Origin of the sequence: Bradyrhizobium sp. CCBAU 11434 (assembly GCF_028128895.1) — a bacterium.
GTDB classification, from domain to species: domain Bacteria; phylum Pseudomonadota; class Alphaproteobacteria; order Rhizobiales; family Xanthobacteraceae; genus Bradyrhizobium; species Bradyrhizobium zhengyangense.
Genome location: NZ_LBJX01000103.1, coordinates 282,679 through 396,924, shown reverse-complemented (window position 1 = coordinate 396,924; position 114,246 = coordinate 282,679). Strand labels below are relative to the sequence as shown.

Sequence of the window (114,246 nt, the reverse complement as noted above, 5' to 3'; positions counted from 1 at the left end):
GCGAGGCGCCGGTGACGCGCAGCCTGGCGCGCGAGGCGGCGCTGACGGTGCGCGGAATCGGCGGCGCGCAATGGAGCTTCGACGGCACGACATTCTCGCGAGAGAACCCGCGCGAACCCTACGACCCACAGCTTCATGCGGCCGTGAAGGATCTGACCGACGATCTCACCGTCGCCGATTTCCTGCGCCTGCATTTTGCCGAACCGCAGCACGCGCCGTTGCGGCACGCGGTCGAACGCATGGTCGAGGGCTATGATGCGGCCGACCCCGCGCGCGCCTCGACGCTGGCGCTGCGCGACGAATGGATGAATGACGGACATGCGACGCAGGCGCGCCTCGACGGCGGCTATGGCGGCCTGATCGATTTTCTTGTCGCGGAGTGCCGCAAGTCCGGCGTTGTCGTTCGTCTCGGTGCGGTGGTCACCGCCATCGAGGAGAACGGGGACAAGGTCATCGTCCGTTGTGCCGGCGGTGAGCTGCAAGTCTGCGATCGGGTAATCCTCACTGTGCCGCTGCCGCTATTGCGCGAGATCGCGCTGCCCGCGGCCGCGCGCGAGACGGCGGGAGCTGCAGACGACATCGGCTTTGGCGGCGTCATCAAGATCCTGCTGCGGTTCAAGCGGCCATGGTGGCGCGAGCGGCGCGGAGAGCTTGCCGACATGCTTTTCCTGCTGTCGGACGAGACCATTCCCGTATGGTGGACGCGTCATCCGGATCAGCATCCCGTGCTGACGGGATGGTTCGGTGGTCCGCGAACGGCGGGGCTGGCGCATCTCGATCAGCAAGGGCTGATCGATGCCGGCATCGCTTCGCTCGCCGCCATATTCGGCCTCCCGCGCGAGGAGATTGCGCGGGACCTCGTGGCGGCGGCCGCTGCCAACTGGGCGAATGATCCCTTTGCCCGTGGCGCCTATTCCTGGGCGACGCCGCGGACGCGGGCGGCGCAAGAGATTCTCGCGTGCGCCGATGGTTCGATCTTGTTTTCCGGTGAGGCGCTCTATCGCGGTCGCGACATGGGAACGGTCGAGGCTGCGCTTGCGAGCGGCCTGGAAACGGCAGGGATCATTTTGCAGCGTTGAGAAAGAAGGCCCGCATCTCTGCGGGCCTGTCGTGTCACCAGCGACTGCCGCCATAGCTGAACGTCACGCCGGGACCGCGGCCGCCGTAATAGCCGTAGGGGCCGCCATGGTGGCGGGGATAGTAACCATAGCTGCGATGGTGCGGCCGATAATAGCCGTGATGATGCGGACGCCAATGATGTTGGCGATAGCCGTGATGGCCATGTCTGTGCTGCGCGCTGATGTCGGTCGATCGGCCAACTTGCGCATTCGACCTGGCCTTGCCGCTGCCGGCCGCGTTGGCTGCCGTCGCGGTGAGCGCAGCAGCGCCGATAGCCATCGCGACAAAGAGATACTTCATGTCATCACTCCAGTTGAGATATCGAGTGACAACAGATGGGCTCTATTCGCGTTCCGGTGAGAGCGGGCGTCGAAACGACGCACGCGATCGCCGCCGCGAAATCGCGCTGAGATTTATTGTCGCACCGCTGCGAGCGAGGCGATCACTTCGCTTGCGGTCACGATGCGGGCAAATTCGCCGTTCAGATTCGACAGCGTCATCGCGTGGATGTCCTCGGCCGAATGCGTCTCGCCATCGGGGCCGACGCGATCGAATGTCCAGGTGGCATCGCGCACGAGCTGCGCATCGAAGTCGAGATTTCCGGCCATGCGTGTCGTCGTCTCCACGCAATGATTGGTGGTGGCACCGCAGATCACGAGCGTTGAGATGTCGTCTGCGCGCAGGCGCGTCTCGAGGTCGGTGCCGATAAAGGCGCTGTTGACGCGCTTGACGATCACGGGCTCGCCGCCCTGCTCGCGCGCTTCCTCCTTGACGGTGTAGCCGGAACGCGAGGGCAGGAACGTCGAGTTCGGCTTGGTGCCTTCGTGGCGGATATGGAAGATCGGCGCGCCGCTGGCCCGGAACGCCGCGAGCAGGTCGACGATGCGCGCCACCGCATCCGGATTGTTGCGCCGCTTGCCCGCGGCCTCCCATTCGTCGAATGCGCGCTGGACGTCGATAACGATGAGAGCGGGGAGGGGATGGGGCATGGCGCAAATCTTTCGCACGTCGAGCTGAGCCGAATATGCGAGGCGAGGGGGAAAACGTGCAATGCCGATCTTCCCTCGTTTCGGGACACACGGGAGTGGTTATCGGGCTAAATGTCCCTCTCACGGATGCGGCTCGCGAGCCTTCACTTCGATTTGAAGTGCGCCCTCCGCCGCGCTTGATCCAGCGCAACTTTCCTCGTCGCTATCGGATGCAATGTCGCGCCGATCAATCGGACTGCAATCGAGGCAAGGCATGAAGGCGTATTTCATCGGCGGTGGCATCGGATCGCTCGCAGGCGCGGCGTTCCTGATTCGCGACGCGAATTTGTCGGGGCGCGACATCCTGATGTACGAGGCGCAGCCGTTGGTCGGAGGCAGCCTCGACGGTGCTCTGCTTCCGAATGGCGCCTATTCGCTGCGTGGCGGCCGCATGCTTACCACCGACCATTACGAATGCACCTGGGACCTGCTGTCGGACATTCCCTCGCTCGAACGACCGGGCCACAGCGTGCGCGACGAAACCGTCGCCTTCAACGAGGAGAACCCGGCGCATTCGCGCGCGCGGCTGGTCGACCGCAACCGCTTCAAGATCGACGTCTCGCATATGGGCTTCACCGCCGGCGACCGGCTCGAGTTGTTGCGCCTCACCGAAGCGTCGGAGGCGACGCTCGGGAGCAGCCGCATCACCGACTGGCTGTCGCCGGGATTCTTCGAATCCAATTTCTGGTACATGTGGCAGACCACCTTTGCCTTCCAGCCCTGGCACAGTGCGGTCGAGCTGAAGCGCTATCTCCACCGCTTCATGAACGAGTTCCCGCGCATCGAGACGCTCGCCGGCGTCAAGCGCACGGTCTACAATCAGTATGACGCGATCGTGCGGCCGCTCGAGGATTGGCTGAAGCGGCAGGGCGTGCAATTCGTGCGGGGGACGCGCGTCACCGACATGATGTTCGAGCCCAATGGCGAGAAGCTGCGGGTGCGCCAGCTCGTGCTGGACCGTGATGGCCGCGCCGCCAATGTCCGCCTTGAGGACGGCGACCTCGTGTTCTTCCAGAACGGCTCGATGACGGATGCCTCGAGCCTCGGCACCATGGCCGAGCCCGCGCCATGCCTGACGAAGAATGACAGCCAGGGCTGGGCGCTCTGGGAGACGATCGCCAAAGGACGTCCCGAATTCGGTAATCCCTCGGCGTTCAACACCTCGATCCCCGAATCCTATTGGCTGTCCTTCACCGGGACCTGCCGCGACCCGCGCTTCTTCGACCAGATGGGAGCCTTCTCCGGCAACAGGGCCGGTACCGGCGGGCTTGTGACCTTCAAGGATTCCAGCTGGCTGATGTCGGTCGTGCTCTACCATCAGCCCCATTTCCTCGGTCAGCCCAAGAACGTCCAGGTGTTCTGGGGCTATGCACTGCATCCCGATCGCATCGGCAATTTCGTCGCCAAGCCGATGTCGGATTGCGGTGGCGCCGACATCCTGAAAGAGCTCTGCGGTCATCTGAATTTCGACCGCGCAATATTCGAGGACGCGATCTGCATTCCCTGCCGCATGCCCTACATCACCAGCATGTTCATGCCGCGGCACGTGACCGACCGGCCGCTGCCGGTACCGAAAAATTCGGTGAACCTCGCTTTCGTCAGTCAGTTCGTCGAGATTCCCGACGATGTCGTCTTCACCGTCGAATATTCGGTGCGCGCGGCGCAGATGGCGGTTTATCAACTGATGAAGATCGACCGCCCGATTCCAGCCGTGACCCGCCATGACAAGTCGCTCGCCGTGATCTTCGCGACGCTGGAGAAGGCGTTCGCGTGATCGAACTATCCCGACGCGACCAGTGGCAGGCTGACGTGAAAGACCGCGCCGCCTGACGGTGCATTCTCGGCCCAGATGCGGCCGCCATGCGCCTCGACGATGGTGCGGGCGATCGACAGACCGATGCCCATGCCTTGCGCCTTGGTCGTGAAGAACGGCTTGAAGATCTCGGTTACCTTTTCGGCAAGGATGCCGTCGCCCGAATCGGCGATGGAGACGACGGCATGATTGCCCTCGGCGAGGCTTGTTCGACCGACGACGCGGCGCCGGTCTGCCGGAAGATGCGCCACCGCATCCATGCCGTTCACGACCAGGTTCAGGATGACCTGCTGGAGCTGGACCCGGTCGGCTTTGACGCGGATGCCGGCCGATGACGGCTCCGTCGTGAGCCCGACATCGTGGGTCAGCGCTTGCACGGAGAGAAAGCGAAACACCTCATCAACGGTCGCATTGAGGTCGATCTCGCGCCGTTCGGTAGGGTCTCGCTTCAGAAACGTACGCAGCCGGCCGATGACCTCGCTGGCCCGTTGATCGTCGCGGCGAATGTGCTCCAGCATGTCGCTGATTTCGCCGAGGTCGGGAGCGGAGTCCTGCAGCATCTGCCCGGCCGTCTCGGCATTGAGCAGGATCGCGGCAAGCGGCTGGCTCAGCTCGTGTGCGATCGAGGCGGACATCTCGCCGGCGGTGGCGCGGCGGTTCATGTGGGCGAGCTCCGACATGCGTTGACGTGCCTCGACTTCCGCTAGGAAACGTAGGCGGCGCTCGCGCAGCAGAATGGTGATCATCAGCGCCTGCGTCAGCAGCACGCCCGTGACGATCATGGTGTGCCAGTAATACTGTTCCCAGAAGCTCGGTACGCGGAAGCGCACCTCGCTGCCCGCAGGCAGATTGGATTCGTCGACATTCCAGCGTTTGAGCTCTCGCCAGTCGAAGATCGGCTTGACGTTGTTTCCGTTGAAGGGCGGGATGCTCGCCGGCGCTTCACCATCGAGAATTCGCATCGCGACAGCGCCGGCCTCTCGTCCGATGATGTCGGGTAGCAGCAGGAAGCCGCCCACGCCCGCCTTTCCGAGCAGCGTATCGGATGTGATGATGATCGGCCGGTTCGTGCTTTCGGCAATGCGCGTGAGCGCGGCGGCCGGGGAATAGTAGGTGCCTTCGCCGTCGGAATACATGGCCGAAGTCAGGATCGCGGAGCCTTCGGGCAGGTTGGCGACCTGCTTGCGCACTTCGCGCAGCACAGTGCCCGAGAGATCGGTAACCTCGAGACCGGGCATCGCAGCCGCGAAATCCTGCTTCCAGTGTCCATAGACCAGCGGATTCGACCAGGCGCTGCCGACAAGGACGACACGGGTCAGGTTGGGAACGACGGCGCGCGCTGCGGTCAGGAGATGGGTCGGCTTCACTCTTGAAAAAACGGCGGTGGTGTTGGGCATGAACACCGCGCGCACCTCCGGCAGATCGGGCACGAGGCCGTACACGACGAGTGCGGCCGGCCAGATGTCCTGCTTCCGCTTCTGGAGAAACTTTGCCGACGCGACGCCGATCGACACGACGACGTCGATCGGTCGGCGCGCATATTTGGTCTTGAGGTGGTCGACGAGACTCTCTTCGTAGTCAGGTCCCGGGAAGCGGGGGAGATCGAGGCTTTCGCCGTAGATCACCGTGTCGATATTGCCGTTCTGTTTTGCGACGGCGCGGATGCCGTCAAAGATTTCGGAGTAGAACGGCGAGCGGAAATCGGCCTCTTCCAGCACCAGGATGGAGCGCTGTCGGGGGCCGTCGGCGGCGCATTCACGTGACAGGCAGGCGGACAGAAGGACGATGAGAATGCGCGCAAGCCCGGTGATGATACGCATTGCTGGACGCTCGGCCCCGCCTCGGGTTGCAATCGGGCCTCCTCCTGAGGACGCACGAAAGAAGCATACCCGCCTAAAGCGGAGTTTCAACGACAGGATGCGTGTCGAGGCTCGATGAACAAGCGGCGTGACGAGGGGCCGCTGCTACTTGAACGGGTCCTGGATCGAATGCGACGACTGCCTGATGCGGCGCACGCTCACCGGCTTACCGTCAGAGACGAACAGCAGCTCATATGTCCGGCCCTCATTGTCGGTCGCCGAGCAAGTGACGTCGTTCACCTTCCTGGCGGCGAAATTGCCGGTCTGGCGGCAGACGCCCCTGGAGGTCTGCTCTGCCGGTACCGGAAGGCCGTCGACCCTTGGCCGGCTCTTGGAGTTGAGCAGCATGCGGTCGATCGGCAACTCGTAAGAATTGTCGTCGGCCCGCTTGCCGTTCTCGCCGGAAAACGACACGACGTGGTTCTCGTCACTGGGGTCGTCGACGGCAACGGCGAAATTGACCCGGCCCTTGTCGTCATGGGCGAAGGCCACGGTCTTGCAGGCAAAGGGACGACCGGCGACCTTCAGCGTCTTGCAGTGGCCGGACATCAGCGCCAGCATGTCGACAAGCGAATTTCGCTGGGCCGGCGGATTGTTCACCGAAATCGCCGTGGAAGACTCGGCAAAACAAGGGCTTGCGAGAAAGACGAGGATTGCAGCCAGAACCGGTCGGGGCAGGCGCATCGTCGGGCTCATGTGCCAGGGGGCCATGGACGGGCGAGAGTTCCGTCCACTAACCATCGAATCGCAAATTGGTTGCGATCCGGTTTGCCCGACCAAGTGTTCGACCAAGCCCGTCTGGAATACCACCGCGCCACCCATCGGCGATTCGCCCCCGATCGCCCCAACCCGCTCTAGCAGGCAGTTGTCGCCAGGCCGATGTTTTTTTCGTGGCGGCGAGGGAGAGGCGTCACGCGGCCTGCATCATGGTCCGCGCAAAGGCCGGGTAAGTTTCGGCCAGCTCGTCGAAAATCCGCCCCCGCAGCAGCGCCAGCGTGGCGGCATCCGGCCGCTTCGTTTCGCACACCACCTCCGGCTCCTGATAGGCAAAGCCCGTGTTCTCCCTGATATCGGCCGGGGTGAAGGGCGGGTGCACGGAGCGAAGTGCGAAGCCGCCCGCCTCGCGGTCGAAGTCGAACAGCGCCATGTTGGTCAGCAGTGCGTAGGGGCCGCCGCGCCGCGGCACCTCCGGTGTGATTGCGCGGGCACTGACGAAATCGACCTTGGGCACGAAAACCCGCGGGGAATGCTCCTCGCGAAACAGGATCACGCGCGGAATGAGATGATAGAGATAGGCCGAGCCGAACGAGCCGGGCCAGCGCACGTGGCTTGTGGGATAGTCTCCGGTGCCGACCAGGTTGATGTTGCCCTGGCCGTCGATCTGGCCACCGCCCAGGAAGAAGGCATCGACGCGGCCCTGGGCCGCACAGTCGAACAGCTCGATCCCGCCATTGGTGAAGAAGTTGTGCGCTTGCGATCCCAGAATCGAGATGCGCACCGGCGGCTTGCCACAGAGTTCGTTGCGGGCGCGCAGCAGCATGGCGCCGGCCGCGGGGATCGGCGACGACGCGCCGACCGCAACGTGTCGGATGCCGTCGAGCAGATCGGCAATGGTGGCAATCAGGATCTCGCGCCGCTCGCGATCGGTCGACATCAGGCGACCTGCTTGCGATGGGTCAGGAACGCCGAGAGGTAAGCGCGAAAGCCGTCCTCGCTGCGCGCCATCGCCGCGTAGCGCGCGATCTCGGCCTCGTCTGCCGGATATTCGTCCCACAGCGCCAGCGGCCAGGCGCCGCGCTCGGCGACTGCGATGGTGTCGACATAGAGCGAGGGCAACACGCCGGCGGCGGAGTCTTCGCTCTCGAGCAGATTGCGATCGACGATGCGCTCCACGGTGACCAGCGTGCGCTTTGCGGCATAAGCGAGGTCGGCGAGCTCGCGATGCCGGCCGATGCGGACATTGCCGGCGCGGTCGGCCTCGGGCGCGTGAAACAACGCGACATCGGGTGAGATCGCGGGCACCACGACGACCTTACGCGCCTCGCCGACGGGGCTGTCGATCACCTGCCAGTCCGGCCGCACGTTGAGCAGATCGCTGCCGATGATGCCGGCGATCGGCATGAACGGCACGCCTTTCTGCGCGGCGAGCAGGCCGGCATAGATCGCGGGGCAGGTGGAGTCGCGCATCGTGAAGGCGCCGCTCTTGACGCCGGCGGTGAAGCGCGGCGCGCCGCCGGCCTCGCCCAGCGACACCGCGCTGGTCTCCAGCGAGGCGACGCAGCCTGCGCCGATCAGGAGATCGGCCTGCAGGCCCGAGATCGGCACGCAGATCAGCTTGAGGTCGCTTATGCCTGTTTCGAGTATCGCCGCGGTCGCGGCCATTGCCACGCCCGAGCCATCGACAGGAATGGCCAGCGATTGGCCGGGCCCAACGCGCGCGGCCAGCGCCTCCAGCCCAACGATCTCGGTCATGGCGTCCTCCAGCCGGTTTTCTCCATCCTGCCTCAAGCCATCGCCGTCTGCCAGCGCGTATCGCGCAAGGAGGGGCGGCGGTGCAGGCGGGTGTCGAGGAGGTTGCGGGCGCGCGGCAACTCGCCGCCGCGCATCAGGGCGACGAGGAACGTGTCCTCGATCAACTCGCGCTGCGCGTGGCTGCCGCCGATGCGGACGACCTCGTTAAGGACCGGTGCAAGCTCGCGCACGCAGGCGGCGTAGTTCTCATCCGCAAAGGCCGCGAGTGCTCGGCAAATCGCGGGCACCACGGGACCGGCCGGCAACTTGCCATCGGTCAGCCGCTGCTCGATCACGGCAAGGCGCGCCGCAAGCGCCTCGCGGTTTTGCGTTGCGGCTGCAAACAGCGCCATGTGGACGTCGGCGAAGGGCAGGCCGGATTTCGGGAAGAGCTTTTGCGCGGCGGCGTCGGCCTCGGCCCAGAGCCCCTTCGGTACGGCATGGCCGTAGGCCGACAGGCGCCAGAGCAGCGAGGCGCTGTCGGTGATCACGTTGAGCGGCGGCGCTTGCGTGGCGGAGGGCTGCAGCACGTCGGCATAGATTTGCAGCGCCCGCGTCGCGTCGCCGTGCTCGAGCGCGCCGAGGGCTTGATGCCAGAGGATATGGCCGTGCAGAATGCCCTCGCGGCCATAGGTCGGTATCCACTCCTCGACGAGACGATCGGCGTCCTCGATCGAGCCGTCCTCGAACATCGCGTGCAGCACAGCGTGCGCGGCATGGGCGTTGGCCCGGCGGAGGTCAAAGCCGCGCTCGGTAACTTTCCGGCCGCGCGCGACGTCGCCATTCTCCGTCATCGCCCAGCCGGACATGGTGAGAAACCACCAGTCCTCGCCATAGTGATGCGCGACGCGCTCGCACAGCTCGTGCCGCGCGCGGTCATGATCGGCCATGCCGGAGAAGGCGAACAGGCCGAACGCGCCGAGCGGCAGCGACAGCACCACGGCATCGCGCGGCCATGCGTCGACATGTTTGCGCATCGCGGCGATCGCGTCGGGCAACCGGCCCTCGATCGCTAGCGCCAGCGTCTCGACATGCGAGCGCTCGCGTTCCGTGCCGCTGATGGCGACGAGCTCGCGCGCGGCCGCCGCCTTTTGCCGTGCGAGATCGCCCTGCTGGTAGAACGCATGCACGCGGGCACGTGCGATGTGCGCGAGCGCCAAATCCGGATCGGCAACGATCGCGCGCTCCAGCGCTTCCGCCGTGCCGGTCCACCCCGCGAGCATGAGATCGACGCCTTCGCGATAGGCCGACGCCGCATCGTCGGAGGCGGTGGAGAGCGGCAGGCCGTAGCGGTCCTCAAGCGGCATCGTTGTCTCCGAAAGCTCAAGCCGTCCGCGCGCGACGTCCTTCGATCGGATAGGCCGGGTCGTTGTAGCCTGGCGTCGAGGGGTGGCCCGGCACCACGAGCCGGTCGATCAAGGCCTCGTCCTCGGCGGTGAAGCGATAGTCGAGCGCGCTGATGTAGCCATCCCACTGCTCTTCGGTGCGCGGACCTGCGACGATCGAGGAAACAAAGGCGGAGTTGAGCACCCAGGCGACGGCGAACTGGCCGGCGGTGATGCCGTTCTTCTCGGCGTGAGTCTTGATCTCCTGCGCCAGTTGCAAGGACTCCGGGCGCCACTCGGTCTGCATCATTCTGGTGTCGTTGCGGCCGGCGCGCGTGTCCTTGTCCGGAGCGGCATCGGGCTTGTACTTGCCGGTGAGCACGCCGCGTGCCAGCGGGCTATAGGGCACGATGCCGAGGCCGTAATAAGAGCAGGCCGGAAAATGCTCGACCTCGGGCATGCGGTTCATCGCATTGTAATAGGGCTGGCTGACCACGGGACGGTCGATGCCAAGCCGGTCGCAGATGTTGCAGATCTCGGCGACGCGCCAGGCGCGGTAGTTGGAAACGCCGAAATAGCGGATCTTGCCTGATCGGATCAGATCGCCCATCGCGCGCACCGTCTCCTCCAGCGGCGTCGCATGGTCTTCCTTGTGCAGATAATAGATGTCGATGTGGTCGGTGCCGAGGCGCTTCAGGCTCTCCTCGGCTGCCTGCAACACCCAGCGCCGCGACAGCCCGACGCGATTGGGATCGTCGCCCATGGGATTGGCGAGTTTCGTCGCGAGTACCCATGCGTGCCTGGTGTTGCCGATCGCGCGTCCCACGACCTCTTCGGAGCCGCCTTTCGAATAGGCGTCCGCGGTGTCGATGAAATTGATGCCGGCGTCATGCGCTTTCGCGATGATCCGCGTTGATGCCGCCTCATCCGTCGGCCCGCCGAACATCATGGTGCCCAGGCAGATCGGCGATACTTTCAGGCCAGAGCGGCCGAGTTGGCGGTATTGCATGGGCTGTTTCCTCGATGCTCCTGTTGTGAGGCACCATAGCCAGCTACGCCCGTCATTGCGAGCGCAGCGAAGCAATCCAGAGATGCGTCCGCAGAGGGATGCTGGATTGCTTCGCTGCGCTCGCAATGACGGGGTGACAGTCGTGGCAGCCTGGCTATGCCGCCGGCCCCTTCAAGATCTTGAACACGCCATTGGCCATCACGACGCAGCGTTCGTCCACGGTCACCTCGGTGCTCATGAAGATCAGGCTCCGGGTCGAGCGCACCACGCGGGGGCGGGAGATCAGGATGTCGCCGATCTGGCCGGCCTCGACGAAATGGGTATCGAGCTGAACCGTCGCCATGTAGTCCTTGCCGGAGACATAGCGGGCGGTCATGCCGCAGGTGCGGTCCGCGAACGTCATCATCACGCCTCCCTGCACCATGCCGCGGCGGTTGTGATGCTTGTCTTCGGTGGCGAGTGCGAACTCGTGTCGGCCGTCGACCTTACGCTCCCACAGGGGGCCGACGAGGTGCATGAAGCCCGTGGTCTCCAGGATGGTCCAGCCATCTGATTTGAGCTTTGCTGCGGCCTTGCTCGTCATCGCTCCGTCCATCCCTGCAACGCATGATCTCTTCTCGTTTCATCAGATGCGGTCCTGGTGTAGTCAAGCATCATGAGAACTTTCAGCGATGCCACCAGACGGAATATCGCAGCCGCCTGCGCGTCCTTTGCGCGGCTGCCTGATGTGGCCGAGCCTTCGGCGCTGAAGCGCGCCGCCGTAGTGCTGGCGTTGACCGCATCCAGTGACGGCGACGACACGGCATTTCTTCTGACGAGGCGCGCATCGAGTTTGCGCTCGCACCGCGGTCAATGGGCATTACCCGGCGGCCGCTGCGATGCCGGCGAGACGCCGGTCGAGGCGGCGCTGCGCGAGCTCGACGAAGAGCTTGCGCTCAGGCTTTCACCCGATGCCGTGCTCGGCCTGCTCGACGATTATCCGACGCGCTCCGGCTATCTGATCACACCGGTCGTGGTGTGGGCTGCCGAGAGCGCTGCGATCACGCCGAACCCGGACGAGGTCGCCTCCGTCCATCGCATCGCGCTCGACACGATCGAGCGCGACGACGCCTTCGACTTCACCGCGATCCCCGAGAGCAGCCGCCGTGTGATTCGCTTCCACCACCAGATGAGCCTGATCCACGCGCCGACGGCGGCGCTGATCTACCAGTTCCGCGAGGTGCTGGCAGGGCGGAAGACCCGCGTCACCGACCTGGAACAGCCGGTCTTCGCCTGGAAATGATGGTAAACGGCGCGTTAACGTGACGGTTACCGGATGCCTGCTAAGAGGGCAGCATGCATCATTCGATTCGAACACATCTGGCGCTGGTTCCACTCGCGCTCGTCCTGCTCGTCCCCGCCGCGCGTGGTGGTGAGTCCGACGCGCTGCCGCCGGCCGTCAGCAATGCCAACGCCCAGCTCCTGTCGCAGTTTTTCGCGCAAGGCGGTGCCTCGCCGGCCGTGCTCGAATATCGCCGCAAGCTCGCTGAGTATCAGGCTATCAGGGGTGCCTTCGACCAGGAGGCCGGCGCCTATTGGAGCCAGGTCTCGGAGAAGCGAAAGGGCCGCAACGCCAAGCGGCGCAGCGGGCAGCAGATCACGCTCGACGATTACGTGCTGGAGCAGCCGCCGGTTTATGCCGGGCCGAAGCGACCGGTAAACCCGGAGCCGGAGGAAACACCGGAGCGTCCGCCCCGCAAGCCATTGCCGGTGGCCTCCGATCTGCTGCGCGCCGCGCAGGATCTCTATCAATTCACGCCGCAGCGACCGACGAACGAGATCGAGTTCAAGCGCGCCTATGCGCGCTACGCGCTCGCCTCGGGGCTGACGCGGGAGCAGGCGGTGCGGGTCTATTCCTTCGAGACCGGCGGCACCGGCAATTACGACGTGCAGGCCGGCATCGAACATGGCGGCAAGCGCGCGATCTCGACCGCGATGGGCTACAACCAGCTGCTCACCACCAACAGCGTCGAGCTCCTGGCCGAGCAGGGCCACGAGTTGATCCGCGCGCTGTCCGACAAGGTGGCGCGCACCTCAGGTCCGGCGCGTCAGGCGCTCGAGCACAAGCTCACCGTTCTCAGGAAGATGGTGGCGCATGCGAAGTCGGTGCCGGACTCCTGGTCGGAGCACGAGAAGATCGGCGACAGCGCGCAGGGCTGGGCCATGCATGCGATGGTGCTGGACGTCGACATCGGGCCGATGCTGCAAACCCACAAGCTGTTGACCTCGGTGCTGTTCGCCCGCGCCAAGGGCTACACCCGTCCGCTCACCGCCGCCGAGCTCGAGATGATGAACCTCACCGGCGACGGCACCGGCCTCGACATGGTGACGATGCCGCAGGCGATGCGCGAGCAGGTGCCGACCTCGAACTTCTTCCAGCGCAGCGGCTACGAGCGTAACCCGGTCGCGATCCGCCACAACACGGTGGCGAAGCTGCTGGCGGTGACGGATGACCGGATGGACTCGAACAGCAGCAAACCCGGCGCAAGGGAGCTGGCGGCGGCGTTCTAGGACGACGGGCCTGCCGCATTCCCTTCTGTCATGCCCCGGCTTGACCGGGGCATCCAGTACGCCGCGGCCTCTCGATTCGATCACAACGGTCTCTGGAATACTGGATCACCCGCTTTCGCGGGTGATGACACCGAGAGTGTGGCGACGCCGTTGCCCGCCACTTTAGCCCCCTACTGGTCCGGCCCGAACTTGAACCTGCCGTCGCCTTCCAGATATTGCCCGCTGCGCATGTAGAGCTGGCCGTTCTGGCCGATGAAGAACAGCGTGCCCTTCGGCACCTTCTTGGCGCCCTTCAACAGCTCGCCGGCATTGCTGGTGCCCATCTTGTAGGAAAAGGTCTTGCCTTCCTTGTCATAGGCATAGCCGGTGTCCGGCTTCAGCTCCCACGGCGTTGCCGCGTTTTGCGCGAGAGCGGGGGCGGCGAACGCGCCCAGCACGGCTGCGATTGCAAATGTCTTGATTGAAAATGCCATCATCCATCCTCCCCATTGTCGGGGTGCCCGTTTGAACAAATCACGAACGATGCGTCCGGGTCAATCCGCGATGACGCCGCAGCGCATCACGTCTTGACCAGCAGTTTGTGATTTTCCCTTCGTCCCCTCGCGACTATGTTCCGCTTTCGGTCTAGAACGCAACACGACAAAGATATTGGTGGGGATGATTCGAATGCGTCACGTCGTAAAAATTTGCTGGATTGCCATGACGTCGCTGACGGCACTTGCGCCGGCGGCCCGGGCCGATGACTACCAGCTCAGCCACAACCAGCGGATTTCGTGCAGCCGTGGCCTTGCCCCGGGCAAGCTCAACACCGCGACCTGCAAGTCCTACACCTATCTCTTCAATACCAGGACCTCGGAATATTTCCGCTGCCAGGTCTCGCTGGCGCTGACCCGCGACAACAAGGAGGTCATCAACGTCCAGACCGACGGCGGCTGCACCAAGCGGCCGCGCATCTTCGAGGCCGACGGTCACTATGATTTCGACGCGACCGAGACCGAGCCGCCGAACACCAACTCGTTCTTCGGCCCCGGCGGCTATTCGATCTGGGCGGCCGACATGACCGCGCAGAAGATCCGCGGCTGCATCACCATCTCCTCGGGCCTCGGTTCCGACATCTCCAAGTGCCTGGACATGACGTTCCAGTAAGCACTTGCCAGTGACGGCCTGCCAGTAACGGCAAGGCGCGCTACAAGAATAACAATCAGGGAGAACGCGCGATGGACCGGCTCAAGGGCAAGGTTGCGATGGTGGTGGGCGCCGGCTCGATCGGGCCCGGCTGGGGCAACGGCAAGGCGACCGCGGTGACCTTTGCGCGCGAGGGCGCGCAGGTGTTTTGCGTCGATCGTAACGGCGCGGCCGCCGAGGAGACTGCCAAGATCATCACCGGCGAAGGCGGCAAGGCGACCGCGTTCACCGCTGACGTATCGCGGCCTGCCGAGATCGAGGCGATGGTCGCTGCGTGCCTGGAGGCCTATGGCCGCATCGACGTGCTCGACAACAATGTCGGCATTGCCGAGATGGGCAGCGTGGTCGAGGTCACCGAGGAGAGCTGGGACCGCGTCTTCAGCGTCAATCTCAAGAGCGCCTATTTCGCCATGAAGCACGTCATTCCCGTCATGGTGAAGCAGGGCGGCGGTTCGATCATCAACATCTCTTCGATCGCCTCGATCCGCCATATGGGCATCTCCTACGTCACCTACGGCACCTCGAAGGCCGCGATGAACCAGATGACGCGCACCACCGCGATCGAGTTCGCGAAGCATCATGTGCGGGTGAACGCGATCCTGCCCGGCCTGATGAAGACGCCGATGGTGGAGCATTCCGCTGGCCTCGCCAACAGCTACGCCAAGGGCGATGTCGAAGCGATGTGGCGCGCCCGCGATGCGCAGGTGCCGATGGGCCACATGGGCGACGCGTTCGACGTCGCCAATGCCGCGCTGTTTCTGGCGTCGGACGAGTCGAAATATGTGACGGGCATCGAGCTCGTGGTCGACGGCGGAATCACCTGCAAGGCGGGGGCTTAATTAGCACCGCTCCAGATCCGTCATCCCGAGGTGCGAGTTACTCCGCGCAACGCGCGGGGTGCCGAGCCTCGAAGGATGAACGGCCACGATGCAGCCGGGCCGTCGCCCTTCGAGGGCCGCTGAAGAAGCGGCCACCTCAGGGTGACGGATCACATCATCCCCCAGCGCTCAACTCCGCGCGATCGAGCTCCTCCTCGAGCCGGTGAAACGCATCATCCCCGATTACTTCCGTTGTGCGGAGGTGGAAGATCGATTTGCGCGCGGCCTCGATGGCGCGGCGGCGCAGGGGATCGGCGGGCAGTTCGCCGTTGGGGATGCCGCCACGAGGATCGTCATCGGCCTGCATCAGGATGGCGCGGTATTCGAGCCTGAGGATTTCAGCCTCTTCCGAGGGATCGTCCTCGATCGCATCGAGCGCGGCGCGATAGGCGATGGCGCGGGCGCGCGCGACCTCGATGCCAACAGGATCGTCGTCCTTGAGGCCGAAGGCAAGAATCAGCGGCCGCAGCGTCAGGCCCTGGACCACCAACGAGCCCAGCACCACTGCGAAGGCGATGAAGACGATGAAGTCGCGATAGGGGAAATTTTCCGGCAGCGCGAAGGCGGTAGCGAGCGTGACGAGGCCTCGCATGCCGCACCAGGCGATGATGAGGCCGCCTTTGGGCGAAGCGACCTGTTTCGGATCCTTCGGGTGATAGATCCCATTTGCGATCAACAGGCGCAACGTGGTGCGGTAGAACGTGATCCAGAGCAGCCGGACCAGGATGACGGTAGCCAGGATCCACGCCGCGGCCACGCAATATTCCCAGCGCACGTCTGTATCCAGCTTCGCCCAGATCGGCCGCATCTGCATGCCGATCAGCATGAAGGCGAGCACGTTGAGGACGAACACCGTCGTCTCCCACACCGCGTAGGACGGCACCCGCAGCCGCGCCGGTATGCGCGCCGGCGCCGATTGCGCAATGGTGATGGCATAGACCACGATGGTGAGGATGCCGGAGAGGCCGAGATGCTCCGCTCCGATCCAGATCAGGAAGGTGGTGGCGAACTGCACGATGATCGCGCTCGGCACCTCTCGCACCCGCTCCATGATCGGCGGGATGATGCGCCCCGCAACTAGGCCGGCCAGCACGCTGCCGACCAGTCCGAGCGCGATCGTCGGCGCGACCTCGCTCCATTTCAGGTGCTCCATGACGACGGCGCCGACCGCGATGCGATAGATCAGCAGCGCGCTCGCGTCGTTGAGCAGGCTCTCGCCCTCGAGCACCTTGACCATGCGATAGGGCAGCTTCACCTGGCTCAGGATCGCGACGGCAGCCGCGGCATCCGGCGGCGCCACGATGGCGCCGAGCGCCACGGCGGCGGCCCAGGGCATGTCGGGGAAGAGCCGATGCGCGACATAGGCCACGCCCACCGTGGTCAGGCCGACTGCGGCCACGACAAGGGTCGAGACCGGAACCCAGTTCTTGCGCAGGTCGCGCAGCGACGTATCGAATGCCGCATCCAGCAGCACCGGTGCGACAAAAAGGGCCAATGCCAGGCCTGGATCGAGCGTCCAGGATGGGCTGTTCGGCACGAAGGCAATCAGTGCGCCGCCGATGGCGAGAAAGGTCGGATAGGGGACCTTGATCCGCCGCGCCAGCGCCGATAAGGCAACGGCGCCGAGCAGAAGCGCGATGATCCATTCGAATGTCGACACGACGATCCCCGAAACCGATGCGAGCGGCGCCACAAGCTAGCACCAATCCGGCCGTATGATGGATAGTGCGGCCTCGAGGCAAGCCTTTCGACAACGACGAGCATGCGTTTTCAAAAACTCATTCAGATGTCAGCAGCCCTTGCGCTTTCGGCGGTCCTGCCCGGTGCGGCCCATGCCGCGACCGGCGGCGAGCCGGCCGCCGTCGCGCAGATCGACGTCGCGGCGTGCCTCACTGCGGCCGCTGGCGATGACATGGACAAGGCTGGCCCGGCCTGCGCCGCCGTCATCGACAACGAGAAGACGGCAAAGCCCGATTTGGTCAAGGCGCTGGTCGCGCGCGGCGCGCTTCATGCGCGGCATGACCAGATCGACCGCGCCATTGCCGACGACAGCCGCGCTCTGCTGCTCGATCCGACGCTGGCCGACGTCTTCAACGCGCGTGGCGAGCTCTGGCTGAAGAAGGGTGACAAGCCCAAGGCGGTGCAGGACTTCGGCGCAGCGCTGCGGATCGATCCGAACCACGAAAAGGCCAAGGCCAATCACAAGGCCATCGCGCGCGAGCTCGAGCGGATCGGTGCCCAGATGGCGGTGGCCGGCAAGCCCAGCTTCAACTGTGCCGGCGCGCGCCGCCCGGTCGAGAAGACGATCTGCGCCAATCGCGAGCTCGCGGATCTCGATCGCGAGGTCTATGCCGCCAATGCGCGCGTGATCCGCGAGGCGCGCAACGAGGGCGAGGCGAAGAAGCTTCAGCGCGAGCAGGACGACTTCATCGCCCGCCGCAACGCCGGGTTTGGCCGCCCGGGATACGATCTGAAGAAGGCGATGCAGGACCGGCTGCAGAAGCTGAACGGGGTGGATGGGTATTGAGGTCTTCTTTGCCTCTCCCCGCAAGCGGGGTGAGGGAGACTGGGCGGCGATCCGTCCCTAACGGACTGCAACTTGAACCGAATCTTGGCCCGCCGCGACAACGGGAAAACCTGATGTCACGGAGTTATCGCCATGTGCGGCCCGCGTTCTTCCGCGCAAACATTCCCGATTGCAAATAGCCGGCTGCGCGCCTTCCTTCTCGGCGCGGCGATCAGCCTCGCTATCGCCGCCCCGGCATCCGCCGCCGATTGCGTGATGGACAGCAGGGCCGCTCCCGCCGAAATCCTCTCCGCGTGCAGCGCCATCATCGACCAGACCTCGAATCCGAATTCCGACCGCGTCGCGGCGCTGCTGGTGCGGGCCGACGCAAATGTGCAGACCTCAGGCGGCCTCACGCAGGCGCTGCGGGACATCGACCGCGCCATCGCGCTCGACGGCAAGAATGCTCGGGCCTGGCGGCTGCGTGGCAATCTGTTGCGCGAAGCGGGCGGCGATCTCAATCGCGCCACGTCCGATCTCAGCAAGGCAATCGAGCTCGATCCGAAAGATGCCGAAGCCTATGAGCAGCGCGGCATCGCCTACACCAATCAGCACCGTTACGATCGCGCGATCGCCGATTACGACCAGGCCATCAAGTTGAAGCCGGATTATGCACAGGCCTGGTCCGACCGCGGCGCGACCCACTATCTCAATGGCGACAACGACAAGGCGGTTGCCGATCTCAGCGAGGCGCTGCGGCTCGATCCGAACCGGGCGCGCAGCTACACCAATCGCAGCGCGGCCTACCAGAAGCTCGGCCAGCTCGACAAGTCCGTCGCCGACGACAACGAGGCGATCAGGCTCGATCCGAAAGTGCCTGAATATTACGACAATCGCGGGCTCACCTATGCCGCGATGAAAGACTACGACAAGGCGATTGCCGATTACGACCAGGCGCTGCGGCTGGCGCCGCGGGCGAACTTCTTCACCAACCGCGGCGATTCCTACCAGTACAAGGGTGAGTTCGGTGCGGCGCTCAGCGACTACGAGGCCGCGCTGAAACTCGATCCTGACTTCGCGAAGACCTACAACAACCGCGCCGTGCTCTACTCGAAAATGGGCGAACGCAGGAAGGCGCTGGCCGATTACGAGACCGCGCTGCGGCTCGATCCCGGCAACACCAACGCCGCAGACGGTCGCCGCGCCATGATGGCGGAGATCGCCAGGTTCGGCGCCGAGGCCCCGAGCCCGCTGGCCGCGAATTCCGGCAACGGCCCGTCGTTCGATTGCACCTATGCCAAACGCGAGGTGGAGAAGGTGATCTGCGCCGATCCGCAATTGGGCGCGCTCGACCGCCAGCTCGCCGAGGCCTATGAGCGCGTGCTGAAATCGATGAACCGGCGCGCGGCCGCCGACCTGCGCAAATCCCAGCACGAGTTCCTCGCCACCCGCGACGCCAGCTTCCGCCGCCCCGGCTACGATCTGAAGAAGGTCATGCAGGACCGGCTGCAGCGGTTGAATGCGATGGAAGGCTAGGTTCGCGTCTCCACCCTAAGAACGAGGAGAGGGAGGCTATACACCTCCCTTTTCAGCTTGAACCGCGGCCCGTTCCCGGGAAAATACCCCTCAAACAAGGTCGGCACTTGATCCCGGTCATGGCGGGACTGACGTCCAGGCGTCAGGTCAAGGTGAGGCCAATAAACGGAACGGGAGCGCCGGGAATGAATGTCCAGGGAAAGAGCAGATATCACGAGGTCCATGCGCGCTCGCTGGCCGATCCCGAGGGCTTTTGGGCCGAGGCGGCCAAGGAGATCGACTGGATCGAGCCGCCGAAGACAATCTTCGATCCCTCGCAAGGCGTCTACGGCCGCTGGTTCACCGGCGGTGTCGTCAATACCTGCTACAACGCGCTCGACCGCCATGTCGAACGCGGCCGCGCCGACCAGGTCGCGCTGATCCATGATTCGCCGCTGACCAATACGGTGACCAAATTCACCTACGCCGAATTGCTGGCCGAGGTGCAGGCGCTCGCCGCGATCATGCAGGATTTTGGCGTCGCCAAGGGCGACCGCGTCATCCTCTATATGCCGATGGTGCCGGAGGCCGTGGTCGCGATGCTCGCTTGCGCGCGCATCGGCGCGGTGCATTCGGTGGTGTTCGGCGGCTTTGCCGCGAAGGAACTCGCGACCCGGATCGACGATGCGCAGCCAAAGCTCATTCTCTCGGCGAGCTGCGGCATCGAGCCCGGCCGCATCGTGCAATACAAGCCGCTGCTGGATGAGGCGATCAAGCTGGCGTCCGCGAAGCCAAAGGCCTGCATCGTGCTGCAGCGTCCGCAACTGACATGCGACCTCACGCCGAAGCGCGATTATGATTGGGCGAGCCTGCGCCGCAAGGCGATGAACGACGGCAAGAAGGCGCCTTGCGTGCCGGTCGCTGCCACTGATCCGCTCTACATTCTCTACACGTCTGGCACGACAGGCATCCCCAAAGGTGTCGTGCGCGACAATGGCGGGCATCTGGTCGCGGTGAAATGGTCGATGTTCAACCTCTATGGCGTCAAGCCGGGCGAGGTCTGGTGGTGCGGCTCAGACATCGGCTGGGTCGTCGGCCACAGCTACATCGTCTACGGCCCGCTGCTGCATGGCGCGACCTCGATCATGTATGAGGGCAAGCCGGTCGGCACGCCCGATGCCGGCGCGTTCTGGCGCGTCATCAGCGAGCACAAGGCGGTCGCCTTGTTCACCGCACCGACCGCCTTCCGCGCGATCCGGAAAGAGGATCCGGAAGGAAAGTTCATCCGGCAATATGACCTCTCCAAATTCCGCACGCTGTTCCTCGCCGGCGAGCGCGCCGATCCGCCGACGGTGGAATGGGCGGAGCAGCAGCTCAAGGTGCCTGTCATCGACCATTGGTGGCAGACCGAAACCGGCTGGTGCATTGCCGGCAATCCGGTCGGACTCGGGCAATTGCCGGTGAAGCACGGCTCGCCGACGGTGCCGATGCCGGGCTACCAGGTCGATGTGGTGGATGAGGCCGCGAAGCCGGTGCCTGCGAACACCATGGGCTCGATCGTGATCAAACTGCCGATGCCGCCAGGCTGCCTGCCGACGCTGTGGAATCAGGATGAGCGGTTCAAGGAAGCCTACCTGAACGAATTCCCCGGCTACTACAAAACGTCGGATGCCGGTTACAAGGACGAGGACGGCTATGTCTTCGTCATGGGGCGCACCGACGACATCATCAATGTTGCCGGACACCGCCTCTCAACCGGCGGCATGGAGGAGATCCTGGCCTCGCATCCCGATGTCGCCGAATGTGCCGTGCTCGGCGTCAAGGATGCGATCAAGGGCGAGGTGCCCTGCGGCTTCCTGGTGCTGAAGGCCGGCGTGAAGCGCTCTCCGAGCGAGATCGAAAAGGAAATCATCGCGCTGGTGCGCGACAAGCTCGGTCCGGTCGCCGCCTTCAAACTTGCCATCACGGTCGGCCGCCTGCCCAAGACGCGCTCGGGCAAGATCCTGCGCGGCACCATCAAGAAGATCGCCGACGGCGAGGCCTGGACCATGCCGGCGACGATCGAGGACCCCAAGGTGCTGGACGAGATCGGGGCGGCGCTGAAGGGGAGGGTGTGACGCGAAGCGTCATCCCGGGGCGGTCCGCAGGACCGAACTATGGTGCGCAATTGCGCACCTGAGGACCTCGAGATTCCGGGTTCGGTCCTGCGGACCACCCCGGAATGACGATGTTTGCTGACTTACAATCTCCTCATTCCGCGCTAAACAGGGCCAGCCAACAGGGGGCCTCCCATGTCACTCGCCACCGCGCCGCGGCTGCTCATCGCCGTGGGCCTCGCCATCGCTCTCTCAGCCTGCGCTGGGCGTTACCAGACGCCGACGGCAATGGGGAGTGACGACGATGACGCGGTGTGCCAGAGCCGCGGCCTCGCGGTCGGCTCGCCGGAATATGTGGCTTGCCGCAAGGACCGCGACGTCCAGCGCAATGCCGCACTTGCCCGTTCCGACCGCCGTCAGCGCGATCTCGGCGAATACATGCTGAACCATCCGGACCGGCCCTGACTCTGGCCGCGGAATTATCCCGAGCGAGTGTCGCGTTCCTCGTGACACATCTGCAACGCCGCGGCCAAATCGTGTCGCGTCCGTCCTGATTTGATCGGCATCAAATCCTTCATCACTCCCTTTCTGCTCTGACGCTGACGTCGCGCAACGACGCACGACATGGCTGAAGGGGAATGACAATGCAGAGAACAATAAGAAACCTGGCGCGGCTTGCGACGTTTGGCGCTATGGTCGCGGGGACCATTGCCGGAGCGCAGGCCGCCGACTTGCCGGTCTATACGAAAGCGCCGCCGGCGGCTGAAAACTTCAATCCGTGGATGGTGCGCTTGCGCGTGCTCGGCGTATTGCCGGATGCGGGTGGCTCGACCGTCAATGTCGCGGGCGTGCCCACGCTGTCGTCGCCGAATTCCGGCCTCTCGATCAGCAACCAGGCGGTGCCCGAGCTCGACATCAGCTATTTCTTTACCAAGAACATCGCGGCCGAGCTGATCCTCGGCGTCACCAGGCATTCGATCAGCGGCACCGGCTCGCTTGCCAACCTGCCTGTAGGCAAGACCACGTTGCTGCCACCGACGCTGACGCTGCAGTATCACTTTGATAATTTTGGCGCGTTCAAGCCCTATATCGGCGCCGGCGTGAACTATACGGTGTTCTTCAACACCTCCGCCTCCAACACGGCCGCCGCGATCGTCGGGCCGCCCGCGATCGTTGCGACCACCACGGGCCTGCACGTCAGCAACGCCTGGGGCGGCGCGGTCCAGTTCGGCTTCGACTATATGCTCGATCGCCACTGGGGCTTGAACGTCGACGTCAAGAAACTCTGGCTGCGCCCGGACTATTCGGCCACCGTGAGCGGCCTGCCGGTCACCGGCACCGCGCATATCGATCCGTGGCTGGTCGGCGGCGGTGTCACCTATAAATTCTGACGACGCGGCAGTCGCGAGACAAACAAAACGCGGCGGGTTGTCCCGCCGCGTTTTGCGTTTCAATGACGAACGATGGAGAGCGGAGCCTTACTCTTCCTCTTCCTCGTGCTTCTTGCCGCCGAGGGTCTTGAGCTTGGCGAACACGGCGTCGACGTTGAGGTCGTCGCTCGACTTCTCCGACGGCTCGTACTCGTCCTTCTTGGTGGTCTCGGAGGCCGGCAGCAGGGTGGCGCCGCCGTAGTTTGCGTCGATCGGCTTTTCCTTGGCCGCGCGCGCCACTTCGAAATCGAGCTCGATCTGCGAGCAAAGGCCGAGGGTCACCGGGTCGATCGGGGTCAGCTGCGAGGTGTTCCAGTGCGTGCGGTCGCGCACGCTGGCGATCGTGCTCTTGGTGGTGCCGACCAGGCGCATGACCTGGGCGTCCTTGAGCTCGGGATGGCTGCGCAGCAGCCAGAGGATGGCGCTGGGACGCTCGTGGCGGCGCGACACCGGGGTGTAGCGCGGGCCCTTGCGCTTGGGCTGGGGCGGCAGCACGACCTTGCTCTCCTGCAGACGGAGCCGATAGTCTTGGTTCTTCTCGCCCTTCTCGATCTCCTCGCGGGTCAGCTGTCCGTTGGAAATCGGGTCCATGCCCTTGATGCCCTGGGCGGCGTCCCCGTCGGCAATCGCGCGCACCTCGAGGGGATGCATCTTGGTGAAATCGGCGACCTGGTCGAAGGTCAGCGCGGTGTTGTCGAGCAGCCAGACGGCGGTCGCCTTGGGCATCAGAGGTGCGTTGCTCATGGCAAATCTCCTTTGTGCTTCGCCCACCCCTCAGGAGGCGAAACCGGTGGTCATCAGCGATGACAGGGAATTCGCGCTATATAAGCCCGGAGGGGGTAGCCACGCAATGGTTCTGCTATAGATAGTGCCTTGACAGCGCTCGAAAGGGGGCCCAATTCCCTCTCAAGCCGCCATAAGCCCTTAAGCTTTAGCCCTAATCCATCCATCGACCGTTTTCCGCCCATATTGCCGGGTGATTCGGTCCCGAGATCGCTCAATGTCAGCCAAACCAGACCTCAAGATCGTGCTTTGTTCTCCCCGTGGCTTCTGCGCCGGGGTGGTCCGGGCGATCGACACCGTGGAACGGGCGCTCGATAAGTATGGCGCCCCCGTCTATGTTCGCCATGAGATTGTGCACAACAAATATGTCGTCGACGGGTTGAAGAAGAAGGGCGCGATCTTCGTCGAGGAACTGGCGGAGATCCCGGAAAACACCACCGCGCCGGTGGTGTTCTCGGCCCATGGCGTGCCGAAGTCGGTTCCCGCCGATGCCACGTCACGCAATCTGTTCTCGCTGGATGCGACCTGCCCGCTGGTGACCAAGGTCCACCGCGAGGCCGCGATCCACTTCAAGCGCGGCCGCGAGATATTCCTGATCGGCCACTCGCATCATCCTGAAGTCGTCGGCACACTCGGCCAGCTGCCGGTCGGCGCCGTCACCCTGATCGAAACCGCCGAGGACGCCAAGACCATCAATCCGAAGGACCCCAACAACCTGGCCTTCGTGACCCAGACGACGCTGTCGATCGACGACACCGCGGAGATCGTGGCGCTGCTGAAAGAGCGCTTCCCGAACATCAACGGCCCGCACAAGGAAGACATCTGCTACGCCACCACCAACCGCCAGCTCGCGGTGAAGAAGGTGGCGCCGGTGGTTGATGCCTTGATCGTCGTCGGCGCGCCGAACTCGTCGAACTCGCAGCGCCTGCGCGAGGTCGCCGAGCGCGAGGGCTGCAAGATCGCCGTGCTGGCGCAGCGCGCCGCCGACATCGACTGGACCAGGTTCGGCAACATCGGAAGCCTCGGCATCACCGCGGGCGCGTCGGCGCCGGAAGTGATCGTCGAGGAGATCATGGACGCGTTCGCCGAGCGCTACACGCTGCATGTGGAGACGGTCTCGGCTGCGGAAGAGAACGAGTTCTTCCCGCTGCCGCGTCAGGTGCGCCCCGAAGCTGCCGCCGAGTAGTCTTGCATGGCGGTCTACACCGACGTTGCCGCCGACGAGCTTGCGGATTTCCTGAAGCAATACGATCTCGGCGAATTGCTCTCCTACAAGGGCATCGCCGAGGGCGTCGAGAACACCAACTTCCTGCTGCACACCAGCCAAGGAAGTCAGCAAGCCTCGTTCATCCTCACGCTCTACGAGAAGCGCGTGGCCAAGAACGATCTGCCGTTCTTCCTCGCGCTGATGACGCATCTGGCCGAGCATGGCGTGACGTGCCCGCTGCCGGTGAAGGCGAAAGACGGCGAGGCGCTGCACGAGTTGCAGGGACGGCCGGCCGCGATCATCACCTTTCTCGAGGGCATCTGGCCGCGCAAGCCGAACGCTGTGCATTGCGCCGGCGTCGGCGAGGGGCTGGCGAGGATGCATCTGGCCGGCGCCAATTTTGCGATCAAGCGGGCCAACGCGCTGTCCGTCGCGGGCTGGCGGCCGTTGTTCGATGCTGCGGCGGATCGCGCCGACGAAGTGCAGCCCGGCCTGCGCGCGTTTCTCGAAGCCGAGCTCGACTATCTCTCGGGTGGAGTCTGGCCAACCAATCTGCCCGAGGGCGTGATCCACGCCGATCTCTTCAACGACAACGTCTTCTTCCTCGGTGACAAGCTCTCGGGCATCATCGACTTCACCTTCGCCTGCAACGACATGCTGGCCTATGACGTCGCGATCTGCCTGAACGCCTGGTGCTTCGAGCCGGATCATTCCTTCAACGTTACCAAGGCGCGCGCCTTCCTCAACGCCTATGGCCGGGTGCGAAAGCTCTCGGAGGCGGAAGAGGCCGCGCTGCCGCTGCTCGCGCGCGGCGCCGCGATCCGCTTCCTGCTGACGCGGCTGGTCGACTGGCTCAACGTCCCCCCGGGCGCGCTGGTCAAGCCGAAGGATCCTCTCGAATATGTCCGCAAGCTGCGCTTCCATCAGAGCGTTTCCAGCGTGCGGGATTATGGGCTGATGCCGTCAGGACTGGTCGCGTGAGCGAGCTTCCCAATGTCACGATCTTCACCGACGGCGCGTGCTCGGGCAATCCCGGGCCCGGCGGCTGGGGCGCGATCCTGAAGTTCGGCGAAAAGGAAAAAGAGCTGAACGGTGGCGAGCGCCACACCACCAATAACCAGATGGAATTGATGGCGGCGATCTCGGCGCTGGAAGCGCTGAAGAAGCCGTGCACGGTCGATCTCTACACCGACAGCCAATATGTCCGGCAGGGCATCACCGGCTGGATCCACGGCTGGAAGCGCAACGGCTGGCGCACCGCCGACAAGAAGCCGGTGAAGAATGTCGAGCTATGGCAGCGCCTCGATGCGGCGCTGAAAGCGCACGAGGTGCGCTGGCATTGGGTCAAGGGCCACGCCGGCCATCCGGAGAACGAGCGCGCGGATCAGCTCGCGCGGGACGGGATCGTAAAGGCGCGGTTGCAGCAGCGGTTGGCGGAGTAGGTCTTTCCATTCGTCATGGCCGGGTCGACCCGGCCATCCGCGCCTTGATGCGCACGACCAAGAACGCGGATGCCCGGGACAAGCCCGGGCATGACGTCATTCTTAAGAAGAGCCGCGGCTAAGGCTCAGAGCTGCCCCAGCAGCGTATCGCCGCCCGAGACCTCGACTTTGCCGGGCATCGCCTCGAGGTTCAGCTTCTTGACCACGCCGTCCTCGACCAGCATCGAGTAGCGCTTGGAGCGGATGCCGAGGCCGTTGCCGGAGGCGTCGAGCTCCATGCCGATCGCCTTGGCGAAATCGGCATTGCCGTCGGCGAGGAAGATCGCCTCGTCGCGCTGGTCGGTGTCGCGCTTCCAGGCGTTCATGACGAAAGCGTCGTTGACCGAGACGATCGCGATGGTGTCGACGCCCTTGTCCTTCATGGCGTAGGCATTGAGGAAGATGCTCGGCAGATGCATCTTGTGGCAGGTGCCGGTGTAGGCGCCGGGCACCGCGAACAGTGCCACCTTCTTGCCCTTGAAGATATCGTCGGTGGTCTTCACCTGCGGGCCTTCCGCCGTCATCACGCGGAATTTCGTCTCGGGCAGCTTGTCGCCAACTTGGATCGCCATCGTCAGTCTCCCTGAAAATCGGTCCCGCTTTTTAGACCGTGCGGCCGAACTGCACAATATTGCCGGCGGAAGAAGCGGACGGGCAGGCCTCCCTTCACCGTTATGTCATCAGCCGGCAAACCCGCCGCCATCGAGGAAGGCCTGTTCGTCAGCCGTGGTCTCGCGTCCGAAGACGTTGTTGCGGTGAGGGAAGCGGCCGAACCGGCGGATGATCTCGGCGTGCTCGGCAGCCGATTCCTGGGCGTCCTTATTGTCGGTCCCGCGGAACAGCGCGACGCATTGCTCCTGGTCGCCGAGGTGCTCGGAATGCATCAGCGGCATATAGAGGAATTCGAGCAGGGCAGGATCGACCCGGCCCCCGGCGCCTCGATCGATGGCGCGGCGGGCAATATCGAGCGGCAGCGCGTCGCTGGAAAAAGCAGCGGGCGTGCCGCGGAACATGTTGCGGGGAAACTGGTCGAGCACAATGACCAGCGCAAGCGCGCCGTCGTCGCTGCCCTCCCAGGAGGTCAGCCGGCCGGCGGCGGCCTGCTCCCACAGGCCGAGATAGCGGCGCCTGATCTCGGCATCGAAAGCCTCGTTGCGCTTGTACCAAGCGTCGCGGCCAGCCTCTCGCCAGAAGGCGAGAATGCCTGATGGCGTGATGTCGCGGACGTCAGTCATGGAGCAGAGACGGACTTACGCCGCCTGAGCCTTCTTCTCGTCGCGCAGCTCGCGGCGCAGGATCTTGCCGACATTGGTCTTGGGCAGGTCGGTGCGGAATTCGATGTGCTTGGGCACCTTGTAGCCGGTGAGCTGCTCGTGACAGAACTTGATCACGTCCTCGGCCGTGAGGTTCGGATCCTTCTTCACCACAAAGGCCTTCACCGCCTCGCCCGATTTGGCATCGGGGATGCCGATCACGGCGCATTCGAGCACGCCCGGATGGCTCGCGATCACTTCCTCGATCTCGTTCGGATAGACGTTGAAGCCGGAGACCAAGATCATGTCCTTCTTGCGGTCGACGATCTTGGTAAAACCCTTCTCGTCCATCACGCCAATGTCGCCGGTGCGGAAATAGCCGTCCGCCGTCATCACCTTTGCGGTTTCCTCCGGCCTGTTCCAGTAGCCCGACATCACTTGCGGGCCCTTGGCGCAGATCTCACCGGCCTGGCCGAGCGGCAACTCATTGCCGTCGTCGTCGCGGATCGAGATCCAGGTCGAGGGCACGGGGATGCCGATCGAGCCTGAGAATTCGGTTGTGGTTGCGGGGTTGCAGGTCAGCGTCGGCGAGGTCTCCGACAGGCCGTAGCCTTCGGCGATGAAGCAGCCGGTCACGGCCTTCCACTGCTCGGCCACGGGGCGCTGCACCGCCATGCCGCCGCCGTTGGAAATCTTCAGCTTGGAGAAGTCGAGCTTCTTGAAATCGGGATGATGCATCAAGCCGTTGTAGAGTGTGTTGACGGCCGGGAAGCTGTTGACCTGATATTTCGCCAGCTCCTTGATGAAGCCTGCGATGTCGCGCGGGTTCGGGATCAGCAGATTGCAGCCGCCGGCGCGCACCGCGAGCAGGTAGCAGGCCGTCAGCGCGAAGATGTGATAGAGCGGCAGCGCGCAGACGATCATGAGCTGCTCGACATGCGGCGGCGAATTGAGCGCCGGCTGCAGCCAGGCGTCGTTCTGCAGCACGTTGGCGACGATGTTGCGGTGAAGCAGCGTGGCGCCCTTGGAGACGCCGGTGGTGCCGCCGGTATATTGCAGGAAAGCGACGTCGCCGGGCGAGAGCTTTGGCTTGTTGAAGGTCTGGCCGCGGCCGGCCGCGAGCGCGTCGTTGAACGTCACCGAGCCCGGCAGTGCGAAGGCCGGCACCATCTTCTTGACGCGGCGGACGACCAGATTGACGATCACGCCCTTGAAGCCGAGCAGATCGCCCATGCTGGCGACGATGACGTGCTTGACCTGTGTCTTCGCGATCACCTGCTCGACGGTGTGGGCAAAGTTCTCCAGCACGATGACGGCTTCGGCACCGGAATCCTTGAGCTGATGCTCGAGCTCGCGCGGCGTGTAGAGCGGGTTGACGTTGACGACGGCAAAGCCGGCGCGCAGCACGGCCGCGGTCGCAACCGGATATTGCAGCACGTTCGGCATCATGATCGCGACGCGGGCGCCGCGCTGCAGGCCGCGGCCCTGCAAATAGGCGGCGAGCGCCAGCGACATCTGGTCGAGGTCGCGATAGGTAATCGCCTTGTCCATGCAGATGAACGCCTTGCGGTCGGCGAACTTCGCAAAGCTCTCCTCCAGCAGGTCGACCAGCGATGCGTATTGCGTCGGCTCGATATCAGCGGGCACGCCGGGCGGATATTGCTTGAGCCAGATGCGCTCCATGGAAACTCCCCTCTCTTAACACCAGAGCCCGTTGTGTCCCGGGCTGCCTCATTGCCGCCAGTATCGAGCCTGCCGGTACGGCTGGCAAGCGGTCGAGGCTTAGGGCAAAGGCCGGAAAGTGGCTACTGGAATCGTCGCAAGTCGCTGCCGCAGGTGCGAAGTGCGGCCGGCAGCCTGACGGACCTGGAGCGTTAACCTAGCTGTTGTTGGGCGCGGGCTTCTTTGTCGCGGCCTTGGGCTTTGCAGATCTGGCAGCCTGATCGCCGCTCGCCGCCGGCTTGTTCGCAGCAGGCTTGTTCGCAGCAGGCTTGTTCTCAGAAGGCTTGTTCTCAGAAGGCTTGGCCGCGGCATGCTTGCTCGCGGCCGGCTTTGCAGCGCTCTTTGCATCGCTTTTCGCCGTGGCGTCGGGCTTGGCGGCTGCCGTCTTGGTGTCACTGCCGGCGTCGGGCTTCTTGGCAACGCGCGACTTCTTGCCACGCGCTTTCGGCGTGGCCTGCTGGTCCGTGTCGGCTGCGACGGCCGCGACGAGGGCCGCGCCTGTGCGAGTCGGGCCGGTATAGACCACCACGGGCTCCACAGGCTCCGCGGCCGAGGCCATCAAATCGGAGGCCTTCATCAGTGGTGGCTGGAGGCCGGCGGTGAAGAACGTGACCTTGGCTTCGCCACCGGTTAGAGAGGTCGATCCACTGCCATTGGTCGCGATCAGCGCATCGTCGTCGTCGCTGGCCGGATGCTTGCGGTGACCACCGCACATCTCCTCGCGCAGGTTCGGCGGCGAGGCATCGACCGGCACGAGGTTCTCGACGGTGCCGAGCGAGGGGCGCAGCCACGACAGATTGTCCTGGCTGAAGCCGCGCTCAAGCAGCTGCGCCGCCTTCACCGCGCGCGCAGTGCCGGAGCTGGCACCGAGCACCACCGCGATAAGACGGCGGCCGTTGCGCGTGGCTGACGCCACGAGGTTGTAGCCGGAGGCGCAGATGAAGCCGGTCTTGAAACCGTCGGCGCCGGGGTAGCGGCCGATCAGCTTGTTGAAGTTCGGCGTGATCCGCTTGCCGAAACGGATCGCGGGGATGTGCACGAAGTATTCGTATTCGGGCAGGTCGCGCAGGAACGAGCGGGCGAGAATGCCGAGGTCGCGCGCCGAGGTGACGTGTCCGTCCGCGGGCAGGCCGTTGGGATTGACGTAGTTCGTCTGCGTCATGCCGAGCTTCTTCGCGGTGTCGTTCATCATCACCGAGAAGCCGTCGATCGAGCCGCCGAGGCCTTCGGCCAGCACCACGGCCATGTCGTTCGCCGACTTGACCATCATCATCTTCAGCGCGTTGTCGACGGTGAGCTGCGTTCCCGGACGCAGGCCCATCTTCGAGGGCGACTGCGAGGCGGCCGTCGGCGACACCGTCAGCAGCGTGTCGAGTGTGATCTTGCCGTCCTTCACTGCCTTCAGCGTCACATAGGCGGTCATGATCTTGGTGACGGAGGCCGGATACCAGGGGATGGTGGCGTTATCGGCCTGCAGCACCTTGCCGGTATCGGCTTCGATCAGCAGCAGCGCTTCGGCATTCGCGAGGCGTGGCGCGAGGAGCGCAGCGACGGCGAGCGTCGCGGCGAACAGGTTGAACAGGGATTTGCGAAGCAGCGGGCGAAAGGCGTGCACTATCCGATTCCGGTCCTTGGAGAGCCGCTGGTTCCACGCGGTTCTCGTGATCTGATGTTCGGTTTTGAAATCCGGCGCCGCCGCTCGCGGCAGCGCAAACCTATACCGGCTCGTGCGTCGAGCATAGGGGCTTCGGGGCGGTATTCCGCAACGAAATAGGCTGAATTTCGACGGCGCTACGGGGACTTGCTGTGGGGACTTTTATGGGGCTTTGACGGCAGCCGAAGCGGCCTCCGCGGCACTCGCGCTGTTCCGTGTGGCCTGTGCTTGTTCCTGCACCATGAACTGGGCCCGGGCGAGCTCGGCGAAATGGCCGCCTTTGGCGACGAGTTCATCGAAGGTTCCGCTTTCGATCACCCGCCCGTTCTCGAACACCAGGATCCGTGTCGCATTGCGGATGGTGGAGAGGCGGTGGGCGATCACGAAAGTGGTGCGGCCCTTCATCACTTCGTCGAGAGCAGCGTTGACCTTGGCCTCGGTCACGGCATCGAGCGCGCTGGTCGCCTCGTCCAGGATCAGGATCGGCGGGTCCTTCAGCAGTGCACGCGCGATCGACAGCCGCTGCCGCTCGCCGCCTGACAGCATGCGGCCGCGCTCACCGGCATTGGTCGCAAAGCCTCCGCTGCGCTCGATGAATTCGAGCGCCTGCGCGCGCTCCGCCGCCTTGCGCATCTCCGCTTCGGTCGCGTCGGGCTTGCCGACGCGCAAGTTCTCCTCGATCGAGCGGTTGAACAGCAGCGCTTCCTGGAACACGACGCCGATGTTCCGCCTCAGCGATGTCAGCGTGACGCCGCGCACGTCCATGCCGTCGATCCTGATGAAGCCGGATTGCGGATCGAAGGCACGGTGCAGCAGCGCGATCGCGGTCGACTTGCCGGCACCGGTCGGGCCGACCAGCGCGATGGTCTGGCCCGGCAGCGCAGTGAAGGAGAGATCCTCGACCGCCGGCCGCTTGCCGTCATAGGAGAAGGTGACGTCGTTGAACTCGACGAGGCCGGAGAGCCTTCCGGCATCGATCGCATCTGGCCGGTCGTGAACGGCCGGCACGGCATCGAGCACATTGAAGAACTCGCGCAGGCGCGGCGCTTCCATGAACACGTTGTTGATGAAGCTCACCACCTGCTCGAGCTTCTGGATCAGCAGGGTGGCGAAGCTGACGAACATCACGATCTCGCCGACCGAGGTCAGGCCCTGGTCATGCAGCGCGATGCCGAGCGTGAAGATCGCGAGCACGGTGATGGTGGTCGAGGCGCGCGTGATCACGGTGACGAGCGCCCACCACGACAGCACCGGCATTTGCGCCGCGAGCAGCTCGTCGGCGACCGAGCGCAGTCCCTTGACCTCGGATTCGACGCGCACGAAGCTCTGCACCAGCGCGACGTTGCCGAGCGCGTCGGAGGCACGTGCGGAGAGCTCGCTGTAATGCTCCTCGACCGCCATCTGCATGCCGAACGTCCTGCGCACGACGAAGGTCGTCAGCGCGGTGAAGACGATGCAGAGTACGAACAAGAGGATCGCAAGCCGCCAGTTCAGATAGAGCGACAGCGGCAGCAGCACCACGACGGAGAGGATCGCGGCAAAATGCTCGCGGAAGAAGCCGAGCCAGAGCCGCCACAGCGCATCCGTGCCGTTGAGCATCACCTTCATCAGCCGGCCCGAATGGGTCCCGGAGTGGAAGGTCAATGGCAGCTGCAGGATGTGTTCAAAATAGCTGGTCAGCACCGCCTGGCGCTGGCGATGGGAGAGCCGGTCGGCTTGCAAGGCCACGAGCGCGCTGCAGGCGATGGTGAACAGGCCGAACGCGGCCCACGCCAGCAGGAACGGCCAGGCCGAGCTCGAGCCTGCGACCGTCTTGCCGGAGAGCACGTCGACGATCCGCCCGAACAGCACCGGCTCGGCGAATTGCGAGCCGGCCAGCAGCAGATTGGCGAATGCCAGCAGCCAGCCCAGCCGCGCCTCCTTGCCGAGCAGCTCGAGAACACGGGTGTAGAGACGGAAAATGGACATGAGGCAGGCGCTGACCCAGGCAGGCGGTATGACCTTGAGATGACATTCTAAACAGGGATCGCCCGCGAGATACAGCGGAAGCTTTTGCCATCCGCTCGATCTCTCGCCGACGGCACTGAGCCGCGGCGTGCCTGATGTGCCTGCGTCACCCAACCTGAACGGGAGATGAGCGGCGGTTGCGTCACGATCACGCAAGGCTGTTCAGCTTGTGTTGGGGTTGGGGAACCCAACATGGGATGCGGGTGTTTGAAAGACACGAGCCTGTCTCGAGGCGCCAGTGCAGGTCCCAAGGAGGGTCCAGGACATGTTTGACCGATTTTCAAAGTTTGCCGGCCGCAAGGCCGTTCTCGCCACTGCCGCGGTGCTGGCGCTGACCAGCGTCGCCCCTACCGCTTCGTTCGCCGGCGGCCGTCATTGGCATGGCGGTGGCGGCGCGGCCTTCGCCGGTGCGGCGATTGCCGGCGCCATCGGTACCGGGCTTGCGATCGCCGCGACCCGCGACGCCTACGCCTATGATTCGGGTCCGGGCTACTACTACGACAGCGGCCCAGCCTACTACAGCGGACCCGGCTATGGTCCCTATTATTACGATTCGGGCTACCAGGAGCGCTATGGCGGCTACACCAAGGTCTGCGCCCACGGCTATTCCGGCTACGCTTGCGAATAACCAATCGCTCCATGCCATCGATCAACAGGCCGTCGCGCTTGTCGCGCCGGCCTGCTTTTCGCTTTTATTGTCGCGCGTTAACGCGCTCTCCATTGGTTTAGAGTAGTTTTTACGACATGAGTGATTCGCTTGAGCGGCTGTATTTGGCTGTGCTCGCGGCCAGGGATCTTGATCCGGCAACATCGCGCACCGCGCGCCTGTTTCAGCGCGGCCCCTCCAAGATGGCGAAGAAGCTCGCTGAAGAGGCCATCGAGGTCGTGATCGATGCGGTCAACGGCGACGCCAAGGCCGTGGTCCGCGAAAGCGCCGATCTGCTCTACAATCTCACCGTGCTCTGGGCGTCCGCAGGCGTCCGCCCCGAAGACGTCTGGCGCGAGATGTCGCGGCGGGAGGACATGCTCGGCATTGCCGAAAAGCTGCCGAAGTCGGCGATGAAGCTGCCCAAAGTCGCCTCACCTCGCATCTCCGCGAGGCGGCCAATTGCCGCGCTCGAAGGGCGCGGAGCGCGAAAAAGGCACTAAAGCGCGATGAAGCTCATCGCGCTTTAGGTTGTTGTTTGAGCGTGATCTTTTCGGAAAACCGCCTACACTTTGCGCTAAGGCGGCCCTTCGGGTCCGGATCACGCTAACCGTCACAAAACTCGCGATGGACAAATCCGTCCCATGGTGCTTCATCGCGGCGCCATGCTGAAACGTATCTACGACTGGTGCATCGACGCCGCCCACAAGCCCTATGCGCTCTGGATCATGGGTGCCGTGGCTTTCGCAGAAAGCTCCTTCTTTCCCGTCCCCCCGGACGTGATGCTGATCCCGATGTCACTGGCGCGCCCGCAGCGCGCCTGGGTCTATGCCGCGATCTGCACCGCGACCTCGGTGCTGGGCGGACTGCTCGGCTATGCCATCGGCGCGCTGCTATTTGACTCGGTCGGACATTGGCTGATCCAGGTCTATGGCCTCGGCGACAAGGTCGACGCTTTCCGCGCCTCCTATGCCGAGTGGGGCGCGGTGATCATCCTGCTCAAGGGCCTGACGCCGATCCCCTACAAGCTCGTCACCATCACCTCGGGCTTTGCCGGCTACAATCTCGCTCTTTTCGTCCTGTGCTCGATCGTCGCGCGCGGTGGACGCTTTTTCATCGTGGCGATCCTGCTCAACCGCTATGGCGACTGGATCCGCGAGCGGATCGAGCGGCATCTCGGCCTGTGGGTCGCGCTCGGCGCCGCCGTGCTGGTGCTCGGCTTTGTTGTGGCGATCAAGCTGATCTAACCCCGCGCTTTGCCACCGCGCCGGCTTCGGCTACGGTTGACCTCATGATGGTTCGATCCGGCAATCCGGCCGTATGGCTCGGGACGCTGATGTCAGCAGTGCTGCTCATGGTCAGCGCCGGCGGGATCGGCTGGGCGCAATCGGCGCCGCAATCGCTCGGCTTGCAGGAGCAGGGGCCTCAGGCCGCTCCGCCGCCCGCACCCTCAGCGCCGCAGGCGCCAGCGGAAAATCCCGGGCTGATCAACGAAATGGGCAAGCTGTTCGACAAGCTGCCCTCGATCCTGCCGCCGATCAAAAGCCCTAGCGAGACCATGAACGACCTGTCGCGGTTGGCGACGCCGTCCAGCATGGTCTCCGGGCGCGCGGCTTGCCCGGTCTCGTCGAACGGTGCGCCCGACTGCAAGCTCGCCGCCAACCAGCTCTGCCAGAGCAAGGGCTACAAGGAAGGCAAGAGCCTCAACACCGATTCCGCCGAGAAGTGCTCGGCCAAGGTGCTCATTCCGGGCAGGCAACGCAAACCTGACGATTGCCGCACCGATACCGTCGTCACCAGCGCGCTGTGCCAGAACTAGGGACGTCGCGCGAGCAGCAAGGAGCGCCCATGAGCCGCACGGAGCAGGACTTCCTCGGACAGCGTGAGATCGCCGACGACATCTATTACGGCGTCCAGACCATCCGGGGGAAGGAGAACTTCCACATCACCGGCATTCCGATGAACCAGGAGCCTTACTTCGTGAAGGCGCTGGGCTACGTCAAGAAGGCCGCGGCGATGGCCAACCGCGACCTCGGCGCAATCGACGCCAAGGTCGCCGACGCCATCATCCTCGGCTGCGACCGCGTCATCGCCGGCGACATGATGGATCAGTTCGTCACCGATTTCATCCAGGGCGGCGCCGGCACCTCGACCAACATGAACGCCAACGAGGTGATCGCCAACCTCGCGCTGGAATCGCTCGGCTTCCACAAGGGCGACTACCAGCACGTCAGCCCGAACGACCACGTCAATTATGGCCAGTCCACCAACGACACCTATCCGACCGCGTTTCGCCTCGCGCTGATCCTGCGCCTCGAGAGCTACATGACGGCGCTACGCCAGCTCCAGGAAGCCTTCTTCGCCAAGGGCCGCGAATTCGACCGCGTGCTGAAGATGGGCCGCACGCATCTGCAGGACGCGGTGCCGATGTCGCTCGGCGCCGAGTTCAAGGGATGGGGCACCACCATCGGCGAGGAGGTCGACCGCATTTCGGAAGCGCGCGCGCTGCTGCGCGAGATCAATCTTGGCGCCACCGCGATCGGCACCTCCGTCACCGCGGCGGTCGGTTATCCCAAGCTCGCGGTCCGGCATTTGAGCGCACTGACCGGCGTCGATTTCATCCTCGCCGGCGACCTCGTCGAGGCGACCTCGGACACCGGCGCCTATGTGCAGCTCTCCGGCGTGCTCAAGCGCACCGCGAGCAAGCTGACGAAAATCTGCAACGACATCCGCCTGCTCGCCTCGGGCCCGCGCGCCGGCTTCAACGAGATCAACCTGCCGCAATTGCAGCCGGGCTCCTCGATCATGCCGGGCAAGGTCAATCCCGTCATCCCCGAGGTCGTCAACCAGACCAGCTTCCTCGTCATCGGCCTCGACATGACCGTCACGCTGGCAGCAAGCGCCGGTCAGCTCCAGCTCAACGTGATGGAGCCGGTGATTTCGTTCGCGCTGTTCTTCTCGATCCGCACCATGGAGCGCGCCGTCAACAGCCTGCGCGAGAACTGCATTGTCGGCATCACCGCCAACGAGGAGCACACCCGCAACATGGTGCTGAACTCGCTCGGCATCGTCACCGTGCTGAAGCCGTTGCTCGGCTACAAGCAATGCGCCGAGATCGCGCGCGAGGGCTACAAGAGCGGCAAGTCGCTGCACCAGATCGTGGTGGTCGAGCGCAAGCTGCTGACGCAGGAGAAATGGGACGAGATGTTCTCGTTCGAGCGGCTGATCAATCCGGATTTGCTTGGGTAGGCGGTCGCTGTCATTCCGGGGCGACGCGTAGCGTCGAGCCCGGAATCCATCGCGCGTCAGCGCCCGCGGCCAAATGGATTCCGGGCTCGCGCTTCGCGCGCCCCGGAATGACGGAGAAGGAATTCCGCGCGTTGGAATTGCCGTAGTGGCACCCGCCACGGCGTCACAACGCAATACTTGACAGTGGAAAGATTGCCTTGTTGGTATGGTCCCAACCTCTCATGCGCCTGCCAGCAAAGGATCGCTCCGCAATGTCCATGCCTGCTCTGTTCAAGGGACGCCTGTCGATCCCCGTGATCGGTTCGCCGCTCTTCATCATCTCGGTGCCCGACCTCGTGATCGCACAGTGCAAGGCGGGCGTGGTGGGCTCGTTCCCGGCGCTGAATGCGCGGCCGCCGGAGCTGCTCGACGAATGGCTGGCGCGGATCACCGAGGAGCTCGCGGCCTATGACCGCGCCCATCCCGACAAGCCGTCGGCGCCGTTCGCGGTCAACCAGATCGTGCACAAGTCGAACAACCGGCTCGATCACGACATGCAACTCTGCGCCAAGTACAAGGTGCCGATGATCATTTCCTCGCTCGGCGCGCGCGAGGAGCTGAACCAGGCCGTGCACGGCTGGGGCGGCATCGTCTTCCACGACGTGATCAACCAGAAATTCGCTCACAAGGCGATCGAGAAGGGCGCCGACGGCCTGATCCTGGTTGCGGCCGGCGCCGGCGGCCATGCCGGCACCATCTCGCCGCTGGCCTTCGTCGCCGAGACCCGCAAATGGTTCGACGGCCCGATCGCGCTGTCGGGCGCCATCGGCAACGGCAAGGCGATTCGCGCCGCGCGCATCCTCGGTGCCGACTTTGCCTATATCGGCTCGGCCTTCATCGCGACCAAGGAAGCCAACGCGGTCGAGAAGTACAAGGAGATGATCGCGGGCTCGACGGCCGACGACATCGTCTATTCCAACCTCTTCACCGGCGTGCACGGCAATTACTTGAAGCCCTCGATCCTCGCCGCCGGCATGGATCCGGAAAACCTGCCGACGTCGGATCCGTCCAAGATGAATTTCGGCACCGACGCCTCCGGCGAGCGCGCCAAGCCGAAGGCCTGGAAAGAGATCTGGGGCTCTGGCCAGGGCATCGGCAGCGTGGACGGCATCGTGCCCGCCGCCGAGATGATCGCGCGCTTCAAGAAGGAATACGAGGAAGCGATCGATCCGCCGCTGTGATGGCGCTGGCGATGAGTGCCATCTACCGCGTCGACGGCAACAGCGTCGTCACCAGTCCGAATGCTGCCGGCCCCTGGGACCGGCGGATGCAGCACGGCTCGGCGCCGTCAGCGCTGGTGACGTGGGCGGCGGAGCGGATTCCGACGCCCGTGCCGATGAACGTCGCGCGGATCACCATCGATTTGATGCGGCCGGTGCCGGTCGCGCCGCTCACCATCGAAACCGAAGTGCTGCGTGAGGGCCGCAAGATCCAGCTCTGCGAGATCAAGCTGTTCGCCGACGATGTGCAGGTCGTCGGCGCCACCGTGCTCAAGATCAAGCAGCAGTCGCAGCCACTGCCCGATGATGTGAAGGATCTGCCTGTTACCCTGCCGTCGCCCGAGGACTCGCTGGTCGAGGACGGGCACGGTGCGACAAGTCCGTTCGCTGGCATGGTCTCGATGCGCGCCGCGCGGGGCCGCTTCGGGCAGGCCGGCGCCGGCGCGATCTGGTTTCGCCTCGATCACCCGCTGGTCGAAGGCGAGGCGGTCTCGCAGACGATGCGCGCGGTGGTCGCCGCCGATTTCTCCAACGGTACCGCCTCGACGCTCGACTTCCGCAGCTGGACCTACATCAATGCAGACCTCACGGTGAGCCTGGCGCGCCAACCGGTCGGCGACTGGATCTTGCTCGACGGTGAATCCTGGATCGGCCCTGACGGTGCGGGCCTTGCGATGTCGCGGCTCGCGGATCGGCAGGGGTACTTTGGCCGCGCTGTGCAGAGCCTGGTGATCGAGAAGCGGTGAGAGCAACGGCCGCGCCGTGGTTGCCGCGCTGGCCGATTGAACGGCAGGCTTCCGCCGCCGCGGAAGGGATGCTCGGCATCCTGCCAGTTCACAGTCCGTAGAAGATCTTGATCTCCCACAGCACCACGATGATAGCCGTGATCAACGTGACCGCGGCGACTGCACTTTCCAGGGAAGCGACCCTCATGTCCCACTCCGCTTCCCAGCCCCATCAGCGGTCTAGTTGATTCCCTGATTCGCGGGCAATCGCGCAGGCCGCGCGGGCACACACTCCGTGGCGCGTTGTGGTGTCGCGGCCACAACGACACCGTAAAATCCCGGGTAAATGCGCTCAAAACTCCCGGTGTTTCGCGCGATGCGTGTAGTCCGAACCCGTCGCTGCAATCAGGGAGATTATCCCACCATCCGGTCCCGCCCGCTCCAGAAGCCGGCGCGCAGCACCTTCTTGTCGACCTTGCCGACGCCGGTCATCGGCAGCTGCTTGACGAACTGGATCTGCTTGGGCGCATGCGCCGAGCCTTTTCGGGTCCGCACCATGTTGATCAGTTCGTCCGGATCGGGCCTGGTGCCTACGCGCGGCACGACGATGGCGGTGACGGCCTCGCCCCATTTCTCGTCGGGGATTCCGACGACCGCGACCATCGCGACATCGGCATGTTGCGACAGCACGTCCTCGACCTCGCGCGGAAAGATGTTGAAGCCGCCGGTGACGATCATGTCCTTCTTGCGGTCGAGGATGAACATGTAGCCACGCTCGTCCTGGCGCGCGATGTCCCCGGTGTGGACCCAGCCGTTCTTCAATGTCTCGGCGGTGATGTCAGGCCGCTTCCAGTACTCCGCCATCACATGCGGCGCACGCACGCAGATCTCGCCGGCCTCGCCTGTCTTCACCTCCTGGTCGTTGTCGTCGAGAATCTTGACCTCGCACGCCGCGATCGGGAAGCCGCAGGACAGGAACAGCTCGGGCGTTTTGGGATCGTGATCCTTCTTGCGCAACACTGACACCGGATAGCATTCGGTCTGGCCGTAGAGCTGAGAGAACACCGGGCCGATGCGCTCGATGCCTTCGACGAGCCGGCTGGGCGACATTGCCGAGGCGCCATAGAGCACGAGCTCGAGCGAGGAAAGATCGGTCTTATCAAGCGCGGGATGATCGAGCAGCACATAGATCATGGTCGGCACGAACAGCGTGAAATTGATGCGCTCGAGCGCGATCGTCGCCAGCACCGCCTCGGGATCAAAGCCCTTCAGCATGTGCACCGTGCCGCCACGCATCAGCGTCGGCAGCACTTTTGTGCCGGCGACATGGCTGATCGGCGCCACCGTGAGATAGCGCGCTGCGTCGGGGATCTCGAAATCGGCGAGGATCGCACCGGCAGCTCCGGCGTTTTCGCGGTGGTAGCGCAGCGCGCCCTTGGACTTGCCTGTCGTGCCGCCGGTGTAATTCAGTGTGGAGAGATCATCGAGGCCAGCGAGGCACTGCGCGCCGGCATGTCCGGCGCTCTCGATCGCCGCCAGCAGATCGACGCCGTAGTCGGCCCGCCCCATCGTGAAGACGGCCTTGAGCAAAGCCGCCTTCGCTGCGAGCTCGCCGCCGCGATCGCGGAACGCAGCCACATCGACGACCAGCACCTCGGCCTCGGAATCCTCGAGCTGAAAAAGCTGATCCGTCTCCGATCCCAGCGGATGCAGCCAGGTGATGCAGCATCGCGACAATTGCGCGGCGACGCCGGCGCACCAGGTGTCGGCGCGGTTGGCGGTGAGGAACGCGACGCGCGCACCCGGCTGCAGGCCAAGCCGCATGAATACGCCCTGGATGCGTCCGATCAGATCGAGTGTGCCCTGATAGCTCAGCGATCCCCCGGGCCATGCGAAAGCCGTGCGGCCGGGATAGCGCGCCAGCGCCCGTAGCGTCTGCGCACAAGTCGGGGACGATGCGTGGAGCGGATCGGACATATGTTTCCTCGCTGCTTTGTCATCGGCTTCTCGCGTGCCAATGTTGCTGACGAGGCTAGCACAGAGAATGCGGGATGGAACGAGGAGGCGAGAGAGTGACGTCCGATCGACTGCAAGTTTTTCGCGATCGTCTCGGCCTGCCGCTGATCGCCGCGCCGATGTTCCTGGTGTCGGGCGTCGAGCTGATGGTCGCGGCTTGTCGTAACGGCGTCATCGGCAGCTTCCCCACCGTGAATTGCCGCAATCCGGAACAGCTCGATGCATGGTTCGCCGAGATCGCAACACGTCTACGCCAGCACGAAGATCAAACTGGCCGCAGGGCCGCGCCGCTCTGTCCGAACCTGATCGTGCATCGCTCCAACGCGCGGCTGGAGCAGGATCTCGCCGTGCTGCTCAAGCACAAGCCCGAGATCGTCATCACGTCGGTCGGCTCGCCCGCGCCCGTGTTGAAGCCGCTACATGATGCAGGCAGCCTGGTGCTGGCGGACGTCGCCTCGATCCGCCACGCCGAGCGCGCGGCAGAAGCAGGCGCAGATGGGCTGGTGCTGCTGACCGCGGGCCCCGGCGGACAAACCGGCTGGCTCAATCCGTTTGCCTTCGTCCGCGCAGTGCGCGCGTTCTACGACGGCATCATCGTGCTGGCCGGCGGCATCAGCGATGGCCGCGCGCTGCGTGCGGCCGAAGTGCTCGGCTGCGATCTCGGCTACATGGGCACGAAATTCATCGCGACGCGCGAGAGCATGGCGGACGAGCGCCACAAGCAGATGCTGGTCGAGAGCAGCGCCGACGACATCCTGCTCACCACCGCCTTCACCGGATTGCAGACCAGCATGCTGAAGCCGTCGATCGTCGCCGCCGGGCTCGACCCCAATGACCTGCCGGCGCGCGGCGCCATCGACATCGGCAAGGACATCGACGTCAGCGCGCGCGAGAACCGGCCGAAGCGCTGGCGCGATATCTGGAGCGGCGGGCACTCGACGTCGGGAGTCACTGACGTGATGGCGGTCAATGACCTCGTCGCGCGAACGGTCGCCGAATACCGCGAGGTGACGTCGCGGTAGCCTCCTGCGCCGCCCAGCACGGTTAATCCCGCATGGCTCCGCACGCCCGCATTTAACGGCAGATTAACCATCGCCCGCCAAGAATCCCTCACGGCCGCCAATCAGGACGAGAGGGACAGGCAATGGATTTCGATTTTCTCAACAGCAAGACCGCAGCTACGCTGGACGAGATCCGCGTCCGCGTCGCCCATGCTCTGGCCCGTCACCCGCTCTGCCGCAATGTCCGCTTCGACATCGTCCGCGTTCCCCGTACCCGCCGGGGCGGCAACTGGACGGTGACGCTGCAATCGGTCGAGCCGCGTGCGGTCTGGGAGGCCTCCGAGATCGTCGCCGACATTCAGGACGCCTACGATCTGGGCATAGCGGCCTGATTTCGCTCGGTTTTCTGCCTCCGTCGTCATAGGCAAGGCGATTGTCGCCTGAAAGGCACACTCAAGCCTTAATTCGTGCCCTTTTGCCGGGCATCTCTAACAACATCGTGAAGCGGTCCTTCCGGAGACAAGTTTGTCCAGAGCCATCACCATCACCGTGCTGACCTGTATCCTCGTCCTCGGTGCCGCCACCACCGCCATCCTCGGCCGCGACAGCGTGCCCAGTGTCAGTGCCGAGATGATCACCCAGGCCCCGCCCAAGCCTCTCGCTGCCAACCGTGCCGCCAAGGCCGATCGGCTGGTTCCGACCCTGGCGCTGGCCTCGGCCGCGATTGATCCGGTCCAGGTTCCCGCCGACAGGCTGTCGCAGGCACCGGTGCTCACAGAGCCCCTGCGCCAGGCTTTTGCCTCGGCCACGCCGTCCGATTTCCCGATGCCGAAAGCGAGCGTGAACGAGGCGCCCGCTGCTCCCGAGACATCAGCCGCGATCGAGGCTCCGTCGAAGCCGAAGCCGGTTGCGAAGCCGCAGCCGCAAAAGACCTACTCTCTGCTCTCCGACGTGCAGATCGCCGGCATCCGGGATCGTCTGAAACTGTCGTCGTCGCAGGAATATTACTGGCCCTCCGTCGAGAGCGCGCTGCGCAGCGTCGTCAAGAAGATTTCGGCCAACAAGCTCTCCAATCCCAATGGGCCGAACGTGCAGATCGATCCGAATTGCGACGAGGTTCAGCAGCTGAAATCGGCCGCGATGCCGCTGCTGTTCCAACTGCGTGACGACCAGAAGGAAGAAGTGCGCAAGCTCGCCCGCATCATCGGGCTGGAGAAGGTCGCGCAGCAGATCTAACGTCGTTCCCTCCTGGGGAACCACGTCTTTCAGGAACATCCGGCAATCCCACCGCGTTGCTCGCTCCAAACAGGGAGTGGGCCAATGCGCACGTCGACAGCTTATTTCGTCGGTGCCGGATCGATCGTTGCTGCCATTGCAATTGGCCTTGGCGGCGGCATCGTTGCCGGCAACATCATGAATCCAATCGCGCCCAAGCAAGGGCCCGATACCAGCAGGGTGGCGCAACGCACCGAGGCCAATGCGCCGGCCATGACGAACGCGCCCTCGGAGCGCGTGCAATACCTCACGGGCTCGCAGGTATTCGGTACGATGGTTGCTGCGCCAGCTCAGGCCGAAGCCAAGCCGGACGCGAAGCCCAATGCGCCGACCACTGAGGCCAAAGCTGAACCGCCGGCGCCGCCGCCTGCGCAGACCGCAGCCGTCGAGCAGCCCAAGCCCGCGCCTTCGTCTCGGCCGGAGACGAAGTCCAACGAGCAGCAGGCCTCGACAGAACCGGCATCATCTCCCGAGAACGCCTATGCCAAGGCGAGGGATTCCGACGTCAGGCGTGCCGCATCCGAGCGGCGCCGTGCAGAGCGCCACGAGCGCTGGGCGGAGCGTCGCCGCTATGAACAGCGCGATGCGCGTGGTGGGCGCGACCAGACCAATTGGGATGATGTCGCGCGCAGCGTCCGCCAGGATTCCGACACGCGTGATTTTGCCGGTCGGCCGCGCGGCGGCTTCCCGCAGATCCGGCTGTTCGGTGACGATGACGACTAGCATTTGATGCCGCGCACACGAATGTGAGCGGCATGCGATGCTTTCCCTCAGTATTGAGACGGCGGCCGAAGGCCGCCTGCGCAAGGCGAGCAGGAAGAAATGTCAGCCGCCGTGCGACTCCACCACCTTGCGGCAGCCGTCCGAAAGCTTTGTCTTGTTCTCACGCAGGCAGGCATTCATCTCCGGCGGCTTGCCGATGTGCTCGGCGCAGAACTTGCTGGCATCGCCGCGGCACGCGATCTGTTCCTGCGGCGTGGGGCCGGATTGCGCCACGGCTGGCAGGACAGCGGCGGTGAGCAGCAGCGCGGCAAGAATTGAAGTCTTCATAAAGCACCTCTTTGCAATTGCGGTGGTTCGCTGGGATCGAGCGCGGCGGACCATCTCGCGGAGATCCATGGCCGGTCCATGCCATGTTCATGGCATCGGCTCGCAGGCTTGCCTGCTGCACCCCCATCTTCATGGCATGTCTTGGTGATCAGTCTTTTGCCATTGAGGCTGCACGTCGGCCGCAAGATCAGGTGATTGCACCGGGGCGCCGAACGGGAAGCAGGAGAGCAAGAATGTCGAAAAGAGTGGGAGCGCTGAGCGCCGGGCTGACGGTGATGATGCTGGCGGGTGCGGCGATGGTCTCGCTGGGTACGAGCCCGGCGCAGGCGGTGGTCTATTGCAAGACGGTCGGCGTGCCCAAGGGCTGCGTGGTACGGCCGGACGCGGCGGTGGTGGTTGCACCGGCCGCACCGGTCGCGGCTGCAGCCGTGGTGACGCCCGGCGTGGGCGCCCCCGGTGTCGGTGTCCGTGCCGGCACGCCGATGAATCGTGGCGGCCCGGTCAATCGCGTCGGCGTGCGTTGATGACTTTGCTGGATTGAGTTGATTGCATTCTTTCGGGCCAAGGGAGCCCGCTGCAAGCGAGCCTGCGAGCAAACCCCCCGTCCTTCGCAAGCCAAGATCCCGGCCCGATCCCTCTCCCCGCACGTCCCATGCGCCCGGGGAGGGGGCTTTTCAGCCGCCGGCCGCATCGCTGTCGGGAAAGATCTGCGGCAATTGCAGCCGTACGCGTGTGCCCGATCCATCCGAGCTCAGGTCGAGCACCGCGCCGCAACGTCTCGCGCGGCTTCTCATGTTGTGCACGCCGCGCGCGGTCTGGCCCCCACCCGCGGCTTCGCCGTCGTCACCACGCGCAAAGCCGCGGCCATCGTCCGCGACGCTGATCACGCCGTATGGTCCCTGGCCGTCGTTTCGTGTCTCGACGGTCACGGTGATGCGGCGCGCGGCCGCGTGCTTGACCGCGTTGGTCACGGCCTCGTCCAGGATGCGCACGATCTGGATGACATGCCAGGGCCGCAGTTCCGGGTGCAGCGGCAGGCCCTGCGGCGTTGCCACGCGCCAGTCGAGTGCGATGTCATGCGGCCGCAGCTGCATCGCCGCGCGCTCGCGCCACGAACCGAGCGCGAGCATGAGATCGCCGCCGATGTCGTCCATGGAATCGATGACGAGACGCAAATCCCTCAGCGCGGCGCGCGCGGCGTCCGTGATGGTCGCGCCCTCGTGCCCGCGCTCGGAGAGTGCGACGATGCTGATGAGCTGGCCGCCGAGGCCGTCATGCAGGTCGCGCATCAGCCGCGTGCGCTCGTTGGCCAGCGCTGCGGCCCGTGCGCGCGCCTCCTCGCGGACAAAGCTTGCTTTCAGCCGTTCCTCCGCCTCGCGCACGCGCGCGACGAGCTGGCCGGCAAAGCTGTCGACCTGATTCAGCGCCCGAGCGAAGCGCCAGGTCAGGCCGGCGCCGATCGCAATCAGCAGCGCCGAGTAGGACAGCCGCGATACGAAGGTGCGTTCGTTGGGCATGATCTCGAACACCGACAGCATGTCGTGGGCCCAGCAGGTCAGCACGATGGTCGCCGCACAGCCGAGCGCGAGGCTGACGACGTCCTGACGTTGGAGCGCGGCGTAGGCTGCGATGCCGGCCATCAGGACCAGACAGAATCCGACCGTGGGGATACCTAGAAGCATGAAGAGAATGCGCGGCAGTGGCGGACCGGCGATGAGACCGCCTGCGATCACGATGAGTCCGGGCACGAACAGCAACACGCCATAGCGCGGCCAGCGCCAGCCGAGGAACAGCACCGCCGACGCCACGATCAGTGCGCTCTCGATCGGCGCGGAGGAGAGCAGCACGCCGACAAGCCTGGACGAGTCGGCCGGCGGCACCGGCGGCGTGATGAAAGCCTGCACGACGCCGAGCACCATCGCCACCGCGAGCACGCCATAGACAGGCTCGTGTCGCCGCATCAGCCACATGATGGCGAGGATGACGGCGAGGATCGACTGCCAGGCGGAGAACACCACGGGCAGCGTGACGAACAGCAGCGTGCGGGTCTCGAAGGCCGGGCGCAAGGCGGCGTCCGGGCCGACATAGACGGTGTCGAGGAAGCCGCGTAGCGGTCCCCACACGAACAGCCGCACGGAAATGTCGTTGCTGCCCTCGTGCAGCAGCGAAGCCGGGATCACCGCGATCTCGGGCGTGTTGCGGTCGGGCCGGTTGGCCGTGGGATCGCGCCGGGAGTCCAGGATCGCGACGCCGTTGATCGCGACCTCGACGCCGTTGCTGAAGCGCGGCAGGAACACCGACCAGGTCGCGTCAGCGCCGTCGTCCCTGAACACGAATCTGCCCGAATAGAGCGGCGGATCGGTGAGCGAATAGCGCGACGCGGTGAATTCAGGCAGCGTCACGGGCCGCGTCGTGCCGGCTTCGCGCAGTGAGAACTCGCTCACGGCAAAATTATCGGGGTCGCGCGGCTCGAAGAGCCGCAGCCCCAGGATGATGGCGATCACGATCAGCGCCTGGAGCAACAGATATGCCGCCATGCGCGCGAGCTGAAGCGCGTGCCTGGGCACTGCTGTCTTCGCGGCAATCTCGCTCACAGCTTGATCAGGCCCTGCTGCACCGCCTCGAACACCGCTTCGCTGCGCGTGTGCACCTCGAGCTTGCGATAGATGTTCTTGATGTGACCGGGCACGGTCTGCCTGGACAGACCGAGGTGGCTCGCGATCTCGGCGTAGCTAAATCCCTTGGCGATGCCCCAGAGGATGTCGATCTCGCGCGGTGTCAGCTTTGCGGTGTTGAGCACCGGCCCCGGCGGCGGCTCGGCCGAATTCTGCGTTCGCCGCACGATGAAGCGCGCGATCGAGGCCGAGATCGGCGAATGCCCGGCGACCAGATCGCGCACGGTGGTCGCGATGTCGGTCGGGAAGGCGTCCTTGAGCAGATAGCCGGTGGCGCCAACGGTGATGGCGGAGATGACGCTTTCCTCGTCGCCCAGCGCCGAGATCACCATGATCTCGGTGTTGGGAAAACGCTGCCTGGTCTCGCGGATCAGCTCGACGCCGTGGCCGTCGGGCAGCCGCAGATCGGTCAGCAGCACGCGGGGCGCGCCGCTCGCAAGCGCGCTGCTGGCTTCGCCCAGCGTGCCGGCCGTGTGCACCTCGTAGCCGGCCTTCGCCAGCGCGTCCTGAAGGCGCCAGCAGGTCGGTGCGTCGTCTTCGACGAGGAGGATGGTGATGACCTCACCGGTCTCGTCCTGGTCCGTCATGGTCATGGTCCCGGCCGCGTGTCCCCCGCGGCGTGTGCAGCCAGTCTAGCCGCGGCCATACCGGCGCGACACCCATAATCATGGGGGCGAGGCCATGCGTTGAGAGCCCAACGGCTTCGTTTGCGCAGCTCGGCGTGGCGTTACTTGTTCGCCAGCGGCGAAGTGGTCTTCGCCGCGGGCAGCGGAGGTGCGGGCAGGCGCTGCACCGAGATTTTCGCCGTGCCGGTGTTGTTGCGATAGAATAGATCCGGTGGGCCCTGGATCACCAAGAGCCACGACGGCACCATCGACTGCGGCAAGAGCTGCGGGAAGATCTGCACCGCATCGTTGACGTAGAAGAACAGTTCGCCGGAGTCAGGGGCGATGAACTCGGCGACGATGCGGTCGGTCAGTCCTTCGGTCCGCCAGACCTGCTCCGCATCCGCGAGCATATCCTGCGGGATCGGCTCGAAATTGCCGAGCGTCTTCAGCTCGCCCTTGAACCGGTCGATATCGTCGAGGCTGACGGGATATTGATTCTGTCCTTCGACATCGTCTTCCGCAGGAAGCGTCGGCTTGGCCCGACGCGGCAACGCGTCAGCCGGGATCACGTTGATCGCCTGCAGGGGAAGCTCAGTCACCCCTTTCGTCCCAATGCGAACCACGGGCTGGAACCAGTTTGCCGCGTACAGACGCAGCTCCGACAAAGCGATGGTATGACGCAGCCCATGCGTCCGGAAGCCGTTCGCTCCGCTCAAGGTGGTGCGGTCGAACCAGGGCTCCTTGACGTCGATGAAGACGCGATATTTGCGGCCTTTCTCGACCGCGAGCCCGCTCCACCAGCAGAACGTCCTGGTATCGAACAGCGCGACTGCATCGGTCGGGTCGTCGCGCACCGGCGTGCCGATCTGGGGTGATCCGGCAGCATCCTTGCTTGTGGTGCAGACCTTTCCGAGTGCGACGCGCCCGGTGAACAGGCTGTTCGACAGGATCAGTGCCGCCGAGCCGAAGATCGTGAGCAGGAAGATGGCCGGCACGAGGCCCTTGGTGATGAGGCGGCCTGCCGGTCCGGCATTCGTCCGCATCCAATGGCCGAACCTCAACAGCGGGCCCGGCTCGTCGATGTGGCTCAGGCTCGCCTTGCGACGGGGCGTATTCCAGGCGAGGCGCGCGCGTTCCTGGATGGTGTCACGCAGCTCCGAATTCTTGTTCCAGATCCACCAGGTCAGGGCGCCCACGATCGACGTGATGAACGGATAGTAGATCGCGACGTCGAGCCAGGGCGCCGCATAGGACGGCATCACGTCCCTGACGAGATTGGCGAACGGGGCCACCACGGCGCCCAGCACCCAGTCGATGTTTGCGATGATGGAGATCCCCTCATGGCCCACGGGCTGTTTGGACCATTGCACCAACGGATAAGAGATCCACGGCCAGGCGGCGATCACGCCGACCATGAACAGCAGCGCGAAATAGGCGACGCGCCGCCACCATACGGTGTCACGCGCGAGCGAGGCCATCTCGGCGTCGGGCATGCTCATCGCGGTGAACGCCTCGGCTTCCTTCTGCCGTCGCGATCCCCTGGCCTTCGTCAGATAGGCGCCCTTCATCGCCTCGCGCGTCCCCTGGTCGGTGAGGTCGAGCTTGGTGCCGTCAGGCATCAGCACCCGGGCGTCGGCGGGAAGCATGATCGGCGCGTAGTCGTCGCAGCCGTGCAGCATGCGCTCGACCACGGCGAAATGCACCACAGGCGTGCCGCCGTTGGCCTTGCCCGCCAGGACCGGACGCGGGCCGTAGCGATACAGCACCGCCGCACCGCTGCGCGAATCGTGCATCGGCCCGATCGCCGATTGATAGTCCCTGAAGTGCTCGACGGTGCCCTTCTGGAAGCGGAGCTTGTTGCCGAGCTGGTCGGCCATCCAGACCAGCGGAACGTACGACAATGTGCAGTCCGGATAGCCGCCGCCGATGTCGGAATGGACGCCGGCGAACCATACCTCTTTGACCGTCTGATCGGCCGCGAGATGAGACTGGTCAATCCGCAGCGGATGGAAGGTGGTGCGCTCGTCGTCGAGCCCAAGCGCGTGACAGATGTACTTTGCCTTGCGAGAGGGGCGGTGGTTGCGGAACGAGATTGGCCAGATCGCCCAGTCGATCGCAACGCGCAGTTCCTCGATCGGGACGCCGAAGGCCTCGACCGTGTCGAACAGTCCGAGGAAGTCGATATTGACGTCCTTGCGGCCGTTCATCGCCGCGCGGACCGCGGTGTAGGAGCGATGTCCGAACAGCAAATGATAGAAGTAGAGCACGATGTCCCGGATCAGGCGCGTGATCCAGATCGTCGGCAGGCTTCGCTTCCACGGCACCGTCTCGCGGCGGTATTCGCGCCACGCGGACATGGTGTTTCGCTCCATCTCGGCATGCGAGACGGGCTCGTCGTCGATCACTGCGGGCACCAGACCCTGGCTGGCGATCAGGGCCGCCAGCGTGCGGGCGGTGAAAGCACCGCGGCTGAAGCCGAAGATGTAGATCTCGTCGCCCGGGCGCCAATTCCAGCACAGAAAGCGATAGAGCTTGCGAACGTTGGCCGGCACGCCGATGCCGGTGGCGCCATCGAGCGCGGCGAGCGGCGCCCAGCCGGCGGTGCCGACACCCTTGATGTAATAGGCGATCTGGTCGGGCTGGGTGTGGTCGAGCGCCTCGTAGAGCCGCCAGACGCTGGATTCCTGGGTCGTGAAGGCGTTGCCGGTGCCATCGGCGAACAGCACCAGCTTGCGCGGCACCCGCGCGCCGGGTGTAGTCGCAGTCTGATCTGCATGCGGATGATCCGCTGCTACAGGACTGCCGTGCGGCGTTCCGTCATGGTGAGTCATGGGCCCCTCCGAAATCTGTCGGGGATGCTTCAAGCCCTGAAGGGCGGCATCCTCTGAATTCAATCGATAGATGCACTATGAAATATTGGATGTATTTTGTCTGAGAACGCGCCGAGGTAGCAACAAGGATCGCGCTGTCTCGCTCGGGCCGTCTATGAACTAGGCCACAGTCGGCAAAAGAAATGCCCGGGCGAGCCCCGGGACCTCTCTTATTTTAATCGCTCTTTCGCCGCAGGTTCGGCCTGACGCCGTCGGCGGCGCGGGGCAAGTGTGCGCGCGCTTATAGCGTCTCCACCTTCGGTGGCGGATAGCGCCGTGCCAGCATCGACAGCGGCAGGCGCCGTTCGTCCATCGGCAGCTCCAGCCAAGCCAGCACCTGCGGCCGTTTCCAGTCGCCGATGCCGAAATCCATGTCGATCCATTTCTGCGGCTCCGGCCCCTCGAGCCCACGAACCCAGACGAGATAGCGGGGCAGGTCGTCGACGTCCGTTCCGGTCGTGGGTCTCCTGGCCATCACATGCTCACTGCATCGACACCTATCCGCCCCAGGATATAGGTACTGGCCCGGCAAAGTCGAACGCGTCGCTGGTGGTCGAGGCCCGAAGGATATGAACGAGACTGTGACCGGCAACTGGGGTGACGGCTCCGAGGTGACGAAGCGGCTGACCGGCTCCTGGTCGTTCAACAGGCTGATCGAGGGGCAGGGGAGCATGCAGGGTCTTGCGACCTTCACGCCGTCCGGCCCGGACGGCCTGGCCTATCGCGAACAGGGACGGTTGAAGCTCCTGACCGGCACAGAACTCGAAGCTGAGCGCGAGTACGTCTTCCACGGGCACGGCCGCGGATTCGACGTCTTCTTCAAGGAGGCCCCGCCGCGGCTCTTCCACACGGTCGAACTGGTTGCGTCCGACGACGGCGCCTTGAACGGAAGCGCCGACCATCTGTGTGGTTTCGACCGTTATCAGTCGACCTACACCTTCCGCCCCGAAGGCAGCTTTGTCATTCGCCACATCGTGTCAGGTCCGCGCAAGGACTACACGATGGTCACGACTTATAGGCGGAAGGCGTGAGGCCTGCTGTCGCTTCGCGACACCCCGAAATTTTTTCGCCGACGCCGATGAGTCTCCGGGGTGCCGAGGGTCTCTATGAGCGATGACGGTGGCCAAACCGGCCTCCGCACCGAACTCGAGATGAAAAGGGCTCGTCATGCTCCTCGAAAACAAGACAGCAGTCATTTACGGCGCTGGCGGGGCCATCGGCGGCGCCGTGGCGCGGACATTCGCCCGCGAAGGGGCCAAAGTCTTCCTCTCCGGCCGCACGCTCGGCAAGGTCGAGCGCGTGGCCAAGGAGATTGTCGCAGCAGGCGGAACAGCAACGGCCTTTCAGGTCGACGCTCTGGACGAAGAGGCCGTGGAAAGCCACGTGGCCGCGGTCTTCAAGTCCAGCGGGCGGCTAGATGTGTCTTTCAACGCCATCACGCCGATCCCGCAGCCAGGGACCCAGGGGATCCCGATTGCCCAGCTGTCGGTCGACAGCTTCACCGCGCCGATCACCGCCTACATGCGATCGCACTTCCTGACGGCGCGAGCGGCGGCACGGCGAATGGCCGGGCAAGGCTCCGGTGTGCTGTTGATGCACACCCCTGAACCCGCACGGCTCGGTGCGGCTCTGGTCGGAGGGATGGGTCCCGCCTGGGCGGCGATGGAAGCCTTGAACCGCAACCTGTCCGCCGAATTCGGTGCGAGAGGTGTTCGCGCGATCTGCCTGCGCTCGACCGGCATGCCGGAGACGGAGACAATCGAGGTCGTCTTCGGGCTGCATGCCAGCGCGATGGGCATCCCGCGCGAGCAGTTCCTGGGCTTCATCGAGAGCCTCACGCATCGCAAGCGCTCGAGCAAGCTCTCCGAGGTGGCGGACATTGCGGCCTTCCTGGTCTCCGATCGGGGCAGCGGTATAACCGGAACCGTGGCGAACCTGACCGGCGGGTTGATCGTCGACTGAGCGCGTTCTGCTGCCGGCGATCAGCGACGCCGGGTTTGTAGAGACACTTAAGAGAGAGAAGCCATGAGCTACGAAAAGATCTTCGAATACGATCTCGACATCATGAGTGTGACTGAATACGGCCTGAACATGCAGGCCGTATTAGCGGGACAACAGAGTGTGCCGCTGCACGGCGCTCAATTCGACGTCGCGCTCGCGGGACCGATCAAAGGCCGCATGGCGGGCACGATGCGCGGCATCGACTATTTGCGTGTCCGCGCCGATGGCCGCAGGGAGCTCGATCTCCGCGCGACCATCGAGACCGAGGATGGCAGCCGGATCGCGTTTTCCGCCGACGGCGTCGGGACCCCGCGCGACGGTGAGCCGATCGTCGACCTGGCTGTGAAGATCGACCTCACCACGGCCGCCGCGGCCTATGCCTGGGTCAACGCACGACCGGCCTGGGGCGCGGGCTACGCGAACTTGGCGACAGGCAAGATCCACATCGACGCGTATCTGCATTGAGATTGGGGCGCGCTTGGGAGATTTGAGCCATGTCGTCGGAAAACGGATTGCTGCAGGGCAAGCGAGTGGTCGTCCTTGGCGCCAGCCGGGGCGTCGGCCGCGAGATCGTACGGCGTGCTGCGGACGAAGGTGCGCATGTCCTGGCGGTCGCCAGGCAGGCGCGCGGTCTTTCCTATCTCGCAAAGGAAATGCGCGTCGACACGCTGGCGCTGGACGCCGCTTCGGAAGCCGCGCCGCAGGAGGTCTTCGCCAGGACGAGGCCCGATCTGCTGGTGATATGCGGCGGGGCGATCCCGCCGGTCCGTCCGATCCCCGAGCTCACCTGGGCCGAATTCGGCGTGAATTGGGAAGTCGACACCAAGATGGCCTTCCTGTTCTGCCGCGAGGCGCTCAACTTGCCGCTTGCGCCGGGCTCGGTCGTGGTCATCATCTCCAGCGGGGCCGGCCTCGGCGGGTCGCCGATCTCGGGCGGCTACGCTGGCGCCAAGCGCATGCAGATGTTCATTGCCCAATACTGTCAGGCCGAATCTGATCGCCGCGAGCTCGGCATCCGTTTCGTCGCGCTCGTCCCCTCCCGTGTCATGCCGGAGACGGAGCTCGGGCAGGCCGCCGTGACCGGCTACGCCCGCTACCTCGGCATTCCCCAGCAGAAGTTCCTCGAGAACATGGGCGCGCGCCAGTCGCCCGCAGATGTCGCCGAGGCGGTGCTCGAAGCCGCGGTCAAGCCGCCGGCTCAGGCAGGGGCGATCTTCACCGTTTCGGCCAATGGCGTCGCCGCGGCAAGCTGAGGGAAGAGCGGGACTGCAGCAATTCAATGGTGTCGCCAAATGGTATCGTCATGAGAGACAGGACGTCGGTCGGTTCTCCAAACGTTGCGCCGCCGAGCCGAGCGGACTTCGCCCGCGTGGCCGAAGCGCATCGCCGCGCGCTCAAGCTGCATTGCTATCGGATGCTGGGATCGCTTCACGAGGCCGAGGACGCAGTCCAGGAGACCATGCTGCGGGCATGGCGGGGCTTCGACGACTTCGAGGCGCGCGCCTCGATCAAGAACTGGCTCTACCGGATCGCGACGAACGTTGCGCTCAATATGGCGCGCCGTTCGAAGCACGGCCGGACAATGCCCGACCAGCTGGGAGGCCCGTCGACCCAGAGGCCGCAGGGGCGGTCGGATGCGGAAACGCTGTGGATCGAGCCCTATCCCGACGCCGAGCTCGAGAGCCTGCCGGATCCCGCCGGAGGGCCTGACGTCCGCTACGAGCTGCGCGAGTCTGTCCGTTTCGCGTTCATCACCGCCATCCAGCAACTGCCGCCGCGCCAGCGCGCCGTGCTGCTGCTGGCCGACGTCTTGGGCTGGTCAGCGATCGAGGTCGCCGCCGTGCTCGATGCTTCGGTGGCCTCGGTGAACAGCGCCCTGCAACGGGCGCGGGCCAAGCTGGTCACGCTCGACCGTGACGTTCGGCAGGCCCCGACCGCCGATGAGCATCAGCGAAGCCTGCTGGAGCGCTACGTGCTGGCCTGGGAAAGCGCCGACCTGGAGCGGTTCGTCTCGCTGCTGAAGGAAGACGCCGTCTATTCGATGCCTCCCTGGCGAGAGTGGTATCGCGGCCGCTCTTCGATCGCGGATTTCTTCCGGGCCGTCTGGCCCGCCTACCGCGGCTTCAGGCTGGTGCCTGTCGGCGCAAACCTGCAGCCGGCATTCGCCCTCTACTCCCTCGGCGCGGAAAGGCGCTGGAATGCCCATTCCATCCAGCTCCTGGCGCTGGACAAGGATCGGATCGCGGCGATGACGATGTTCATGCAGCCGCTCGCCCCGAAGCTTTTCACTGTGTTCCGGCTGCCGGCGGTGCTGGAGCCCTGACCCGGCTCATTGAGCCGCTTCGCATTGGCCTCCTCCTCCTCGGACGACTTCTGGATGGGATTCCTCGACTGGGCGTTTGATTCTGCTCAAGCGACGATGCCGGTTTCGGGAGAGAGTGAAGTCCGTGTAGCTATGGAACCAAGCCATGTCGTTTGAGCGGGTCCTGCGATGGGGCCTGGTTGCGATTGCAATCGCAGGATTGACCGCGGGTATTCTCGCGCGGGTGGCGGGCCGGCCTGATCTTGCGGATCTTGCGTGGAAACTCGGCACCGCGCCTGTGATCGGCGGACTGGCGGTCTCGATCGTCAGAGATCTTCTGGGCGGTCGCTTCGGAGTGGACGCGATTGCGCTGCTGTCGATGAGCGCGGCGTTGGCGCTCGGGCAGCCGCTTGCTGGCGCCGTGGTTGCGCTGATGTATTCCGGCGGCAACGTGCTGGAGGATATCGCGATCGCGCGGGCGGAGCGTGACCTGCGCTCCCTGGTCGATCGCGCACCGCGGCAGGCACACCGCAAAGGCAACGGCGGGATCGAGGAGGTCCCGATCGAGGCAGTGTCGGTGGGCGAAGAGCTGCTGGTCAGAGCGGGCGAGATCGTGCCGGTCGACGGTATCGTTGGCTCGGCCTCGGCCACCATCGACGAGTCCGCGGTTAGCGGCGAACCCATTCCGGTCGAGAAGACACGCGGCAGCGCAGTTCTTTCCGGTTCGTTGAACGCGGGCGAGACCTTCGACTTGACCGTGACCGCGCCGGCCGGCGAGAGCACCTATGCCGGCATCGTGCGGATGGTGACGGCAGCCCAAACGGCGAAGGCGCCCTTTGTGCGGATGGCCGATCGTTTTGCGCTGGTCCTTCTCCCGGTGACGCTCGCGGTCGCCTTCCTTGCATGGTGGATTTCCGGTGATTTGACGCGCAGCCTTGCTGTGCTGGTGGCGGCGACGCCTTGCCCCCTGATCCTGGCTGCACCAGTCGCCTTCATCGCGGGGGTGGCGCGCGCGGCCCGGCGCGGCATCCTCGCCAAGGGTGGAGGGGCCTTGGAAGCGCTGGCTCGCGCGCACACGGTGCTGTTTGACAAGACCGGCACCCTGACCGTCGGAGGGGCACGGTTGCTTTCTGTCGAGGTCGCTCCCGGGGAAGATCCGGACGAGGTCCTCAGGCTTGCGGCATCGCTCGAGCAGGCCTCGCATCACGTGCTTGCCAAGACCGTCGTCGCCGCCGCCCTCGATCGCCACCTCAAGCTGAAAGCGCCCGAACAAGTCAAGGAAACCATGGGCACCGGCTTGAGCGGCCTGGTCGACGGGCGAAGGGTCACTGCGGGCTCGCGAGAGCTGCTTCGCGCGCATGCCGAATTGTTGCCTTGGGAGCTGCGGGCGATCCGGCGCGCCTCATGGCGCTCGGCCCTGATCGTCTTCGTCGCTGTGGATCGCCGTCCGATCGGAGCGCTGCTGCTGGCCGACGAGTTGCGGGCCGATACGCCGCGGGCGATCCGGCTGCTGCGCGATGCCGGCATCGCGCGAATGGTGATGGTCACGGGCGATCGCGCCGCGGCAGCGCAGGCCATCGGTGCCGCGCTCGACCTCGACGCCGTGCTGGCCGACCGCGTTCCTTCAGACAAGGTCGAGGCAGTCCGCGCGGAGCAGAGGCTGCATCCGACCATCATGGTCGGCGATGGCATCAATGATGCCCCGGCACTGGCCGTGGCCGATATCGGGGTCGCGCTCGGCGCGCGCGGCGCGACCGCGTCGTCCGAGGCCGCCGATGTAGTGATCTTGGCCGACCGGCTCGATCGCGTCGGCGAGGCGATCATGATTGCGCAGCGAGCACGACGCATCGCCCTGCAAAGCATTGTTGTCGGCATGGGGTTGTCATTGGTGGCAATGGTCGCTGCAACCGTTGGCTGGCTCAATCCCGTGCCCGCGGCCATCGTCCAGGAGATCATCGACGTTGCGGTCATTCTGAACGCATTGCGGGCGCTCACTCCGGCCCTTGCCAGGGGCGGTGCACGCATCAGCGCGGAGCAGGGGCTGGCATTGCATCACGATCATCTGGCCCTCTTCAAGGACCTCGACCGGGTGCGCAGAATCGTCGATGCATTGGATGATGCGACGCCCGAATCCGCTGCGGCGCTGATAGTGGAGGCCCAGCGCCTTGTTCAGAGCAGCGTCGTGATGCATGAGCGCGAGGACGAGGACAGCGTCTATCCGAAGCTTGCGGAGGTGCTCCGCGAACGCCACGGCCTCTCTGCCATGAGCCGCGCCCATCGGGAGATTCTGCACCTGACAAGGCTGCTCGATCGGATCGTGGAGGATCTGCCGTCGGAGAAGGTCGATCGCTATCTTGTCCGGGATGCCCAACGGGTGATCGAGGCGATCGAAACGCTGGTGCGCATGCACACTGCTCAGGAGGAGGACATTTACGAAGCCGTGGCGGCTCAGACGGCAGTTTGAGTTCGCCATTCGCGCGACGGCCCCGAAGCAAAGCAGGGCTACGGTCGTCTCAATTCCTTTGTTCGGAATAACGAAATTCGTCGTGAAGCGCTATTGTTCTTACTTATATTTTCAGGATGGTGCGCCATTCAGAACTAAATTGCGAACTCTTATATAGTTGAAATTACCATGTAATTGCATTCAATCAGACATTGCTCTTTTGCTCTCTAAGCCCTCACCCGGACGCAACCGAGAAGATGTCTTTGCATGCGCTCCCTTGCGGAGTTCATCGACGGCCTTCGGGGGGCGGATGCTGCACCTTATTGAAGCCGATCCAAAATAGCGTTTCCCGACGGAAGCGACCCTGCTCGGCGGGAAGACCTCAGATCCATCTAGCGTGCCCTTGGAGTGATTTAGGTTGCCCGTCGACAGAGCGAACGTAAATCCGCTACCCCGCTACCCCGCTACAATGCCTGCAAAGCTGATCAGGGAGCTGCGAGCAGCGGCGTCGATTTGAAATCTTGACTCTGGGCAGTTTTTTGTCAGGCTACAATTTTAGGGCGAATTCTAAAAAGTTCCTTTGAAGCGTGCGTTTGGGGGCAAGGCCGTGTTGACGATAAGCCTGCTCGGGTCCAGCCGAGTCGCGAGTGACCACGAACATATCTGGGCTGAACTCGGACCAGCCGGGCGGCGGATGGCCGGTTTTCTCTTCACTTTTCCCGATCGCCCACATCGCCGCGAAAGAATGATCGACCTGTTTTGGCCGGACCTCGACGCAGAGAGAGGGCGCCGGGCCATGAACTCGGCGGTCTGGCGCCTGCGGAAACTGCTCGCGTCGTCTCGCGAGTGCGAAAAGGATAACAATCTCAGGACCGTGGGCCTTGAGACGATCCTGGAGAAGTGCGCGTGGCTCGACGTCGATACCTGGGCTCTCCTTCACGCCGCCCAGACGACGCTCGGCGGCTCCGTGGCTGACCTCGACACGCGCAGGATCAAGGAGATACTGACCGTCCTGTACCGGTATGAGGGTCCCTTCCTGGATGGAGAGGAGGCCGATTGGGTTCTGGAGGAACGTGAGCGGCTTCATTCCATGTTCGTCCAGGCCGCCCTCACCCTCGTCCGGCATCTTGGACAGCAGGAGCGTCATCACGAGGCCATTCAGCTCGCGCGTCACGCACTCCGCTTCGATCCCTACAGGGAAGAGTTGGTTCGATACCTCCTGATCGTGCTCGCGCTCGACGAGCGGCGCAATGACGCCATTCGATATTATGATCATTGGATCGGCCTGATCAGGAAAGAGCTTGGGATTTCGCCGCTTCCGGCCACACGGGCGACCATCGAAGAGATCAAGAACCTGCACGATGCCGAAACCTTGCAGCATTTGCGCGCGCGGTTGTTCGGCACCGATGGACGACAGCGCTTCCTGAGCTGAGCTCACTCTCACTGCCCAGAGCATCATACGTACTTGCCGCGACCGGGTCGCCGGCGCTGCCCGCGCGGCTGCAAGTCATGCCGTGATCTCACCGTGATCGGCAGACCATCTCTGCGCGAGCCATCCGCGGGCGAGCCGAGATCGGACACCTGGCGATCCCGAGATCATCGCCGGATCGTTCCGAGTTCGGACCATGCCATCGTCACGGCATGAGCTTGCAAAGACCACCGTTTGATCCGGTTTTCATCCTGCGATTCTGGCGGGAGGCGCTCGACGGCAGCGGCTCGGCTCGCTGGCGGGTGCAGGTCCGCAACATCAACACGGGTCGCCGCGACGTCGTCGACGACGTCCAGAGCGCCTTCACGATCGTCACTGCCAATTTGAACGCTGCCGAGGAGAAATACGAGCGCTCCGAGGAGCCGAGAACCGGGACATCTGGCGATGATTTTGACGACAAGTCACTCTGCTAAGACGGGGGCGTGCATGCGCTACATTGCGAGGTGGGCGGCGTGTATCGCGATGGCGCTGTTTTCTGCCGGCTGCGACCTGAGCTCCAACCAGGGCGTCGGCACCAAGCTCTATCCCGCCGATGTTGCGGCGCAGACCGACCTGCAGAACGCCTACGTTGCCGCGATCTGCCAGCAAGCCGGAATCGTGCCGACGGCTTTCGATGGTGTGACGAGTTGCGGCCCCGATCCCTATGATGCGAAAACATGGTGGCTGTTCGTCCAGGCCGGCATGAACGATATCGACCAGCGCTGCGATGCCTATCTGGCCTGGCTCGACGATGCGCAGCGCACGCGCGAGCCGGTGCTCAACGAACTGGCTCTCGCCAGCGCGACCGCGCAGACGATCATGCTGGCGAGCGGGGTGGGCGCCAACCCGATCACCATCGTCGGTGCCGCTTTCGGGCTCGCGGCCGGTACTTTCACCAACGTCCAGTCGCGCCTGATCCTCACCATGCCGCACTCGACGATTCAGGCGGTCGTGCTCAGCCGGCAGAAGGAATACCGGGACCGGCTGATGGGTACGGCATCGACCAAGGCGGTCGCCATCATCAGCAGGCCGAATGCCCTTTATGCGCTGCGCTCCTATCTGCGCCTGTGCATGCCGATGACGATCGAGACCGAGATCAACAACACCATCGCCACGTTCGAGCGCAACGGTGCCGACGGGCTGCAAAAGGACTCGTTGATTTCACCCCGGAGCGCGGGCGTGCCATTCACGCCGACGAGCGTGGTGAAGAAGCCGGACCGCCCTTTCAACCCGCCGCGCGCTGAGTTCGATCAATTCTTTGCCGAGAAAGGTGCGCTGAGCAACGAGGACGAGCAATTCGCTCTGAATGGGCTTTGTCTCGACAAGAACACCAAGAGCGGCCTGCCCCAGACAAAACTGATCCAGATGCTCATCGACATCTACGAGGCGACGCGGAGCACGCCGAAGCCGACGGTCAATCGTATCATCGACAAGACCGAGCGGCTTGCGATCATCAGCCAGCCGGACTGCGGCGACGCGATGAATTTCTTCGAGAAGTTCACCTTCGCCAATACGACCGTGCAGGACGTCAACGGCAACAATCCCAGTGCCGGCAACCTGAGCGCTTTCATAGACCTGCTGAACGTCTCGGGGCCCAGCGCGCCCCTTCTAAACACGACCAAGCTTGGTGCGCCGGCGTTGCGCACCAAGATCGCGCTGGTTCGCACAGAGTTGGGACAAGTTGATCTGGTGGCTTCAGCAACCACCCAGGCGACCCCGGCCTTGGTGGCCAGGCTCGTAAAGCTGCAAAGAGACAAAGCAGCCGCAACCGCGGCTCCGGCTGCGACTCCAAATGCGGCTTCAAGTCCAAATCCAGATCCGAATGCGGCTCCCGCTGCGCCTCCGAAACATTGATGAAGGTCAGCCATGACAGTTTATCTGGTTAAAGGTTTCCCCGACCTGCTCGATAAGCCCGGCGGCAAGGCCATCGATGGCTTGACCGGAAACATGACCGTCGTCGGCACCGGAAACGTCTCGGGCGACTTTATCGAAGTCAAGGTCGACGATGCGGATGAAACCGGCTGGGTTGCGAAAGAAAGCCTGGCCGTGAAGGGGCGAGACATTATGAGCGAAGCGGCCTTCGTTCGCGAATGCCTCGTCGCGGAGCGCGCCGTCAACGCGCTGGACCAGACCGCGCCCTGGTTCGTCTCGGCCGACTACGTGATTGCACGGGCGATCTTCGAAACCCAGGATACCGGCCACAAGATGGTGAATGTTGGCCCCAAGATTCCCGGATCGGATGGCGTCGGTCCATGCCAGATCAGCACGGCCGAATGGCAGCGCTTCCTCGATAATGGCGGCACGCTTGCGGCCGGCTTCGGGACGGGGAGCGTGGATGATGCTCTGTCCCAGGCCTGGGGCGCGGCCTTCACGATGTTCACGGACGCCAAGGCGATCACCCAGGCGAAGCGGAACGCCGGCCAGGGCAGCGACACCGAGCCGCCGCTGCCGAGCTATCTGGAAATCTTCCTCGCCTATCTGACCGCCAGCCCGAAAGCGGCGATCATGCTCGCCGCGGCGGCTGCGACGCCGGCGGATATGGGCCAGGATCCGGCGGCTGCGGCGCCGGCAGCCGGGTCCGACGGTACCCTCAAGCTCAATGATTTTCTCAAGAGCAAGGCGGGCCTCGCCGACGACCAGATTGCGGCCCTGTTCAAGGCGCGCCCCGGTCTGACGGGAACGAACGACGCCAACGCCAAGACCGTTACGGATTTCGTCAACGGCGTCAGCACGAGATTCGCCCAGGGGCTGAGCGACGCCTTCGATCTCATCAACAAGAACGCGCCGGAGACGATTGTCGCGGTCCTCGGCTCCGGCAAGGCGCCGTGGTTGGATGTTGCCAGGCAAGAACAGGCCAAGAATATCAAGGAGGGCGTCGGAAATAGCGACGCCAGGATCCTCGAATATTTCAAGTCGATCAGTTTCCCGACCGACACGTCGCAGACACCCTGGTGCGCGGCCTTCGTCTCATTTTGCATGAAGACCTGCAACAATCCGGTCGCCGCCGCCAGCGTACCGAAAAATAATCCGGCAACGGCCGCATCGTGGAAGAGCTGGGGCGATCCGCTGCCGATCAACGCCAGCAATACGCCACCGGGCGCGGTCGTGGTGCTGGCGCCGACGGAGAAGCACGACACCACCGGTCACGTCGGCTTCTACGTCAGGGGCGACACCAACACGATCACGCTGCTGGGCGGCAACCAGTCGGATCAGGTGAAGGAGAGCACCTTTGCGCGCTCGCGCGTCGCGGCGATCCGCTGGCTCGACGTGGCAGGGGCCACTGCCACCGGACCTGTTGCCGTCGGCAACATCAACCTCCCCAAGGATTTCGGTCCCGATCAGAGGAAGAACGCCGATATCATCATGAATGCCTTTGCCGCCGCCGGCTTCGATCGGATCCATCAGATCACGGCGGTTGCCAATGCATGGAAAGAATCGACCCTCAAGGCCGACGCGAGAACCAACAATTCGATCGAAGACAGCGTCGGGCTGTTCCAGCTCAACATGCGAAAGGGTCTCGGGGTTGGTCATCAGCTGCCCGACCTCCTCGATGCGAAAAAGAACACCGATATCATCATCGGCGTTTGCAAAAAGGTGCCCAGCTTCGTCAAGGCGACAAACCTCGAGCAAGCCGTGACCGCCTTCGTGCGCTTCGTCGAAATTCCGGCAAATCAAACCGCAGAGATCGCCGACCGGCTGCACAAGGCCAATTCACTGATGGCCTGATGCAGGGTCCCCGTCGACCTGGAGAGAAAAATGGACGTCACCCAACCCACGAGCGTCATCCAAGCGCTGCTTAACGGCAGCGTGTCGAATCTCGCGAATCTCGTCACAGCCATCGGCGCGCTCGGTGGCGCGTCCATGGGATTGGTCGACACGACAAAGATGTTTCGCGGCGGACCGTCCAATTTCGGGTTCGGCTTCATCGAAGACGGGCTCGCCCCATTCCTGGATGCGATCGCCTCGAACGCGGCGCCCTTCGGCAAGCACGCGATCCTGCGAACCCTGAAAGGCGACTGGTTGAACGGCGCGGCCAAGCCTGACCAGAAGGCCAAGGCCAAATCGCTCATTCAGCTCAGCTTGTCGCCGGCCAATGCAGCGGCGCTCGCCAATGTCGCGGCGGTCGATGCCGACGCGTTGCTGTCGGCGGCACAGAAGAAAGCCGACGGGGGAGCCGCCGCGGCCGAAGACACCGGTGCTCTCGCGCAGTTCGAATCCGTGCTCACGGCCGTGATCGATGAAGCCTATGAGCGCGGCGATCAGAAATATCGCAACGCCGCAAAGACTCTCGCCATGGGGACGTCGGTCGTGCTGAGCGAAATCGCCGGCATGTCAATCTGGGGACACTCGCAGGAGAACCTGATCTTCTTCCTGGTCACCGGCCTGATCGCAACACCGCTGGCCCCGATCGCCAAGGACGTCGCGAGCGCGCTTGAGACGGCGGCAACTACTGCAGGCGTCCTCAAGAAGTGACGGCAAAGGCAGGGCTTGTATCAGCGCGCGGCGGCGGTGCTAGCTAACAAACGGCCATCTCGCGCGACCGCACCATCCGCTCAAATGACAATATCAGGGCAACGCTCGGCCCGAACGGCGAACCGAAAACCCCGGTTCGTAAATCTGTTCAGGAATGGTGCCCCTGGCCGGAATCGAACCAGCACTCCTTGCGGAACTCGATTTTGAGTCGAGCGCGTCTACCAGTTCCGCCACAGGGGCCCTCGGTCGGCCCCTCCGGAAGGAGGGCGTCGCGAAGCCGGCGGACTATAGCCATGGGAAAGGCGGGGTCAACCCGCGCCAAAGTGATCCCCGCCGTTCTCGACAGGCGCTTGGGCCGGGGTTAGAGGCTTAAATCCAAGCCCCTAGCCGGAGAGGCCACCGTGACGACCCAGAGTGCCGCAATACCTGCGTTTCGCCCCGCCGTCGGCGGCTCCGCGCTGACTGCTTCGCTGGCCGTCACCCTGATCGCTGCAGCCGCGATCGCGGGCGCCTGGTTCTTCCAGCTGGTCCTGGAGATCCTGCCCTGTCCGCTCTGCCTCGAGCAGCGCTATGCCTATTATCTTGCGATCCCGCTCGGGGCGCTCACCGCGCTTGCGGCACGGAGCGGCGCGCCGCGGCCATGGCTGCTGGCAGGGCTCGCGGTCCTCACCCTGGCGACGCTCGCCAATGCCGGTCTGGGCACCTATCACTCGGGCGTCGAATGGGGGTTCTGGAAGGGACCGACCGATTGCTCGGGCCCGGTCATCAATCTCGGCAGTGCCGGCGATCTCTTGTCCAGGCTCGACACCGTCAAGGTCGTGCGCTGCGACGAGGTGCAGTGGCGCTTCCTCGGCCTCTCGCTCGCCGGCTACAACGTTCTGATCTCGCTGCTGATGTCCGCAATCGCCGCCTGGGGCTTCGTGCGGACGGCGCAGCGAGCATGATCCGGAAAAGTGTGAAGCGCTTTTCCGAAAAGATCATGCTCAAACAAAGAGCCTAGATCGCGCTCGCGCCTTCGTGCTGGAAGCCGAGATAGCTTGCCGCCACCCGTTCGTTCGCCGCGATGTCGCTGGCCTTGCCGCTCAGGACGAACTCGCCGAGCTCCATCACGTAAGCCTGGTCCGCGATCTTCAGCGCGGCCTGCGCGTTCTGCTCCACCAGTAGCACGGAGACGCCGCTGGCCTTGAGCTCGGTGACGATGCGGAAAATGTCGGCGACGATGATCGGCGCAAGGCCGAGGCTCGGCTCGTCCAGCATCAGCAGCTTCGGTTCGCCCATCAGCGCGCGCCCCATCGCCAGCATCTGCTGCTCGCCCCCGGACAGGGTGCCGGCGAGCTGCTTGCGGCGCTCTTTGAGGCGCGGAAACAGCGTGTAGATCCGCTCGATCGAGGCCTTGGCCCGGCTCTTCTCGATACGGAAGGCGCCGAGCTCGAGATTGTCCTCGACATTCATGGTGACGAACAATTCGCGATGTTCAGGCACGAGGCCGAGGCCCATCGCGACGCGATCCTCGATGTCGAGCCGGGCGAGGTCCCGTCCCGCGAAGGCGACGCGGCCCTTCAGCGGCAGGATGCCCATGATCGCCGACAGCAGCGTGGTCTTGCCGGCGCCGTTGGCGCCGACGATGGTGACGATCTCGTTCTCGCCGACCTCGAGCGAGACCGAGCGCACGGCCTCGACCTTGCCATAGGCGACATGCGCGTCGGTGACTGACAACAGCGCGCTCATGCCGCCACTCCGAGATAGGCCTTGATCACTTCGGGATTGGTCTTGATCGTGGCGGGCGTGCCTTCGGCGATCTTGGTGCCGAAGTCGAGCACGACGATACGGTCGGCGAGGTTCATCACAAAGCCCATGTCGTGCTCGACCAGAAGCACGGACATGCCGCCGTCGCGCAAGTCGCGCAGCAGCTTGGCGAGCTGCTGCTTCTCCATGTGGCGCAGGCCCGCGGCTGGCTCGTCGAGCAGCAGCAGCATCGGGTCGACGCACAATGCCCGCGCGATCTCGACGATGCGTTGCTGGCCCAGCGACAGCGATCCTGCGAGCTGATGCATCTGCTCGGCGAGGCCGACGCGTTCGATCTGGCGGGCGGCCTCGGCGAGCAGCTTGGCTTCATCGGCGCGGTCGAGCCGCAGCATCGAAGAAAGGGGTCCCGAGTGGCCGCGCAGATGGGCGCCGATCGCGACATTCTCCAGCACGGTCATATCGGGCACCAGCTTGACGTGCTGGAAAGTCCTGCTGATGCCGAGCTTGACGATCTCCTGCGGCGGCGCGCGATCGACCTTCCTGCCGAGCACCGAGATCGACCCTGACGTCGCCGACAGCACGCCGGTGATCAGGTTGAAAGTGGTGCTCTTGCCGGCACCGTTCGGTCCGATCAGCGCGACGATCTCGCGGGCCTGGACGTCGAAGGAGACGTTGTTGACCGCAACGACGCCGCCGAACTGCTTTCGCGCTTTTTCGACCTGGAGCAGGATGCTGGACTGGCCGGACGCGCGCGGACGCTGCTCCAGCTTCAGTGAGGTATCGGGCTTCCTTCCGCCGGACCTTTCGGGCAGGAACGACATCAGCCAGGGCCAGACGCCGCCGGGCGCAAGCTGGAGCAGCGCCACCAGCATGATGCCGAACACGATGGTCTCGACCTGGCCGGAGCCGGGCACGATCAGCGGCAGATAGCTCTGCAGCACCTCCTTCAGGATCACCACGATCGCCGCGCCCAGCACGCCGCCCCAGACATAGCCGGCACCGCCGACCACCGCGATGAAGAGATATTCGATGCCGGCCTGCGCCCCGAACGGCGTCGGGTTCACCGCGCGCTGCAGATGGGCATAGAGCCAGCCGGAGAGGCCGGCGAGCACGGCGGCGTGGATGAAGACCAGCAGCTTGGCGCGCGGCGTGTGCACGCCAAAGGCCTCGGCGGCGACATGGCCGCGCCGCAGCGCACGGATGGCGCGGCCGGTGCGGGAATCCAGCAGGTTCATCGTCAGCAGCGCCGAGAGGGTCACCGCGACCCAGATCGCAAAATAGATCGAGCCCGGTGAGAGCATCTTGAACGAGCCGATCGACAGCGGCGGGATCGCCGAGATGCCGTCGTTGCGCCCCAGGAACTCCAGCTTGCTGAACAGGTAGAACAGGCCGAGGCCCCAGGCCAGCGTGCCGAGCGGCAGATAATGGCCGGAGAGGCGGACCGTGACGAGGCCGAGCAGCACCGCCAACAGGCCGCTGATCAGCAGCGACAGCGGCAAGGTCAGCCAGGGCGACAGGCCGTAGGCCGTCGTCAGCAGCGCCGTGGTGTAGGCGCCGAAGCCGACAAAGGCGGCCTGGCCGAACGAGGTGAGGCCGCCGACGCCGGTCAGCAGCACGAGGCCCATCGCGACCAGCGCAGAAAGGCCGATATTGTCGAGCAGCACGATCCAGAACGGTGGCATGCCCGGAATGAACGGGATCGCCGCCATGACAGTAGCGAAGACAAGAATGGGAAGCCGGCTCTGCATCTTCGCCTCAGTCCTTCTCTTCTTCGACGGCGGGCGCGGCGAGCGAGCGCAACAGCAGCACGGGGATCAGGAGCATGAACACGATCACCTCCTTGTAGTTGGAGGCATAGAAGGATGAGAACGCTTCGACGATGCCGACGAACAGGGCCGCGGCCGCCGTGAGCGGATAGCTGACGAGGCCGCCGATGATGGCGGCAACAAAGCCCTTCAGGCCGATCAGGAAGCCGGAGTCGTAATAGAGCGTCGTGATCGGCACGATCATGATGCCCGACAGCGCGCCGATGACGGAGGCGAGCAGGAAAGCGATCTGCCCCGACAGCGTGGTGCGGATGCCGGCGAGCCGGGCTCCCAGGCGGTTGACGGCGGTGGCACGCAACGCTTTGCCGTACAGCGTCAGGCCGAAGAACAGCCAGAGACCGACAATGAAGGCGATGGTGATGCCGTAGACCGTGAGGCTCTGGCCGGTGAAACGCAGCGAGCCCGCGGTGAAGGCGCCCGACAGAACCGCCGGTCCGCGCTGGCCCTCGGCGCCGAAGAACAACAGGCCCAGGCCTTGGAGTGCCAGATGCGTGCCGACGGAGGCGATCAGCAGCACCAGCACCGAGGTGTGTGCCAGCGGCTGGAATGCGATGCGGTAGAGATAAAGGCCGATCATCGCGACGATCACCAGCGACAGCGCGATGCAGACCGCGACCGACGGCTTCTGGGCAGCAAAGTAGATCGTCAGCGCAAGCACGATGGCCGGCAGCACCACATTGGCGACGACGCTGCGCAGGATCAGCCGGCCATGCAGCGCCTTGCGGGCCACGAACAGGTCGAAGGCGCAGGCGGTGACGCCCATTGCCAGGGCCAGCTTGGCCGTGCCCGGCATCTGGCCCGAGGCCAGCGAGGCATAAGTCAGCGCGCCATAGGTGACGAATTCGCCCTGGGGAATGAGGATGACGCGGGTGACGGCGAACACCAGCACCAGCGCCAGGCCGAGCAGCGCATAGATCGCGCCATTGGTGATGCCGTCCTGCAGCAGGAACAGCATGATGGTGGTGTTCAAAACCGGACGCTCCCCCTTGAAGATTAGGGACCGGTCTCCGCAATTGCGGTGGACGGTCCCCTCACAGCCATTGAAATACGCTGACGATATTTGATATAGTCCATAACAATTATCAAATATAACATCAAGGGTGGGCGAACGACCCGTCCCGAATTTAGCGGGATTGCGAGCACGAGGCGATGACCGTTTCAAAAACCGCTGAAAAGTCCTCCGAAAAGGCTGGTGACGCGACCAAGGGCCGCAAGGACGCGCCCGAGGGCCATGGTCAGGGTTCTGCCGAAGCCCTCCAGCTCGGGGAGCTCTCCGAGCAGCTCGGCTACGTATTGAAGCGGGCGCAGCTCAAGGTGTTCGAGAACTTCCTGCGCTGCATGGCCTCGCTCCAGCTGACGCCGGCGCAGTTCTCCGTGCTGCTGCTGGTCGAGAAGAACCCGGGCCGCAACCAGACCGAGATCGCCTCCACCCTCGGCATCCTCCGGCCGAACTTCGTCGCCCTGCTCGACAATCTCGAGAGCCGTGACCTCTGCGCCCGGATCCGCTCCACCAATGACCGCCGCTCCCACATCCTGGTCCTGACCGACAAGGGCAAGGCCGTGCTTTCGAGGGCGAAAAAGCTGGTCGCCACCAAGCACGAGTCGCGGCTGAACGAGCTGCTAGGGCAGGCCAACCGCGAGGCCCTGATCGAGATGCTCTCGAAGATCGCGAACGAGTTTTGAGGCCCGACTATCACCGCCCGCAATGACGCTGCAGGAGCAGCCTCCTCAATCCACCAAGATCACCCTGATGTCATTCACGTTGGTCAACGTCGGACCCGGCTGGAGCAGATCGCCCGTCGCTTCGAAGAAGGTCGTCGCGTCGTTGTTGTCCAGATAGGCCTGCGGCTGAAGCCCTTGCGCCTTCATCCTCGCGAAGGTCGCGGCATCGATCAGTGCGCCGGCGGGATCGGTGGGATGGCCGGCGCCGCCGTCGGCGCCGTCGGTGTCGCCGGCAAGCGCGGCGATGTCGGGTGTGTCCTTCAACAGGGAGGCGAGCGCCAGCGCGTATTCCTGGTTGGGGCCGCCGCGCCCATTGCCGCGCACGGTCACCGTGAGCTCGCCGCCGGAGAGAATGGCGACGCGCTTGCCTTGCGCGCGGGCGGCAAGCGCGAGCCTGGCGTGATCGGCCGCGACCTCGCGCGCTTCGCCCTCGAGATCGGCGCCGAGGTCGATGGTCTCGTAACCGGCGTCTTTTGCCAGCTTCACCGCGGCGTCCAGCGATTGCTTCGGACGTGCGATCAGCTCGAACAAGGCCCGCGCGAAGGCCGCATCGCCGGGCTTGGCGCTTTCATTGGCGGGATCGTCGAGCGCGCGGGCTACGGCATCGTCGATGGTGAGCTTGTACTTCGCGACGATCGCGCGCGCATCCGCAAGCGTGGTTGTGTCAGGCACGGTGGGACCAGAGGCGATCGCGGAGGGATCGTCATGAGGCACGTCGGAGATCGCGAGCGTCACGATCTCGGCGGCGTTCTGGCCGGCGCGCGCCAGGCGTCCGCCCTTGATGCGCGACAGATGCTTGCGCACGACATTCATCTCGCCGATCGGTGCGCCCGAGCGCAGCAGCGCCTTGTTGACCGCCTGCTTCTGCGCAAAGCTGATGCCGTCCGCCGGCGCGATCCAGTTCGCCGAACCGCCGCCGGTGAGCAGCACCAGCAACAGATCGTCGGGGCCGGCCTCGCCCGCCAGCGCAAGCGTGTCGGCCGCGCCTTTCAGGCCGGCCTCGTCGGGCACGGGATGACCGGCCTCGACCACGCGGATCCGGCGCGTCGGCACGCCGTAGCCGTGGCGCGTCGTGGCGATGCCGACGAGGCGTTCCGGCGCGAGCTTGAGCATGTCGAGATAGTGCCGCTCCGCGGCCGCAGCCATCGCGGCGGCGCCTTTGCCGGCGGCGAGGCAGATCACGCGCCCCTTCGGCGCGGCACGCAAATGAGGCGCCAGGATCGTGTTCGGATGGGCGGCGGCAACGGCAGCATCATAGAGCGCGCGGAGCAGGGGACGTCGGTCGGTCATGACGATGGCTTTCGGCTAACTCTTGAGCAGACTAAAGCTGTGGCGAGGACGTCGCTATGCCCTGCCTAGCGCATCGGGCGCAAAAGGGTAAGCAGCCTTTACCATCATTCGATTGTGCTATCGCGTAATGATAACAGGCGCAACAAAAAGCCCCCTGCGATCTCCTCGCAGGGGGCTTGGTAGCGCCGCAAAACGTATAGGTATTAGCCGCCGGCGTCGGCGCTGATCACGTCGCCGAACAGTTCCCAGCGCTCGCCCTTGAACTTCTCGAGCTGGAGCTGGCTGATCGGCGCGAAGTCGTTCGGGCCGGTGTTGATCTTGATGCCAGGCAGCAGCGCCTCGGTGCGAAAGTCCTTCATGCTGGCCGCCTGCTTCATGATGTTCTCGCGGGTGAGATCATCGCCGCAGTTCTTCAGCACGTGGACCAGCGTCTGTGCCACCGCGAAGCCGACGATGGTGCCCTTGTCGAGCTTGTCGCCGTCCGGGAAGTACTTGTCCATGAAGGCCATAAACTCCTTCATGCCGGCGTCGTTTTTCCATTCAGGATCGGACACGTCCTTGAGATAGTCGGCCGAGATGATGTCCTGGCCGTTCTCGAAGCCGGCGGGCTTCATCACGCTGCCGACGGAGGCGGAGACGTTGTTGAGGAAGTGCAGCGGCTTCCAGCCGATCTCGGCGTTCTTCTTGATCGCCTGTGCGGCGAATTTCGGCGTCGTGATGTTCATGAAGACGTTGGCGCCGGTCGACTTCAGCCTGACGATGTGGCTGTCGATCGTCGGCTCGGAGGTCTCGTAGCTCTCCTCGGCAACGATCATCGACGCGGCCTTGGCGCCGAGACCATCCTTCAGGCCTTTCAGATAGTCCTTGCCGTAATCGTCGTTCTGATAGAGCACGGCGATCTTGGCGTCGGGCTTGTTCTTGAGCAGCCACTTTGCGTAGATCTGCGTCTCGCTCTGGTAGTTGGGCTGCCAGCCCATGGTCCACGGGAAGTTCTGCGGGTCGTTCCACTTGGTGGCGCCGGTGGCGACGAACAGCTGCGGTACCTTCTTGGTGTTCATGTATTTGTGGATCGCCGAGTTCGGCGGTGTGCCGAGCGAGTTGAAGATGAACAGCACCTCGTCACTCTCGACCAGCTTGCGCGCCTGCTCGACTGTCTTCGGCGGTGAGTAGGCGTCGTCGTAGGAAATGAAGTTGATCTTGCGGCCGTTGATGCCGCCTTCGTCATTGATCTTCTTGAAATAGGCGGCTTCGGTCCGCCCGATGATGCCGTAGGCGGAGGCCGGTCCGCTGTAAGGCATGATGTTGCCGATTTTGATCTCGGTATCGGTCGCGCCGGTATCGTATTTCTTCTGGGCCGATGCGATGGAGGTCGTGGCTGCAATGAGCGCGAGCGCCAGTGATGCGGCTGCAAGCTTGCCGGTGACAGCGGGCATTCCAATCTCCCTATTTTTCTTGGTGTGTGTGCGCTCCTTTTTTTGGCTTGATTGTTTTTGGGCCGCGCGAGTGCAATTCAATACGATTTGCCTTTCGCCTTCAACACAAAGACCCTGCGACAAGGTCGCAGGGTCTGCTCCTTTAGTAGTCAGGGGCGCCTGTGCAATTGCGAGAAGGCCGACTGTCTTGAGTTGCTCGAGTCAAGCTTGGCTATTCTGGGTTGCACGTTAGTGGCCGGGGTCGCTCGAGATGATGTCGCCGAACAATTCCCAGGCCTTGCCCTTGAACCGCATCATCTGAAGCTGCTCGATCGGGGCGAAATCGTCGGGTGCGGTGTTGATCTTGATGCCGGGCAGCAGCGTATCGGGCGCGAAGTCCTTCAGGTTTGCGGCCTGCTTCATGACGTTGTCACGGGTGAGGTTGTCGCCGCACATCTGCAGCACTTTGACCATGGTCTGTGCGGTAGCATAGCCGAACACCACGGCGGCGTCGTGCTTGTTGGCCTTTGGATCAAATTCCGACACGAAGTTGTAGAACCTCTTCATGCCGTCATCGGCATTCCATTGCGGGTCGGAGCCGTCCTTGATGTAGGTCGCCGACAAGATGCCTTGCGAGATCTCGAAGCCCGCGGGCTCGATCACGCCGCCGACGGAAGCCGAGACGTTGGAGATGATGTGGATCGGATGCCAGTTGATCTCGGCCGCCTTCTTGATCGCCTGCGCCGCGAATTTCGGCGTGGTGATGCTGATGAGGACGTCGGCGCCAGCGGCCTTCAGCTTCACGACGTGTTCGTCGACCGCGGGCTCGGAGGTGTCGTAGGACTCCTCCAGCACGATCATCGAGGCCTTGGGCCCAAGCCCTTCCCTCAGTCCGTTCAGATAGTCCTTGCCGAAATCGTCGTTCTGGTAGAGCACGCCGATCTTCGCGTCCGGCTTTTCCTTCATGATGTATTTGGCGTAGATCTTCGCCTCGCCCGCGTAGCTCGGCTGCCAGCCCATGGTCCAGGGATATTGCTTCGGATCGTTCCACTTGGACGCGCCGCTCGCCACGAAGAGTTGCGGCACCTTCTTCTCGTTCATGTATTTGCGGATGGCGCCGTTGGTGGAGGTGCCGAGCGAGCCGAAGATCAACAGAACGTTGTCGCTTTCGACCAGCTTGCGCGCCTGCTCCACCGTCTTCGGCGGCGAGTAAGCGTCGTCATACGAGATGAACTTGATCTTGCGGCCGTTGATGCCGCCCTCGGCATTGACCTTGTTGAAATAGGCCTCTTGGGCCTTGCCGATCACGGCATAGGCGGAGGCGGGCCCGCTATAGGGCATGATGTTGCCGATCTTGATTTCGGTATCGGAAGCGCCGCTGTCGTAGGACTTCTGTGCCAGCGCGGGATTGCTCATCGCAGTGCACAACGCGAATGCGGCCGAAATCACCGCAACCTGAAATCGAACGACGACCATTTCACTCCTGCCTCACCTGGATCGGCGTCGCATTGAACAAGATTGATGCAAGACGTCAACAAAAAGCCCCCGCGATCGCTCGCGGGGGCTTTGTCAAATTCGGACTATTGCCTCAGTGAGTTATTCCGGCGCGACGTCACCGTTCATGATGTCGCCGAACTGTTCCCACTTCTCGCCCTTGAAACGCTGCATCTGCAGCTGGCTGATCGGGGCGAAGTCGCTCGGACCCGTGTTGATCTTGACGCCGGGCAGCAGCGTGTCCGGCGCGAAATCCTTCAGGCTCGCCGCCTGCTTCATCAGGTTGGCGCGGGTGAGGTCGTCACCGCATTGTTCCAGCGCCTTGACCAGCGTCTGCGCGGCACCATAGCCGTAGACGACGCTGGAGTCGGTCTTGTCGGCGCCGGGCATGTACTTGTCGAGGAACTCGACCCACTTCTTCATGTCGGCATCGTTGGCCCAGCGCGGATCGGCGCCGTCCTTGGCGTAAGCCGCCGACAGCACGTCCTGGGAGGCCTCGAAACCGGCCGGTTTCATCACGCTGCCGACCGAGGCCGACACGTTGGTGATGATCTGCAGCGGCTTCCAGCCGAGCTCGGCGGTCTTCTTGATGGTCTGGGCGCCGAATTTCGGCGTCGTGTAGATCAGCAGCACGTCGGGATTGGCGGCCTTGATCTTGACGATGTGGCCGTCGATCGACGGCTCGGAAACCTCATAGCTCTCCTCCATGATGATGGTGGACGCAGCCTTGGCGCCGAAACCGTCCTTGGTGCCCTTGAGGTAGTCTTTGCCGAAATCGTCGTTCTGATAGAGGATCGCGACCTTGGCGTTGGGCTTCTCCTTCATCAGCCATTTCGCATAGATCTGCGCTTCGCTCTGGTAGGAGGGCTGCCAGCCCATGGTCCAGGGGAAGTTCTTCGGGTCGTTCCACTTGGTGGCGCCGGTGGCGACGAACAGCTGCGGGATCTTCTTGGCGTTGAGATACTTCTGGATCGCGCTGTTCGAGGGTGTGCCGAGCGGGTTGAACACGGCGAGCACCTCGTCGCTCTCGACCAGCTTGCGGACCTGCTCCACGGCTTTCGGCGGCGAATACCCATCGTCATAGGTGACGTAGACGATCTTGCGGCCGTTGATGCCGCCCTTGTCGTTGATCATCTTGAAATAGGCTTCTTCGGTCTTGCCGATGATGCCGTAGGCCGACGCCGGGCCGCTATACGGCATGATGTTGCCGATCTTGATCTCGGTATCGGTCGCGCCGGTGTCGTATTTCTTCTGGGCGAGGGCTGCGGTGGAGGCGAGCGTGGCGACCGCCGTTATGAGTGCGGCGGTTCGCAGTGTTCTTACGAAAGTCAATTGGGTCTCCTTGGTTGAAACGACAGTCTTGGTGATGGGGTCAGTTCCTTCTGAACCTGCCCGCGAATTGCTGGCCCAGGATCGCGACCTGCCTTGCGCCATGCGGCACGAGGTAGATGACGAGGAACAGGAGCACGCCGAACACGGCGCCGGAGAGGCCCTTGGAGATGCCCTCCGCGATGTTCGGCACGAAGATGATGAAGGCGGCACCGACGATCGAGCCCGGCAGCCAGCCGACGCCGCCGACGACCATGCCGAGGAACAGCTGGATCGCAAGCGTGATGGTGAAGCTGTCGGGGGCGACGAACTGCACCGCGATGGCGCTGAGGCCACCGGCGACGCCGGTGATGCCGGCGGAGACGCCGAAGGCGAGCGTCTTGTAGAGCGCGACATTGACGCCCATGGCGGAGGCCGCGATCTCGTTGTCGCGGATCGCCATGAAGGCGCGGCCCGAGCGGGAGCGCAGCAGGTTGACGGAGAAGATGTAGATCGCGAGCACGACGACGAGCGTGAAGTAGTAGAGCCACATGTCCTGCGACATCTTCAGCCCGAACGGCGCATCCGGCTTGGTGACGACGAGGCCCTGCACGCCGCCGGTCCACGGCTCGAGGAAGTTCAGCTTGAGCAGCTGCGGCATTGCGGTGGCGAGCGCGAAGGTCGCGAGCGCGAGATAAACGCCGGAGAGCCGCAGCGCCGGCTGGCCGAACAGGAAGCCGACGCCGAAGCAGAGCACGCCCGCGACCGGCAGGCAGAGGAAGTAGGGGATGTTGAACTGCTCCATCATCACGGCAGTGATGTAGGCGCCGATGCCGTAGAACGCGCTCTGGCCGAGCGAGAACTGACCGCTTCCGCCGGTCAGGATGTTCAGCGCCAGCACCGCAAGGCCCAGATAGAGCAGCTGGGTCAGCTGGAAGATCACGAAATTCTTCGCGAACACCGGCACGACAAGGAGCAGCAGCAGCACCACCACCGAGGTGCCTGTGCCCAGCGTCATGGCCCGCTTCGGCACGGCCTCGACGGCCGGGGCTTCCGTGACGACGTCTTCGACAGCGCTCATGATCAAACTCGCTTGACGATGTGCCGGCCGAACAGACCAGCGGGTTTGACGACCAGGACGGAGATGATCAGCGCGAGCGCGATCGGGAGTTTCAGCTCGTTGCCGACGCCGGGGATGTAGGTGCCGGCGAGGTTCTCGAAGATGCCGACCAGGAAGCCGCCGACCACGGCGCCGAACGGGCTGGTCAGGCCGCCGAGCACGGCTGCCGCGAACCCGTAGATCAGCACGCCGCCCATCATGTTGGGCTCCAGGAACACGACGGGAGCGATCAGCATGCCGGCGATCGCGCCGATCGCGGTCGCCATGCCCCAGCCCAGCGCGATCATCCAGGAGGTGTTGATGCCGACGAGGCGCGCCGATTCAGGCACCGAGGCGGCCGCGCGCATGGCAAGGCCGATCCTGGTGTACTGGAAGAAGAAATACAGGCCGAGCAGCAGCAGCACGGTAACGCCGATCATGCCGGCCTGGTGGGTCGAGATCAGCTGGCTGCCGAGGAACGGCGAGGAGCCGAACGGGGTCGGATATTGCTTGATGGTGAAGTCCCAGATCAGGCCGGCCGACGAGTTGATGATCGCGAACAGCGCGATGAAGCCGGCGACGTTGGTCAGAACAGGCGCCTTCGCCAGCGGCTTGAACAGGATGCGCTCGATGGCGATGCCGCCGATGAACGACAACGCCAGCGTGATCGCAAAAGCCGCCCAATAGGGCACGCCCCACTGCATCAGCTGCCAGGAGATGAAGGTCGAGAACATCGCCATCTCGCCTTGCGCGAAGTTGAGATGGTCGATGGCCTGGTAGATCATGACCACGGCGAGCGCCATGCAGGCGTAGATCGCACCGGTGGCAATGCCGGCCAGCACCTGGTTGGTAAACAGCTCCATCGTGCCGGCTCCTCAGTAACCCAGATAGGATTTGCGGATTTCTTCGTTGTTCGCGATGTCCTTGGCATTGCCCGACATCACGATACGGCCGGTCTCGATCACATAGGCCTGGTCGGCGAGCTCGAGCGCGAGCTGGGCGTTCTGCTCGACCACCAGGATCGACACCTTGTCCTCGCGGTTGATCTTGCCGAGGATGCCGAACAGGTCGCGCACGACCAGCGGCGCGAGGCCGAAGGACGGCTCGTCCAGCAGCATCAGCCGCGGCCGCAGCATCAGCGCGCGCGCGACCGCGAGCATCTGCTGCTCGCCGCCGGAGAGCGTGCCGGCCTGCTGGGTATGCCGCTGCTTCAGGACCGGGAAATGCGCGTACATGCGCTCGATGTCGGAAACGATGCCGGCATTGTCCTTGCGGGTGATGGCCCCGAGCTGGAGATTCTCCTCCACCGTCATGGTGGTGAAGGTGCCGCGGCCCTGCGGCACGTGGGCGATGCCGTAGCGCACGATGCTCTCGGTGGAGCGGTTGTTCAGCGGCTTGCCGTCGAACTCGATGCCTCCGGTGGAGCGCACCATGTTGCAGATCGCGCGCAGCGTCGTGGTCTTGCCGGCGCCGTTGGCGCCGAGCAGCGTCGTCAGCGAGCCCTCGTTGAGCGAGAAGGTGAGGCCATGGAGCGCCTGGACCTGGCCGTAATAGGCGCGCAGGTCCTTGACGTTGAGCAGCGTCGTCATTGGTCCTTGCTCCCGAGATAGGCCTTGATGACGTCGGGGTCGACCTGCACCTGGGCGGGCGTGCCTTCGGCGAGCTTCTTGCCGAAGTTCAGCGCGACGACGTGGTCGGCGATCGACATCACGAGGCCCATGTGGTGCTCGACCAGCAGCACGGTCATGCCGCGTTCGTCGCGGATGCGGCGGATGAGGTCGCCGAGGACGTGGACCTCCTCGTGGTTGAGGCCGCCGGCGGGTTCGTCGAGCAGCAGGATCTTCGGGTCCGCCGCGAGCGCCCGCGCCAATTCGACGCGCTTCTGCGTGCCGAACGGCAGGCCGGAGACGGTGGTATGGGCGACGTCCTCGAGGTCGAGATAAGCGAGGATCTCGTGCACCTTCTTGTTCACGCTGCTCTCGCTGCGGCGAATCCAGGCGAGGCGCAGCGAGTCGCTGATGATGTCGGAGGAGGTGCGGGCATGGGTGCCGACGCGGACATTGTCCATCACCGACAGGTTCGGAAACAACGCCACGTTCTGGAAGGTGCGGCCGATGCCGATCTCGGCGATCCGGTGCGGCTGACGCTTCAAGATGCTCGCGCCTTCCATCAGGATGTCGCCCGACGACGGCTGGTAGAGGCGGGACAGGCAGTTGAACAGCGTTGTCTTGCCGGCGCCGTTGGGGCCGATCAATCCGAGGATCTGGCCCTTGAGCATGTCAAAGGACACGCCGTTGAGCGCGACGATGCCGCCGAACACGACGCTGACGTCGCGAACCGCGAGCAGAGGCGATGTCCCCTGCGCGAGCTGTGCCTGCGTCATCTCGTCTCGCCCACACTCGACAGTGGGCGAAGGGGCGATGCGAACCGCACCCTGACATGACAAAGGCTATCTGATCCCCTCGGCCACACGCGCAACTTTCCCTCCTGATTTCAGCTTTTTGCTGTCGTCTTTTTTGGATAGCGACATCAGACCCCCAAGTGTCGCTTCGATGTTCCTTACCATCGCAAGCAGACGCGGTCCAATGTCGTTGATCAATCGTTCTTCCGTGAAGCGGAATGCCGGCGCGCCACAATTGAATGCGTAAGGCCCGGTTCCGTCGTTGAGCTTGAGCGCGACGCCGGCGGCGCCGATGTCGTCGTGCCAGTCGCCGACCGAGATCGCGAAGCCGTGCTTGGCGACCATCTCGCCGGAACGCTCCAGCCCGTCGCGCATCTTCGGCCAGCGGCTGCCGTAATGTTCGCGCAGCACGCGCGACAGCTCGGTGCGCTCGTCCTCGCCCAGCGCCCAGAAATAGGCGCGACCCATCGCGGTGGTTGCAATCGGCACGCGCGAGCCGACGTCAAGTTGAACGCCGACGGTCTCGCTGCCGCGGCTCTGTCCGAAATAGATCATGCTGTGACGGTCGCGGCCGCCGATCGCGACGGCGCCACCGGTGGCGCGCATCATTTCCTCGCGGAACGGCTCGGACAAATGCCGAACGCCGAGATTGGCGAGCGCCGCGTAACCCAGCGCCATCGCGGCCGGCGCCAGCTGATATTTCTCGAAACGGGGAACCGGCGTCAGATAGCCGAGCTTCGTCAACGTGTAGGTCAGCCGCGAAACCGTCGGCTTCGGCAGGTTGGTGCGGGCAGCAATCTCCTGATTGCCAAGAAGTCCGTCGCTCGGTTGGAATGCGCGCAATACATCAAGCCCGCGGGAAAGCGCGACGACGAAATTCCGATCGGTCGCAGTCTTCTTTCCTGTACGCTTCATCCCTGATCTGCTCTTGCGCGGAGTCGTTGACAACGTCCGTGCTTCAAAATAACCCTGCCGTCAAGATGCGGAATTAAATTCCGCACCGCGAAATCGAACAAAAGTAAATCCCCACCAAGGAGGGAAACCGTGAGCGAAGTGGTCAAGCTTGAGCGTCATGATGAAGTCGGGATCGTCACGGTCAACAGCCCTCCGGTCAATGCGTTGAGTGCCGCAGTCCGCGGTGGTATTCTGGAATGCGTCAAGGCCGCGATCGCCGATCCCGCCATCAAGGGCATCGTGCTGACCTGCGCCGGCCGCACCTTCATCGCCGGGGCCGATATCACCGAGTTCGGCAAGCCGCCGAAGCCGCCGGCCCTCAACGACGTGCTGTCCGAGATCGAGAATTCGCCAAAACCCGTCGTTGCTGCGATCCATGGCAACGCGCTCGGCGGCGGCCTCGAAGTCGCGCTCGCCTGTCATTTTCGCGTCGCGGTCAAGGAAGCCAAGCTCGGCCTGCCCGAGGTGAAGCTCGGCCTCCTGCCGGGCGCCGGCGGCACCCAGCGCCTGCCGCGCGCGGTCGGTCCCGAGCTCGCGGTCAAGATGATCGTCGGCGGTGACCCGATCGGAGCAGCCGAAGCGCTGAAGAACGGCCTGATCGAGGAGATCGTGGAAGGTCCGGCCTCCGGCGGCGAAGCCTTTGTGCGCAAGCTGCTGGCCGAGAAGCGCCCGCTGCGCCGTCTGCGCGACGACGATTCCAAGATCGCGGCTGCGAAGGCCGACCGCTCGATCTTCACCAATGCGGTCGCGGCGATGACCAAGAAGTCGCGCGGCCTGGAGGCCCCGTTCGCGGCGGCCGACGCCGTCGGCTACGCCATCGACCTGCCGTTCGACGAAGGTCTAAAGAAGGAGCGCGAGGGTTTTCTCAAGCTCGTCGCCTCCGATCAGTCCAAGGCACAGCGCTATGCCTTCTTCGCCGAGCGCGAAGCCAACAAGATCGCGGGCGTGCCCGAAGGCACCAAGTCGCGTCCCGTTAACCGTGTTGCCATTCTCGGTGCCGGCACGATGGGCGGCGGCATCGCGATGTCGTTTGCAAACGCGGGCGTTCCCGTCACTTTGATCGAGACCGGTGAAGAGCAGCTCAAGCGCGGCATGGGCATCATGCAGAAGAACTGGGAAGCGACCGCGGCGCGCGGTGGCATCCCGGCGGATGCACCGGCCAAGCGCATGGCGCTGATCAATGGCGTCGTCGGGATCGAGAATGTCGGCGATGCCGATCTCGTCATCGAAGCCGTGTTCGAGACCATGGCGGTGAAGAAGGAAGTGTTCGGCAAGCTCGACCAGTATGCCAAGCCAGGCGCCGTGCTCGCCTCCAACACCTCGTACCTGAACATCGACGAGATCGCGAAGGCGACCAAGCGTCCGCAGGACGTGCTTGGTATGCACTTCTTCTCGCCGGCCAACGTCATGAAGCTCTGCGAGATCGTCCGGGCCGACAAGACCGCGCCGGACGCCCTTGTCACGGCTGTGACGATCGCGCGCAAGATTGCGAAGGTTCCGGCTGTGGTCGGCGTCTGCGACGGCTTTGTCGGCAATCGCATGCTCGCCCAGCGTGGCAAGCAGTCGGAGAAGCTCCTGTTCGAAGGCGCGCTGCCGCAGCAGGTCGACGCCGTCGTGACGAAGTTCGGCATGCCGATGGGACCGTTCGCGATGGGCGACCTCGCCGGCCTCGACATCGGCTGGCGCTCGCGCAAGGACCGCGGCATCAAGTCGGAGATCGCGGACGCGCTCTGCGAAGCCGGCCGCTTCGGCCAGAAGACCGGCAAGGGCTACTACAAGTACGAAGCCGGCTCGCGCGCGCCGATGCCCGATCCTGAGGTCGAGAAGCTTATCGACGAGACGCTGCTGCGTCTCGGCCGCAAGAAGCGCATCGTCAGCGACGACGAGATCCTCGAGCGCATGATGTATCCGATGATCAACGAGGGCGCGAAGATCCTCGAAGAGGGCATCGCGGCGCGTCCCTCCGACATCGACGTGGTCTGGCTCTATGGCTATGGCTGGCCGATCTACCGCGGCGGCCCGATGTTCTGGGCCGACACCGTCGGCCTCAAGCACATCGCCGATCGTCTGTCCTTCTACGCCAAGGAGACCAACGACCCGAGCCTCGAGCCCGCCCCGCTGCTGAAGAAGCTCGCGGCAGAGGGCAAGACGTTCGCGTCGCTGGCCGCGGAGTCGAAGGCAGCTTGATCGGGGCTTGCACTCTCGGCGTCATTCCGGGATGGCCCGCAGGGCCAGGCCCGGAATCCATTTTCGCCTCTGAGTGCGCTGCCTAATGGATTCCGGGTTCGCGACTTCGTCGCGCCCCGGAATGACGGTTAGTGTGGTTTAAGGAAGCAATGACCCATCCCGGCGAACAGTTTTACCCCGAGGGCGTGCATTGGGACGACACCATCGTCCAGGGCACGCTGCCTGACCTGCTCACGACGGCCGCTGCAAACTACGGCCCACGCACCGCACTGGAATTTCGCGATCGTCCGATCAGCTATGCCGAGCTCGCCGCCATGGCCGAGCGCGCGGCGGCTGCGTTCCTGCGCGCCGGCTGCGGCAAGAACACGTCCGTCGCGCTGTTCCTCGGCAACACGCCGGACCATCCCGTCAATTTTTTCGGCGCGCTGAAGGCCGGCGCCCGCGTCGCGCATCTGTCGCCGCTCGATGGCGAGATCGCGCTGACGCACAAGGTGTCCGACTCCGGCTCGCGCCTGCTCGTCACCTCGAACCTCCAGGCGCTGTTGCCGACCGCACTGAAATTTCTGGAGAAGGGACTGATCGACCGCCTCGTCGTCTGCGAGGACGACAGCTGGGGCAAGATCGGCACGCCGCAGGCGGCAATTCCGGACGACCCGCGCATCATCACTTTCAAGGCCTTCGTCGAGGGCGCGATGTCCCCGGCGCAATGGCCCGCGGTCGCGGTCGATGACGTCGCGCTGCTGCAATATACCGGCGGCACCACCGGTCTACCCAAGGGCGCCATGCTCACGCACGGCAATCTCACCTCTGCGGTATCGATCTACGACGTCTGGGGCAAGCCGGCCCGCGCGGCCCGCGGCGACGTCGTCGAGCGTGTGATCTGCGTGCTGCCGCTGTTCCACATCTATGCGCTGACCGTCGTCCTGTTGTCGTCGCTCCGCCGCGGCAATCTGATCTCGCTGCACCAGCGTTTCGACGTCGAAGCCGTGATGCGCGACATCGAGGTCAAGCGCGCGACCTATTTCCCCGGCGTGCCGACGATGTGGATCGCGATCGCCGCACTCCCCAATCTCGACAAGCGCGACTTCTCCTCGCTTACCGCCATCGGCTCCGGCGGCGCGCCGCTGCCGGTCGAGGTCGCACGATTCTTCGAGAGCAAGGTCGGCAAGAAGCTCAGGAGCGGCTGGGGCATGACCGAAACCTGCTCGCCAGGCACCGGACATCCGCCTACGGGGCCCGACAAGCCCGGTTCGATCGGCCTGATGCTGCCCGGCATCGAGCTCGATGTCGTCTCGCTGGACGATCCGACGAAAGCGCTGCCGCCGGGCGAAGTCGGCGAGATCCGCATCAAGGGCCCGAACGTCACCAAGGGCTATTGGAATAAGCCGGCGGGATCCGCGGAGGCCTTCATCGACGGCCGCTTCCTCACCGGCGACATCGGCTATGTCGACACCGACGGCTATTTCTTCCTGGTCGACCGCAAGAAGGACATGATCATCTCAGGCGGTTTCAATGTCTATCCGCAGATGATCGAGCAGGCGATCTACACCGTTCCAGGCGTGCACGAGGTGATCGTGCTCGGCATTCCCGACCAATACAGGGGCGAAGCCGCCAAGGCCTTCATCAAGCTCAGGCCGGACGCAAAGCCGTTCTCGCTCGACGAGCTGCGTGCGCAGCTCGCCGGGAAGGTCGGCAAGCACGAAATGCCCGCGGCGGTCGAGTTCGTCGACGATCTGCCGCGCACGCCGGTCGGAAAGCTGTCGCGCCACGAGTTGCGCCAGCAACAGAAACCATCACAATCCACCCAAACAGGAGGTCGCTCTTGACCGACGCCGTCATCGTTTCCACCGCCCGTACGCCGATCGGCAAGGCCTATCGCGGCATGCTCAATGCCACCGAAGGCGCCACGCTGCTCGGCCACGCCATTGGTGAAGCTGTCGCGCGCGCAAAAGTCGATCCGAAGGAGATCGAGGACGTCGTGATGGGCGCGGCGCTCCAGCAGGGCTCGACCGGCGGCAACATCGCGCGCAAGGCGCTGCTTCGCGCCGGTCTCCCGGTCACCGTCGCCGGCACCACCATCGACCGCCAGTGCGCCTCCGGCCTGCAGGCGATCGCGCTGGCCGCACGCTCGGTGATCTTCGACGGCGTCGAGGTCGCGGTCGGCGGCGGCGGCGAGTCGATCAGCCTCGTGCAGAACGACAAGATGAACGGTTTCCACGCCCAGGACCCCGCGCTGCTCAAGATCAAGGGCGAGGTCTACATGCCCATGATCGACACCGCCGAGATCGTCGCCAAGCGCTACGGCATCTCGCGCGAACGGCAGGACGAATATTCGCTGGAGAGCCAGCGCCGCACCGCCGCCGCCCAGCAGGGCGGCAAGTTCAGGGACGAGATCGCGCCGATCACGACGCAGATGGCCGTCACCGACAAGGCGACCGGCACTGTCTCGATGAAGGAAGTGACGCTGTCGCAGGACGAAGGTCCGCGCCCCGAGACCACGCTCGAAGGCCTCGCCGGCCTCAAGGCCGTGCGCGGTGACGGTTTCTCCATCACCGCCGGCAATGCCAGCCAGCTCTCCGATGGCGCCAGCGCCTCGGTGATCATGAGCGACAAGGAAGCCGCCAGGCGCGGACTCAACCCGCTCGGCATCTTCCGCGGCTTTGTCTCCGCCGGCTGTGAGCCCGACGAGATGGGCATCGGTCCTGTTTTCGCCGTGCCGCGCCTGCTCAAGCGTCATGGCCTCAAGGTCGACGACATCGGCCTCTGGGAGCTGAACGAAGCCTTCGCGGTGCAGGTGCTGTATTGCCGCGACAAGCTCGGCATCGACCCCGAGAAGATCAATGTCGATGGCGGCGCGATCGCAGTCGGCCATCCCTACGGCATGTCGGGAGCGCGCCTGACCGGCCACGCGCTGATCGAAGGCCGCCGCCGCAAGGCCAAGTACGCAGTCGTCACCATGTGCGTCGGCGGCGGCATGGGCGCGGCCGGGCTGTTTGAGATTTTGCAGTAATTCACAGGAGGATCCGATGGATCTCGCATTCACGAAAGAAGAGCAGGCGTTTCGCGAGGAAGTGCGGTCATTCTTCCGCGACAACGTGCCGCCGGATACGCGGCGCAAGCTGGTCGAGGGTCGTCATCTTACCAAGGACGAGATGGTGACGTGGTGGCGCATCCTCAACAAGAAGGGCTGGGGCGTCAGCCATTGGCCGAAGCAATACGGCGGCACGGGCTGGACCAGCGTGCAGCACTACATCTTCAATGAAGAGCTGCAGTCCTATCCGGCGCCGCAGCCGCTCGCCTTCGGCGTCAGCATGGTCGGTCCCGTCATCTACACCTTCGGCAACGAAGAGCAGAAGAAGAAGTATTTGCCGCGCATCGCCAATGTCGATGATTGGTGGTGCCAGGGCTTTTCGGAGCCGGGCTCCGGGTCGGACCTCGCCTCGCTCAAGACCAAAGCCGAGCGCAAGGGCGACAAGTGGATCATCAACGGCCAGAAGACCTGGACCACGCTGGCCCAGCACGCCGACATGATCTTCTGCCTCTGCCGCACCGACAACAATGCGAAGAAGCAGATGGGCATCTCCTTCATCGTGTTCCCGATGAAGTCGAAGGGCGTCACCGTGCGCCCGATCCAGACCATCGACGGCGGCCATGAGGTCAACGAGGTGTTCTTCGACGACGTCGAGGTGCCCGTCGAGAACCTGATCGGCGAAGAGAACAAGGGCTGGGATTACGCAAAATTCCTGCTCGGCAACGAGCGCACCGGCATCGCGCGCGTCGGCGTCTCCAAGGAGCGGCTGCGCCGCATCCGCGACCTCGCCGGCAAGGTCGAATCCGGCGGCAAGCCGATCATCCAGGACTCCGCCTTCCGCGAGAAGCTGGCGGCCTGCGAAATCGAGCTGAAGGCGCTCGAGCTGACGCAGCTGCGCGTCGTCGCCGACGAGGGCAAGCACGGCAAGGGCAAGCCCAATCCGGCGTCCTCGGTGCTGAAGATCAAGGGCTCCGAGATCCAGCAGACCACCACCGAGCTGCTCATGGAAGTGATCGGCCCGTTTGCCGCGCCCTACGATTTGCACGGCGACGACGGCTCCAACGAAGCCATGGACTGGACCGCTCAGATCGCGCCGAGCTACTTCAACAACCGCAAGGTCTCGATCTACGGCGGCTCCAACGAGATCCAGCGCAACATCATCGCCAAGGCGGTGCTGGGGCTTTGAGGCGACAATGACGCTGTCGTCCCCCGCGAAGGCGGGGGACCCAGTACGCCGCGGCGGTCGTGGGTACGGCAGGCGGTTGCGTTTACTGGATCCCCGCATTCGCGGGGATGACGTCTGAGGGTGAAGCGACGGCAGGGCAATTCCCGCCGATTTGGAGAGAAACATGGATTTTGACCTGACCGAGGAGCAGCGGCTCCTGAAGGACAGCATCGACGGCCTGCTGACCGACTCCTACGATTTCGAGCAGCGCAAGAAGTACATGAAGGAAAAGGGCGGCTGGAGCAAAGCCGTCTGGGGCAAGCTCGCCGAGCAGGGCCTGCTCGGCCTGCCTTTCGCGGAAGCCGATGGCGGCTTCGGCGGCGGCGGCGTCGAGACCATGATCGTGATGGAAGCGCTCGGCAAGGCGCTGGTGCTCGAGCCTTATCTGGCAACGGTCGTGATCGGCGGCGGCTTCCTGCGCCACGCCGGCAGCGATGCGCAGAAGGCCGCGCATGTGCCTGGGATCGTCGACGGCAGCAAGACGCTGGCGTTTGCCCAGCTCGAGAAGAACTCGCGCTACGATCTGTTCGACGTCGCAACGACGGCGAAGAAGAAGGGCGACGGCTGGGTCATCGACGGCGAGAAGTTCGTCGTGCTCAACGGCGAAAACGCCGACACGCTGGTCGTCACCGCCCGCACCAAGGGCAACCGCCGCGACACGACCGGCATCGGCGTGTTCCTGGTCCCGGCGGACGCCAAGGGCGTCACCAGGAAGTCCTACCCGACCCAGGACGGCCTGCACGCCGCCGACATCACCTTTACGGGCGTCGAGGTCGGCGCGGATGCGGCGATCGGCAACCCCGAGGACTCGCTTGCGCTGATCGAACGCGTGGTGGACGAAGCCCGCGTCGCGCTCTGCGCCGAGGCGGTCGGCCTGATGGATGAGTCGCTCAAGACCACGGTCGAGTACATCAAGACGCGCAAGCAGTTTGGCGTCGCGATCGGCTCGTTCCAGTCGCTCCAGCACCGCGCCTCCGACATGTTCGTCGCGGCCGAGCAGGCCCGCTCGATGTCGATGTTCGCGACCATGGCTGGTGATTTCGAGAACGCCAAGGAACGCAGCAACGCCATCGCCGCGGCCAAGGCGCAGATCGGCAAGTCGCTGAAATTCGTCGGCCAGCAGTCGATCCAGCTCCATGGCGGCATCGGCATGACCATGGAGGCGAAGATCGGCCACTACTTCAAGCGCCTGACCATGATCGAGAACACTTTCGGCGACACCGACTACCACCAGCGCCGCGTCGCCGATGCGGGTGGGTTGATCTAGTCGCCCCTGCCGTCATTGCGAGGAGCTCTTGCGACGAAGCAATCCAGACTTTCTCCGCGGAGAGATCCTGGATTGCTTCGCTGCGTTCGCAATGACGGAGGCCGTTGAAGCATCGGAGTAGAAAAATGAAAAACACCCCGTTCGATCTCACCGGAAAAGTCGCCGTCGTCACCGGCTCCAGCCGCGGCATCGGCCGCTCCTCGGCCGAGCTGCTTGCCAAGCTCGGCGCAAAAGTCGTGGTGTCGTCGCGCAAGGCCGACGCCTGCAAGGAAGTCGCCGATGGCATCAACGCCTCAGGCGGCGATGCCATCGTCATTCCCTGCAACATCGCGCGCAAGAACGAGGTCGAGGCGCTGATCTCGGGCGCGACGAAGCACTACGGCAAGATCGATATCCTCGTCTGCAACGCGGCCGTGAACCCGTATTACGGCCCGCTGCTCGACATCACGGATGAAGCCTTCGACAAGATCATGGGCTCGAACGTCAAGAGCAACATCTGGCTCTCCGCGCTCGCGATCCCTGAGATGGCCGAACGCGGCAAGGGCTCGGTCATCATCATCTCCTCGATCGGGGGCCTGCGCGGCTCCACCGTGATCGGCGCCTACGGTATTTCGAAAGCCGCGGACTTCGCGCTGTGCCGCTCGCTCGCCGGCGAATGGGGCCCGAAGGGCGTCCGCGTCAACTGCATCGCGCCTGGCCTGGTCAAGACCGATTTCGCCCGCGCGCTCTGGGAAGACGAAGCCAACCTCAAGCGCCGCACCGCCACCACGCCGCTCCGCCGCATCGGCGAGCCCGACGAAATCGCCGGCGCCGTCGCCTACCTTGCCTCCGACGCCTCGAGCTTCATGACCGGCCAGACCATCGTGATCGACGGCGGCGTCACCACGGCGGCGGTGTAGGGTTTCGCCGGGACGACGGAGAGATATTGACCTTGCCGCCCTAATCCGCTCCTTTTGGCGCGGACACAATGACCCGTCCTTAGGGAAAACGCCAAGGTAAGCCTCCATGTCTTTCGTCCTCGCCATCGACCAGGGCACGACCTCCTCGCGCGCGATCGTGTTTCGCGGCGATATTTCCATCGCAGCGAAAGCGCAGCAGGAGTTTCCGCAGCATTTTCCGGCCTCGGGCTGGGTCGAGCACGAGCCGGAGGACATCTGGACCTCGACCGTGATGGTCTGCCGCGAGGCGATCGAGCAGGCCGGCATCGGGCCCAAGGATATTGCCGCGATCGGCATCACCAACCAGCGCGAGACCACCGTGGTGTGGGACCGTGCCACCGGCCAGGCGGTGCACCGCGCCATCGTCTGGCAGGACCGCCGCACGGCCGACATCTGCGCCAAGCTCAAGGCCGACGGCCGCGAGCCGTTGATCTCGCAGAAGACCGGCCTGATCATCGATCCCTATTTCTCCGGCACCAAGGTCGCCTGGATCCTCGACCACGTCCCCGGCGCGCGTGCCCGCGCCGCCCGCGGCGAGCTGATGTTCGGCACCGTCGATTGCTATCTGCTCTGGCGCCTCACCGGCGGCAAGGTGCACGCCACCGACGCCACCAACGCCTCGCGCACGCTGCTGTTCAACATCCACACCGGCCAGTGGGACGACGAGCTCTTGGAGATCATCGGCGTGCCGCGCTCGATGCTCCCCGAGGTGAAGGATTCCTCCGCGCGCTTCGGCGAGAGCACGCCGGACCTGTTCGGCGGGCCGATCGCGATCTGCGGCATCGCCGGCGACCAGCAGGCCGCAACCATCGGCCAGGCCTGCTTCCGCCCGGGCATGATGAAGTCGACCTACGGCACCGGCTGCTTCGCGCTGCTCAACACCGGCACGACGCCCGTCGCCTCCAGGAACAAGCTGCTCACCACCATCGCCTACCAGCTCGACGGCAAGCGCACTTACGCGCTCGAGGGCTCGATCTTCGTCGCGGGCAGCGCGGTGCAATGGCTGCGCGACGGCCTCGGCATCATCAAGCACGCCGCCGAGACCGGACCGCTCGCCGATCAGTCTGATACCATGCAGAGCGTGTATCTCGTCCCGGCTTTCGTCGGCATGGGCGCGCCCTACTGGAATCCGCGCGTCCGCGGCGCGCTGTTCGGCCTCACCCGCAACACCGGACCTGCCGAGCTGGCCCATGCCGCGCTGGAGAGCGTCTGCTACCAGACTTTCGATCTCTGGGCCGCGATGCGCGCGGACTGGCCGAGCTCGGAGGTGGCGAGCGTCGTGCTCCGCGTCGATGGCGGCATGACCGCCTCCGACTGGACCATGCAGCGCCTCGCCGATCTGCTCGATGCGCCGGTCGATCGCCCGGTGATCCAGGAGACCACCGCGCTCGGCGCCGCCTATCTCGCCGGCCTCAATGCCGGCGTCTATCCCGAGCCGACCAAATTCGCCGACAATTGGCGGCTCGAGCACCGCTTCAAGCCGAACATGAGCGATGCCACCCGCGAGCGAAAGCTTGCCGGCTGGGCGCGCGCGGTGAAGGGCGTGCTGGCGAGCGACGAGGGGGAGGGGTGATCCTCCCCGACGGCTATTCCGACATCCCGGCCGGCAAGATTGCCGCCGTCGTCACCCATCTGGAGATGACGGCGCGCCCCGCGCGCCGCGACGATCCGCCCGGCGGTTGGTCGCTGCGCAAGGTCGATGCGCCCGCGCTGGCCTGGTACCGCGATCTCTACCGCCGCGTCGGCGAGGACTGGCTGTGGTCCTCGCGAGCGCAGATGAATGACGCCGAGCTCGCCGCGATCATCCATGCCGCAGGCATCGAGGTCTACGCGCTGGTCGTCGACGGCCGCGACGAAGGCATGCTGGAGCTGGACTTTCGTCAGCCCGGTCAATGCGAGCTGGTCTATTTCGGTGTCACTTCGAGCTTGATCGGCACCGGTGCCGCCCGCTTCCTGATGAACCGCGCCATGGAGCGTGCCTGGTTCGGCGATGTGCAGCGCGTCTGGGTGCACACCTGCACCTTCGATCACCCCTCGGCCGTGGCGTTCTACCAGCGCTCCGGCTTCATCCCGTTCCGCCGCCAGATCGAGATTGCGGATGATCCCCGGCTCGATGGCACGGTGTCGCGTGACGCGGCGAAGCACGTGCCGATCATAAAGTAAGACGCGGCCGCGCTTCTCACATCGTCTTCAAATATTCCACCAGCGCCCGCCGTTCGTCCGGCGTCAGAAGGCGTCCGATCACGCCGTCCTTGCCATTGCCAAACTCGTGCCCGGTGTTGAAGTTGCCCCGGATCCTGGTGTCGAGCTCGAATCCGCCTTCCAATTTGTCCGTCCGATATCCGACATTGACCGGATCATATTCGCGGTTGCCGAGGTAGAATTTGGTCGGCCGCTCGCTGGCCGGCGACAGCAGGGCATAGAGGTTCGGCACCGAGCCGTTGTGCAGGTAAGGCGGCGTTGCCCAGATGCCGTTGAGCGGACGTGCCTTGTAGGCCAGTGGCGCCTGGATGCCGTTCTCCCGGTAGCCGTTCAGCTCCTCGCGCTTCTCTGGCGCGACGGGAGGTGTCTGGCTGTCATACCAATGCTTGATGGTCTTTTCGGTGACCGCACCGAGCGCCGGGCCGAAATTGTCGGTGGCAATTTCGAGCTCCCTGGGAATGCTGACCCTGCGATCGAGCATGTCCTTTGCCTGCGCCGGGTCGGTGCCAACAAGCGTGATGGGGACAACGTTGAGGCGGAGATAACGCTCGCCCGGATAGTGCTCCGCCTTTTGACCTGCCGGCAGCGACCAGCGGTCGGACGTCCAGAATTCGGCACTGCTCACCGGCGCCAAATGGCATCCCTGGCAAAGCTCCTTGTAGAGGGCCGCTCCTTGCCCGGCGCGTGTCTTGTCGATGGGCGGAAGCTCGGCAGGCCATTGCGGCGACTTCAATCCGGTGAAGCCTGTGCTTGCATTCGGTTGCTTGCCGGCCAGCGATTTCTCGATCCTGTCCAGGTTCAAGAACTCGATGCCCGAGACGTAAAAGCCTCCGGTCGGGCTTGTCAGGTTGAGCATCGCCGAGACGCCCATCGCTTCGCCGGCGTTACGCACCATGGGCTGTTCGATCGATGAATTGTACTGGACCCAATCGAACCAGGGGGCATCCCAGATGCGCGGGAAATGCACCGGCGCCGATGTGGCGGCATAGTTGGCGGGAGTCTTGAGATCGACTGCGAAGACCTCGTTGCCGATGCGGTTCAACGCGTCGAGCCTGCCGTATCCTTCGACCACGCTCTGCGGGCCAACCATGGTATCGAGATCGGAAAGCCCCTTGCCCTGCGCCAGCACCTTGTCGAGTTGCGCGAGCAGCTGGGTCTTTTCCACTTCGCTCGGGTTTGCGCCGATCACCCTTTCGGCGAACCTGTCGAAGCGGTAGGGCACGAAGCGCGTGAACGCCAGCGAGAGGCCAAGCGCGGTGCGGAACTTGCCGAGATCAGTGATTGCAGGGCCGCCGTCGACCAGGAATTCCGTGCCCTGATAGGTGAAGCGCCCGGTGTGGCACGCCGCGCAGGTCAGCCCGATCCGTGTCATGTCGGCATAGGGGGCCCGCGGATTCCTCCAAGGCTGTGCCGTGGCATCGACCATCGCCTTGCCGCGCGCCATGCCCACGGGCAATCCGAGCTTGGGATCGGCCGCATCGGGGATGAAGCCGAAACGGTCGAGGTAGACAGGGTCGCTCAGCAGTCCCACCGACGTCAGCGACATCTCCGGCTGCTCGAGGGCCATGAACCATTCGTAAGGGATGTGGAAGGTCGCCGTACCCTGATCGGCGTGGTGAACCCAGTCGCGCTGATCGGTCCAGTTCTGGTCGAGCCAGCGGGTCTTCTGCACGGCTGGATATTCCGGCAACTTCACCCTGATGCCGTCATAGACCTTGGCGACATAGGGATAGGCCACCAGGCCCGCGATCACGATAACAGCGGCAACGACAACCGAGAAGAGCAGGGACAGCGAGCCGACGATGGAATTCGGTTTCCACGCCATTGTATTCTCCAATCAATCATGAGGCTGTGTTCGCAAGGGACTCGGCAAATGATCGCAGCGCCGCGATGCCAGGCAGGAAGAAATATTCGCCGCCGCGCGTGCTCACGAACGCCGGCAGGCCCTGCAATCGACGCCGCGGCGCGCCGGCACGCGGGATCGTGAAGCTTCCGCTCCCGTCATTGCCGCCGATAACAGGGTCCTTGTCGTTTCCGAGGCCGGCGAAGTCGCCATCGTTGATCCAGACCTTCTGCACGAACTCGAATTGACGGGCGATGTCGGCGTTCACAAGCAACATGATGGCGCCGCGCGCGGCACCGTCGTCGGCCGCGGCGTCCGCAGGCAGGCGCGCGCCGTAGGGCAAGCCCTGGCGCAGCAGCCGATGCCGATGGACGGATGCACCATTCGGACCTGATAATCCCGAGCGCGGATTGAGGCGGCGCACATGGGCCCCGATCGGGCAATTCGTCCCGCGCAAATCGTCGAGATAGGTAAAGTCATTATTTCGACTGGCGTCCGCAGCGAGACCAGGGTCGTCCCGTTCTGCGGCCAGGGCCAGCGGCGCGCCGCTTTGCCAGCGTCCCATCATCTTTGCCGCCAGCCGTGCGACGTCAATCTCCTCGCCGGCGGAGCGCCGCAGAAAATCCCTGAAGGCAAAGACATGCTGGTGAAGCTTGCGCAACACCACGAAGCTGCCGTTGCGGCTCAGGCTTGCCGGGCTGGGCAAGTCAGGAACGGCACCGGTCTCGTCACGCTGTCCGAGGACGAACTCACCCGCCCTCAGGGCGCGCCAACCGCCTGCATCAGGGACGCCCGCGCCGGGCAAGAGCGGGTCCCCGCTGCCCTCGATCGCAGGTTGGGTAATCCCGTCACGGTAGCCGAAGTGCTCGATCGCGACGGGCTGGCCATCCGGCCCGGGCAGCAATTGCGCATCGATGGCAGCGAGCGCACTCAGGCCGTTATCGCCGATATCAGACAGCAATGCTGCCGAAGCGGCATCGCGGTCCGCAGAGGTCATCGCACTGACCACGACGAGCGCATGCACGCGCTTGTCGAACGGTGCGTCCCACCGCGCCGGAGCGCTGTCGCCGACGTCGCCGAGCCGATCCGCGCGCGCCGCCATTCCCTGCTGGAATTCCTGTGGGAAGCTCGCGAGGCTCGGCTGTGGCGTAGCGATCGCCGACAGCCCCTGCCACGAGAGGGCTACGTTGAAGGCGAGTGGAGGCGATGCGTCCAGACCCGCCACGGTCGTGCATCGCCCGGCAACGCCACCGAACCATTGCCGGGCTCGCGCCGGATCGCTCACATCAAGCAGATGATATCGCGCGAACGGGAAGCGATAGGGCCGCATCGCCATGCCCTGGATATCGTTCCGATCCAGCTCGCTGGCATCGGATGGGGCAGGCATTGTCCGTCAACCGATCTGGTCGAGGAATGTGTCGAACTTGCCCTTCCAGTCCAGCGCCTTGTTGATGTCGGCAACGGTGGAGTTCGGATAGGCGCAATAATAGCCGGTGGTTTCGATGGCGCTGCCGAGAATGTAATCGCGCAGCTTTGGATAATCGCGCGCGCCCGGATAGCCTTCGCAATGGCCCCAGATCGCGTCGATCCCGTCGGGGGCACGCTCGGCGAAATCGCGCATATAGTCTTCGACGTCGCCGTCGAAATTCGTCGCGAACAACAAGCGCGTGTCATTGTCGAAAATGACCCAGCGCACGATATGGATGGTGCCGAGAGACGAGATCTTGCCGCCGTTTGCGGCGGTCAGCCCCTGGAGGGTCCTGCGTAACGCGTCGGCATGATCGGGAAGGATCTTGGTGATTGCGGTGATGGCGCTGATCTTACCCATGGTCAGTACAACGGACATGGCAATTCCTCCTGTTATCCGCCTGAGCCGTTGCGAACGGCTCAATCGCGGCGTGGCTGCATACGTCCCCCTGATTGCTTCGCGTAGGCATACTATCATGTTTGCAACTACAATGTGTGACGTGCTTCACGCATCGCCTGCGACATTCAAGCCGCGGCGCGATGCGCGAAGCGGCGAGGCATATGCCATCATGAAATAGTGCAGCACTGCTTCCCCACCGTCATTGCGAGCGCAGCGACTTGTCCGCCGAAGCCTTGGCGAGGGCGGAAGCAATCCAGACTCTTTCCGCGGAGAGACTCTGGATTGCTTCGCTGCGCTCGCAATGACGAGGATGCGGCAGCCACTTATCGTAATTGCGCAGAGATGGTGGGCACGGCGCTGTGCGCCTTTGCCCACCCTCCGAGTGCGGTGGACGTGATTGATACTTGCGCTTATTCCGCGAGACTCACCGCTGACGCAGCTCTCGTAGGGTGGGCAAAGCGACAGCGTGCCCACGTCGCCTAAATGGCGGGCACGCCGTACCCAAAACGTCATTGCGAGTTGCGCTCGCAATGAAGGGTGTGATGGACGGCAGCTGTCTTCACGCAGTCATTGCGAGGAGCTCTTGCGACGAAGCAATCCAGTGCTGCCGCACGCTCCGCCGTCATCCCCGCGCAACCGCGAAGCGGTTGTCGCTGGAGGTACGCGCCTCAGGATGACGCTTGAGCTTGTGGCTAAACTGTCGCCCGGATGGAGCGCACCTACGTCGGCCTCAATAATTATACCGCACGCCGACGCTAAATCCCTGCGCGAGCAGGTTCGTCGTGTTCATCACCGGCAGCGGCCGGGTCGGGCCCGCCGGCGGTCCTGGCGGAATCAGGTTCGGATTGATGGTGGTATCGATCAGCCCGCCAGCGCGCTGCACGCCGGTCCAGTACAGCACGTCGTAGCCGACGGTCAGACGCCAGGCGGGCGCAATCTCATAGCCCGCCTTCAGCGACAGCTCCGGCACCGCGGCGAATTTGGTCTGCGAGAAATGGCCGCTGTTGCTGGCGAGCGCGAGGAAGCCGCCCGGCACCGTCGTGGTGACCGCGGCGATCGTCGAAATCGTCGAGCCCGCAACGTCGGCGGTGTTGAGGTTTGCGCCGAGTGCGACCTTGCCGCGCCACTCCAGCGACCACGGGCCATTGCGCCAGTCGCCGGCGAGGCCGAGGTCGAGGCCGTGGAAGTTGCTCGCCGCCTTGAAATTGTCTGTCGACGTGAAGTCGCCGAAGGCGAGGCTGGTCGAGGTGCCGGTGATCCACAGCGTGTCGGAGGCGCGTAAGTAGCGATAGCCGATCAGCGCACTGATGCGCTGCCCGTTCCAGGCGCCGAATTCCTGGCGATAGAGCGCGCCGGCGCCGAGCAGGTGCGATGTCTCGTTGGCGTTGACGCTGCCGGTGAAGACGCCTGGAAAACTTGCGATCAACGCGTCGGGAAGTCCCGTCAGCGCGTTGGTGAAAGGCTGCGTCAGGATCGGAGTGGCACCGGAATTGGCGGCAAAGCCGGTCGAAGCGTTCTCCAACCCGAAGAATGACGCCTCGACGCCGCGGCTCCGCTGCGGGTCGAACCAGTATCCGGCGGTGATGCGTCCGCCCGAGCGCCAGTCATTGTTGACGCTGGAATTGCCGAACAGCACGGTCGTGGTCGGCTGCCCGAGCACGCCGGCTGTGCCCAGCGGCGTGCCGACCGGCGCCGTCGTCACCAGCGCCGGCAGCTTGTCCCCGGTCACGCTCCAGGCGAGATAGTCGGCCTCGGCCCAGAACGGATTGAAATCGACCGCTTTCGGCGGCGCCTTGAGCGGCAGGTCGGCGGCGAATGCGCCGCTCCCCAGCACGATGGCCGCAAATGCCACGCCGACCGCTACCGCCCGTCGATTCATCTGCCGTCCCCAAGGTTCCGCGGACTGAACCATGCGCGATTCTGTTCGGCAAGGCGGAGTGGACAGGGCCACGAAGGAAACCTGCGGCTGTTGCCGCAAAGCCTCGTTGTCGAAACGCCGCTAGCTGTCGAAGTTCACCGCCGTCGTATTCGCCCCGCAGACCAGCACCGCGATGCGCTCGCCAGGCGAAGGACGATAGCGGCCGGAGAGCAGCGCTGCAAACGCGGCCGCGCCGCCGGGCTCGGTGACGAGGCGCAAGGTCGACCACAGCGCGTTCTGCGCCTGCCGGATCGCATCGTCGCTGACGAGGACGACGCGCTCGACATGCGCGCGCGCGATCGGGAACATCAACTCGCCGACGCGCCGCGGCGCGAGGCTGTCGGCGGCGAGGCCGCCCGCCGGCGCATCGACCGGGGCGCCTGCTGCGAACGCATCGTGCAGGGTCGGCGAGAGCTCGGGCTCGACGGCAATGATGCGCGTCCTGCCCGCGCTCCACGCCGCAATGCCGCCGATCAGCCCGCCACCGCCGACGGCCACCAGCAGCGTGTCGATATCGGGCGCGTCCTGCTCCAGCTCCAGTCCAACGCTGCCCTGGCCGAGCAGGGTTTCGGCCTGGTCGTAGGCGTGAACGGCAAGCGCGCCGGTCCGCGCCAACTGCGCTTCGCTGGCCGCGAGCGCATCGGCATAGCGGTTGCCTGCGATCACGAGCTCGGCGCCATAGAACCTGATCCGTTCGGCCTTGGCCGGCGAGGTGATGTCAGGAACGAAAATCGTCGCGGGAATCCCGAGCTGCTGCGCCGCATAGGCGACGGCCGCGCCGTGATTGCCGCCGGATGCGGCGACGATTCCGGCTTGCGGCACCTGCCGCAGCAGCAGGTTGGCAAAGGCGCCGCGCGCCTTGAACGATCCGGAATGCTGCAGCATTTCGAGCTTGAAGATGACGGGCGCCGCCGGCAGGCCGAAATCGGCGAGATCGGCCCGGAGCAGCGGCGTGCGGCGGATGTGCGGACGGATGACGGCCTCGGTCGCCGCGATCCGCTCGCGGGTGATGTCTGATGGTGCTGTCATGGCGGTGAATGCTAGCGTATCAGGGTGTTGACATCAATTAGGTATTTAGCAAAATGGCTAAATGAAGTTTGCAACCGCGATGCGCGCCTTGGCCAACGAGCGGCGCCTGCAGATCCTGGAATGGCTGCGGGATCCGCGGCGGCATTTTCGGGCGCAGGTCGACGGCGACTTGGTCGAGGACGGTGTCTGCGGCCTGCTAATCGCCGAGAAGCTCGGCGTCAGCGCACCGACCGTGAGCGAGCACATGCGTGTGCTGACATCGGCAAAACTGGTGCGTGCCAAGCGCATCAAGCAATGGACCATGTACAAGCGCGACGAGACGGCGATCGCGGCCTTGAAGCGCGCTATCCGGGACGGGCTGTGAGGCGAGTGGTCTCGTAGCCCGGATGGAGCGGAGCGCAATCCGGGACAGCGGACCCGGATTCCGCTCCGCTTCATGCGGGCTACATAATTTTCTCAAAACACCTCTTGCCTCCCGCGCGCCAGCGAAAACCCGTGCTGCATGGCATTGAAGCACGTCAGCCCGGTCTGTTCCGAGCGGCAGGTGAATCCTGCGCGCTGCCATATCTCGCCATAGGCGAGCACCGGCAGTGATGGGTCCACGACGGTGTCGCCGGCGCAAATGCGCGCGGAGCCGCCCCTGGCGTCACCCCTGGCGGTCATCGCGAAGGCGTGGCCATAGTCGAGCTCGCAGTCCGGCGGCCGTCGCGGCGGCGTGTCGATTGTCAGTATGTCGCAGCGAAGTGTGTCCTGGCCGTTGTCGGCGAAGACCTGGCAGGCGATGTTCTTCGACGGCATCTGGAAGCCAATCGGACGGTCCTGCGCGCGCGCGAGGGTTGCCACGGCGAGCAGGGCGAGCACGGTGAATGATCGCAATAACATGACAGGATTCCCGTTGGGTCGGCGTTGCATTGATTCCGCGTTGTTGCGCTGTGTGCAATGCTCTCCTTCCAAGATATTTGTTGCGCATCCCGCGCAATGACGATGAACTGATCGGCCCTGCCTTATCCCATGCCAGAGAAGAGCGAGAACCATGTTCCTGATTGGCCAATATGATTCCCCCTTCGTCCGCCGCGTCGCGATTGCGCTGCGGCTTTACGGGCTCGCATTCGAGCACAAGCCGTGGTCGACCTTCGGCGATGCCGACAAGATCGCGCCGTACAATCCGCTGCGCCGCGTGCCGACGCTGGTGCTCGATGATGGCGAGGCTCTGATCGAGAGCACGATCATCCTGGATTATCTCGACGAGCTCGTCGGGCCTGACAAGGCGATGCTGCCGCGAAACGGCGTCGATCGGCGCAAGCACCTGCGCATCTGCGCGCTCGCGACCGGCCTCGGCGACAAGGCGGTCAGCCTGCTCTATGAGCGCGTGCTGCGGAAGGAGCAGCTCGCGCTATGGGTCGAACGCTGCCGGGCGCAGATCGGCGACGTGCTTGGGGTGTTGGAAGCCGAGCGCGCCAAGGTGACGACGCCGTATTGGCTGGGGACGCGCATAGGTCATGCCGATATTGCGGTGGCCTGCGTCGTCCGCTTCACCCGCGAGGCGCACCCCGACCTGTTCGACGCGGCGCGCTATCCGGCGCTCGCGGCCCATGCCGATCGCTGCGAGGCGCTGGCGCCGTTCAAGGACATCGTGCAGCCGCTGGCGCCGCCGAAGGGGTAGGCCGGGCTGTCATTCCGGGGCGCGCCACTTGGCGCGAGCCCGGAATCCATCGCGCGACCGGTGACGTGGATAAATGGATTCCGGGCTCGCGCTTCGCGCGCCCCGGAATGACGATATCAGGCGAGACACCCGATTTTGCACTTATACAGGTGTTTTGCCCGACGGAGCAAGCATTTTTCGGTAATATCGAAAAAACACCGGGCGCTGCAACCCCATCCCTACTGTGCATGGGGTTGTTTTCGCCTCTTGCGTTCGGGAGCGCTTATCCCGCCCCCGCGCGCTTCTTCTGCCAGACCAGATGCACCGCACAGGTGCAGCCGGGCGGATGCGAGGCGAGGTCGCTCGACGTCTCGTCGTTCGCGGGGGTCGCCTTGAACGCCTTGTCGGCTCCCTGCTGCGACGGGATGTAGTTCAGCACCGGCGCGAGCCAGCGCTCGGTCTCCGCCACGCTCAAGCCCTTGCGTGCGGCATAGTCCTCGACCTGGTCGCGCTCGATCTTGCCGACGCCGAAATAATAGCTCTCGGGGCTGGCGAAATAGAGCCCTGACACCGATGAGCCCGGCCACATCGCAAAGCTTTCGGTCAGCTTCACGCCGGCGGTCGCTTCCGCATCGAGCAGCTCGAACAGCGTGGCCTTCTCGGTGTGATCGGGCTGCGCGGGATAGCCGGGCGCGGGGCGGATGCCCTGATACTTTTCGAGGATCAGATCCTCGCTGGAGAGCGCCTCGTCGGGCGCATAGGCCCAGAACTCGCGGCGCACGCGGGCATGCATGGCTTCCGCGAAGGCTTCGGCCAGGCGATCGGCCAGCGCCTTGCACAGGATCGAGGAGTAGTCGTCGTTGGCCATCTTGAAGCGGTCGGCGACGGCATCCTCGCCGATGCCGGCGGTGACGACGAAGCCGCCGACATAGTCGGGCACGCCTGCGGGTGCGACGAAGTCTGAGAGCGCGGCGTTGAAACGGCCCTCGCGCTTCTCGAGCTGCTGGCGCAGCGTGTGCAGCGTCGCGATGCTCTTGGTCCTGGTATCGTCGGCATAGAGCACGATGTCATCGCCCTGCGCATTCGCCGGCCAGAAGCCGACGGTGGCGCGGGCGCGGAACCATTTTTCCTTCACGATGGTGTCGAGCATCTTGCGCGCATCGTCATAGAGCGAGCGCGCGACCTCGCCGACCTTCTCGTCCTTGAGGATCGCGGGGAAGCGGCCGGCCAGCTCCCAGGTCTGGAAGAACGGCGTCCAGTCGATATAGGGCACGAGCTCGGCGAGATCGTAGTCGTCAAAACTCTTGATGCCGAGGAAGGTCGGCTTCACCGGCTTGCTCCTGGCAAAATCGACCGGCACGCGGTTCTTGCGGGCGTCAGCCAGCTTCAGCCGCTTCTTGTCGGCTTGCGCGCGCAGATGCGCCTCCGAGATCTTGGCGTATTCGGCGCGCACCTCGGCAGCATACGCCTCGCGCTTCTCAGGCGAGAGCAGCGAGGAGGCGACACCGACGGCGCGGCTGGCGTCGTTGACGTGAACGACGGGCCCGGCGCGATAGCTCGGGTCGATCTTCACGGCCGTATGCACGCGGCTCGTCGTCGCGCCGCCGATCAAGAGCGGCAGCTTCAGGCCTTCGCGCTGCAGTTCGCCGGCGAAGAATGCCATCTCGTCGAGCGAGGGCGTGATCAGGCCCGAGAGACCGACGATGTCGGCCTTCTCCGCCTTCACGGTCTCGACGATCTTGGCGGCCGGCACCATCACGCCGAGATCGATGACCTCGTAATTGTTGCACTGGAGCACGATGCCGACGATGTTCTTGCCGATATCGTGGACGTCGCCCTTCACGGTCGCGAGCACGATCTTGCCGGCGGAGCTCGAGCCTTCGGTGCCAACGCCATTGGCGAGGTTGCGCGCCTTCTCCTCCTCCATGAACGGCATCAGCCAGGCCACCGCCTGCTTCATGACGCGCGCCGACTTCACCACCTGCGGCAGGAACATCTTGCCGTCGCCGAAGAGGTCGCCGACCACGTTCATGCCGGCCATCAGCGGTCCCTCGATCACGTCGAGCGGGCGCGAGGAATTCTTGCGGGCTTCCTCGGTGTCCTGCTCGATGAACTCGGTGATCCCGTGCACCAGCGAATGCGACAGCCGCTTCTCCACCGGCCATTCGCGCCAGGCGAGATCAGCTTCCTTGGTTTCGGTCTTCTTGCCGCGGAATTTCTCAGCGAGTGCCAGCAGGCGCTCGGAGGCTCCGGGGTCGCGGTTGAGGACGACGTCCTCGCAGGTCTGGCGCAGCTCGGGATCGATGTCGTCATAGACGATCATCTGCCCGGCATTGACGATGCCCATGTCCATGCCGGCCTTGATGGCGTGATACAGGAACACCGAGTGCATGGCCTCGCGCACGGGCTCGTTGCCGCGGAACGAGAACGACAGGTTCGACACGCCGCCCGAGATATGCGCGCCCGGCAGGTTCTGGCGAATCCAGCGCGTCGCCTCGATGAAGTCGACGCCGTAATTGTTGTGCTCCTCGATGCCGGTCGCGATCGCGAAGATATTCGGATCGAAGATGATGTCCTCGGGCGGGAAGCCGACCCGGTTGACCAGGATGTCGTAGGCACGTTTGCAGATCTCGGTCTTGCGCGCGAACGTGTCGGCCTGGCCGACCTCGTCGAACGCCATCACGACCACGGCCGCGCCGTGGCGCCGCGCGATCTTGGCCTCGTGGATGAACTTGTCCTCGCCTTCCTTCATCGAGATCGAATTGACCACCGGCTTGCCCTGCACGCATTTCAGGCCGGCTTCGATCACCGAGAACTTTGACGAGTCGACCATGACAGGGACGCGGGCGATATCCGGCTCGGCGGCGACGAGGTTGAGGAAGGTCACCATCGCGGCTTCCGAATCCAGAAGCCCTTCGTCCATGTTGACGTCGATGATCTGCGCGCCGTTCTCGACCTGGTCGCGTGCGACTTGAAGAGCGGCGGTGTAGTCGCCGTTCGTGATCAGCTTGCGGAAGCGGGCGGAACCCGTGACGTTGGTACGCTCGCCGACGTTCACGAACGGAATCGCATCCGTCAGCACAAAGGGCTCGAGGCCGGAGAGTCGGAGCTTCGGTGCGATCTCAGGCACGATGCGCGGCTTGTGCGGGGCGACAGCGGCGGCGATCGCCGCGATATGATCAGGCGTGGTGCCGCAGCAGCCGCCGACGATGTTGACGAGGCCGTCGCGGGCGAACTCGCCGACGAGACGGGCCATGTACTCCGGCGTCTCGTCATACTGGCCGAATTCGTTGGGCAGGCCGGCGTTCGGATAGGCGCAGACCAGCGTGTCCGCGACGCGACCGATATCGGCGATATGCGCGCGCAAATCTTCAGCGCCGAGCGCGCAGTTGAAACCGATGGTGACGGGCTTGGCGTGCTGCACCGAATTCCAGAACGCCTCCGGCATCTGGCCCGAGAGCAGGCGGCCGGACTTGTCGGTGATGGTGCCAGACACCATCACCGGCATGTCGATGCCGAGCTCTTCGGTGATCTCGGCGATCGCATAGAGCGCTGCCTTGGCGTTCAGCGTATCGAAGATGGTCTCGACCAGCAGCAGGTCGACGCCGCCATCGATCAGGCCGCGGATCTGCTCGCCATAGGATTTGCGCAGATCATCGAAGGTGACGGCGCGGTAGCCGGGATTGGCCACATCAGGCGAGATCGAGGCGGTGCGGTTGGTCGGACCAATCGCACCCGCAACGAAGCGCGGCTTGCCGTCTTCGGCGGCGACGCGCCGGGCGGCATTGCCGGCGAGGCGGGCGCCGTCGCGCGCCATCTCGTAGACGATGTCGGTGAGATCGTAGTCGGCCTGCGCGATCGAGGTGGTCGAGAAGGTATTGGTCGCGACGATGTCGGCGCCGGCGCGCAAATAGGCCGCGTGGATATCCTCGATCGCCTGCGGCTGGGTCAGGATCAACAGGTCATTGTTGCCGCGCAGGTCGCGATGAAAGTTCTTGAAGCGCTCGCCGCGGAAGGCCGCCTCGTCGAACTGCAGGTTCTGGATCATCGTGCCCATGGCGCCGTCGAGCACGAGGATGCGCTCGCGCGCAGCGTGGATCAGGGCGGTTCGCTTGGGCGAGGGGGATACGGTCATGGTGTCTTAAGCCGCCTTCTGCGCGCTCTTGGCGCGGATGCCGAGCAAATGGCTGATCGCGAACACGAGATCGGCGCGGTTCATGGTGTAGAAATGGAAGGTATCGACGCCGTGCTTTGCCAGTTTCTGCACCTGGCCGGCCGCAACGGTCGCGGCGACCAGCTTGCGGGTTTCGGCGTCGTTATCGAGGCCTTCGAATTTCGCGGCGAACCAATCCGGCACGGTGGTGCCGGCCCGGGTGACGAAATTGCGCGCCTGCTTGAAATTGTGCATGGGCATGATGCCCGGCACGATCGGGATGTTGATGCCGCGCGCGCGGACGCGGTCGAGATAACGGAAGTAGAGGTCGTTGTCGAAGAACACCTGGGTGATCGCGCGCGTCGCGCCGGCGTCGACCTTGGCCTTCAGCGTATCGATATCGGCGTCGAAGTCGCGCGCCTCAGGGTGCTTCTCGGGATAGGCCGAGACGGACACCTCGATATCCGCGTGCCGCTTCTTGATTCCGGCGACGAGGTCGGCAGAACTCTGGTAGCCGTCCGGATGGCTGGAGTAGGGCGTGCCGATGCCGCCGGCGGGATCGCCGCGCAAGGCCACGATGTGGCGGACACCGACCTCGTGGTAGCGATCGACGATCTCGTCGATCTCGCCGCGCGACGCGCCCACGCAGGTCAGGTGCGCGGCCGGCAGCAGTGCGGTCTCCTTGAGAATCCGGGAAATGGTCGAATGGGTGCGCTCGCGGGTCGAGCCGCCGGCGCCATAGGTCACCGAGACGAATTTCGGGTCGAGCGGGGCGAGGCGATTGATGGTCTCCCAGAGATTCCGCTCCATATCTTCCGTCTTGGGCGGAAAGAACTCGAACGAGATCGCAGGCCGCCTCAGGTGCCCGTCGCGGCCGTCGGTCTGGGTAGGCGTCGTCGTCTCGGTCATGGCACCACTCGCTCCAGGGGCTCACCAAAGGTCCGGCGGCCGGCGGTCTATCTTGAGAGGGCCTAAGATAGGGCAAGGGTGAATTCCCCGACAGCCCATCGCAGATGGGAAGTGGCCCACTTTGCGTTAAAAAGCCATCAATATTGCGGTGCATAGGTCTCGAGTGGGAAGCTGTTTATAACGAAATATTCTGTAATAATATCAATAATATAAAACGATTTTTCTGCCAGCGAGATGCGTCTCTGTGCTGTGGGCAAGGTGAATTCTGCATCGCGAGTGACCGGATCGTCCCAACCTACGTGTTGCAGGACACCCGGCCTCTCCGCCCGCACACGCCAGACCTGCGCTGTCGACCCATTGCCGCCGCGCCGCCCTCCACTACGTTAACCGGCCATGATCCCGCTCTCAGTCCTCGACCTCTCCGTCGTCACCACAGGCACCAAACCCGCCGCGGCGTTGCGCAACAGCATCGATTTGGCGCGCCATGTCGACGGGCTTGGCTATGTCCGCTACTGGCTCGCCGAGCACCACAACCTCGCCTCGGTGGCGAGCCCGGCGCCCGACGTGATGATCGGGCAGATCGCGGCGGTGACGAAGCATATCCGCGTCGGCTCCGGCGGTGTCATGCTGCCCAACCACGCGCCGCTGGTGGTAGCCGAGCGCTTCAAGATGCTTGAGGCGTTGTTTCCGGGCCGCATTGACCTTGGCCTTGGCCGTGCACCCGGCACCGACGGCGCCACGGCCTATGCGCTGCGCAGCCGGCTCGACCGTCGCGAGGGCGACGATTTTCTGGAGCGGCTGCACGAATTGATTTTGTGGGAGACCCGCGAGTTCCCCGCAGGCCATCCCTATCACAACGTCGTCGCGATGCCCGACGACAGCCCGCTCCCGCCGATCTGGCTGCTGGGCTCCAGCGACTATTCCTCGGAGCTAGCAGCGCAAGTCGGCATGGGCTTCGCATTTGCACATCACTTTGCGTCCCACGACGCGATCGATGCGATGGTGCATTATCGCAACCGATTCCAGCCGTCGGCCTGGCGCGCGACCCCGCATGCGATCCTCGCGGTCGCGGTCATCACGGCGGATACGGACGAGGAGGCCGAAAAGCTCGCCGCGTCATTTGATCTCAACCGTCTGCGCCGCGACCGCGGTCAATATCTGCCGCTGCCGAGCGTCGAGGAGGCGCTGGCCTATCCCTATACGGATTCCGAGCGCGTCTCGATTGCGCGCAACCGCTCGCGCCTGTTCGTCGGCAATCCGGCGACCGTGCAAAAGAAGCTGCAGCCGCTGATGGAGGCGAGCAGGCCGGACGAACTGATGGTGATCACCGCCGTCTACGACCACGAAGCGCGCAAGAAATCGTATTCGCTGCTGGCGGAGGCGTTTGGGCTGAAGAAGCAGGGAGCTTAGGTCGTCGTCCCGGACAAGCGCGCGCCGATCCGGACCCATGCGCCGCAGCAATCGTTTTACGAAGAGTCGGAGTTGCCAGCCCGCCCGACAACCACTCCCTGTGGCTATGGGCCGCGGCTCCCGTGCGCAATTGCGCACCAGGCCGGGGCGACCAACTAATCCTGCGTCTCGCTGAACGTCGCCCGGAACGGATGTCCCGGATACACGCCGACGATGCGGAATTCGCGCGAGAAGAATTTCAACTCCTCGAGCGCAAACGCCAGGCCCTTGTCTTCGGGGTGGCCGTCGACGTCAGCGTAAAACTGCGTGGCGAAGAAATTGCCGTCGACCATGTAGCTCTCGAGCTTGGTCATGTTGACGCCGTTGGTGGCAAAACCGCCGAGTGCCTTGTAAAGAGCGGCCGGCAAGTTACGCACCCGGAAAACAAAAGTCGTGACCAGCGCTCCCGAGCCTTGCGCCGCCCATTTCGGCTCGCGCGCCAGCACCACGAAGCGCGTGGTGTTGTGAGCCTCGTCCTCGATGTCCTCGGCGAGGATGTCGAGGCCGTAGATCTGCGCCGCGAGGCGCGAGGCGATCGCAGCGACGGTCTTGTCCTTGCGCTCGGAGATGTCGCGGGCGCTGCCGGCGGTATCGGCGTGCACGATCCCCTTGATACCGAGCTTGCGGATGATGCGGCGGCACTGGCCGAGCGCATGCACATGGCTCTCGACCGACTTGATGTCGGAAATCTTGGTGCCCTTGATCGCCATCAGCTGATGGCGAACCGGCAAAAACCATTCGCCGATGATGAAGAGGCCGGAGGCCGGCAAGAGATGATGGATGTCGGCGACGCGCCCCGCCACCGAATTCTCGATCGGGATCATGCCGAGGTCGGCCTCTCCCGAGGAGATCGCCGACAGCGCGTCCTCGAAGGTGGCACAGGGCATCGGCTCGGCGTCGGGATAGGCCTCGACGATGGCGATGTGGGAATTGGCGCCAGGTTCGCCCTGGAATGCGATCTTCATCTTGCTCATGACGGGCCTTGTAGCAGCGGCTCAGGATTTGGAAAGGATGCCGCGGGCGGTCTCGAGATCCGCAGGCGTGTCGACACCCCGGGGGACGGTATCGACGATAGTGAAGTCAATCCGCATTCCGGCCTCCAGGGCTCGGAGCTGCTCGAGCTTTTCCTGCAATTCCAGCGGGGAGGGCGGCAGCGAAACGTAGCGCTCCAGCGCCAAGCGGCGATAGGCGTAGAGGCCGATATGATGGTAGCGCGGTCCGTCGCCGGTCGGCGCGGTCGCGCGGGTGAAATAAAGTGCGCGCATGCGCCTGCCGCCGAGCGAGGTTCCAATCGCCTTCACGACGCTTGGGGCGAGGTCCTCTTCCTCGGTGTGGATCTGCGAGGCCAGCGTGGCGATGTCCACGGCAGGGTCTTCCAGCGGCGGCAGCACTTCACGAATGTTGTCGACCGTAATCGTCGGGAAATCCCCCTGCAGATTGACCACGATCTCGGCTTGGCCGCCAGGATCGAGCTTCTGCATGGCCTCGTGGATGCGGTCGGAGCCGGAGGGGTGCGCGGGGCTGGTCATCACCGCCTCGCCGCCATGGGCGGTCACGACGGACGCGATCTCGTCCGTGTCGGTTGCCACCGCAACCCGGCCGATACCGGCGGCCACGGCGCGCCGCATCACATGCACGATCATTGGCAGGCCGGCGATATCGGCGAGCGGCTTGCCGGGCAGGCGGGTGGCGGCCATGCGGGCCGGGATCAGCACCAGGATGCGGGGATCGATCATCGGTTCAAAGGCTTGGGTTCAAGAGCTTGGAAACGGGACGTTTTCCGCACCGAGAAATGGGGTGGGGACGGGCGGGAAGCCGGGTCGCTTATACGGGTTGCCAGACCACGGGCAAACCGATATCTGAATGGCAAAACTCGGGGAAACAATAAGGAACGTTTGATTCTCCCGAGGCTCGTCCTGGCGGCCGCCCGGCCGCTAATTCCTTCTTGCGGTGTGGGGCCTAGCCGGAAATGGACTCTTTCGAACTCAATAAGATTCTCGGTGCTGTGCTCGGCACCTGTCTCATTCTGCTGGTGACGAGCTTCACCGCCCAGGCGCTGTTCTCGCCCAAGATGCCGGAAAAGCCGGGCTTCGAGATCGCCGTGAAGGAAGAAGCTGGTGACAAGGGTGGCGCCGCCGCGGCCGCAGCCCCGTCCGAGCCGATCGAAAAGCTGCTCCAGACCGCCTCCGTCGAGAAGGGTGCTGCTGCCGCCAAGAAATGCGGCGCCTGCCACACCTTCGAGAAGGGGGGCCCGAACCGCGTCGGTCCGAACCTCTTTGGCATCGTTGACGATCACCGTGGCGAAGGCCGCAACGGCTTCAACTTCTCGGCCGCGATGAAGGCCAAGGGCGGCACCTGGACCATCGACGAGCTGAACAAGTTCATCGCCAACCCGAAGGGTGACATCCCCGGCACCGCGATGGGTTTTGCCGGTATCCCGAAGGACTCGGAGCGCGCCGACGTCATCGCCTATCTGAACAGCCTCTCCGACAGCCCGAAGCCGCTCCCGACCGCGGCGAAATAAGGCTCTTCGGTTTCAATTTGGAATGTGCGGCCAGGCCCCAAAGCCTGGCCGTTTCCATATCCGGGGCTCGCGGCGTTGTTATCGGGGCGTTTGGCCGCATCTGACGGGCCGTCCGGCCTTCCAAGATGAGGAAAAAGCAACATATTCCGTCGAAACCTCGCCTATATTGAGCACTTAAAGGGGTAACCTCCTTCAAGACTGGGATGTTGATTTGGCCATTACCCGACGCGATCTCCTGCTCACCGGCGCGGCCGTTGCCGCGCTTCCCGTCCTCGGCTCTGCGGCGGGTGTTCCCGTCGTCGGCACGGCAGAGGCGCAATCGGCCGGTGAACTCCCTTGGCGCCATGCGTTGTCGCTGTTCGGCGACATCAAATATCCCGCCGGCTTCAAGCGCTTCGACTATGTCAATCCGGACGCGCCCAAGGGCGGAGTCGCGCGGCTGATCTCGCTCGGGACTTTCGACAATTTCAACCTCGCGGTTGCCGGCATCAAGGGCTCGCTCGCGCCGGCCGCGGCGCTGATCTACGAAACCTTGATGACGCGCGCCCAGGACGAGGTCGCCACCGAATATGGCGAGCTCGCCGAATCCGCGCAGCATCCGGACGATTTCTCCTGGGTGACCTATCGCTTGCGGAAAGAGGCGCGCTGGCACGATGGCAAGCCGGTGACGCCGGAGGACGTGATCTTCTCGCTCGAGACGTTCAAGAAGCAGTCGCCCATGTACGCGTCCTACTACCGTCATGTGGTGAAGGCCGAGAAAGTCGGTGAAGGTGACGTCAAGTTCACTTTCGACGCGCCGGGCAACCGCGAATTGCCGACCATCGTGGGCGAGCTGACGGTGCTGCCGAAGCATTGGTGGGAAGGCACCGATGCGCAGGGGCGCAAGCGCGATGTCAGCGCGACCACGCTGGAGCCGCCGCTCGGCTCCGGCCCGTACAAGATCAAGGAATTCGTGGCCGGACGCTCGGTCAAGCTCGAACGCGTGAAGGATTATTGGGGCGCCAACGTCCCGAGCCAGATCGGTACCAACAATTTCGACGAGCTGCGTTTCGAGTTCTTCCGCGACAACCTCGTCGCGCTGGAAGCCTTCAAGGCCGATCAGGCCGACTGGATTGCCGAAAACTCGGCCAAGCAGTGGGCCAAGGCCTACGATTTCCCCGCCGTGGCCGAGAAGCGCGTGCTCAAGGAAGAATTCCCGATCAACGATTCCGGCCGCATGCAGGCCTTCGCCTTCAACATCCGCCGCGACCAGTTCAAGGACGCGCGGCTGCGCCGTGCCTTCAACTACGCCTTCGACTTCGAGGAGATGAACAAGCAGCTGTTCTACGGCCAGTACAAGCGCATCAACAGCTATTTCGAGGGGACCGACCTTGCGTCCTCCGGCCTGCCGCAGGGGCAGGAACTGGAGATCCTTCAAGCCGTGAAGGACAAGGTGCCGCCGGAGGTCTTCACCACGGCCTACCAGAATCCGGTCGGCGGCAACCCGGAAGCCGTGCGCGCCAATCTGCGCGAGGCAGCAGGGCTGCTCAAGGAAGCCGGCTTCGAGGTGAAGGACCACAAGCTGGTCGACAGCGCTGGAAAGCCGCTTTCGGTCGAGATCCTGGTGCAGGACCCGTCGTCGGAGCGCATCGCGCTGTTCTACAAGCCCTCGTTGGAGCGGATCGGCGTCAGCACCTCGATCCGCGTCGTCGACGATGCGCAATACCAGAACCGGCTGCGTAGCTTCGACTTCGATATGATCATCGATCAATGGGGCGAGTCGCTTTCGCCCGGCAACGAGCAGCGCGAGTTCTGGGGCTCACAGGCCGCCGACATGCCGGGTGCGCGCAACACCATCGGCATCAAGAATCCCGCGATCGATGCGTTGATCGAGAAGGTGATCTACGCCAAGGACCGTGCCCAGCTTGTCGCAGCGACCCACGCACTCGATCGCGTGCTGCTGTGGAATTTCTACCTGGTGCCGCAATTCACCTACGGCTTCACGCGCTACGCCCGCTGGGACCGCTTCAGCCATGCCGAGCCGCTGCCGAAATACGGCCGGTCCGGCCTGCCGACGCTGTGGTGGTATGACGCTGACAAGGCGGCGCGTATCGGAAAACGCTCTTGAGGAAACAATTGCGCATGGCGCAGCTTTCACGCCGGCATGTGCTGGTCCTCGGTGTCGGCGGCGCGCTCAGCGCTGCCGCACTCCGTGGCGCAGCGGCGTCCGAGGGGCCGGCCGAAGCCCACGGCATTTCGGCCTTCGGCGATCTCAAATATCCCGCCGACTTTCACCATTTCGGCTACGTCAATCCTGACGCGCCGAAGGGCGGTGCGTTTTCGCTGATCCCGTCGGTCCGGGCCTACAACCAGTCCTATTTCACGTTTTCTTCGCTCAACGCCTACATCATGAAGGGCGAGGGCGCGCAGGGCATGGACATGACTTTCGCGGCGCTGATGGCGCGCGCCAATGACGAGCCCGACGCGATGTATGGGCTGGCGGCGAAATCGGTGCGTATCTCGCCGGACAAGCTGGCCTACACCTTCACGATCAGGCCCGAGGCGCGTTTCCACGACGGCTCGAAGCTCACGGCGCATGACGTTGCCTTCTCGTTCAATGCGCTGAAGGACAAGGGGCATCCGCTGATCGTCGTACAGCTCCGCGATTTCGTGAAGGCCGAGGCGCTCGATGACGCTACGGTGGTCGTCACCTTTGCGCCGAACCGCGCCCGCGACGTGCCACTCTATGTCGCGAGCCTGCCGATCTTCTCGAAGGCGTACTATGCCACGCGCGCCTTCGATGAATCGACGCTCGACACGCCGCTGGGCTCCGGCCCCTACAAGGTCGGCAGGTTCGAGGTGAACCGCTACATCGAATACGACCGCGTCAAGGACTGGTGGGGCGCCGACCTGCCGGTCTGCCGCGGCAGCTACAATTTCGACACGGTGCGCTACGAATTCTACCGCGACCGCGACGTCGCCTTCGAGGGCTTCACCGGCAAGAACTACCTGTTCCGCGAGGAGCTCACCTCGCGCATCTGGGCCACGCGCTACGATTTCCCCGCGGTGAAGGACGGTCGCGTCAAGCAGGAGCAACTGCCGGACGAGACCCCGTCGGGCGCGCAGGGCTGGTTCATCAATACGCGCCGCGACAAGTTCGCGGATCCGCGCGTGCGCGAGGCGCTGATCTGCGCCTTCGACTTCGAGTGGACCAACAAGTCGATCATGTACGGCGCCTATGCGCGCACGCAATCGCCGTTTCAGAACTCCGACATGATGGTATCGGGCCCGCTTTCGCCGGAAGAGCTCGCGCTGCTGGAGCCCTTCCGTGGCAAAGTGCCCGACGAAGTGTTCGGCCAGCCTTTCGTGCCGCCGGTGTCGGATGGGTCGGGACAGGACCGGGCCCTGCTGCGCAGGGCAGGCGAGTTGCTGAACGCGGCGGGCTACATCATCAAGGACCGCAAGCGGATTCTGCCCAATGGCGAGCCCTTCACGATCGAATTCCTGAACGACGAGCAGTCGATCCAGCCGCATCACGGGCCGTATTTGAAGAACCTTGCAACGCTCGGCATCGACGCCACCTTCCGCCTGGTGGACGCCGTGCAATACCGGGCGCGGCTCGAGGATTTCGATTTCGACATGACGATCGAGCGCTTCTCGATGTCGGCGACGCCAGGCGATGCCATGCGGGCGTTCTTCTCCTCGCAGGCTGCCAAGACCAAAGGGTCGTACAATCTCGCCGGGATCTCCGATCCTGTCATCGACGCCCTCATCGACAAGATTATCGCGGCCCAGACCAGAGCGGAACTGACCACGGCGTGCCGGGCGTTCGACCGTGTGTTCCGCGCCGGGCGCTATTGGGTGCCGCAATGGTATGCGAATTTCCATCGCGTCGCCTATTGGGATCAGTTCAGCCATCCCGACAAGCCGCCGAAATATGCGCAAGGCGTCGGCGCGCCTGAGAACTGGTGGTACGATGCCGCCAAGGCCGCCAAGCTCGAGCAGGCGAAATAATCATGACCACCTATATCGCCCGCCGCATTCTGCTGATGATTCCGACGCTGCTCGGCATCCTCTTCATCTCCTTCGTGGTCGTGCAATTTGCGCCGGGCGGTCCGGTCGAGCGCGTGATCGCGCAGCTCTCGGGTGCCGACACCGGCGGGACCTCGCGCATCTCCGGCGGCGGCGATTTCGCGCAACGTGCGCCCGGTCAGGTGGGTGCGGGCGGCGACGCCATCAATTCGAAATATCGCGGCGCGCAGGGGCTGGACCCCGATTTCATCAAGAATCTCGAGAAGCAGTTCGGCTTCGACAAGCCGGCGCCGGAACGCTTCGCGCTGATGGTCTGGAATTTCGCCCGCTTCGACTTCGGCAGGAGCTATTTCCGCGATGTCAGCGTGATCCAACTCATCAAGGAGAAGCTGCCGGTCTCGATCTCGCTCGGTCTTTGGCTCACGCTGCTGACCTACATGATCTCGATTCCTCTCGGCATCCGCAAAGCCGTCAAGGACGGCTCGCGCTTCGATGTCTGGACATCGGGCGTGATCGTGCTCGGCTATGCGATCCCGGGATTCCTGTTTGCGATTCTCCTGATCATCCTATTTGCCGGCGGCTCGTTCTTCAACTGGTTCCCCCTGCGCGGATTGACCTCCGACGGCTGGTCGAGCTTTCCGTGGTACTGGAAGATCATCGATTATTTCTGGCACCTGACGCTGCCGCTGATCGCGATGGCGCTCGGTGCCTTCGCGACCATGACGCTTCTCACCAAGAACTCCTTCCTGGACGAGATTCGCAAGCAATATGTCATGACGGCGCGGGCCAAGGGCTGCAGCGAGCGCCAGGTGCTCTATGGTCACATCTTCCGCAATGCCATGCTGATCGTCATCGCGGGCTTCCCCGGCGCGTTCATCAGCGCATTCTTCTCGGGAGCGCTGTTGATCGAGACCATCTTCTCGCTCGATGGGCTCGGTCTGCTCTCGTTCGAGAGCGTGCTCAACCGCGACTATCCGGTCGTGTTCGGGACGCTCTACATATTTTCGCTCATGGGGCTCGTGATCGGTCTGATCTCCGACCTGACCTACATGTGGATCGATCCACGGATCGATTTCGAGGCGCGGGAGGTCTGATGACGCTGACAGCCCCCACTCCGATCGAAACCACCGCAAAGTCGCCGCTCGGCGACGCCGTGCCGATCACGCGCAAGCCGTTCGTGCCGTCGCCGCTCAACAAGCGGCGCTGGCAGAACTTCAAGGCTAATCGCCGCGGTTACTGGTCGTTCTGGATCTTCATAGCCCTGTTCGTCGTCTCGCTGTTCGCCGAGCTGATCGCCAACGACCGGCCGTTCCTGATCAAGTTCGACGGCCATCTCTACTGGCCGGCCTTCGTGACCTATTCGGAAACGACATTCGGCGGCGATTTCGAGACCGCCGCCGATTATCGCGACCCGTATCTGCAGAAGCTCATCAAGGACAAGGGCGGCACCATCCTATGGCCGCTGATCCGCTATTCCTACGACACCCACAATCTTGATTTGCCGACGCCGGCGCCGTCGCCGCCGACATGGTTGCTGACGGAAGCGCAATGCAAGCCGGTGGTGGAGAAGAAGGGGCTGAAGAGCTGCCGCGACCTCGAATACAACTGGCTCGGTACCGACGATCAGGGCCGCGACGTCGTCGCCCGGCTGATTTACGGCTTCCGCATCTCCGTGCTGTTCGGCCTCGCACTCACGATCTGCTCGTCGGTCATCGGCATCATCGCCGGTGGCGTGCAGGGCTATTTTGGCGGGTGGACCGATCTCCTGTTCCAGCGTTTCATCGAGATCTGGAACTCGATCCCCTATCTCTATCTGCTGCTGATCATATCGGCCGTGCTTCCGCCAGGCTTCTTCATCCTGCTCGGCATCATGGTGCTGTTTCACTGGGTGTCGCTGGTGGGCCTCGTGCGCGCGGAATTCCTGCGCGGCCGCAATTTCGAATACATCCAGGCGGCGCGGGCGCTCGGTGTCTCCAATGTCATGATCATGTTCCGTCACCTGTTGCCGAATGCGATGGTGGCGACCATGACCTTCCTGCCGTTCATCGTCTCGTCCTCGGTGATGACGCTGACCGCGCTCGATTTTCTCGGCTTCGGCTTGCCGCCCGGCTCGCCTTCGCTGGGTGAATTGCTGTCGCAGGCCAAGGCCAATGTGCAGGCGCCGTGGCTCGGCTTTGCTGGCTTCTTCTCGGTCGCGATCATGCTCTCGCTCCTGCTTTTCACGGGCGAAGCCGTGCGCGATGCTTTCGACCCACGCAAGACCTTCAGGTAAGCGCATGGACGCGATCAACCAGCCCCTGCTTGCCGTCCGCGACCTCTCGGTGGCTTTCCACCAGGGCGGCAACACGACGCTTGCGGTCGACAAGGTCTCGTTCCAGATCAAGCGCGGCGAATGCGTCGCGCTGGTCGGCGAATCCGGCTCCGGCAAGTCGGTCAGCGCGCTGTCGATCCTGAAGCTGCTGCCCTATCCCAGCGCCTCGCATCCCTCGGGCAGCATCCGCTTCAAGGGGCAGGAGCTGATCGACCGGAGCGAGCAGCAGATGCGGGAAATCCGCGGCAGCGACATCTCCATCATCTTCCAGGAGCCAATGACCTCGCTCAATCCGCTGCACACGATCGAGGCGCAGATCGGCGAGATCATCCAGCTGCACAATCCGACCAGCAATGCCCAGGCGCGCAAGCGGACGCTGGAGCTGCTAACGCAAGTCGGCATTCCCGAACCGGAGACGCGGCTGAAGAGCTATCCGCACCAGCTCTCCGGCGGACAGCGCCAGCGCGTGATGATTGCGATGGCGCTCGCCAACGAGCCGGATCTCTTGATCGCGGACGAACCGACCACGGCGCTCGACGTCACCGTGCAGGCACAGATCCTGGCGCTGCTCGCCGAGATCAGGTCAAGGCTCGGCATGAGCCTGCTCTTCATCACCCACGACCTCGGCATCGTGCGCCGCATCGCCGACACCGTCTGCGTCATGAAGGGTGGCGTGATCGTCGAGCAGGGGCCGGTCGAGCAGGTCTTCAAGACCCCGAAACATCCCTATACGCGCGATCTGCTCGCGGCCGAGCCGAAACCGGATCCGGCGCCGCCGCAGCCGAATGCGCCTGTCGTGATGGCGGCCGACGATCTGAAGGTCTGGTTTCCGATCAAGCGCGGTCTGATGCGCAAGACGGTCGGCCACATCAAGGCGGTCGACGGCGTCAGCGTCGCCGTGCGCAAAGGCGAGACGCTCGGCGTCGTCGGCGAGTCCGGCTCGGGCAAGACCACGCTGGGCCTCGCGCTGCTGCGGTTGATCTCGTCGAACGGTCGCATCGTCTTCTTAGGAAAGGACATCCAGGGCCTGCGCTTCAAGGAGATGCGCCCCATCAGGCGCGATATGCAGATCGTGTTCCAGGATCCGTTCGGCTCCCTCTCACCGCGCATGTCGGTTGCCGACATCATCGCGGAAGGCCTTTCCGTGCATCAGCCGAACCTGTCGCGCGAGGAGCGCGAGGCGCGCGTCGTCAAGGCGCTCGAGGATGTCGGGCTGAAGCCGGAGATCCGCGACCGCTATCCGCATGAATTCTCCGGCGGCCAGCGCCAGCGCATCTCGATCGCGCGCGCGGTCGTGCTGGAGCCCGACTTCGTCGTGCTGGACGAGCCGACCAGCGCGCTCGACATGCTGTTCCAGGCGCAGATGGTCGATCTCTTGCGCGAGCTCCAGCGCAAGCGCGATCTCACCTACATGTTCATCTCGCACGATTTGCGCGTCGTCGCCTCGCTTGCGAGCCATCTCATCGTGATGCGTGGCGGCAAGGTGGTGGAGGAAG

At 64.3% G+C, this 114,246-nt stretch carries 101 protein-coding genes and 1 tRNA gene (2 of these 102 cut by a window edge); 56 read left to right on the top strand and 46 right to left on the bottom strand.

Translation table 11 applies throughout. The features are described 5' to 3' along the window. Positions 1 to 1,079 carry the 3' portion of a flavin monoamine oxidase family protein gene (locus XI06_RS41965; protein WP_237863227.1) on the top strand. Its footprint begins 193 nt before the window's first position, so 1,079 of the gene's 1,272 nt are visible here — the last part of the coding sequence; its start codon lies beyond the left edge, outside the window; its stop codon occupies positions 1,077 to 1,079. Between the two features lie 34 nt (positions 1,080 to 1,113). On the opposite strand, the gene XI06_RS41960 is transcribed toward XI06_RS41965, so the two are convergent. Together XI06_RS41960 and XI06_RS41955 are read right to left on the bottom strand one after the other, a co-directional pair. Beyond that, positions 1,114 to 1,419 (bottom strand): hypothetical protein, encoded by a 306-nt coding sequence (locus XI06_RS41960; RefSeq protein WP_237863226.1) that lies wholly within the window; start codon positions 1,417 to 1,419, stop codon positions 1,114 to 1,116. Between the two features lie 113 nt (positions 1,420 to 1,532). Further along, positions 1,533 to 2,108: a cysteine hydrolase family protein gene (locus XI06_RS41955; RefSeq protein WP_237890231.1), complete on the bottom strand. Its 576-nt coding sequence runs from the start codon at positions 2,106 to 2,108 to the stop codon at positions 1,533 to 1,535. A 214-nt stretch (positions 2,109 to 2,322) separates the two neighbouring features. Here XI06_RS41955 and XI06_RS41950 point away from each other — a divergent pair, with 214 nt between their 5' ends. Next, complete coding sequence (locus XI06_RS41950) at positions 2,323 to 3,921, top strand: oleate hydratase (RefSeq protein WP_271607957.1); 1,599 nt, start codon at positions 2,323 to 2,325, stop codon at positions 3,919 to 3,921. A 5-nt stretch (positions 3,922 to 3,926) separates the two neighbouring features. Here the strand turns inward: XI06_RS41950 and XI06_RS41945 are convergent, their stop codons facing one another. The 7 genes from XI06_RS41945 to XI06_RS41915 all read right to left on the bottom strand — a co-directional run bounded on the left by XI06_RS41945 (position 3,927) and on the right by XI06_RS41915 (position 11,247). Next, positions 3,927 to 5,780: a sensor histidine kinase gene (locus XI06_RS41945; protein WP_271607956.1), complete on the bottom strand. Its 1,854-nt coding sequence runs from the start codon at positions 5,778 to 5,780 to the stop codon at positions 3,927 to 3,929. Between the two features lie 144 nt (positions 5,781 to 5,924). Next, positions 5,925 to 6,503 carry a hypothetical protein gene (locus XI06_RS41940; RefSeq protein ID WP_237863221.1) on the bottom strand — a complete coding sequence of 193 codons (579 nt, stop codon included), beginning with the start codon at positions 6,501 to 6,503 and terminating at the stop codon, positions 5,925 to 5,927. Positions 6,504 to 6,729: 226 nt separating this feature from the next. Next, a complete protein-coding gene (locus tag XI06_RS41935) occupies positions 6,730 to 7,473 on the bottom strand; it encodes a CoA transferase (protein WP_271607955.1) in 744 nt (247 codons plus the stop codon). After that, positions 7,473 to 8,291 (bottom strand): CoA transferase subunit A, encoded by an 819-nt coding sequence (locus tag XI06_RS41930; protein ID WP_271607954.1) that lies wholly within the window; start codon positions 8,289 to 8,291, stop codon positions 7,473 to 7,475. The genes XI06_RS41935 and XI06_RS41930 overlap by 1 nt, the downstream gene beginning before the upstream one ends. Before the next feature lie 32 nt (positions 8,292 to 8,323). Then, a complete protein-coding gene (locus tag XI06_RS41925; protein WP_271607953.1) occupies positions 8,324 to 9,637 on the bottom strand; it encodes a tetratricopeptide repeat protein in 1,314 nt (437 codons plus the stop codon). A gap of 16 nt (positions 9,638 to 9,653) precedes the next feature. Continuing rightward, the gene (locus XI06_RS41920; RefSeq protein WP_271607952.1) at positions 9,654 to 10,664 is read right to left on the bottom strand and encodes an aldo/keto reductase; all 1,011 of its coding nucleotides are present in this window, start codon (positions 10,662 to 10,664) and stop codon (positions 9,654 to 9,656) included. Positions 10,665 to 10,818: 154 nt separating this feature from the next. After that, positions 10,819 to 11,247 carry a PaaI family thioesterase gene (locus tag XI06_RS41915; protein ID WP_237863216.1) on the bottom strand — a complete coding sequence of 143 codons (429 nt, stop codon included), beginning with the start codon at positions 11,245 to 11,247 and terminating at the stop codon, positions 10,819 to 10,821. A gap of 72 nt (positions 11,248 to 11,319) precedes the next feature. Between XI06_RS41915 and XI06_RS41910 the strand changes: the two genes are divergently transcribed. Together XI06_RS41910 and XI06_RS41905 are read left to right on the top strand one after the other, a co-directional pair. Further along, entirely contained in the window at positions 11,320 to 11,946 is a 627-nt protein-coding gene (locus XI06_RS41910; RefSeq protein WP_271607951.1) for an NUDIX hydrolase, read from the top strand. 53 nt (positions 11,947 to 11,999) lie between these two features. Continuing rightward, positions 12,000 to 13,214 (top strand): hypothetical protein, encoded by a 1,215-nt coding sequence (locus tag XI06_RS41905; RefSeq protein ID WP_271607950.1) that lies wholly within the window; start codon positions 12,000 to 12,002, stop codon positions 13,212 to 13,214. A gap of 170 nt (positions 13,215 to 13,384) precedes the next feature. On the opposite strand, the gene XI06_RS41900 is transcribed toward XI06_RS41905, so the two are convergent. Beyond that, positions 13,385 to 13,687 (bottom strand): hypothetical protein, encoded by a 303-nt coding sequence (locus XI06_RS41900; protein ID WP_237863355.1) that lies wholly within the window; start codon positions 13,685 to 13,687, stop codon positions 13,385 to 13,387. A gap of 193 nt (positions 13,688 to 13,880) precedes the next feature. On the opposite strand from XI06_RS41900, the gene XI06_RS41895 reads away from it, so the two are divergent. Both XI06_RS41895 and XI06_RS41890 read left to right on the top strand, forming a co-directional pair. Then, the gene (locus XI06_RS41895) at positions 13,881 to 14,360 is read left to right on the top strand and encodes a hypothetical protein (RefSeq protein WP_237863213.1); all 480 of its coding nucleotides are present in this window, start codon (positions 13,881 to 13,883) and stop codon (positions 14,358 to 14,360) included. A 71-nt stretch (positions 14,361 to 14,431) separates the two neighbouring features. After that, positions 14,432 to 15,238, top strand: a complete 807-nt coding sequence (locus XI06_RS41890; protein WP_271607949.1) for an SDR family NAD(P)-dependent oxidoreductase — start codon at positions 14,432 to 14,434, stop codon at positions 15,236 to 15,238. 154 nt (positions 15,239 to 15,392) lie between these two features. Here the strand turns inward: XI06_RS41890 and XI06_RS41885 are convergent, their stop codons facing one another. Continuing rightward, positions 15,393 to 16,970, bottom strand: a complete 1,578-nt coding sequence (locus tag XI06_RS41885) for a cation:proton antiporter (protein ID WP_271607948.1) — start codon at positions 16,968 to 16,970, stop codon at positions 15,393 to 15,395. 69 nt (positions 16,971 to 17,039) lie between these two features. Here XI06_RS41885 and XI06_RS41880 point away from each other — a divergent pair, with 69 nt between their 5' ends. The 5 genes from XI06_RS41880 (at position 17,040) to XI06_RS41860 (ending at position 22,785) form a co-directional block, all read left to right on the top strand. Next, positions 17,040 to 17,804, top strand: a complete 765-nt coding sequence (locus XI06_RS41880; protein WP_271607947.1) for a tetratricopeptide repeat protein — start codon at positions 17,040 to 17,042, stop codon at positions 17,802 to 17,804. Between the two features lie 132 nt (positions 17,805 to 17,936). Beyond that, positions 17,937 to 19,319 carry a tetratricopeptide repeat protein gene (locus XI06_RS41875; RefSeq protein WP_271607946.1) on the top strand — a complete coding sequence of 461 codons (1,383 nt, stop codon included), beginning with the start codon at positions 17,937 to 17,939 and terminating at the stop codon, positions 19,317 to 19,319. A 185-nt stretch (positions 19,320 to 19,504) separates the two neighbouring features. Further along, positions 19,505 to 21,415, top strand: coding sequence for a propionyl-CoA synthetase (locus XI06_RS41870; RefSeq protein WP_271607945.1), 1,911 nt, complete (start codon positions 19,505 to 19,507; stop codon positions 21,413 to 21,415). Positions 21,416 to 21,589: 174 nt separating this feature from the next. After that, positions 21,590 to 21,859 (top strand): hypothetical protein, encoded by a 270-nt coding sequence (locus XI06_RS41865; RefSeq protein ID WP_237863207.1) that lies wholly within the window; start codon positions 21,590 to 21,592, stop codon positions 21,857 to 21,859. 179 nt (positions 21,860 to 22,038) lie between these two features. Continuing rightward, positions 22,039 to 22,785, top strand: a complete 747-nt coding sequence (locus tag XI06_RS41860) for an OmpW/AlkL family protein (protein WP_237863206.1) — start codon at positions 22,039 to 22,041, stop codon at positions 22,783 to 22,785. A gap of 87 nt (positions 22,786 to 22,872) precedes the next feature. Here XI06_RS41860 and XI06_RS41855 read toward each other — a convergent pair whose 3' ends face one another. Next, positions 22,873 to 23,568 (bottom strand): DUF1013 domain-containing protein, encoded by a 696-nt coding sequence (locus XI06_RS41855; RefSeq protein ID WP_128949643.1) that lies wholly within the window; start codon positions 23,566 to 23,568, stop codon positions 22,873 to 22,875. 256 nt (positions 23,569 to 23,824) lie between these two features. On the opposite strand from XI06_RS41855, the gene ispH reads away from it, so the two are divergent. From ispH to rnhA, 3 genes are read left to right on the top strand one after another with little or no spacing between them, the layout of a single operon-like run. Further along, positions 23,825 to 24,793, top strand: a complete 969-nt coding sequence (gene ispH, locus XI06_RS41850; RefSeq protein ID WP_237863205.1) for a 4-hydroxy-3-methylbut-2-enyl diphosphate reductase — start codon at positions 23,825 to 23,827, stop codon at positions 24,791 to 24,793. 6 nt (positions 24,794 to 24,799) lie between these two features. Then, the gene (locus XI06_RS41845) at positions 24,800 to 25,795 is read left to right on the top strand and encodes a homoserine kinase (protein WP_271607944.1); all 996 of its coding nucleotides are present in this window, start codon (positions 24,800 to 24,802) and stop codon (positions 25,793 to 25,795) included. Continuing rightward, positions 25,792 to 26,256 carry a ribonuclease HI gene (rnhA, locus tag XI06_RS41840; protein WP_237863203.1) on the top strand — a complete coding sequence of 155 codons (465 nt, stop codon included), beginning with the start codon at positions 25,792 to 25,794 and terminating at the stop codon, positions 26,254 to 26,256. The genes XI06_RS41845 and rnhA overlap by 4 nt, the downstream gene beginning before the upstream one ends. A 125-nt stretch (positions 26,257 to 26,381) precedes the next feature. Here rnhA and XI06_RS41835 read toward each other — a convergent pair whose 3' ends face one another. From XI06_RS41835 to XI06_RS41815, 5 genes are all read right to left on the bottom strand, one after another. Continuing rightward, the gene (locus XI06_RS41835; RefSeq protein ID WP_128949648.1) at positions 26,382 to 26,867 is read right to left on the bottom strand and encodes a peroxiredoxin; all 486 of its coding nucleotides are present in this window, start codon (positions 26,865 to 26,867) and stop codon (positions 26,382 to 26,384) included. 108 nt (positions 26,868 to 26,975) lie between these two features. After that, entirely contained in the window at positions 26,976 to 27,530 is a 555-nt protein-coding gene (locus XI06_RS41830) for a DUF924 family protein (protein WP_271607943.1), read from the bottom strand. 15 nt (positions 27,531 to 27,545) lie between these two features. Beyond that, a complete protein-coding gene (locus XI06_RS41825; protein ID WP_237863201.1) occupies positions 27,546 to 29,231 on the bottom strand; it encodes a long-chain fatty acid--CoA ligase in 1,686 nt (561 codons plus the stop codon). Between the two features lie 196 nt (positions 29,232 to 29,427). Next, positions 29,428 to 30,885 (bottom strand): D-alanyl-D-alanine carboxypeptidase family protein, encoded by a 1,458-nt coding sequence (locus XI06_RS41820; RefSeq protein WP_271607942.1) that lies wholly within the window; start codon positions 30,883 to 30,885, stop codon positions 29,428 to 29,430. A gap of 201 nt (positions 30,886 to 31,086) precedes the next feature. Continuing rightward, positions 31,087 to 32,892 (bottom strand): glucan ABC transporter ATP-binding protein/ permease, encoded by a 1,806-nt coding sequence (locus XI06_RS41815; protein WP_237863199.1) that lies wholly within the window; start codon positions 32,890 to 32,892, stop codon positions 31,087 to 31,089. A gap of 304 nt (positions 32,893 to 33,196) precedes the next feature. On the opposite strand from XI06_RS41815, the gene XI06_RS41810 reads away from it, so the two are divergent. The 7 genes from XI06_RS41810 to XI06_RS41780 all read left to right on the top strand — a co-directional run bounded on the left by XI06_RS41810 (position 33,197) and on the right by XI06_RS41780 (position 38,831). Next, the gene (locus tag XI06_RS41810; RefSeq protein ID WP_237863198.1) at positions 33,197 to 33,559 is read left to right on the top strand and encodes a hypothetical protein; all 363 of its coding nucleotides are present in this window, start codon (positions 33,197 to 33,199) and stop codon (positions 33,557 to 33,559) included. A gap of 116 nt (positions 33,560 to 33,675) precedes the next feature. Continuing rightward, on the top strand, positions 33,676 to 34,080 hold the full coding sequence (gene hisE / locus XI06_RS41805; protein WP_237863197.1) for a phosphoribosyl-ATP diphosphatase: 405 nt from the start codon (positions 33,676 to 33,678) through the stop codon (positions 34,078 to 34,080). Positions 34,081 to 34,221: 141 nt separating this feature from the next. Further along, a complete protein-coding gene (locus tag XI06_RS41800) occupies positions 34,222 to 34,824 on the top strand; it encodes a YqaA family protein (protein ID WP_237863196.1) in 603 nt (200 codons plus the stop codon). A 44-nt stretch (positions 34,825 to 34,868) separates the two neighbouring features. Further along, on the top strand, positions 34,869 to 35,396 hold the full coding sequence (locus XI06_RS41795) for a hypothetical protein (protein ID WP_237890243.1): 528 nt from the start codon (positions 34,869 to 34,871) through the stop codon (positions 35,394 to 35,396). A gap of 29 nt (positions 35,397 to 35,425) precedes the next feature. Continuing rightward, a complete protein-coding gene (locus XI06_RS41790) occupies positions 35,426 to 36,826 on the top strand; it encodes an aspartate ammonia-lyase (protein WP_237863194.1) in 1,401 nt (466 codons plus the stop codon). A 251-nt stretch (positions 36,827 to 37,077) separates the two neighbouring features. Next, a complete protein-coding gene (locus tag XI06_RS41785) occupies positions 37,078 to 38,046 on the top strand; it encodes an NAD(P)H-dependent flavin oxidoreductase (protein WP_237863193.1) in 969 nt (322 codons plus the stop codon). 11 nt (positions 38,047 to 38,057) lie between these two features. Next, positions 38,058 to 38,831, top strand: coding sequence for a thioesterase family protein (locus tag XI06_RS41780; RefSeq protein ID WP_271607941.1), 774 nt, complete (start codon positions 38,058 to 38,060; stop codon positions 38,829 to 38,831). A gap of 393 nt (positions 38,832 to 39,224) precedes the next feature. On the opposite strand, the gene XI06_RS41775 is transcribed toward XI06_RS41780, so the two are convergent. Beyond that, positions 39,225 to 40,787 (bottom strand): AMP-binding protein, encoded by a 1,563-nt coding sequence (locus tag XI06_RS41775; protein ID WP_271607940.1) that lies wholly within the window; start codon positions 40,785 to 40,787, stop codon positions 39,225 to 39,227. 95 nt (positions 40,788 to 40,882) lie between these two features. Between XI06_RS41775 and XI06_RS41770 the strand changes: the two genes are divergently transcribed. The 4 genes from XI06_RS41770 (at position 40,883) to XI06_RS41755 (ending at position 43,825) form a co-directional block, all read left to right on the top strand. Then, a complete protein-coding gene (locus XI06_RS41770) occupies positions 40,883 to 41,848 on the top strand; it encodes an NAD(P)H-dependent flavin oxidoreductase (RefSeq protein WP_271607939.1) in 966 nt (321 codons plus the stop codon). A gap of 122 nt (positions 41,849 to 41,970) precedes the next feature. Further along, the gene (locus XI06_RS41765; RefSeq protein ID WP_237863189.1) at positions 41,971 to 42,219 is read left to right on the top strand and encodes a hypothetical protein; all 249 of its coding nucleotides are present in this window, start codon (positions 41,971 to 41,973) and stop codon (positions 42,217 to 42,219) included. A 133-nt stretch (positions 42,220 to 42,352) separates the two neighbouring features. Further along, positions 42,353 to 43,063, top strand: coding sequence for a hypothetical protein (locus XI06_RS41760; protein ID WP_237863188.1), 711 nt, complete (start codon positions 42,353 to 42,355; stop codon positions 43,061 to 43,063). An 84-nt stretch (positions 43,064 to 43,147) separates the two neighbouring features. Beyond that, positions 43,148 to 43,825 carry a hypothetical protein gene (locus XI06_RS41755; RefSeq protein WP_237863187.1) on the top strand — a complete coding sequence of 226 codons (678 nt, stop codon included), beginning with the start codon at positions 43,148 to 43,150 and terminating at the stop codon, positions 43,823 to 43,825. Positions 43,826 to 43,927: 102 nt separating this feature from the next. On the opposite strand, the gene XI06_RS41750 is transcribed toward XI06_RS41755, so the two are convergent. Beyond that, positions 43,928 to 44,152 (bottom strand): hypothetical protein, encoded by a 225-nt coding sequence (locus tag XI06_RS41750; RefSeq protein ID WP_237863186.1) that lies wholly within the window; start codon positions 44,150 to 44,152, stop codon positions 43,928 to 43,930. A 233-nt stretch (positions 44,153 to 44,385) separates the two neighbouring features. Between XI06_RS41750 and XI06_RS41745 the strand changes: the two genes are divergently transcribed. Next, positions 44,386 to 44,676, top strand: a complete 291-nt coding sequence (locus XI06_RS41745) for a hypothetical protein (protein WP_237863185.1) — start codon at positions 44,386 to 44,388, stop codon at positions 44,674 to 44,676. Positions 44,677 to 44,826: 150 nt separating this feature from the next. Here the strand turns inward: XI06_RS41745 and XI06_RS41740 are convergent, their stop codons facing one another. The 4 genes from XI06_RS41740 to XI06_RS41725 all read right to left on the bottom strand — a co-directional run bounded on the left by XI06_RS41740 (position 44,827) and on the right by XI06_RS41725 (position 50,780). Continuing rightward, positions 44,827 to 46,746, bottom strand: coding sequence for a sensor histidine kinase (locus tag XI06_RS41740; protein ID WP_237863184.1), 1,920 nt, complete (start codon positions 46,744 to 46,746; stop codon positions 44,827 to 44,829). Next, positions 46,743 to 47,414: a response regulator transcription factor gene (locus XI06_RS41735; protein ID WP_271607938.1), complete on the bottom strand. Its 672-nt coding sequence runs from the start codon at positions 47,412 to 47,414 to the stop codon at positions 46,743 to 46,745. The genes XI06_RS41740 and XI06_RS41735 overlap by 4 nt, the downstream gene beginning before the upstream one ends. 140 nt (positions 47,415 to 47,554) lie before the next feature. After that, entirely contained in the window at positions 47,555 to 50,266 is a 2,712-nt protein-coding gene (locus XI06_RS41730; RefSeq protein WP_271607937.1) for a DUF2235 domain-containing protein, read from the bottom strand. A 280-nt stretch (positions 50,267 to 50,546) separates the two neighbouring features. Further along, the gene (locus XI06_RS41725) at positions 50,547 to 50,780 is read right to left on the bottom strand and encodes a hypothetical protein (protein WP_237863182.1); all 234 of its coding nucleotides are present in this window, start codon (positions 50,778 to 50,780) and stop codon (positions 50,547 to 50,549) included. Positions 50,781 to 50,874: 94 nt separating this feature from the next. Here XI06_RS41725 and XI06_RS41720 point away from each other — a divergent pair, with 94 nt between their 5' ends. The 11 genes from XI06_RS41720 (at position 50,875) to XI06_RS41670 (ending at position 62,992) form a co-directional block, all read left to right on the top strand. Further along, positions 50,875 to 51,336, top strand: a complete 462-nt coding sequence (locus XI06_RS41720; RefSeq protein ID WP_237863181.1) for a DUF6314 family protein — start codon at positions 50,875 to 50,877, stop codon at positions 51,334 to 51,336. 136 nt (positions 51,337 to 51,472) lie between these two features. Beyond that, positions 51,473 to 52,267 carry an SDR family NAD(P)-dependent oxidoreductase gene (locus XI06_RS41715; protein WP_271607936.1) on the top strand — a complete coding sequence of 265 codons (795 nt, stop codon included), beginning with the start codon at positions 51,473 to 51,475 and terminating at the stop codon, positions 52,265 to 52,267. A gap of 63 nt (positions 52,268 to 52,330) precedes the next feature. Beyond that, positions 52,331 to 52,771 carry a DUF3237 family protein gene (locus XI06_RS41710; RefSeq protein WP_237890254.1) on the top strand — a complete coding sequence of 147 codons (441 nt, stop codon included), beginning with the start codon at positions 52,331 to 52,333 and terminating at the stop codon, positions 52,769 to 52,771. 29 nt (positions 52,772 to 52,800) lie between these two features. Further along, positions 52,801 to 53,559, top strand: coding sequence for an SDR family NAD(P)-dependent oxidoreductase (locus tag XI06_RS41705; protein ID WP_237863178.1), 759 nt, complete (start codon positions 52,801 to 52,803; stop codon positions 53,557 to 53,559). A gap of 26 nt (positions 53,560 to 53,585) precedes the next feature. After that, positions 53,586 to 54,629 carry a sigma-70 family RNA polymerase sigma factor gene (locus XI06_RS41700; RefSeq protein ID WP_333909390.1) on the top strand — a complete coding sequence of 348 codons (1,044 nt, stop codon included), beginning with the start codon at positions 53,586 to 53,588 and terminating at the stop codon, positions 54,627 to 54,629. A 145-nt stretch (positions 54,630 to 54,774) separates the two neighbouring features. Then, complete coding sequence (locus XI06_RS41695; protein ID WP_271607934.1) at positions 54,775 to 57,072, top strand: heavy metal translocating P-type ATPase; 2,298 nt, start codon at positions 54,775 to 54,777, stop codon at positions 57,070 to 57,072. Between the two features lie 673 nt (positions 57,073 to 57,745). Continuing rightward, complete coding sequence (locus XI06_RS41690) at positions 57,746 to 58,483, top strand: AfsR/SARP family transcriptional regulator (RefSeq protein ID WP_237863175.1); 738 nt, start codon at positions 57,746 to 57,748, stop codon at positions 58,481 to 58,483. Between the two features lie 215 nt (positions 58,484 to 58,698). Then, the gene (locus XI06_RS41685; protein WP_237863174.1) at positions 58,699 to 58,953 is read left to right on the top strand and encodes a hypothetical protein; all 255 of its coding nucleotides are present in this window, start codon (positions 58,699 to 58,701) and stop codon (positions 58,951 to 58,953) included. A gap of 13 nt (positions 58,954 to 58,966) precedes the next feature. After that, complete coding sequence (locus tag XI06_RS41680; RefSeq protein ID WP_271607933.1) at positions 58,967 to 60,373, top strand: hypothetical protein; 1,407 nt, start codon at positions 58,967 to 58,969, stop codon at positions 60,371 to 60,373. A gap of 12 nt (positions 60,374 to 60,385) precedes the next feature. Then, positions 60,386 to 62,245, top strand: coding sequence for a TIGR02594 family protein (locus tag XI06_RS41675; RefSeq protein WP_271607932.1), 1,860 nt, complete (start codon positions 60,386 to 60,388; stop codon positions 62,243 to 62,245). A gap of 30 nt (positions 62,246 to 62,275) precedes the next feature. Continuing rightward, on the top strand, positions 62,276 to 62,992 hold the full coding sequence (locus XI06_RS41670; RefSeq protein WP_271607931.1) for a hypothetical protein: 717 nt from the start codon (positions 62,276 to 62,278) through the stop codon (positions 62,990 to 62,992). 155 nt (positions 62,993 to 63,147) lie between these two features. On the opposite strand, the gene XI06_RS41665 is transcribed toward XI06_RS41670, so the two are convergent. Next, positions 63,148 to 63,232 (bottom strand) — tRNA-Leu (locus tag XI06_RS41665). A gap of 161 nt (positions 63,233 to 63,393) precedes the next feature. Between XI06_RS41665 and XI06_RS41660 the strand changes: the two genes are divergently transcribed. Then, a complete protein-coding gene (locus XI06_RS41660) occupies positions 63,394 to 63,936 on the top strand; it encodes a disulfide bond formation protein B (RefSeq protein ID WP_271607930.1) in 543 nt (180 codons plus the stop codon). A gap of 52 nt (positions 63,937 to 63,988) precedes the next feature. Here the strand turns inward: XI06_RS41660 and XI06_RS41655 are convergent, their stop codons facing one another. The 3 genes from XI06_RS41655 to XI06_RS41645 are packed head-to-tail and all read right to left on the bottom strand — an operon-like array spanning position 63,989 to position 67,534. Further along, entirely contained in the window at positions 63,989 to 64,720 is a 732-nt protein-coding gene (locus XI06_RS41655; RefSeq protein WP_237863163.1) for an ABC transporter ATP-binding protein, read from the bottom strand. Continuing rightward, positions 64,717 to 66,486, bottom strand: a complete 1,770-nt coding sequence (locus XI06_RS41650) for a branched-chain amino acid ABC transporter ATP-binding protein/permease (protein WP_271607929.1) — start codon at positions 66,484 to 66,486, stop codon at positions 64,717 to 64,719. The genes XI06_RS41655 and XI06_RS41650 overlap by 4 nt, the downstream gene beginning before the upstream one ends. Before the next feature lie 7 nt (positions 66,487 to 66,493). After that, complete coding sequence (locus XI06_RS41645; RefSeq protein WP_237863161.1) at positions 66,494 to 67,534, bottom strand: branched-chain amino acid ABC transporter permease; 1,041 nt, start codon at positions 67,532 to 67,534, stop codon at positions 66,494 to 66,496. A 179-nt stretch (positions 67,535 to 67,713) separates the two neighbouring features. Between XI06_RS41645 and XI06_RS41640 the strand changes: the two genes are divergently transcribed. Further along, positions 67,714 to 68,247 (top strand): MarR family winged helix-turn-helix transcriptional regulator, encoded by a 534-nt coding sequence (locus tag XI06_RS41640; RefSeq protein WP_237863160.1) that lies wholly within the window; start codon positions 67,714 to 67,716, stop codon positions 68,245 to 68,247. 45 nt (positions 68,248 to 68,292) lie between these two features. On the opposite strand, the gene XI06_RS41635 is transcribed toward XI06_RS41640, so the two are convergent. The 9 genes from XI06_RS41635 to XI06_RS41595 all read right to left on the bottom strand — a co-directional run bounded on the left by XI06_RS41635 (position 68,293) and on the right by XI06_RS41595 (position 78,205). After that, on the bottom strand, positions 68,293 to 69,576 hold the full coding sequence (locus tag XI06_RS41635) for a glycerate kinase type-2 family protein (RefSeq protein WP_271607928.1): 1,284 nt from the start codon (positions 69,574 to 69,576) through the stop codon (positions 68,293 to 68,295). Positions 69,577 to 69,779: 203 nt separating this feature from the next. Next, positions 69,780 to 71,009, bottom strand: a complete 1,230-nt coding sequence (locus XI06_RS41630) for an ABC transporter substrate-binding protein (protein ID WP_271607927.1) — start codon at positions 71,007 to 71,009, stop codon at positions 69,780 to 69,782. A gap of 228 nt (positions 71,010 to 71,237) precedes the next feature. After that, entirely contained in the window at positions 71,238 to 72,464 is a 1,227-nt protein-coding gene (locus tag XI06_RS41625; RefSeq protein ID WP_271607926.1) for an ABC transporter substrate-binding protein, read from the bottom strand. A gap of 120 nt (positions 72,465 to 72,584) precedes the next feature. Then, entirely contained in the window at positions 72,585 to 73,814 is a 1,230-nt protein-coding gene (locus XI06_RS41620; protein ID WP_237863156.1) for an ABC transporter substrate-binding protein, read from the bottom strand. A gap of 40 nt (positions 73,815 to 73,854) precedes the next feature. Then, positions 73,855 to 74,871: a branched-chain amino acid ABC transporter permease gene (locus tag XI06_RS41615; protein WP_271607925.1), complete on the bottom strand. Its 1,017-nt coding sequence runs from the start codon at positions 74,869 to 74,871 to the stop codon at positions 73,855 to 73,857. Positions 74,872 to 74,873: 2 nt separating this feature from the next. After that, complete coding sequence (locus tag XI06_RS41610; protein WP_271607924.1) at positions 74,874 to 75,752, bottom strand: branched-chain amino acid ABC transporter permease; 879 nt, start codon at positions 75,750 to 75,752, stop codon at positions 74,874 to 74,876. 12 nt (positions 75,753 to 75,764) lie between these two features. Beyond that, complete coding sequence (locus tag XI06_RS41605) at positions 75,765 to 76,478, bottom strand: ABC transporter ATP-binding protein (protein WP_237863153.1); 714 nt, start codon at positions 76,476 to 76,478, stop codon at positions 75,765 to 75,767. Beyond that, a complete protein-coding gene (locus tag XI06_RS41600; RefSeq protein ID WP_237863152.1) occupies positions 76,475 to 77,272 on the bottom strand; it encodes an ABC transporter ATP-binding protein in 798 nt (265 codons plus the stop codon). Before XI06_RS41600 ends, XI06_RS41605 begins: the two co-directional genes overlap by 4 nt. Positions 77,273 to 77,338: 66 nt before the next feature. Then, the gene (locus XI06_RS41595) at positions 77,339 to 78,205 is read right to left on the bottom strand and encodes an IclR family transcriptional regulator (RefSeq protein ID WP_237863151.1); all 867 of its coding nucleotides are present in this window, start codon (positions 78,203 to 78,205) and stop codon (positions 77,339 to 77,341) included. Between the two features lie 129 nt (positions 78,206 to 78,334). Here XI06_RS41595 and XI06_RS41590 point away from each other — a divergent pair, with 129 nt between their 5' ends. The 8 genes from XI06_RS41590 to XI06_RS41555 all read left to right on the top strand — a co-directional run bounded on the left by XI06_RS41590 (position 78,335) and on the right by XI06_RS41555 (position 89,055). After that, positions 78,335 to 80,431, top strand: coding sequence for a 3-hydroxyacyl-CoA dehydrogenase NAD-binding domain-containing protein (locus XI06_RS41590; protein ID WP_271607923.1), 2,097 nt, complete (start codon positions 78,335 to 78,337; stop codon positions 80,429 to 80,431). A gap of 149 nt (positions 80,432 to 80,580) precedes the next feature. After that, entirely contained in the window at positions 80,581 to 82,257 is a 1,677-nt protein-coding gene (gene pimA / locus XI06_RS41585) for a dicarboxylate--CoA ligase PimA (protein ID WP_237863149.1), read from the top strand. Next, positions 82,254 to 83,441: an acetyl-CoA C-acyltransferase gene (locus XI06_RS41580; protein ID WP_237890259.1), complete on the top strand. Its 1,188-nt coding sequence runs from the start codon at positions 82,254 to 82,256 to the stop codon at positions 83,439 to 83,441. The genes pimA and XI06_RS41580 overlap by 4 nt, the downstream gene beginning before the upstream one ends. Before the next feature lie 16 nt (positions 83,442 to 83,457). Continuing rightward, positions 83,458 to 84,648: a pimeloyl-CoA dehydrogenase large subunit gene (gene pimC, locus XI06_RS41575; protein ID WP_237863147.1), complete on the top strand. Its 1,191-nt coding sequence runs from the start codon at positions 83,458 to 83,460 to the stop codon at positions 84,646 to 84,648. Positions 84,649 to 84,811: 163 nt separating this feature from the next. Beyond that, positions 84,812 to 85,954, top strand: a complete 1,143-nt coding sequence (gene pimD / locus XI06_RS41570) for a pimeloyl-CoA dehydrogenase small subunit (protein WP_271607922.1) — start codon at positions 84,812 to 84,814, stop codon at positions 85,952 to 85,954. Between the two features lie 125 nt (positions 85,955 to 86,079). Next, on the top strand, positions 86,080 to 86,853 hold the full coding sequence (locus XI06_RS41565; RefSeq protein WP_237863145.1) for an SDR family NAD(P)-dependent oxidoreductase: 774 nt from the start codon (positions 86,080 to 86,082) through the stop codon (positions 86,851 to 86,853). Positions 86,854 to 86,959: 106 nt separating this feature from the next. Continuing rightward, on the top strand, positions 86,960 to 88,465 hold the full coding sequence (glpK, locus tag XI06_RS41560) for a glycerol kinase GlpK (RefSeq protein WP_237863144.1): 1,506 nt from the start codon (positions 86,960 to 86,962) through the stop codon (positions 88,463 to 88,465). Then, positions 88,462 to 89,055: a GNAT family N-acetyltransferase gene (locus tag XI06_RS41555; protein ID WP_271607921.1), complete on the top strand. Its 594-nt coding sequence runs from the start codon at positions 88,462 to 88,464 to the stop codon at positions 89,053 to 89,055. The genes glpK and XI06_RS41555 overlap by 4 nt, the downstream gene beginning before the upstream one ends. 16 nt (positions 89,056 to 89,071) lie before the next feature. On the opposite strand, the gene XI06_RS41550 is transcribed toward XI06_RS41555, so the two are convergent. From XI06_RS41550 to XI06_RS41530, 5 genes are all read right to left on the bottom strand, one after another. Beyond that, on the bottom strand, positions 89,072 to 90,919 hold the full coding sequence (locus XI06_RS41550) for a di-heme-cytochrome C peroxidase (protein WP_271607920.1): 1,848 nt from the start codon (positions 90,917 to 90,919) through the stop codon (positions 89,072 to 89,074). Positions 90,920 to 90,935: 16 nt separating this feature from the next. After that, on the bottom strand, positions 90,936 to 92,324 hold the full coding sequence (locus tag XI06_RS41545) for a Dyp-type peroxidase (protein WP_271607919.1): 1,389 nt from the start codon (positions 92,322 to 92,324) through the stop codon (positions 90,936 to 90,938). 6 nt (positions 92,325 to 92,330) lie between these two features. Next, entirely contained in the window at positions 92,331 to 92,783 is a 453-nt protein-coding gene (locus XI06_RS41540) for a hypothetical protein (protein WP_237863140.1), read from the bottom strand. A 751-nt stretch (positions 92,784 to 93,534) separates the two neighbouring features. After that, positions 93,535 to 94,683, bottom strand: a complete 1,149-nt coding sequence (locus XI06_RS41535; RefSeq protein WP_271607918.1) for a BBP7 family outer membrane beta-barrel protein — start codon at positions 94,681 to 94,683, stop codon at positions 93,535 to 93,537. A 120-nt stretch (positions 94,684 to 94,803) separates the two neighbouring features. After that, the gene (locus XI06_RS41530; protein ID WP_271607917.1) at positions 94,804 to 95,751 is read right to left on the bottom strand and encodes a threonine/serine dehydratase; all 948 of its coding nucleotides are present in this window, start codon (positions 95,749 to 95,751) and stop codon (positions 94,804 to 94,806) included. A 61-nt stretch (positions 95,752 to 95,812) separates the two neighbouring features. Between XI06_RS41530 and XI06_RS41525 the strand changes: the two genes are divergently transcribed. Next, entirely contained in the window at positions 95,813 to 96,115 is a 303-nt protein-coding gene (locus XI06_RS41525) for an ArsR/SmtB family transcription factor (RefSeq protein ID WP_237863137.1), read from the top strand. A 92-nt stretch (positions 96,116 to 96,207) separates the two neighbouring features. Here XI06_RS41525 and XI06_RS41520 read toward each other — a convergent pair whose 3' ends face one another. Continuing rightward, a complete protein-coding gene (locus XI06_RS41520; protein ID WP_271607916.1) occupies positions 96,208 to 96,633 on the bottom strand; it encodes a DUF6636 domain-containing protein in 426 nt (141 codons plus the stop codon). 151 nt (positions 96,634 to 96,784) lie between these two features. Between XI06_RS41520 and XI06_RS41515 the strand changes: the two genes are divergently transcribed. Further along, the gene (locus XI06_RS41515) at positions 96,785 to 97,414 is read left to right on the top strand and encodes a glutathione S-transferase family protein (protein ID WP_271607915.1); all 630 of its coding nucleotides are present in this window, start codon (positions 96,785 to 96,787) and stop codon (positions 97,412 to 97,414) included. A gap of 262 nt (positions 97,415 to 97,676) precedes the next feature. Here XI06_RS41515 and metH read toward each other — a convergent pair whose 3' ends face one another. Next, on the bottom strand, positions 97,677 to 101,528 hold the full coding sequence (gene metH / locus XI06_RS41510; protein WP_271607914.1) for a methionine synthase: 3,852 nt from the start codon (positions 101,526 to 101,528) through the stop codon (positions 97,677 to 97,679). A gap of 6 nt (positions 101,529 to 101,534) precedes the next feature. Further along, entirely contained in the window at positions 101,535 to 102,455 is a 921-nt protein-coding gene (metF, locus tag XI06_RS41505; RefSeq protein WP_237863133.1) for a methylenetetrahydrofolate reductase [NAD(P)H], read from the bottom strand. 393 nt (positions 102,456 to 102,848) lie between these two features. Here metF and XI06_RS41500 point away from each other — a divergent pair, with 393 nt between their 5' ends. Beyond that, positions 102,849 to 103,865, top strand: coding sequence for an LLM class flavin-dependent oxidoreductase (locus XI06_RS41500; protein WP_271607913.1), 1,017 nt, complete (start codon positions 102,849 to 102,851; stop codon positions 103,863 to 103,865). 155 nt (positions 103,866 to 104,020) lie between these two features. Here XI06_RS41500 and XI06_RS41495 read toward each other — a convergent pair whose 3' ends face one another. Together XI06_RS41495 and XI06_RS41490 are read right to left on the bottom strand one after the other, a co-directional pair. Next, positions 104,021 to 104,878, bottom strand: coding sequence for a prephenate dehydratase (locus tag XI06_RS41495; protein WP_237863131.1), 858 nt, complete (start codon positions 104,876 to 104,878; stop codon positions 104,021 to 104,023). Between the two features lie 21 nt (positions 104,879 to 104,899). Continuing rightward, on the bottom strand, positions 104,900 to 105,640 hold the full coding sequence (locus tag XI06_RS41490; RefSeq protein ID WP_237890269.1) for a 3-deoxy-manno-octulosonate cytidylyltransferase: 741 nt from the start codon (positions 105,638 to 105,640) through the stop codon (positions 104,900 to 104,902). 233 nt (positions 105,641 to 105,873) lie between these two features. On the opposite strand from XI06_RS41490, the gene XI06_RS41485 reads away from it, so the two are divergent. The 6 genes from XI06_RS41485 to XI06_RS41460 all read left to right on the top strand — a co-directional run. Next, the gene (locus tag XI06_RS41485) at positions 105,874 to 106,428 is read left to right on the top strand and encodes a c-type cytochrome (RefSeq protein ID WP_237863129.1); all 555 of its coding nucleotides are present in this window, start codon (positions 105,874 to 105,876) and stop codon (positions 106,426 to 106,428) included. Between the two features lie 211 nt (positions 106,429 to 106,639). After that, complete coding sequence (locus XI06_RS41480; RefSeq protein ID WP_271607912.1) at positions 106,640 to 108,535, top strand: extracellular solute-binding protein; 1,896 nt, start codon at positions 106,640 to 106,642, stop codon at positions 108,533 to 108,535. A 14-nt stretch (positions 108,536 to 108,549) separates the two neighbouring features. Then, the gene (locus tag XI06_RS41475; protein ID WP_271607911.1) at positions 108,550 to 110,421 is read left to right on the top strand and encodes an extracellular solute-binding protein; all 1,872 of its coding nucleotides are present in this window, start codon (positions 108,550 to 108,552) and stop codon (positions 110,419 to 110,421) included. Between the two features lie 2 nt (positions 110,422 to 110,423). Beyond that, positions 110,424 to 111,533 (top strand): microcin C ABC transporter permease YejB, encoded by a 1,110-nt coding sequence (locus tag XI06_RS41470; RefSeq protein ID WP_237863126.1) that lies wholly within the window; start codon positions 110,424 to 110,426, stop codon positions 111,531 to 111,533. Continuing rightward, a complete protein-coding gene (locus tag XI06_RS41465) occupies positions 111,533 to 112,711 on the top strand; it encodes an ABC transporter permease (RefSeq protein ID WP_237890273.1) in 1,179 nt (392 codons plus the stop codon). The genes XI06_RS41470 and XI06_RS41465 overlap by 1 nt, the downstream gene beginning before the upstream one ends. A 4-nt stretch (positions 112,712 to 112,715) precedes the next feature. Continuing rightward, positions 112,716 to 114,246, top strand: the 5' portion of a protein-coding gene (locus XI06_RS41460) for an ABC transporter ATP-binding protein (protein ID WP_237863124.1). Its footprint extends 107 nt past the window's final position; only the first 1,531 of its 1,638 coding nucleotides appear in the window; it begins with the start codon at positions 112,716 to 112,718; the stop codon falls past the right edge of the window.

What these genes read in the sequence shown, in the direction of transcription:
- XI06_RS41470 (WP_237863126.1), top strand. Translation starts at nt 110,424, where the DNA reads ATGACCACCTATATCGCCCGCCGCATTCTGCTGATGATTCCGACGCTG.
- XI06_RS41715 (WP_271607936.1), top strand. Translation starts at nt 51,473, where the DNA reads ATGCTCCTCGAAAACAAGACAGCAGTCATTTACGGCGCTGGCGGGGCC.
- XI06_RS41810 (WP_237863198.1), top strand. Translation starts at nt 33,197, where the DNA reads ATGTTTGACCGATTTTCAAAGTTTGCCGGCCGCAAGGCCGTTCTCGCC.
- metH (WP_271607914.1), bottom strand. Translation starts at nt 101,528, where the DNA reads ATGACCGTATCCCCCTCGCCCAAGCGAACCGCCCTGATCCACGCTGCG.
- XI06_RS41650 (WP_271607929.1), bottom strand. Translation starts at nt 66,486, where the DNA reads ATGCAGAGCCGGCTTCCCATTCTTGTCTTCGCTACTGTCATGGCGGCG.
- XI06_RS41500 (WP_271607913.1), top strand. Translation starts at nt 102,849, where the DNA reads ATGATCCCGCTCTCAGTCCTCGACCTCTCCGTCGTCACCACAGGCACC.
- pimC (WP_237863147.1), top strand. Translation starts at nt 83,458, where the DNA reads ATGGATCTCGCATTCACGAAAGAAGAGCAGGCGTTTCGCGAGGAAGTG.
- XI06_RS41530 (WP_271607917.1), bottom strand. Translation starts at nt 95,751, where the DNA reads ATGACAGCACCATCAGACATCACCCGCGAGCGGATCGCGGCGACCGAG.
- pimD (WP_271607922.1), top strand. Translation starts at nt 84,812, where the DNA reads ATGGATTTTGACCTGACCGAGGAGCAGCGGCTCCTGAAGGACAGCATC.
- glpK (WP_237863144.1), top strand. Translation starts at nt 86,960, where the DNA reads ATGTCTTTCGTCCTCGCCATCGACCAGGGCACGACCTCCTCGCGCGCG.
- XI06_RS41860 (WP_237863206.1), top strand. Translation starts at nt 22,039, where the DNA reads ATGCAGAGAACAATAAGAAACCTGGCGCGGCTTGCGACGTTTGGCGCT.
- XI06_RS41835 (WP_128949648.1), bottom strand. Translation starts at nt 26,867, where the DNA reads ATGGCGATCCAAGTTGGCGACAAGCTGCCCGAGACGAAATTCCGCGTG.
- XI06_RS41945 (WP_271607956.1), bottom strand. Translation starts at nt 5,780, where the DNA reads ATGCGTATCATCACCGGGCTTGCGCGCATTCTCATCGTCCTTCTGTCC.
- XI06_RS41600 (WP_237863152.1), bottom strand. Translation starts at nt 77,272, where the DNA reads ATGACGCAGGCACAGCTCGCGCAGGGGACATCGCCTCTGCTCGCGGTT.
- XI06_RS41825 (WP_237863201.1), bottom strand. Translation starts at nt 29,231, where the DNA reads ATGGAGCGCATCTGGCTCAAGCAATATCCGCCCGGCGTGCCCGCTGAT.
- XI06_RS41680 (WP_271607933.1), top strand. Translation starts at nt 58,967, where the DNA reads ATGCGCTACATTGCGAGGTGGGCGGCGTGTATCGCGATGGCGCTGTTT.
- XI06_RS41920 (WP_271607952.1), bottom strand. Translation starts at nt 10,664, where the DNA reads ATGCAATACCGCCAACTCGGCCGCTCTGGCCTGAAAGTATCGCCGATC.
- XI06_RS41535 (WP_271607918.1), bottom strand. Translation starts at nt 94,683, where the DNA reads ATGAATCGACGGGCGGTAGCGGTCGGCGTGGCATTTGCGGCCATCGTG.
- XI06_RS41890 (WP_271607949.1), top strand. Translation starts at nt 14,432, where the DNA reads ATGGACCGGCTCAAGGGCAAGGTTGCGATGGTGGTGGGCGCCGGCTCG.
- XI06_RS41790 (WP_237863194.1), top strand. Translation starts at nt 35,426, where the DNA reads ATGAGCCGCACGGAGCAGGACTTCCTCGGACAGCGTGAGATCGCCGAC.
- XI06_RS41870 (WP_271607945.1), top strand. Translation starts at nt 19,505, where the DNA reads ATGAATGTCCAGGGAAAGAGCAGATATCACGAGGTCCATGCGCGCTCG.
- XI06_RS41905 (WP_271607950.1), top strand. Translation starts at nt 12,000, where the DNA reads ATGCATCATTCGATTCGAACACATCTGGCGCTGGTTCCACTCGCGCTC.
- pimA (WP_237863149.1), top strand. Translation starts at nt 80,581, where the DNA reads ATGACCCATCCCGGCGAACAGTTTTACCCCGAGGGCGTGCATTGGGAC.
- XI06_RS41865 (WP_237863207.1), top strand. Translation starts at nt 21,590, where the DNA reads ATGTCACTCGCCACCGCGCCGCGGCTGCTCATCGCCGTGGGCCTCGCC.
- XI06_RS41630 (WP_271607927.1), bottom strand. Translation starts at nt 71,009, where the DNA reads ATGCCCGCTGTCACCGGCAAGCTTGCAGCCGCATCACTGGCGCTCGCG.
- XI06_RS41670 (WP_271607931.1), top strand. Translation starts at nt 62,276, where the DNA reads ATGGACGTCACCCAACCCACGAGCGTCATCCAAGCGCTGCTTAACGGC.
- XI06_RS41940 (WP_237863221.1), bottom strand. Translation starts at nt 6,503, where the DNA reads ATGCGCCTGCCCCGACCGGTTCTGGCTGCAATCCTCGTCTTTCTCGCA.
- XI06_RS41610 (WP_271607924.1), bottom strand. Translation starts at nt 75,752, where the DNA reads ATGGAGCTGTTTACCAACCAGGTGCTGGCCGGCATTGCCACCGGTGCG.
- XI06_RS41595 (WP_237863151.1), bottom strand. Translation starts at nt 78,205, where the DNA reads ATGAAGCGTACAGGAAAGAAGACTGCGACCGATCGGAATTTCGTCGTC.
- XI06_RS41725 (WP_237863182.1), bottom strand. Translation starts at nt 50,780, where the DNA reads ATGGCCAGGAGACCCACGACCGGAACGGACGTCGACGACCTGCCCCGC.
- XI06_RS41830 (WP_271607943.1), bottom strand. Translation starts at nt 27,530, where the DNA reads ATGACTGACGTCCGCGACATCACGCCATCAGGCATTCTCGCCTTCTGG.
- XI06_RS41900 (WP_237863355.1), bottom strand. Translation starts at nt 13,687, where the DNA reads ATGGCATTTTCAATCAAGACATTTGCAATCGCAGCCGTGCTGGGCGCG.
- XI06_RS41465 (WP_237890273.1), top strand. Translation starts at nt 111,533, where the DNA reads ATGACGCTGACAGCCCCCACTCCGATCGAAACCACCGCAAAGTCGCCG.
- XI06_RS41690 (WP_237863175.1), top strand. Translation starts at nt 57,746, where the DNA reads ATGGCCGGTTTTCTCTTCACTTTTCCCGATCGCCCACATCGCCGCGAA.
- metF (WP_237863133.1), bottom strand. Translation starts at nt 102,455, where the DNA reads ATGACCGAGACGACGACGCCTACCCAGACCGACGGCCGCGACGGGCAC.
- XI06_RS41700 (WP_333909390.1), top strand. Translation starts at nt 53,586, where the DNA reads ATGGTGTCGCCAAATGGTATCGTCATGAGAGACAGGACGTCGGTCGGT.
- XI06_RS41540 (WP_237863140.1), bottom strand. Translation starts at nt 92,783, where the DNA reads ATGTCCGTTGTACTGACCATGGGTAAGATCAGCGCCATCACCGCAATC.
- XI06_RS41785 (WP_237863193.1), top strand. Translation starts at nt 37,078, where the DNA reads ATGTCCATGCCTGCTCTGTTCAAGGGACGCCTGTCGATCCCCGTGATC.
- XI06_RS41775 (WP_271607940.1), bottom strand. Translation starts at nt 40,787, where the DNA reads ATGTCCGATCCGCTCCACGCATCGTCCCCGACTTGTGCGCAGACGCTA.
- XI06_RS41675 (WP_271607932.1), top strand. Translation starts at nt 60,386, where the DNA reads ATGACAGTTTATCTGGTTAAAGGTTTCCCCGACCTGCTCGATAAGCCC.
- XI06_RS41815 (WP_237863199.1), bottom strand. Translation starts at nt 32,892, where the DNA reads ATGTCCATTTTCCGTCTCTACACCCGTGTTCTCGAGCTGCTCGGCAAG.
- XI06_RS41490 (WP_237890269.1), bottom strand. Translation starts at nt 105,640, where the DNA reads ATGATCGATCCCCGCATCCTGGTGCTGATCCCGGCCCGCATGGCCGCC.
- XI06_RS41875 (WP_271607946.1), top strand. Translation starts at nt 17,937, where the DNA reads ATGTGCGGCCCGCGTTCTTCCGCGCAAACATTCCCGATTGCAAATAGC.
- XI06_RS41695 (WP_271607934.1), top strand. Translation starts at nt 54,775, where the DNA reads ATGTCGTTTGAGCGGGTCCTGCGATGGGGCCTGGTTGCGATTGCAATC.
- XI06_RS41515 (WP_271607915.1), top strand. Translation starts at nt 96,785, where the DNA reads ATGTTCCTGATTGGCCAATATGATTCCCCCTTCGTCCGCCGCGTCGCG.
- XI06_RS41795 (WP_237890243.1), top strand. Translation starts at nt 34,869, where the DNA reads ATGATGGTTCGATCCGGCAATCCGGCCGTATGGCTCGGGACGCTGATG.
- XI06_RS41745 (WP_237863185.1), top strand. Translation starts at nt 44,386, where the DNA reads ATGTCGAAAAGAGTGGGAGCGCTGAGCGCCGGGCTGACGGTGATGATG.
- XI06_RS41525 (WP_237863137.1), top strand. Translation starts at nt 95,813, where the DNA reads ATGAAGTTTGCAACCGCGATGCGCGCCTTGGCCAACGAGCGGCGCCTG.
- XI06_RS41640 (WP_237863160.1), top strand. Translation starts at nt 67,714, where the DNA reads ATGACCGTTTCAAAAACCGCTGAAAAGTCCTCCGAAAAGGCTGGTGAC.
- XI06_RS41910 (WP_271607951.1), top strand. Translation starts at nt 11,320, where the DNA reads ATGAGAACTTTCAGCGATGCCACCAGACGGAATATCGCAGCCGCCTGC.
- XI06_RS41705 (WP_237863178.1), top strand. Translation starts at nt 52,801, where the DNA reads ATGTCGTCGGAAAACGGATTGCTGCAGGGCAAGCGAGTGGTCGTCCTT.
- XI06_RS41655 (WP_237863163.1), bottom strand. Translation starts at nt 64,720, where the DNA reads ATGAGCGCGCTGTTGTCAGTCACCGACGCGCATGTCGCCTATGGCAAG.
- XI06_RS41960 (WP_237863226.1), bottom strand. Translation starts at nt 1,419, where the DNA reads ATGAAGTATCTCTTTGTCGCGATGGCTATCGGCGCTGCTGCGCTCACC.
- XI06_RS41915 (WP_237863216.1), bottom strand. Translation starts at nt 11,247, where the DNA reads ATGACGAGCAAGGCCGCAGCAAAGCTCAAATCAGATGGCTGGACCATC.
- hisE (WP_237863197.1), top strand. Translation starts at nt 33,676, where the DNA reads ATGAGTGATTCGCTTGAGCGGCTGTATTTGGCTGTGCTCGCGGCCAGG.
- XI06_RS41955 (WP_237890231.1), bottom strand. Translation starts at nt 2,108, where the DNA reads ATGCCCCATCCCCTCCCCGCTCTCATCGTTATCGACGTCCAGCGCGCA.
- XI06_RS41545 (WP_271607919.1), bottom strand. Translation starts at nt 92,324, where the DNA reads ATGCCTGCCCCATCCGATGCCAGCGAGCTGGATCGGAACGATATCCAG.
- XI06_RS41615 (WP_271607925.1), bottom strand. Translation starts at nt 74,871, where the DNA reads ATGAGCGCTGTCGAAGACGTCGTCACGGAAGCCCCGGCCGTCGAGGCC.
- XI06_RS41550 (WP_271607920.1), bottom strand. Translation starts at nt 90,919, where the DNA reads ATGGCGTGGAAACCGAATTCCATCGTCGGCTCGCTGTCCCTGCTCTTC.
- XI06_RS41625 (WP_271607926.1), bottom strand. Translation starts at nt 72,464, where the DNA reads ATGGTCGTCGTTCGATTTCAGGTTGCGGTGATTTCGGCCGCATTCGCG.
- XI06_RS41485 (WP_237863129.1), top strand. Translation starts at nt 105,874, where the DNA reads ATGGACTCTTTCGAACTCAATAAGATTCTCGGTGCTGTGCTCGGCACC.
- XI06_RS41895 (WP_237863213.1), top strand. Translation starts at nt 13,881, where the DNA reads ATGCGTCACGTCGTAAAAATTTGCTGGATTGCCATGACGTCGCTGACG.
- XI06_RS41845 (WP_271607944.1), top strand. Translation starts at nt 24,800, where the DNA reads ATGGCGGTCTACACCGACGTTGCCGCCGACGAGCTTGCGGATTTCCTG.
- XI06_RS41735 (WP_271607938.1), bottom strand. Translation starts at nt 47,414, where the DNA reads ATGACGGACCAGGACGAGACCGGTGAGGTCATCACCATCCTCCTCGTC.
- XI06_RS41565 (WP_237863145.1), top strand. Translation starts at nt 86,080, where the DNA reads ATGAAAAACACCCCGTTCGATCTCACCGGAAAAGTCGCCGTCGTCACC.
- XI06_RS41925 (WP_271607953.1), bottom strand. Translation starts at nt 9,637, where the DNA reads ATGCCGCTTGAGGACCGCTACGGCCTGCCGCTCTCCACCGCCTCCGAC.
- XI06_RS41520 (WP_271607916.1), bottom strand. Translation starts at nt 96,633, where the DNA reads ATGTTATTGCGATCATTCACCGTGCTCGCCCTGCTCGCCGTGGCAACC.
- XI06_RS41765 (WP_237863189.1), top strand. Translation starts at nt 41,971, where the DNA reads ATGGATTTCGATTTTCTCAACAGCAAGACCGCAGCTACGCTGGACGAG.
- XI06_RS41950 (WP_271607957.1), top strand. Translation starts at nt 2,323, where the DNA reads ATGTCGCGCCGATCAATCGGACTGCAATCGAGGCAAGGCATGAAGGCG.
- XI06_RS41930 (WP_271607954.1), bottom strand. Translation starts at nt 8,291, where the DNA reads ATGACCGAGATCGTTGGGCTGGAGGCGCTGGCCGCGCGCGTTGGGCCC.
- XI06_RS41730 (WP_271607937.1), bottom strand. Translation starts at nt 50,266, where the DNA reads ATGACTCACCATGACGGAACGCCGCACGGCAGTCCTGTAGCAGCGGAT.
- XI06_RS41780 (WP_271607941.1), top strand. Translation starts at nt 38,058, where the DNA reads ATGAGTGCCATCTACCGCGTCGACGGCAACAGCGTCGTCACCAGTCCG.
- XI06_RS41935 (WP_271607955.1), bottom strand. Translation starts at nt 7,473, where the DNA reads ATGTCGACCGATCGCGAGCGGCGCGAGATCCTGATTGCCACCATTGCC.
- XI06_RS41880 (WP_271607947.1), top strand. Translation starts at nt 17,040, where the DNA reads ATGCGTTTTCAAAAACTCATTCAGATGTCAGCAGCCCTTGCGCTTTCG.
- XI06_RS41710 (WP_237890254.1), top strand. Translation starts at nt 52,331, where the DNA reads ATGAGCTACGAAAAGATCTTCGAATACGATCTCGACATCATGAGTGTG.
- XI06_RS41750 (WP_237863186.1), bottom strand. Translation starts at nt 44,152, where the DNA reads ATGAAGACTTCAATTCTTGCCGCGCTGCTGCTCACCGCCGCTGTCCTG.
- XI06_RS41495 (WP_237863131.1), bottom strand. Translation starts at nt 104,878, where the DNA reads ATGAGCAAGATGAAGATCGCATTCCAGGGCGAACCTGGCGCCAATTCC.
- ispH (WP_237863205.1), top strand. Translation starts at nt 23,825, where the DNA reads ATGTCAGCCAAACCAGACCTCAAGATCGTGCTTTGTTCTCCCCGTGGC.
- XI06_RS41635 (WP_271607928.1), bottom strand. Translation starts at nt 69,576, where the DNA reads ATGACCGACCGACGTCCCCTGCTCCGCGCGCTCTATGATGCTGCCGTT.
- XI06_RS41755 (WP_237863187.1), top strand. Translation starts at nt 43,148, where the DNA reads ATGCGCACGTCGACAGCTTATTTCGTCGGTGCCGGATCGATCGTTGCT.
- XI06_RS41475 (WP_271607911.1), top strand. Translation starts at nt 108,550, where the DNA reads ATGGCGCAGCTTTCACGCCGGCATGTGCTGGTCCTCGGTGTCGGCGGC.
- XI06_RS41605 (WP_237863153.1), bottom strand. Translation starts at nt 76,478, where the DNA reads ATGACGACGCTGCTCAACGTCAAGGACCTGCGCGCCTATTACGGCCAG.
- XI06_RS41800 (WP_237863196.1), top strand. Translation starts at nt 34,222, where the DNA reads ATGGTGCTTCATCGCGGCGCCATGCTGAAACGTATCTACGACTGGTGC.
- XI06_RS41855 (WP_128949643.1), bottom strand. Translation starts at nt 23,568, where the DNA reads ATGAGCAACGCACCTCTGATGCCCAAGGCGACCGCCGTCTGGCTGCTC.
- XI06_RS41720 (WP_237863181.1), top strand. Translation starts at nt 50,875, where the DNA reads ATGAACGAGACTGTGACCGGCAACTGGGGTGACGGCTCCGAGGTGACG.